The sequence below is a fragment of the Bacillus sp. FJAT-29814 genome (assembly GCF_001510715.1).
Taxonomy (GTDB): Bacteria; Bacillota; Bacilli; order Bacillales; family Cytobacillaceae; genus Neobacillus.
This window is the reverse complement of sequence record NZ_LMTJ01000005.1, coordinates 434313-547670: the sequence shown is the minus strand read 5'-3', so window position 1 is coordinate 547670 and position 113358 is coordinate 434313. Positions and strand designations below refer to the sequence as shown.

At 43.3% G+C, this 113358-nt stretch carries 119 protein-coding genes and 1 pseudogene; 27 read left to right on the top strand and 93 right to left on the bottom strand.

Annotated features, from left to right (window positions below; translation table 11 throughout):
• Positions 1 to 184 precede the first annotated feature (184 nt).
• Entirely contained in the window at positions 185 to 706 is a 522-nt protein-coding gene (locus AR334_RS15120; protein WP_066312707.1) for a DUF309 domain-containing protein, read from the top strand.
• Positions 707 to 733: 27 nt separating this feature from the next.
• On the opposite strand, the gene AR334_RS15115 is transcribed toward AR334_RS15120, so the two are convergent.
• Positions 734 to 1084: a GNAT family N-acetyltransferase gene (locus AR334_RS15115; RefSeq protein ID WP_066312706.1), complete on the bottom strand. Its 351-nt coding sequence runs from the start codon at positions 1082 to 1084 to the stop codon at positions 734 to 736.
• 835 nt (positions 1085 to 1919) lie between these two features.
• Here AR334_RS15115 and iscB point away from each other — a divergent pair.
• Together iscB and AR334_RS15105 are read left to right on the top strand one after the other, a co-directional pair.
• Positions 1920 to 3152, top strand: coding sequence for an RNA-guided endonuclease IscB (iscB, locus tag AR334_RS15110; protein ID WP_066312705.1), 1233 nt, complete (start codon positions 1920 to 1922; stop codon positions 3150 to 3152).
• A 79-nt stretch (positions 3153 to 3231) separates the two neighbouring features.
• Positions 3232 to 4095, top strand: a complete 864-nt coding sequence (locus AR334_RS15105; protein ID WP_066312701.1) for a DUF1002 domain-containing protein — start codon at positions 3232 to 3234, stop codon at positions 4093 to 4095.
• 151 nt (positions 4096 to 4246) lie between these two features.
• On the opposite strand, the gene lysA is transcribed toward AR334_RS15105, so the two are convergent.
• The 18 genes from lysA to AR334_RS15015 form a co-directional block, all read right to left on the bottom strand.
• On the bottom strand, positions 4247 to 5551 hold the full coding sequence (gene lysA / locus AR334_RS15100; protein WP_066312697.1) for a diaminopimelate decarboxylase: 1305 nt from the start codon (positions 5549 to 5551) through the stop codon (positions 4247 to 4249).
• A gap of 164 nt (positions 5552 to 5715) precedes the next feature.
• Entirely contained in the window at positions 5716 to 7200 is a 1485-nt protein-coding gene (locus AR334_RS15095; RefSeq protein ID WP_066312694.1) for a spore germination protein, read from the bottom strand.
• A complete protein-coding gene (locus tag AR334_RS15090; RefSeq protein WP_066312692.1) occupies positions 7193 to 7762 on the bottom strand; it encodes a stage V sporulation protein AE in 570 nt (189 codons plus the stop codon). Before AR334_RS15090 ends, AR334_RS15095 begins: the two co-directional genes overlap by 8 nt.
• 26 nt (positions 7763 to 7788) lie before the next feature.
• Positions 7789 to 8211 carry a stage V sporulation protein AB gene (locus tag AR334_RS15085; RefSeq protein WP_066312690.1) on the bottom strand — a complete coding sequence of 141 codons (423 nt, stop codon included), beginning with the start codon at positions 8209 to 8211 and terminating at the stop codon, positions 7789 to 7791.
• The gene (locus AR334_RS15080) at positions 8201 to 8821 is read right to left on the bottom strand and encodes a stage V sporulation protein AA (RefSeq protein WP_066312680.1); all 621 of its coding nucleotides are present in this window, start codon (positions 8819 to 8821) and stop codon (positions 8201 to 8203) included. Before AR334_RS15080 ends, AR334_RS15085 begins: the two co-directional genes overlap by 11 nt.
• A 93-nt stretch (positions 8822 to 8914) precedes the next feature.
• Complete coding sequence (sigF, locus tag AR334_RS15075) at positions 8915 to 9673, bottom strand: RNA polymerase sporulation sigma factor SigF (protein ID WP_066312671.1); 759 nt, start codon at positions 9671 to 9673, stop codon at positions 8915 to 8917.
• A 12-nt stretch (positions 9674 to 9685) separates the two neighbouring features.
• Complete coding sequence (gene spoIIAB / locus AR334_RS15070) at positions 9686 to 10126, bottom strand: anti-sigma F factor (RefSeq protein WP_066312668.1); 441 nt, start codon at positions 10124 to 10126, stop codon at positions 9686 to 9688.
• A gap of 1 nt (position 10127) precedes the next feature.
• A complete protein-coding gene (spoIIAA, locus tag AR334_RS15065) occupies positions 10128 to 10478 on the bottom strand; it encodes an anti-sigma F factor antagonist (protein ID WP_066312666.1) in 351 nt (116 codons plus the stop codon).
• Between the two features lie 178 nt (positions 10479 to 10656).
• The gene (locus AR334_RS15060; RefSeq protein ID WP_066312663.1) at positions 10657 to 11844 is read right to left on the bottom strand and encodes a D-alanyl-D-alanine carboxypeptidase family protein; all 1188 of its coding nucleotides are present in this window, start codon (positions 11842 to 11844) and stop codon (positions 10657 to 10659) included.
• A 146-nt stretch (positions 11845 to 11990) separates the two neighbouring features.
• Positions 11991 to 13295 carry a pyrimidine-nucleoside phosphorylase gene (locus tag AR334_RS15055; protein ID WP_066312659.1) on the bottom strand — a complete coding sequence of 435 codons (1305 nt, stop codon included), beginning with the start codon at positions 13293 to 13295 and terminating at the stop codon, positions 11991 to 11993.
• Between the two features lie 31 nt (positions 13296 to 13326).
• Entirely contained in the window at positions 13327 to 14145 is an 819-nt protein-coding gene (locus tag AR334_RS15050) for a purine-nucleoside phosphorylase (RefSeq protein ID WP_066312656.1), read from the bottom strand.
• A gap of 14 nt (positions 14146 to 14159) precedes the next feature.
• Positions 14160 to 15344 (bottom strand): phosphopentomutase, encoded by a 1185-nt coding sequence (gene deoB, locus AR334_RS15045; protein WP_066312648.1) that lies wholly within the window; start codon positions 15342 to 15344, stop codon positions 14160 to 14162.
• Positions 15345 to 15570: 226 nt separating this feature from the next.
• Positions 15571 to 16464: a site-specific tyrosine recombinase XerD gene (gene xerD, locus AR334_RS15040; protein WP_066312640.1), complete on the bottom strand. Its 894-nt coding sequence runs from the start codon at positions 16462 to 16464 to the stop codon at positions 15571 to 15573.
• Positions 16465 to 16467: 3 nt separating this feature from the next.
• The gene (locus AR334_RS15035) at positions 16468 to 16695 is read right to left on the bottom strand and encodes a YqzK family protein (RefSeq protein WP_066312636.1); all 228 of its coding nucleotides are present in this window, start codon (positions 16693 to 16695) and stop codon (positions 16468 to 16470) included.
• A gap of 141 nt (positions 16696 to 16836) precedes the next feature.
• Positions 16837 to 17292, bottom strand: a complete 456-nt coding sequence (locus tag AR334_RS15030) for a Fur family transcriptional regulator (RefSeq protein ID WP_066312634.1) — start codon at positions 17290 to 17292, stop codon at positions 16837 to 16839.
• A 111-nt stretch (positions 17293 to 17403) separates the two neighbouring features.
• The gene (spoIIM, locus tag AR334_RS15025; RefSeq protein ID WP_066312632.1) at positions 17404 to 18045 is read right to left on the bottom strand and encodes a stage II sporulation protein M; all 642 of its coding nucleotides are present in this window, start codon (positions 18043 to 18045) and stop codon (positions 17404 to 17406) included.
• Between the two features lie 122 nt (positions 18046 to 18167).
• Entirely contained in the window at positions 18168 to 19334 is a 1167-nt protein-coding gene (locus AR334_RS15020; protein WP_066312630.1) for an endonuclease Q family protein, read from the bottom strand.
• Positions 19334 to 19885, bottom strand: coding sequence for an NUDIX hydrolase (locus AR334_RS15015; protein WP_066312628.1), 552 nt, complete (start codon positions 19883 to 19885; stop codon positions 19334 to 19336). Before AR334_RS15015 ends, AR334_RS15020 begins: the two co-directional genes overlap by 1 nt.
• Before the next feature lie 76 nt (positions 19886 to 19961).
• On the opposite strand from AR334_RS15015, the gene mciZ reads away from it, so the two are divergent.
• Together mciZ and AR334_RS15010 are read left to right on the top strand one after the other, a co-directional pair.
• Positions 19962 to 20093, top strand: coding sequence for a Z-ring formation inhibitor MciZ (mciZ, locus tag AR334_RS28965; protein WP_082692955.1), 132 nt, complete (start codon positions 19962 to 19964; stop codon positions 20091 to 20093).
• Between the two features lie 65 nt (positions 20094 to 20158).
• Positions 20159 to 21070 (top strand): aldo/keto reductase, encoded by a 912-nt coding sequence (locus tag AR334_RS15010; RefSeq protein ID WP_066312626.1) that lies wholly within the window; start codon positions 20159 to 20161, stop codon positions 21068 to 21070.
• Positions 21071 to 21404: 334 nt separating this feature from the next.
• Here AR334_RS15010 and AR334_RS15005 read toward each other — a convergent pair whose 3' ends face one another.
• Positions 21405 to 21650 (bottom strand): YqkE family protein, encoded by a 246-nt coding sequence (locus AR334_RS15005; protein WP_066312624.1) that lies wholly within the window; start codon positions 21648 to 21650, stop codon positions 21405 to 21407.
• 93 nt (positions 21651 to 21743) lie between these two features.
• Positions 21744 to 22931, bottom strand: coding sequence for an acetyl-CoA C-acetyltransferase (locus AR334_RS15000; protein WP_066312621.1), 1188 nt, complete (start codon positions 22929 to 22931; stop codon positions 21744 to 21746).
• Positions 22932 to 23060: 129 nt separating this feature from the next.
• Between AR334_RS15000 and AR334_RS14995 the strand changes: the two genes are divergently transcribed.
• The 3 genes from AR334_RS14995 (at position 23061) to AR334_RS14990 (ending at position 25209) form a co-directional block, all read left to right on the top strand.
• Entirely contained in the window at positions 23061 to 23969 is a 909-nt protein-coding gene (locus AR334_RS14995) for a hydroxymethylglutaryl-CoA lyase (protein ID WP_066312618.1), read from the top strand.
• A 56-nt stretch (positions 23970 to 24025) separates the two neighbouring features.
• The gene (locus tag AR334_RS29935; protein ID WP_172799221.1) at positions 24026 to 24166 is read left to right on the top strand and encodes a hypothetical protein; all 141 of its coding nucleotides are present in this window, start codon (positions 24026 to 24028) and stop codon (positions 24164 to 24166) included.
• Positions 24167 to 24294: 128 nt separating this feature from the next.
• Positions 24295 to 25209: an alpha/beta hydrolase gene (locus AR334_RS14990; protein ID WP_066312615.1), complete on the top strand. Its 915-nt coding sequence runs from the start codon at positions 24295 to 24297 to the stop codon at positions 25207 to 25209.
• 22 nt (positions 25210 to 25231) lie between these two features.
• On the opposite strand, the pseudogene AR334_RS30765 reads toward AR334_RS14990, so the two are convergent.
• Positions 25232 to 25444: pseudogene (locus AR334_RS30765) on the bottom strand (iron-sulfur cluster biosynthesis family protein); the annotation flags it as partial.
• A 273-nt stretch (positions 25445 to 25717) separates the two neighbouring features.
• Between AR334_RS30765 and AR334_RS14980 the strand changes: the two are divergent.
• The 3 genes from AR334_RS14980 (at position 25718) to AR334_RS14970 (ending at position 27926) form a co-directional block, all read left to right on the top strand.
• Positions 25718 to 25924, top strand: coding sequence for a CDGSH iron-sulfur domain-containing protein (locus AR334_RS14980; protein WP_066312611.1), 207 nt, complete (start codon positions 25718 to 25720; stop codon positions 25922 to 25924).
• 160 nt (positions 25925 to 26084) lie between these two features.
• Positions 26085 to 26531, top strand: a complete 447-nt coding sequence (locus AR334_RS14975; RefSeq protein WP_066312609.1) for a PaaI family thioesterase — start codon at positions 26085 to 26087, stop codon at positions 26529 to 26531.
• A 24-nt stretch (positions 26532 to 26555) separates the two neighbouring features.
• Positions 26556 to 27926 carry an MFS transporter gene (locus AR334_RS14970; protein ID WP_066312607.1) on the top strand — a complete coding sequence of 457 codons (1371 nt, stop codon included), beginning with the start codon at positions 26556 to 26558 and terminating at the stop codon, positions 27924 to 27926.
• Between the two features lie 113 nt (positions 27927 to 28039).
• Here AR334_RS14970 and AR334_RS14965 read toward each other — a convergent pair whose 3' ends face one another.
• Positions 28040 to 28375 carry a YolD-like family protein gene (locus AR334_RS14965; RefSeq protein WP_066312606.1) on the bottom strand — a complete coding sequence of 112 codons (336 nt, stop codon included), beginning with the start codon at positions 28373 to 28375 and terminating at the stop codon, positions 28040 to 28042.
• A 15-nt stretch (positions 28376 to 28390) separates the two neighbouring features.
• The gene (locus AR334_RS14960) at positions 28391 to 29650 is read right to left on the bottom strand and encodes a Y-family DNA polymerase (RefSeq protein ID WP_066312603.1); all 1260 of its coding nucleotides are present in this window, start codon (positions 29648 to 29650) and stop codon (positions 28391 to 28393) included.
• 153 nt (positions 29651 to 29803) lie between these two features.
• On the opposite strand from AR334_RS14960, the gene AR334_RS14955 reads away from it, so the two are divergent.
• Positions 29804 to 30004, top strand: a complete 201-nt coding sequence (locus AR334_RS14955; RefSeq protein WP_253701299.1) for a YqzH family protein — start codon at positions 29804 to 29806, stop codon at positions 30002 to 30004.
• 125 nt (positions 30005 to 30129) lie between these two features.
• Positions 30130 to 31359 carry an MFS transporter gene (locus AR334_RS14950; protein ID WP_066312593.1) on the top strand — a complete coding sequence of 410 codons (1230 nt, stop codon included), beginning with the start codon at positions 30130 to 30132 and terminating at the stop codon, positions 31357 to 31359.
• 169 nt (positions 31360 to 31528) lie between these two features.
• Here AR334_RS14950 and AR334_RS14945 read toward each other — a convergent pair whose 3' ends face one another.
• The 3 genes from AR334_RS14945 to AR334_RS14935 all read right to left on the bottom strand — a co-directional run bounded on the left by AR334_RS14945 (position 31529) and on the right by AR334_RS14935 (position 33786).
• Positions 31529 to 31927 carry a YkvA family protein gene (locus AR334_RS14945; protein WP_082692981.1) on the bottom strand — a complete coding sequence of 133 codons (399 nt, stop codon included), beginning with the start codon at positions 31925 to 31927 and terminating at the stop codon, positions 31529 to 31531.
• A 74-nt stretch (positions 31928 to 32001) separates the two neighbouring features.
• Positions 32002 to 32799, bottom strand: coding sequence for an SDR family oxidoreductase (locus AR334_RS14940; protein ID WP_066312580.1), 798 nt, complete (start codon positions 32797 to 32799; stop codon positions 32002 to 32004).
• A 27-nt stretch (positions 32800 to 32826) separates the two neighbouring features.
• On the bottom strand, positions 32827 to 33786 hold the full coding sequence (locus tag AR334_RS14935) for an MBL fold metallo-hydrolase (protein ID WP_066312575.1): 960 nt from the start codon (positions 33784 to 33786) through the stop codon (positions 32827 to 32829).
• A 484-nt stretch (positions 33787 to 34270) separates the two neighbouring features.
• Here AR334_RS14935 and proC point away from each other — a divergent pair, with 484 nt between their 5' ends.
• The 3 genes from proC to namA all read left to right on the top strand — a co-directional run bounded on the left by proC (position 34271) and on the right by namA (position 37523).
• Entirely contained in the window at positions 34271 to 35107 is an 837-nt protein-coding gene (gene proC / locus AR334_RS14930; protein ID WP_066312570.1) for a pyrroline-5-carboxylate reductase, read from the top strand.
• Positions 35108 to 35284: 177 nt separating this feature from the next.
• Positions 35285 to 36433 carry a glycosyltransferase family 2 protein gene (locus AR334_RS14925; RefSeq protein WP_066312563.1) on the top strand — a complete coding sequence of 383 codons (1149 nt, stop codon included), beginning with the start codon at positions 35285 to 35287 and terminating at the stop codon, positions 36431 to 36433.
• Between the two features lie 73 nt (positions 36434 to 36506).
• Positions 36507 to 37523, top strand: a complete 1017-nt coding sequence (gene namA / locus AR334_RS14920; RefSeq protein WP_066312556.1) for an NADPH dehydrogenase NamA — start codon at positions 36507 to 36509, stop codon at positions 37521 to 37523.
• Positions 37524 to 37566: 43 nt separating this feature from the next.
• Here the strand turns inward: namA and rnz are convergent, their stop codons facing one another.
• A complete protein-coding gene (rnz, locus tag AR334_RS14915; protein WP_066312550.1) occupies positions 37567 to 38490 on the bottom strand; it encodes a ribonuclease Z in 924 nt (307 codons plus the stop codon).
• A gap of 152 nt (positions 38491 to 38642) precedes the next feature.
• Here rnz and zwf point away from each other — a divergent pair, with 152 nt between their 5' ends.
• A complete protein-coding gene (zwf, locus tag AR334_RS14910; protein WP_066312541.1) occupies positions 38643 to 40136 on the top strand; it encodes a glucose-6-phosphate dehydrogenase in 1494 nt (497 codons plus the stop codon).
• Positions 40137 to 40180: 44 nt separating this feature from the next.
• On the opposite strand, the gene AR334_RS14905 is transcribed toward zwf, so the two are convergent.
• The 4 genes from AR334_RS14905 to mce form a co-directional block, all read right to left on the bottom strand.
• Positions 40181 to 41458 (bottom strand): DNA polymerase IV, encoded by a 1278-nt coding sequence (locus tag AR334_RS14905; RefSeq protein ID WP_066312539.1) that lies wholly within the window; start codon positions 41456 to 41458, stop codon positions 40181 to 40183.
• A gap of 75 nt (positions 41459 to 41533) precedes the next feature.
• Complete coding sequence (locus AR334_RS14900; protein WP_066312536.1) at positions 41534 to 42655, bottom strand: tripeptidase T; 1122 nt, start codon at positions 42653 to 42655, stop codon at positions 41534 to 41536.
• Positions 42656 to 42761: 106 nt separating this feature from the next.
• Entirely contained in the window at positions 42762 to 44309 is a 1548-nt protein-coding gene (locus AR334_RS14895) for an acyl-CoA carboxylase subunit beta (protein WP_066312533.1), read from the bottom strand.
• Between the two features lie 4 nt (positions 44310 to 44313).
• Positions 44314 to 44727: a methylmalonyl-CoA epimerase gene (gene mce, locus AR334_RS14890; RefSeq protein WP_066312515.1), complete on the bottom strand. Its 414-nt coding sequence runs from the start codon at positions 44725 to 44727 to the stop codon at positions 44314 to 44316.
• Between the two features lie 157 nt (positions 44728 to 44884).
• Between mce and prli42 the strand changes: the two genes are divergently transcribed.
• Entirely contained in the window at positions 44885 to 44983 is a 99-nt protein-coding gene (prli42, locus tag AR334_RS29515) for a stressosome-associated protein Prli42 (protein WP_156431281.1), read from the top strand.
• 45 nt (positions 44984 to 45028) lie between these two features.
• Here prli42 and AR334_RS14885 read toward each other — a convergent pair whose 3' ends face one another.
• The 8 genes from AR334_RS14885 to AR334_RS14850 form a co-directional block, all read right to left on the bottom strand.
• Positions 45029 to 45532 carry a L,D-transpeptidase gene (locus AR334_RS14885; protein WP_172799239.1) on the bottom strand — a complete coding sequence of 168 codons (504 nt, stop codon included), beginning with the start codon at positions 45530 to 45532 and terminating at the stop codon, positions 45029 to 45031.
• 60 nt (positions 45533 to 45592) lie between these two features.
• Positions 45593 to 46315 carry an amino acid ABC transporter ATP-binding protein gene (locus AR334_RS14880; protein WP_066312513.1) on the bottom strand — a complete coding sequence of 241 codons (723 nt, stop codon included), beginning with the start codon at positions 46313 to 46315 and terminating at the stop codon, positions 45593 to 45595.
• Positions 46308 to 46967 carry an amino acid ABC transporter permease gene (locus AR334_RS14875; protein WP_066312511.1) on the bottom strand — a complete coding sequence of 220 codons (660 nt, stop codon included), beginning with the start codon at positions 46965 to 46967 and terminating at the stop codon, positions 46308 to 46310. Before AR334_RS14875 ends, AR334_RS14880 begins: the two co-directional genes overlap by 8 nt.
• A gap of 82 nt (positions 46968 to 47049) precedes the next feature.
• Complete coding sequence (locus AR334_RS14870; protein WP_066312509.1) at positions 47050 to 47832, bottom strand: transporter substrate-binding domain-containing protein; 783 nt, start codon at positions 47830 to 47832, stop codon at positions 47050 to 47052.
• Positions 47833 to 48012: 180 nt separating this feature from the next.
• Positions 48013 to 48450 carry a BrxA/BrxB family bacilliredoxin gene (locus AR334_RS14865; protein ID WP_066312505.1) on the bottom strand — a complete coding sequence of 146 codons (438 nt, stop codon included), beginning with the start codon at positions 48448 to 48450 and terminating at the stop codon, positions 48013 to 48015.
• 109 nt (positions 48451 to 48559) lie between these two features.
• Complete coding sequence (gene meaB / locus AR334_RS14860; protein WP_066312502.1) at positions 48560 to 49684, bottom strand: methylmalonyl Co-A mutase-associated GTPase MeaB; 1125 nt, start codon at positions 49682 to 49684, stop codon at positions 48560 to 48562.
• The gene (gene scpA / locus AR334_RS14855) at positions 49685 to 51874 is read right to left on the bottom strand and encodes a methylmalonyl-CoA mutase (RefSeq protein WP_066312500.1); all 2190 of its coding nucleotides are present in this window, start codon (positions 51872 to 51874) and stop codon (positions 49685 to 49687) included.
• Positions 51864 to 53681 (bottom strand): methylmalonyl-CoA mutase subunit beta, encoded by a 1818-nt coding sequence (locus AR334_RS14850; protein ID WP_066312496.1) that lies wholly within the window; start codon positions 53679 to 53681, stop codon positions 51864 to 51866. The genes scpA and AR334_RS14850 overlap by 11 nt, the downstream gene beginning before the upstream one ends.
• 232 nt (positions 53682 to 53913) lie before the next feature.
• On the opposite strand from AR334_RS14850, the gene AR334_RS14845 reads away from it, so the two are divergent.
• Together AR334_RS14845 and AR334_RS14840 are read left to right on the top strand one after the other, a co-directional pair.
• Positions 53914 to 54267, top strand: a complete 354-nt coding sequence (locus AR334_RS14845; protein WP_066312494.1) for a PadR family transcriptional regulator — start codon at positions 53914 to 53916, stop codon at positions 54265 to 54267.
• Positions 54242 to 54910 carry a DUF1129 family protein gene (locus tag AR334_RS14840; RefSeq protein ID WP_253701298.1) on the top strand — a complete coding sequence of 223 codons (669 nt, stop codon included), beginning with the start codon at positions 54242 to 54244 and terminating at the stop codon, positions 54908 to 54910. The genes AR334_RS14845 and AR334_RS14840 overlap by 26 nt, the downstream gene beginning before the upstream one ends.
• Positions 54911 to 54981: 71 nt before the next feature.
• Here the strand turns inward: AR334_RS14840 and AR334_RS14835 are convergent, their stop codons facing one another.
• From AR334_RS14835 to AR334_RS14800, 8 genes are all read right to left on the bottom strand, one after another.
• Positions 54982 to 56289, bottom strand: coding sequence for a dihydrolipoamide acetyltransferase family protein (locus AR334_RS14835; protein ID WP_066312492.1), 1308 nt, complete (start codon positions 56287 to 56289; stop codon positions 54982 to 54984).
• Positions 56290 to 56300: 11 nt separating this feature from the next.
• Positions 56301 to 57284, bottom strand: coding sequence for an alpha-ketoacid dehydrogenase subunit beta (locus tag AR334_RS14830; protein WP_066312489.1), 984 nt, complete (start codon positions 57282 to 57284; stop codon positions 56301 to 56303).
• A gap of 12 nt (positions 57285 to 57296) precedes the next feature.
• Positions 57297 to 58292 carry a thiamine pyrophosphate-dependent dehydrogenase E1 component subunit alpha gene (locus AR334_RS14825; RefSeq protein WP_082692954.1) on the bottom strand — a complete coding sequence of 332 codons (996 nt, stop codon included), beginning with the start codon at positions 58290 to 58292 and terminating at the stop codon, positions 57297 to 57299.
• A 132-nt stretch (positions 58293 to 58424) separates the two neighbouring features.
• On the bottom strand, positions 58425 to 59846 hold the full coding sequence (lpdA, locus tag AR334_RS14820) for a dihydrolipoyl dehydrogenase (protein WP_066312484.1): 1422 nt from the start codon (positions 59844 to 59846) through the stop codon (positions 58425 to 58427).
• A gap of 22 nt (positions 59847 to 59868) precedes the next feature.
• Positions 59869 to 60972 carry a butyrate kinase gene (gene buk / locus AR334_RS14815; protein ID WP_066312481.1) on the bottom strand — a complete coding sequence of 368 codons (1104 nt, stop codon included), beginning with the start codon at positions 60970 to 60972 and terminating at the stop codon, positions 59869 to 59871.
• 142 nt (positions 60973 to 61114) lie between these two features.
• Complete coding sequence (gene bcd, locus AR334_RS14810; RefSeq protein WP_066312479.1) at positions 61115 to 62218, bottom strand: branched-chain amino acid dehydrogenase; 1104 nt, start codon at positions 62216 to 62218, stop codon at positions 61115 to 61117.
• 30 nt (positions 62219 to 62248) lie between these two features.
• Positions 62249 to 63154: a phosphate butyryltransferase gene (gene yqiS, locus AR334_RS14805; protein WP_066313868.1), complete on the bottom strand. Its 906-nt coding sequence runs from the start codon at positions 63152 to 63154 to the stop codon at positions 62249 to 62251.
• 132 nt (positions 63155 to 63286) lie between these two features.
• Complete coding sequence (locus AR334_RS14800) at positions 63287 to 65362, bottom strand: sigma-54-dependent Fis family transcriptional regulator (RefSeq protein ID WP_066313866.1); 2076 nt, start codon at positions 65360 to 65362, stop codon at positions 63287 to 63289.
• Between the two features lie 188 nt (positions 65363 to 65550).
• Between AR334_RS14800 and AR334_RS14795 the strand changes: the two genes are divergently transcribed.
• A complete protein-coding gene (locus AR334_RS14795) occupies positions 65551 to 65784 on the top strand; it encodes a DUF2627 domain-containing protein (protein ID WP_066312474.1) in 234 nt (77 codons plus the stop codon).
• Between the two features lie 31 nt (positions 65785 to 65815).
• Here AR334_RS14795 and AR334_RS14790 read toward each other — a convergent pair whose 3' ends face one another.
• A complete protein-coding gene (locus AR334_RS14790; RefSeq protein ID WP_066312471.1) occupies positions 65816 to 66544 on the bottom strand; it encodes a glycerophosphodiester phosphodiesterase in 729 nt (242 codons plus the stop codon).
• Between the two features lie 37 nt (positions 66545 to 66581).
• Here AR334_RS14790 and AR334_RS28960 point away from each other — a divergent pair, with 37 nt between their 5' ends.
• On the top strand, positions 66582 to 66722 hold the full coding sequence (locus AR334_RS28960) for a YycC family protein (protein ID WP_082692953.1): 141 nt from the start codon (positions 66582 to 66584) through the stop codon (positions 66720 to 66722).
• A 38-nt stretch (positions 66723 to 66760) separates the two neighbouring features.
• On the opposite strand, the gene spo0A is transcribed toward AR334_RS28960, so the two are convergent.
• From spo0A to AR334_RS14610, 37 genes are all read right to left on the bottom strand, one after another.
• Entirely contained in the window at positions 66761 to 67555 is a 795-nt protein-coding gene (spo0A, locus tag AR334_RS14785; protein WP_066312469.1) for a sporulation transcription factor Spo0A, read from the bottom strand.
• A 271-nt stretch (positions 67556 to 67826) separates the two neighbouring features.
• Positions 67827 to 69113, bottom strand: coding sequence for a SpoIVB peptidase (spoIVB, locus tag AR334_RS14780; RefSeq protein WP_066312467.1), 1287 nt, complete (start codon positions 69111 to 69113; stop codon positions 67827 to 67829).
• Between the two features lie 122 nt (positions 69114 to 69235).
• Entirely contained in the window at positions 69236 to 70924 is a 1689-nt protein-coding gene (recN, locus tag AR334_RS14775; RefSeq protein ID WP_066312463.1) for a DNA repair protein RecN, read from the bottom strand.
• A gap of 16 nt (positions 70925 to 70940) precedes the next feature.
• Complete coding sequence (argR, locus tag AR334_RS14770; protein ID WP_066312460.1) at positions 70941 to 71390, bottom strand: transcriptional regulator ArgR; 450 nt, start codon at positions 71388 to 71390, stop codon at positions 70941 to 70943.
• Between the two features lie 140 nt (positions 71391 to 71530).
• Positions 71531 to 72361, bottom strand: a complete 831-nt coding sequence (locus tag AR334_RS14765; RefSeq protein WP_066312458.1) for a TlyA family RNA methyltransferase — start codon at positions 72359 to 72361, stop codon at positions 71531 to 71533.
• 3 nt (positions 72362 to 72364) lie between these two features.
• Positions 72365 to 74260 (bottom strand): 1-deoxy-D-xylulose-5-phosphate synthase, encoded by a 1896-nt coding sequence (gene dxs, locus AR334_RS14760; RefSeq protein WP_066312453.1) that lies wholly within the window; start codon positions 74258 to 74260, stop codon positions 72365 to 72367.
• Between the two features lie 186 nt (positions 74261 to 74446).
• Entirely contained in the window at positions 74447 to 75343 is an 897-nt protein-coding gene (locus AR334_RS14755; protein ID WP_066312446.1) for a polyprenyl synthetase family protein, read from the bottom strand.
• Positions 75343 to 75576, bottom strand: a complete 234-nt coding sequence (locus AR334_RS14750; protein ID WP_066312440.1) for an exodeoxyribonuclease VII small subunit — start codon at positions 75574 to 75576, stop codon at positions 75343 to 75345. The genes AR334_RS14755 and AR334_RS14750 overlap by 1 nt, the downstream gene beginning before the upstream one ends.
• On the bottom strand, positions 75566 to 76924 hold the full coding sequence (xseA, locus tag AR334_RS14745) for an exodeoxyribonuclease VII large subunit (protein ID WP_066312435.1): 1359 nt from the start codon (positions 76922 to 76924) through the stop codon (positions 75566 to 75568). Before xseA ends, AR334_RS14750 begins: the two co-directional genes overlap by 11 nt.
• 134 nt (positions 76925 to 77058) lie before the next feature.
• A complete protein-coding gene (gene folD, locus AR334_RS14740) occupies positions 77059 to 77913 on the bottom strand; it encodes a bifunctional methylenetetrahydrofolate dehydrogenase/methenyltetrahydrofolate cyclohydrolase FolD (RefSeq protein WP_066312431.1) in 855 nt (284 codons plus the stop codon).
• A 36-nt stretch (positions 77914 to 77949) separates the two neighbouring features.
• Positions 77950 to 78348 carry a transcription antitermination factor NusB gene (nusB, locus tag AR334_RS14735; RefSeq protein ID WP_066312429.1) on the bottom strand — a complete coding sequence of 133 codons (399 nt, stop codon included), beginning with the start codon at positions 78346 to 78348 and terminating at the stop codon, positions 77950 to 77952.
• Positions 78349 to 78509: 161 nt separating this feature from the next.
• Positions 78510 to 78917 (bottom strand): Asp23/Gls24 family envelope stress response protein, encoded by a 408-nt coding sequence (locus AR334_RS14730; RefSeq protein ID WP_066312427.1) that lies wholly within the window; start codon positions 78915 to 78917, stop codon positions 78510 to 78512.
• A gap of 26 nt (positions 78918 to 78943) precedes the next feature.
• Entirely contained in the window at positions 78944 to 80299 is a 1356-nt protein-coding gene (gene accC / locus AR334_RS14725; RefSeq protein WP_066312425.1) for an acetyl-CoA carboxylase biotin carboxylase subunit, read from the bottom strand.
• Positions 80300 to 80311: 12 nt separating this feature from the next.
• A complete protein-coding gene (gene accB, locus AR334_RS14720; protein ID WP_066312424.1) occupies positions 80312 to 80824 on the bottom strand; it encodes an acetyl-CoA carboxylase biotin carboxyl carrier protein in 513 nt (170 codons plus the stop codon).
• A gap of 216 nt (positions 80825 to 81040) precedes the next feature.
• Positions 81041 to 81586, bottom strand: a complete 546-nt coding sequence (locus AR334_RS14715) for a SpoIIIAH-like family protein (RefSeq protein ID WP_066312423.1) — start codon at positions 81584 to 81586, stop codon at positions 81041 to 81043.
• Positions 81587 to 81601: 15 nt separating this feature from the next.
• On the bottom strand, positions 81602 to 82252 hold the full coding sequence (gene spoIIIAG, locus AR334_RS14710; RefSeq protein WP_066312422.1) for a stage III sporulation protein AG: 651 nt from the start codon (positions 82250 to 82252) through the stop codon (positions 81602 to 81604).
• Positions 82245 to 82874 carry a stage III sporulation protein AF gene (spoIIIAF, locus tag AR334_RS14705; RefSeq protein ID WP_066313864.1) on the bottom strand — a complete coding sequence of 210 codons (630 nt, stop codon included), beginning with the start codon at positions 82872 to 82874 and terminating at the stop codon, positions 82245 to 82247. Before spoIIIAF ends, spoIIIAG begins: the two co-directional genes overlap by 8 nt.
• 18 nt (positions 82875 to 82892) lie before the next feature.
• The gene (gene spoIIIAE / locus AR334_RS14700; protein ID WP_066312419.1) at positions 82893 to 84092 is read right to left on the bottom strand and encodes a stage III sporulation protein AE; all 1200 of its coding nucleotides are present in this window, start codon (positions 84090 to 84092) and stop codon (positions 82893 to 82895) included.
• A 38-nt stretch (positions 84093 to 84130) separates the two neighbouring features.
• The gene (gene spoIIIAD, locus AR334_RS14695; RefSeq protein ID WP_301337170.1) at positions 84131 to 84520 is read right to left on the bottom strand and encodes a stage III sporulation protein AD; all 390 of its coding nucleotides are present in this window, start codon (positions 84518 to 84520) and stop codon (positions 84131 to 84133) included.
• 16 nt (positions 84521 to 84536) lie between these two features.
• Positions 84537 to 84740: a stage III sporulation protein AC gene (gene spoIIIAC, locus AR334_RS14690; RefSeq protein ID WP_007084610.1), complete on the bottom strand. Its 204-nt coding sequence runs from the start codon at positions 84738 to 84740 to the stop codon at positions 84537 to 84539.
• 11 nt (positions 84741 to 84751) lie between these two features.
• Positions 84752 to 85267: a stage III sporulation protein SpoIIIAB gene (spoIIIAB, locus tag AR334_RS14685; protein WP_066312414.1), complete on the bottom strand. Its 516-nt coding sequence runs from the start codon at positions 85265 to 85267 to the stop codon at positions 84752 to 84754.
• Positions 85268 to 86185 carry a stage III sporulation protein AA gene (gene spoIIIAA, locus AR334_RS14680; RefSeq protein WP_066312412.1) on the bottom strand — a complete coding sequence of 306 codons (918 nt, stop codon included), beginning with the start codon at positions 86183 to 86185 and terminating at the stop codon, positions 85268 to 85270.
• Between the two features lie 1468 nt (positions 86186 to 87653).
• Positions 87654 to 88163 (bottom strand): TlpA disulfide reductase family protein, encoded by a 510-nt coding sequence (locus tag AR334_RS14675; RefSeq protein ID WP_066312409.1) that lies wholly within the window; start codon positions 88161 to 88163, stop codon positions 87654 to 87656.
• Positions 88164 to 88181: 18 nt separating this feature from the next.
• Entirely contained in the window at positions 88182 to 88313 is a 132-nt protein-coding gene (locus tag AR334_RS28950; protein ID WP_082692951.1) for a CcmD family protein, read from the bottom strand.
• 15 nt (positions 88314 to 88328) lie between these two features.
• Positions 88329 to 89090 (bottom strand): cytochrome c biogenesis protein, encoded by a 762-nt coding sequence (locus tag AR334_RS14670; protein WP_082692950.1) that lies wholly within the window; start codon positions 89088 to 89090, stop codon positions 88329 to 88331.
• A 3-nt stretch (positions 89091 to 89093) separates the two neighbouring features.
• Positions 89094 to 89774, bottom strand: coding sequence for a heme exporter protein CcmB (locus tag AR334_RS14665; protein ID WP_066312405.1), 681 nt, complete (start codon positions 89772 to 89774; stop codon positions 89094 to 89096).
• Positions 89771 to 90478: a heme ABC exporter ATP-binding protein CcmA gene (gene ccmA, locus AR334_RS14660; RefSeq protein ID WP_066312399.1), complete on the bottom strand. Its 708-nt coding sequence runs from the start codon at positions 90476 to 90478 to the stop codon at positions 89771 to 89773. Before ccmA ends, AR334_RS14665 begins: the two co-directional genes overlap by 4 nt.
• A gap of 23 nt (positions 90479 to 90501) precedes the next feature.
• Entirely contained in the window at positions 90502 to 91500 is a 999-nt protein-coding gene (locus AR334_RS14655) for a hypothetical protein (RefSeq protein ID WP_066312389.1), read from the bottom strand.
• A complete protein-coding gene (locus tag AR334_RS14650; RefSeq protein WP_066312385.1) occupies positions 91497 to 91871 on the bottom strand; it encodes a hypothetical protein in 375 nt (124 codons plus the stop codon). Before AR334_RS14650 ends, AR334_RS14655 begins: the two co-directional genes overlap by 4 nt.
• Before the next feature lie 12 nt (positions 91872 to 91883).
• The gene (locus AR334_RS14645; protein ID WP_066312378.1) at positions 91884 to 92387 is read right to left on the bottom strand and encodes a cytochrome c-type biogenesis protein CcmH; all 504 of its coding nucleotides are present in this window, start codon (positions 92385 to 92387) and stop codon (positions 91884 to 91886) included.
• A 1-nt stretch (position 92388) separates the two neighbouring features.
• On the bottom strand, positions 92389 to 94371 hold the full coding sequence (locus AR334_RS14640) for a heme lyase CcmF/NrfE family subunit (protein WP_066312376.1): 1983 nt from the start codon (positions 94369 to 94371) through the stop codon (positions 92389 to 92391).
• Positions 94372 to 94396: 25 nt separating this feature from the next.
• Complete coding sequence (locus AR334_RS14635) at positions 94397 to 94849, bottom strand: cytochrome c maturation protein CcmE (RefSeq protein WP_066312375.1); 453 nt, start codon at positions 94847 to 94849, stop codon at positions 94397 to 94399.
• Between the two features lie 13 nt (positions 94850 to 94862).
• The gene (locus AR334_RS14630; RefSeq protein ID WP_066312369.1) at positions 94863 to 95924 is read right to left on the bottom strand and encodes a hypothetical protein; all 1062 of its coding nucleotides are present in this window, start codon (positions 95922 to 95924) and stop codon (positions 94863 to 94865) included.
• A 242-nt stretch (positions 95925 to 96166) separates the two neighbouring features.
• Complete coding sequence (locus AR334_RS14625; protein WP_066312368.1) at positions 96167 to 96850, bottom strand: c-type cytochrome; 684 nt, start codon at positions 96848 to 96850, stop codon at positions 96167 to 96169.
• A 3-nt stretch (positions 96851 to 96853) separates the two neighbouring features.
• On the bottom strand, positions 96854 to 97309 hold the full coding sequence (locus tag AR334_RS30650) for a PCYCGC motif-containing (lipo)protein (protein ID WP_285858368.1): 456 nt from the start codon (positions 97307 to 97309) through the stop codon (positions 96854 to 96856).
• 164 nt (positions 97310 to 97473) lie between these two features.
• Complete coding sequence (locus AR334_RS14615) at positions 97474 to 97965, bottom strand: DUF6803 family protein (protein WP_066312362.1); 492 nt, start codon at positions 97963 to 97965, stop codon at positions 97474 to 97476.
• A gap of 27 nt (positions 97966 to 97992) precedes the next feature.
• On the bottom strand, positions 97993 to 99786 hold the full coding sequence (locus AR334_RS14610; RefSeq protein WP_066312359.1) for a sulfite exporter TauE/SafE family protein: 1794 nt from the start codon (positions 99784 to 99786) through the stop codon (positions 97993 to 97995).
• 261 nt (positions 99787 to 100047) lie between these two features.
• On the opposite strand from AR334_RS14610, the gene AR334_RS14605 reads away from it, so the two are divergent.
• Entirely contained in the window at positions 100048 to 100932 is an 885-nt protein-coding gene (locus AR334_RS14605; protein ID WP_066312357.1) for a patatin-like phospholipase family protein, read from the top strand.
• Between the two features lie 24 nt (positions 100933 to 100956).
• Here the strand turns inward: AR334_RS14605 and AR334_RS14600 are convergent, their stop codons facing one another.
• Both AR334_RS14600 and AR334_RS14595 read right to left on the bottom strand, forming a co-directional pair.
• Entirely contained in the window at positions 100957 to 101346 is a 390-nt protein-coding gene (locus AR334_RS14600; RefSeq protein WP_367576361.1) for an SA1362 family protein, read from the bottom strand.
• Between the two features lie 57 nt (positions 101347 to 101403).
• Positions 101404 to 102348: a DUF1385 domain-containing protein gene (locus AR334_RS14595; protein ID WP_066312353.1), complete on the bottom strand. Its 945-nt coding sequence runs from the start codon at positions 102346 to 102348 to the stop codon at positions 101404 to 101406.
• 245 nt (positions 102349 to 102593) lie between these two features.
• Between AR334_RS14595 and AR334_RS14590 the strand changes: the two genes are divergently transcribed.
• The 3 genes from AR334_RS14590 to efp all read left to right on the top strand — a co-directional run bounded on the left by AR334_RS14590 (position 102594) and on the right by efp (position 104811).
• A complete protein-coding gene (locus tag AR334_RS14590; RefSeq protein ID WP_066312350.1) occupies positions 102594 to 103091 on the top strand; it encodes a YqhR family membrane protein in 498 nt (165 codons plus the stop codon).
• 78 nt (positions 103092 to 103169) lie between these two features.
• A complete protein-coding gene (locus tag AR334_RS14585) occupies positions 103170 to 104231 on the top strand; it encodes a Xaa-Pro peptidase family protein (protein WP_066312346.1) in 1062 nt (353 codons plus the stop codon).
• 22 nt (positions 104232 to 104253) lie between these two features.
• The gene (gene efp, locus AR334_RS14580) at positions 104254 to 104811 is read left to right on the top strand and encodes an elongation factor P (RefSeq protein WP_066312342.1); all 558 of its coding nucleotides are present in this window, start codon (positions 104254 to 104256) and stop codon (positions 104809 to 104811) included.
• Positions 104812 to 104866: 55 nt separating this feature from the next.
• Here the strand turns inward: efp and AR334_RS14575 are convergent, their stop codons facing one another.
• From AR334_RS14575 to copZ, 4 genes are all read right to left on the bottom strand, one after another.
• Positions 104867 to 106237: an ATP-binding protein gene (locus tag AR334_RS14575; RefSeq protein WP_066312339.1), complete on the bottom strand. Its 1371-nt coding sequence runs from the start codon at positions 106235 to 106237 to the stop codon at positions 104867 to 104869.
• The gene (locus tag AR334_RS14570; RefSeq protein WP_066312337.1) at positions 106237 to 106923 is read right to left on the bottom strand and encodes a response regulator transcription factor; all 687 of its coding nucleotides are present in this window, start codon (positions 106921 to 106923) and stop codon (positions 106237 to 106239) included. Before AR334_RS14570 ends, AR334_RS14575 begins: the two co-directional genes overlap by 1 nt.
• Before the next feature lie 110 nt (positions 106924 to 107033).
• Positions 107034 to 109448 carry a heavy metal translocating P-type ATPase gene (locus AR334_RS14565; RefSeq protein WP_066312335.1) on the bottom strand — a complete coding sequence of 805 codons (2415 nt, stop codon included), beginning with the start codon at positions 109446 to 109448 and terminating at the stop codon, positions 107034 to 107036.
• Positions 109449 to 109511: 63 nt separating this feature from the next.
• On the bottom strand, positions 109512 to 109718 hold the full coding sequence (gene copZ / locus AR334_RS14560) for a copper chaperone CopZ (RefSeq protein ID WP_066312328.1): 207 nt from the start codon (positions 109716 to 109718) through the stop codon (positions 109512 to 109514).
• 304 nt (positions 109719 to 110022) lie between these two features.
• On the opposite strand from copZ, the gene AR334_RS14555 reads away from it, so the two are divergent.
• Positions 110023 to 110280 carry a hypothetical protein gene (locus tag AR334_RS14555; protein WP_066312322.1) on the top strand — a complete coding sequence of 86 codons (258 nt, stop codon included), beginning with the start codon at positions 110023 to 110025 and terminating at the stop codon, positions 110278 to 110280.
• A gap of 337 nt (positions 110281 to 110617) precedes the next feature.
• Here the strand turns inward: AR334_RS14555 and AR334_RS14550 are convergent, their stop codons facing one another.
• Complete coding sequence (locus tag AR334_RS14550) at positions 110618 to 113176, bottom strand: vitamin B12-dependent ribonucleotide reductase (protein WP_066312316.1); 2559 nt, start codon at positions 113174 to 113176, stop codon at positions 110618 to 110620.
• Between the last annotated feature and the right edge of the window lie 182 nt (positions 113177 to 113358).

Here is a 113358-nt window from a genome sequence, read left to right as displayed (position 1 = left end):
AATCAAACAGAATAAGCTTGAATATGGAAAAAGACACCAAAATCGTGAAATTCAAAATGCCTTTTGTCTACAATCTGAAAGGCCTGCCATTATGGCGGGCCTTTTGCATTATTAAAGGTTTTTTAAAAGAAGCTTAATAAATATGATACACTGTAGCTAACAATTTAAATCAGGAGTGAAAGCGTTGTACCCAAAAGAATATATCCAATATCTAGTCCATTTCCATAGCGACAGGGATTATTTTGAATGTCATGAAATTCTCGAAGAATATTGGAAAGAGACCGATCCTGGAAACAAGGAGTCGGTATGGGTCGGACTTATTTTATTAGCCGTTTCTGCTTATCATCATCGGCGAGGAAACTTTTCAGGTGCAAAACGAACGCTGGAAAAAGCGGAAAAAATTTTTAAGCATCAGGCTGAATCCTTAACAGAGATTGGGTTGCATGTAAACCAGCTTTTCATGCTGGTAAGTGGGCATTTGCAGGAAATAAGCGCAAATACACCATACAGAAGCTATATTTTGCCAATTAGTGACCCGCTGTTACTGAAACAATGCTCTGAGAGATGTGTAGAACAAGGTTTCACATGGGGGCAGGAAAGTGATCTTTCTGAAAATGGCATTGTGCATCGCCATAAGCTGCGAGATCGGTCTGATGTGATAGAGGAAAGGATTAAAGCATTAGCGGCAAAAAAAGACAGCGTATAATGAGTCATTATGCGCTGCCTTGCTGCATTAGCATACATCGCATTTTTCGATGAACGCCGTTGTATGTTCATTAGGAACAATGTTCTTGTCAGGATACATTTCCTTTAGTGCTTTTACCATTTGTTTCCCAATCCCTTGAAAACGGTGTGAGGGATTGACAGAAATATGCTGCACTTCAAGGTCATTCGTGTCTTGATGATATTTGACGCCAACTAAACCAATAATGTCTTCTTCCTTCCAAAGGAACAGCTGCCAGCTTTGGTCAGTTTCATAGTCCTTCATCGTTTGCTGCAGTTTCTTTAAATCCTTTTCTGTCGGCATAAACGACATCAAGCCCATGGCAATCTTTTCGAATGTTTTCTTATAACGAATTAACATACTGATCCCTCATTATTTAAATGTAAACTCGCCGAGTGGCAAGTCCGTTAGGACGAAGACAGAGGCGTAGTTGAATTTATGCGTACGAAACTTAGCTAAATAACCTTTAAATCGGTTTAACATATCGTATATTTTTTTCGAATATATATGTAGTTATTATATGTTTTTGGAATAATCTTGTTCACTAAACCATCATACCGAATAAATGTTTAATGGGCAACGACAAAATTTTTATTGTCCGGGTGCAATAAACATCCAATAAACAATTCCCCAAATAACGGCAATACCAACAAGCGATCCGAATAATCTCCAATTGCTCTTCCCCATGTACATCCTCCATAAAAGTGGTTGCATATTCTACATTCTACACCAAAACACAAAAATAATCCATGTTCGCTTTATTTCCGCTACATCCGACATTATATTATTGCCTATGAAACTTCTAAATTGTTTTTTTCGTTAATATTATGGGAATCGGTTATGATATATAAGAGCAATAATTTTTGATTATCACTTTAAGGAGCTCGGAACAGTAAAAGAAATATCATAACAAATCCACCTAAATCATCCCACAACGGAACCCGACCGTTTTGAGGTTAGACTGTTTCGTGCTTTCAAGCCTAAGTGAGTGTAGTTTCCTGAAAAGGAAATAGCACGATGAACTACGTTAGTGGATAAGGTAAAGAAACACCTGCGGATGTGTCCACCAGTCTGCTGCTCTGTTAGCTATGAGGAAGACCGTTTCCTAGGGTTTGGAAACCAAACACCAAATAGCATGTCCTGTCCATTGACATTGGCAAGGAGGAAAATACCCAGTAATGGAGGTTGGTCAGAAATGACCTATTGTTTTGTGTTGGATGCACAAGGCAACAAGTTATCTCCAACTAGAGAAAATCGTGCATGGTATTTAATCCGCAAAAAGAAAGCTACATTGCAAAACAAATTTCCAATGGTGATTCAATTAAAAAGAGAAATTCCATTGGAAGAAATCGATACAACACCAGTTAAATTAGGTATCGATGATGGTTCCAAACAGGTTGGGATTGCTTTGGTGCAAGAATGTAAAACAATAAGCAAACCTGTATTTAAAGGAACCATTGAACTTCGAACAGATGTAAAGGAGAAAATGTCGGTAAGACGGGGATATCGAAGATACAGAAGACAGCACAAACGATACCGCCCCGTTCGATTTAACAATCGCTCTTCTTCCAAAAAGGAAGGGCGAATTGCCCCAAGTATCAAGCAAAAGAAAGATTCTATTTTAAGGGTAGTCAACCAACTACACAAGTGGATTCGTATCGATCATAGTTTTTTAGAAGACGTTTTAATCGATATTCGCGCACTCGAAAAAGGATATAAACCTTACAATTGGGAATATCAACGAAGCAACCGCCTAGATGAGAACATTCGAAAAGCAGTTGTGCTGCGAGATCACAACACCTGTCAAGAATGTGGTGTGACCAATACCCGCATGGAAGTACATCATATTATTCCAAGACGTTTTAATGGTGGTGATTCGATTCATAACTTAATCACTCTTTGTTCTTCGTGTCATGAAAAAGTAACCGGAGATGAAATAGCACACACCAAAAGATTTCATAAAAAACTCAAAGGAAGAAATATTCATTTCGGAGACGCCATGCATGTCATGCTAGGGAAAACCTTTCTCCAAAATAAGTTAAGAGAGATTGCCCCATTAACCCTTACAACAGGTGGGGATACTGCCAATAAACGAATTGATTGGGGAATCGAGAAAACCCACGCCAATGATGCGATTGTGGTTTGTGGCTCAGAGGTAAATTCTCAACAGTGTGAAATCAAGAATTGGAGCATAAAGCCTCTGAAAAAACGCTCAAAGAAAAAAATCGAATCGATAAATGGGTTTCATCACCGAGATTTTGTTCAATATACCAAACGTAACGGCAAAGCGTATTTTGCGTATATCACTTCCTTCTACCCGTTGAAAAATCAATGTAACATGACAACCATAGACGGAAAGGTGTTAAAAAGATATGGTGTTAACAGACTTAAATTAATATGTCGATCAAATAAAATATTCTGGTATTAAAATCATAGAGGGAGGTGAAACCTGGTAGCATTTTACGATAAGTGTACGTTTTGTTACGTTTTAATGTTACCAGGCAAACATGAAAAAGCTTTTGATTCTGTTAATGGCAATGATCTTATTCGCGGGGCCTGCCCGCAGTTTTGCAGATATGGCTGAAGGCGATATGATTGTGACCTTGGGGGAAAGTTTAACCGAGGCCCAGAAAAATACTCTCTTATCCGAAATGGGAGCACCAAAAGATGTTCAGATCGTTACCGTTTCAAATAAGGAAGAACATCAATATTTAGGAAATTATGTGGCGAAATCCCTAATAGGGACGAAAGCCATTTCCTCATCCGCGATTACCGCTGCAGCTAAAGGTGCCGGAATCACCGTCAAAACGAAAAACATTAATTGGGTGACCGATGAAATGTATGTAAATGCCCTCATCACTGCAGGGGTGAAGGATGCAGATATTTACGTGACCGCCCCGATTGCCGTTTCCGGCACAGCAGCCTTGACAGGGATTATTAAAGCATACGAAATATCCGCTGATAAGACGATTCCTGAAGAGGTAAAACAAGCGGCCAACCAGGAGATGGTTGAAACGGCGAAACTTGGCGATTCGATTGGGGCAGAAAACGCTGCCGCGCTAATTGCCAAGGTGAAGGAAGAAATAGCCAAAAACAAACCGAAAAACGATCAAGAACTACGGGCGATTATCGAGCAGGCAGCAAAAGAACTGAATGTTAAGCTGTCCGAAGCGGAGATTCAAAGGCTGATTGATTTATTTAATAAATTGAAGGACTTAAATATTGACTGGAACCAAGTCAGCGATCAGCTAAATAAAGCGAAGGACCGCATCTCCAAATTCCTGTCATCAGAGGAAGGCCAGGGATTTCTAGAAAAGGTCAAGCAATTTTTTATTTGGCTCATTGATACGGTAAAGGCGATGTTCTCCTAAAATAATAAAAGCTGCCGCAAATTTGCGGCAGCATGTTTAGCTAATAGGAAAGTATAAAATTTTTTCCAAATTTTATACTTTCCTATGTCGCATAAATTCAACTACGCCTCTGTCTTCGTCCTAACGGACTTGCCAATCGGCGAGTTTTCATTTATTTTAATGGCAAATCAAGCCTTACTAGGTCTTCATAAGTTTCCCGCTTAACGACGAGTGCAGCTGTGCTGTTTTCCACGAATACAACAGCGGGACGCGGCAAACGATTGTAGTTGTTCGCCATCGAATAACCATAGGCACCTGTACAGAATACAGCAAGAATATCTTCCTCCACCGTCTCCGGCAAAGGTAAATCCCAAATCAACATATCGCCAGATTCACAGCATTTCCCTGCGATTGACACGGTTTCTCTCGTTTGGGCTAGCGGCCTGTTGGCCAGAACCGCTTCATACTTTGCCTGGTATAAAGCCGGCCGGATATTGTCGCTCATCCCGCCATCTACCGCCAAATATTTGCGCACCCCCGGGACCTCCTTGGAAGATCCGGCTTTATATAAAGTAATCCCTGCATCACCGACAAGCGAACGGCCCGGTTCAATCCAAATCTCAGGCATTTTCAGTTCATGTTGCGCAGCCAAATTCTTAACCTCTTTAATGATTTCACGAACATATTGCGCCGGAGAGATTGGCTCATCCTCTTTTGTATAGCGAATTCCAAAACCGCCACCCAAATTCAGCACGGTTGCCTCAAAACCGAACTCCTGCTTCCATTGTGCCATTCTTTCAACAATCTTTTGGGCGGCCAGCAAAAATCCGGTTGTTTCAAAAATTTGCGAACCAATATGGCAATGAAGCCCAAGTACGTGAAAATATTCATATCCTAGAACTGAAGTCAGCGCTTTTTCCGCCTGGCCATTTTGCAGGTCAAAGCCAAATTTTGAATCCTCTTGTCCGGTCATGATATAGTCGTGGGTATGGGCTTCAATTCCCGGTGTAACGCGCAACAGGATATTCGCCTTTACTTTTTTTTCATGACAAACGTCCTTTAATAATTCGATTTCATAAAAATTATCGATTACGATACAGCCGATTTCGTGTTGGAGCGCCATTTCTAATTCTTCTCTGCTTTTATTGTTTCCGTGGAAATGGATCTTCTCTGACGGAAAACCCGCTTGTATTGCCGTGTATAATTCACCGCCCGATACAACATCGAGCGACAGTCCTTCCTCTTCTGCAAGCTGGACCATGGCCACGGTAGAAAATGCTTTGCTGGCATAAGCTACCTGAGCAGAGATATGCTCTTCTTCAAATGCCTGTTTAAATCCTCTGGCCCGCTCTCTGATCAATGCGACGTCGTAAACATACAAGGGTGTTCCAAATTCCTTCGTCAAGCTGACTGCGTCAACGCCGCCTATTTCCAAATGCCCGTCTTTATTTACACCTGTTGTCCCGTAGAAATACATTCCTTTCCCTCTCTCCGTAACGACTCCCTACAGTGTATGTAGACAATCTTAAAAAATAATAAACAAATAGACAGAATCCGCTTTAGACACTGCCTATTTTGATTTTTGGAATTCTTTATTTAATTAAAAATACTTTAGCACACCTGTCCTAATTCTGCAATTTTTTATTGTTGGTTAGGGGGCTGCCGGTAGCGATTTCTAGGATGTACAATGCTTGGTCTGAGAATGGATCCCGGAACTGCCCGGCGGAAAATAATCTGTAAAAACCCTTTAGGTTCAAACGGAAGGAACGGCCACAAATATGGTGTATTAAGAGCCCGCATTTGGACAAGGTAGATTAGCAAAAACGTTGTGCCAATAACGAACCCAGGGGTATGGAAAAATGCCACCAACAGCATTAAAATCATTCTCGCTATCTTATTGGCGATGCTAAGCTCATAGCTTGGCGTGGTAAACGTTCCGATTCCTGTCACTGCCACATAGAGAATGACCTCAGGAACAAATAGACCTACATCAATCGCAATTTGCCCAATCAATACTGCTGCCACTAAGCCCATTGCCGTAGACAGCGGGGTCGGAGTATGTATGGCGGCAATCCGCAAAAATTCAATTCCAAAGTCCGCCAAAAACAGCTGGATGATTAATGGAATATTTGTCTCCTCATTGGGTCCAATAAACTCAAGCTTTTCTGGCAACAGTGACGGCTCCAGAACCATTAACAACCAAAACGGCAATAAAAAGATGGACGCTAACACGCCCAAAAACCGAGTCCAGCGGACAAAAGTTCCCATCGCAGGCGCCTCGCGGAATTCCTCGGCATGCTGAACATGATGAAAATAAGTCGTTGGTGAGATAATGACACTTGGCGAGGTATCACAATAAATGACAACATGTCCTTCCAATATATGGGCTGCGGCCACATCGGCCCGTTCCGTATATCTGACAATCGGATATGGGTTCCATCCCTGCTTTACGATAAATTCTTCAAGTGTCTTGTCCGCCATTGGAATCCCGTCAATATTGATTGCCTTCAATTCTTTGCGAATAATATTCAGCAAATCGGGATCAGCAACGTCCTGCAAATAGCCGAGGGCTACATCGGATTTCGACCTTTTTCCTACTTTTAACATTTCAAACCGGAGTCGTTCATCACGGATCCTTCGTCTGGTTAACGCTGTATTCATGATGATATTTTCAACAAATCCATCCCGTGAACCCCTAACCACTTTTTCCGTATCGGGTTCCTGAGGGGAACGGCCGGGATAACTTCGTACATCAATGACAAACGCGGTACTTTCTCCTTCAATCACAATCCCAATCAACCCTGAAAGGACCTGATCCACCACTTTATCAAGTGTTTTAACCCTCTCTACCGATTGATTCACCAGTTTATTCTCAATGATTGTAAATAAATCAGTCGACGCTTTTTCTTTATTGTTAATACCAATTAACTCTTTCATCAGCTGGATAATATACATGGTGTCGCACAAGCCATTTACATAATAAATGTGGACACCTCTTTTTAATATGGATAGTTTCCGAACCCCGAAATCAAAGCTGATCCCTAGTCCTACCCGCTGCTTCATATAATTCTCAATTTCATTTACTGATTCCGGAATCGGCCATTGCTGCGCCAGTTTCTCAGTCAAAATAACCACTCCTTTCAAGGATAAGTTCTACGGCTTTTTCCGTTATCGGAGAACCTAGCTCGCAGGAATCTCGTCTTGCCATCTTTCCAACATCCCCGATGCCGACAATAATCGGAACATTTAACTCATCAAGACAGTAAACAGTATCTCCATTTATTCTGCTAAGTTCCAGTTCAGCTATACCATTCTTATCTACACCATATGGCGTAATCTCTCCCTCGCGGTCAATGCTCACATCGACCCTCGTCCACTCAGCATTCCTTGTTTTGGCGGCCACCGCCACAATGCCGAGAACATTTATTTCCTCATGTGAGGCTACATATTTCAGGGCTTTTTCACCTGCCCCTTCCCCAATAATGCCGCTGTCATCAAACATAACCAAGACAGGATCATAAGGCGCCGCTTTTATTAAACCGACAAGTTCCGGTCCGGTCAATCTGGATGGATTTCCCTGGGAACGGGAAATACACCGGCCGCCAATTTTTTGGGCAACTTGCTCTAATGCCCTTTTTGTATATTCATCACCGTCTGTAACTAAAATGACATTCCTGCAATTGCTCATAGGGTCATGTTCCTTTCAAGCAAAGATCAATGATGAACGAAAAATATCCATTGAAAAATCGAACCGAATATTTTCCCCAACACCATGGCCATGATTAAGATGACAATTTTCCCATCCAAGTTAATTCGTTTCGCCAAGATCGGAAAGACATTCAAGGCCTCGGTAAGACCAGCTGCCAGCATCCCCACAAATACACCGCCAGTCAGCCCAAGAGGGACTAAAACAAATGCCGAAATCCCGAGTTCCGGATCTTTCAGACTTGCCCAAACCCCAGTCAACGCGCCAAAGACAACACCCCATTCGTAGTAATGAATCATTTTCATCGTTTTTGACAGCTGTGTTAACCTGGGAATCACGCCAAGCACAGTCAGAAATGCAACAAATCCTGCCCCAACCGCCAACCCACTTGCCAAACCTACAAAAATAACGGCTAAAATTTTAATCGTCATGGACTCGTTTCATACTTTCTTTATTTTCATGTAAAATAACATAGTTATCCAAATCCATTTGATAGTTAAACATCTCGACCTCTAGCGGGCTTGGTTCATCGTTTATCCGCTTTTTAAATACATGATTAAAAAACAGGATCATCCCCAGCCCAAGTCCAATGGAATAGGGGATTTGAAACAATAACGGCTTGGCATCATGCTTCCCTGTGATGATTGTATATATTTTTTCCTGGACACTCCTCATGCTGACATCATCATGGAAGTTCATCAGCGTCATGGCCGAGCCGAAAAATAATAAAAACCATATTAAAAGAAAAAAAGGAATTGAAACTCTCTTTTTCTTGGCGACAACTTCAATAATCGATTGCGCAGGGCCGATGGTTTGCACCTCGATATCGCCAAACTGTTTCGTGATTATGCGAATGACCTTCATAATATCAATGACCACAATATTTCCGTCTTCTTCACTTAATTGGTAAATCTGCAATAATTTTAAATCTGGAAGAATTGTTTCGGGAGCAATGATTTGCGCTGCATCCTTTAATAATATGATTCCGTTTGGAGGGGATTGGACGCGATTCCGCATCCGAATGTAGATCGTCGTTTCCAAAACATTCACTTCCAACACAAAGATTTCATGTGTAGTTAGTATGGGTCATAAATTGTTTTTTATGAAAAACTCCATAAAAAAAGGACAAATGGACTAGAGGTCCATTCGATCCTTCATTTGCTGCAATATCTTTTTTTCAAGCCTTGAGACTTGAACCTGTGAGATACCAAGTCTGACGGCCACTTCAGATTGTGTTTGATCCTTGTAATACCGCAAATAGACAATCAGCCTCTCCCGCTCATCCAACTCGCGAATGGCCTCTTTTAAGGCAATTTTATCGAACCATTTTCCATCATTGCCGTCATCAATTTGGTCCAATAGGGTGATGGGGTCGCCATCATTTTCATATACCGTTTCATGTATCGATGACGGTGACCTGCTCGCTTCCTGGGCAAGGATGACATCCTCAGGCGACAGTTCAAGAAACTCGGAAATTTCATTAACAGTCGGAATTCGGCCAAGCGTCTTGGATAACTCATCCTTGGCTTTACGGATTTTATTACCCATTTCCTTTAAGGACCGGCTGACCTTTACAGTGCCATCATCGCGGATAAAACGCTGGATTTCCCCAATTATCATTGGAACAGCATAGGTGGAAAATTTCACATCATAGGAAAGGTCAAATTTATCAACCGATTTTAACAGTCCGATACAACCAATTTGAAACAGGTCATCCGGGTCGTACCCTCTGTTTAGAAACCTTTGCACCACAGACCATACAAGCCGCATATTTTTCTCGACGATTAAATCTCGTGCTTCCTGGTCCCCTGCTTGGCTTTTTTGGATAAGCTCTTTGACTTCATGATCCTTTAGAAACGTCTGTTTATTGTCGTTCTTGACCTCCACATCCATTGGCAAGTCTCCTTAATTGCAAAGCATTTTGCTGGATTTTAAATGCTTTCGTAGTCTGACCTCGGTTCCGCTGCCAGGTTGTGTGAGAACCTCTACCTCATCCATAAAGTTTTCCATGATAGTGAAACCCATTCCGGATCTTTCAAGTTCCGGCTTTGTTGTAAATAATGGCTGACGAGCTTCCTCCACATCAATAATTCCTATTCCTTTATCTCTGATTGATAAATCAATGACATTGTCTTCAATTGTCACCGAAATATAAACATACCCATTTGGATCGTTCTCATAGCCGTGAATGATGGCGTTTGTTACGGCCTCCGACACGACCGTTTTAATCTCTGTCAGTTCATCCATCGTTGGGTCTAACTGGGCGATAAAAGCAGCAACAGTTACACGGGCAAACGATTCATTTTGACTCAATGCACGAAACTGCAGACTCATCTCGTTCTTCATATTAGGCAACCCCCAATCTTTGCAATGCAAATTCTTCAGTCGGTTCCATTTTAATAATTTTAAATAGACCAGACATATCGAATAATCTTTGCACTGCCGGGGAAATTGCGCATACGACCATTTCGCCGTGCACTTGTTTGATTTGCTTGTATCTTCCTAAAATAACTCCCAAACCGGAGCTGTCCATAAAGGAGAGTTGTTCCAGATTCAAGACAATATGGCGAATTTCATTTTCTTCTATTAACGCGGTTGCTTTTTCACGGAGTTCATCCGCAGTGTGATGATCCAATTCACCGCTTAAACGAATGCATAATACGTCATGTTTGATTTCAAATTCAATGTTAAGACTCACTATTTCCGTCCTCCTTAATCTTTTCCAGCTTCAGCGCCTAATCAAGGCGCATTCGCTTTTCTGGGTATAGTGAGTCAATTCGCCTCTAGTCCGTTAATCTCCTTCTCTGCAAACAAAACTAGTTGTTTTTCGCTAAAAGTAGTGAAACTGCTCTAGTATTCGACAATGATAATTAATGTTATTTTCCCGCTTTGGTAAACATGCCGAATGAACGCTTATAGAGGGTCCACCAGCCTGCTTCCTTAACATCCTTACCGGCCACCAGCGGGCTTTCCAGAAGAACTTTGCCATCCTTAACCAATTTAATGGTTCCAACCTTGTCCCCTTTCTTTATCGGGGCCTTCAGTTTTTTCTCAAGAATAACCTTTTGTTCCACATCAGCCATTTTTTCTCCTTTTTTAGTCAACAATGATAACGGCTCGCTAGTAAGAGCCGCCACCCTCTTGTCCTCACCCTTGCTTATCTTTGCCTCGCCAATCGCTTGGTTTCGCTTTAGTACCGGATGGGTCTGATATTGGGCAAAAGCATAATTAAGCATTTTGGTCACCTGGGCATTGCGATCCTTTGAAGTTGGCGCGCCAAAAACAACCGCGATTACGCGCATGCCATCTTTTTGGGCTGTTGCAGTCAGGCAGTATTTTGCCTCCGCCGTGAATCCCGTTTTCAGGCCGTCAACTCCTGGATAAAAACGAACTAATTTATTTGTGTTCACCAGCCAGAATTTTTTATCTGAATTTTCACGGAGGTAAGATTCATACATCCCTGTAAACTTTGTAATGTCTTCATATTTCAAGAGCTCTTTTGCCATAATCGCCATGTCATGGGCAGAGCTATAGTGACCGCTTTCCGGGAGACCGGTTGTGTTTTTAAAGACAGTATTTTTTAAGCCAAGTTCCTTTACTTTTGCATTCATCATGTCGATAAAGGCTTCTTCTGAACCGGCGATATGCTCTGCCATGGCCACAGAAGCGTCATTACCTGAACCAATGGCGATTCCCTGCATCATTTCCTTGGCGGTCATTTCTTCTCCCGGCTCAAGAAAAATTTGCGACCCTCCCATAGAAGCGGCATGCTCACTTGTACGGATTTTTGTATTCCAAGTCAATTTTCCTTCATCTATCGCTTCCATAATCAACAGCATCGTCATTACCTTCGTCATGCTAGCAGGCGGCAATGCTTCCTTGCTGTTCTTTTCATAAAGAACTTTACCTGTATCTCTTTCAATTAAAATAGCCGACCGGACATCGGTAACGATTTCGGTGGTTTTATTTTCTTCTTTCTTTTTTTCCTCGGCTGCCAAGGCAGTTGGGGCGCCAAAACTTGTAAATAATAATAATGTCACTATCAAATAAGCTATTCTCTTCACTCGCATAACCCTCCATTCTTAATAGTCACCATTTTTTCCAAATTCAATGACTTTATACAAATATTACCTGTTAAATAAAATAAAAAATGGTGTCAGGCACCATGTGAAATATTCACATGGTGCCTGACACCCATTATGACCTGCACTTATTCGGTAACTTCCCCGTGAATGAGGATTGGTGCATCCACTTTTGCAGCGGAGATTTTAATATTTTCATACAGTTTTTCTTTTACTTCACTGACGTCTTCAAAGTTGCTGTAAATGGTAACCAATGATTCTCCTTTTTTTACCTCGCCGCCAATTTTCTTTCTTAGCACAAGACCGACAGCCAAATCAATCACTGACTCTTTTGTTGCTCTGCCGGCGCCAAGCAGCATGGCTGCCGTTCCAACTTCATCTGCAATGATTTCAGCTACATAGCCGTCTTCTTTCGCTTCCAATTCAAAGGTGAATTTCGCCTGTGGGAGCTTAGAAGGGTCATCAACAACTGAAGCGTCGCCGCCTTGAGAGCTGAGGAATACCTTCATTTTTTCAAGCGCTGAACCATCATCAATAGCTTTTTCAAGCAGTCCTCGCGCTTCCTGCAGCGAGCCCGCTTTTCCGGCCAGGAACACCATATGACTGCCGAGCGTTAAACAAAGCTCAGTTAAATCTTCCGGTCCTTCCCCTTTTAATGTATCAATTGCTTCCTTTACTTCAAGGGCGTTGCCAATTGCAAACCCAAGCGGCTGACTCATATCGGAGATGACAGCCATAGTTCGGCGCCCGACATTGTTGCCGATGCGCACCATTGCATGGGCTAACTCCTTTGAGTCATCAAGTGTCTTCATAAATGCGCCCGCGCCTGTTTTGACATCAAGGACAATCGCATCAGCTCCAGCCGCAATTTTTTTGCTCATGATGGAACTGGCAATGAGCGGAATGCTTTCTACCGTTCCGGTGACATCTCTTAACGAATATAGTTTTTTGTCAGCAGGAGTCAAGTTACCGCTCTGGCCGATGACGGCGATTTTATTTTTATTTACTAATTCAATAAACTCATCATTATCAATCTCGACATGGAAGCCGGCAACAGATTCCAATTTATCAATCGTTCCTCCGGTATGGCCGAGACCGCGGCCTGACATCTTAGCGACAGGAACCCCGACTGCCGCAACGAGCGGCCCCAGGACGAGCGTGGTCGTATCGCCAACACCGCCGGTTGAATGCTTGTCAACCTTGATCCCTTCGATTTGCGATAAATCAATTTGGTCACCTGATTCTACCATTGCCATCGTGATGTCGGCCCGTTCTTTTTCGGTCATGCCGCGAAACACAACCGCCATCGTAAAGGCACTTACTTGGTAATCCGGAATGGAACCTTCCGTATAACCTTTAATAATGTAGTTAATTTCTTCGGTTGTCAGTTCATGTCCGTCACGCTTTTTTTCAATTAAATCGACCATTCTCATGTTATTCACCACTTTATCATCACTTTTTTTGTTACGCTAAGCTTTTGACAATTTCTTTCACATAACTCAGGAAATTTTCTTTAACCTTTTCGGTTGTTTCGATTACCTCATCATGGGTCAATGGCTGGTCGAGAATCCCGGCTGCCATGTTGGAAATGCAGGAAATACCTAGCACCTTCATCCCGCTGTGACGCGCAACGATTACCTCTGGGACAGTCGACATCCCAACCGCATCACCGCCGAGTACCCGAATCATTCTGATTTCCGCCGGTGTTTCATAGACAGGGCCAGGATTGCCGAAATAAACACCTTCCTTAACGTTAATGTTTAAGCGGCCGGCAATATCTTTGGCGATTGCTTGCAATTCTTTCGTATATGCTTCCGACATATCCGGAAAGCGAACACCTAGTTTGGAATCATTAGGGCCAACTAGCGGATTGGTTCCCATATTATTGATATGGTCCGTAATAATCATCAAATCCCCAGGCTCAAAGCTTTCATTGACACCGCCGGCAGCATTGGTGACGATTAAAATTTCCACTCCCAATTCCTTCATGACACGAACCGGGAACGTGACTTTTTCCATTGAGTAGCCTTCGTAAAAATGGAAGCGGCCCTGCATTGCGACAACCTCCACACCATTAAGCAACCCAAATACCAGCTGGCCGGCATGGCCTTCTACCGTTGAAACCGGAAAATCGGGAATTTCGTTGTAAGGGATTTTCACCGGGTTTTCAATTTCATCAGCCAATACTCCGAGGCCGGAGCCAAGTATAAGGCCAATTTTCGGCGTATTGTGATACTTTCCTTTTAAAAATTGCGCGCCATTTTGGATTTGATTAAGATTCATGTTCCTGCTCCCTTCTATTCAATTTCATTTAAAAAGCTTTTCCCGTAATTTGGCATTTTTACCTTAAAGTTATCGGCAACCGTTGCCCCTAAATCGGCAAACGTTTCTCTTAACGGAAGTTCTTTGCCTTCTGCCATTCGCTTTGAATAAACAAGCAATGGAACATATTCGCGCGTGTGGTCTGTTCCCGGTGCCACTGGGTCATTCCCGTGATCTGCAGTTATGAGCAATAAGTCGTCATCCGTCATTTTTGCAAACACTTCAGGAAGTCTTGCATCATATTCTTCTAGCGCTTTCCCGTAGCCTTCCGGGTCGCGGCGATGGCCATACAAGGCATCAAAGTCAACCAGGTTCAAGAAACTGATCCCGTTAAAGTCAATGTCAAATGTCTCGACCAATTTATCCATGCCGTCCATATTTGAAACCGTTCTTAGCGACTTGGTTACACCTTCACCATCATAAATATCAGAAATTTTTCCGATGGCAATTACATCATAACCCGCATCCTTTAATTCGCTCATGACCGTTCTGTCAAATGGCTTCAATGCATAATCATGGCGGTTTGGCGTGCGTTTGAAGTTACCCGGTTCGCCGACAAATGGACGGGCAATGACGCGGCCGACCATATATTTCTCGTCAAGCGTCAATTCGCGGGCAATTTTGCAGATGGAATATAACTCATCAAGCGGAACGATTTCCTCATGGGCAGCGATTTGCAGCACTGAATCCGCCGATGTATAAACAATCAATGCACCGGTCTTCATATGTTCTTCGCCAAGTTCATCGAGAATCGCTGTACCGCTTGCCGGTTTATTGCCGATAATTTTTCTGCCTGTGCGCTGTTCCAATTGTGAAAGTAGTTCATCCGGGAAGCCTTCAGGAAAAACACGAAACGGCGTTTGAATATTCAGTCCCATGATTTCCCAGTGCCCAGTCATGGTATCTTTACCATTTGATGCTTCCCTCATTTTTGTATAATATGCTAGCGGTCTTTTGGCCTTTTCAATTCCTTTCAGTTCGCGGATATTGCTTAAGCCTAATTTCCCCATGTTCGGCATATGCAAGCCATTCATATGGTCGGCAATATGGCCGAGTGTATCCGCGCCTTTATCGCCAAACCGTTCTGCATCAGGAGCCTCGCCAATACCGACCGAGTCCATGACAATAATAAAAATCCGTTTATATGTATTCGAAACCATTCTAAGATTCCTCCTTTTTGAATTGTTACCGTTTTCATTAATACAAAAATTTCACATCTATATATTTCCCTATTGGAAATGGAATAAACTTTACGGCAACATGCTGAACGTCAGAAGTCTGACATCTATATTTTACTACATGGCAAAAAAATTACAAGAAAAAAGCTGTCCTTTTTAGGGCAGCCTTTGACAATTATGTGAAATATTCTCGTATTCTATTATTCTATCAAGGACGGGGATGAAATTTGTTATAAACATCCTTTAAGCGAATTTTCGTTACATTGGCATAGATCTGTGTCGTCGAAATATCTGCATGACCGAGCATTTCCTGAACCGCCCTTAGGTCGGCACCATTTTCCAGTAGATGCACCGCAAACGAGTGACGCAGTGTATGCGGAGTCATGTCTTGGGCGATCCCCGCTTCCCGTGCCAGTTTCTTTAAAATTTTCCAGAATCCCTGCCGCGTCAGCCGTTTTCCTTGGTGATTCAGGAACAGGGCCTGGTCCTGATCAGTTTTCGCTTCAAACAGCGGCCTGCTTTCCGTTATATAATGCCTGAGCGCATTAGATGCGGTATGGCTAATCGGAATGATCCGTTCTTTATTGGCTTTGCCAGTACAGCGGATAAAACCCATATCCAAATGGATATCGTCAACATTAATGCCTACCAGCTCGCTGACGCGAATTCCCGTTGCGTAAAGCAGCTCAAGCATTGCCTTGTCCCTAATCCCATAATGGTCGATTAATTTTGGAGCATCCAGCAGCCGCTCGACTTCCGTCAGACTTAATACCTTGGGCAGGGACCGTTCCATTTTCGGGGCTTCCAAATGGACAGATGGATCATTTTCTGCGAATTTGGTTCTCAATAAATATTGATGAAACGCCCGCAGTGAGGCAATATGTCTTGCGATCGTTTTCGGAGATTTTCCGTTATCCCGTAGAGTATTTAAAAATTGAACAAGATGCACACGCTGGACATCATTCCACGATCGCTTTGATTCTATTGTTTTCAAATAGTGGAGATAACCTTTTAAATCCCGCTCATAGGAAAGAAGGGTGTTTTTGGCCATTTCACGTTCTATCTGTAAGTAGTGGATAAATCCGTTTATTTGCTCTTCCATTGTTTACTCCCCATTTAAATAAAAAAATATCAGCCGATCCAACAAGGAAGAATCCTTTCCATCCAGACCATTTGAAACTTTAACAGCTGTTCCTTCCGGTTCATCATAGCGATGATAGTTTTGATACTCCTCTGATACCCACATGATACCATAATAAAAAAGAATCGTGCATCCGGTGAAAATAATAAAAACCTTCAATGTTTGCCAAATTAATTTTAAAAAAGAGAACATCTGAATCCCCCTGCTACCTATCTATTAATAAAAGGTATGCCAAAAAGGACAAGTTTTATACCTGATCCGAGTAAATCAAGGGATTGCTTCCTTAAAAAAGAAAAGCCCTTTTGGCGAAAAAGGACCGTTCTGTCAATATGATTATTCTTCCGCTTTACCTTTGTCCTGACAACGGTGGCAAATGCCATGAAAGGTAAGGCGGTGATCTTTTATTTTAAAATTCCATTTCTGTTCGACAATTGCTTCCACATCTTCTAGCAAATCTTCCTGAATTTCATCAACGGCACCGCATTCAATGCAAACAAGATGATGGTGAAAATGCGCCGCCCCTTCCTGTCTAAGGTCATAGCGGGATACACCGTCACCAAAATTTATTTTATCGACAATTTTTAATTCCGTTAATAATTCCAAGGTCCGGTATACAGTAGCCAAACCAATTTCAGGCGATTTTTCTTTTACAAGGAGGTATACATCTTCGGCACTTAAATGATCCTCTTCATTTTCCAGCAAAACTCTGACAGTCGCTTCACGCTGTGGTGTCAATTTATAGCTGGCTGAATGCAATTGTTTCTTTATTCTCTCAATTCTGGTTTCCATCCTGAAGTCCCTCCCTCGCCACTGTTAATTCTCATTATAACAGATGACTTGAGAGATTCAAAATAAAATTATTATAAATAACAGTTTAAAATTAGTATCACCTAAAAGTGACTATAATCCAGCTGATCCAACTATTGATTTCATTAACACCGGTGATAGATACGCTTCAATTCCGGATGCCGCTGAAATAAAGATAACTGCTGCGATCAGGGCAAAAATATACCCCTTAAACAGCGGAATGATTGGCTGGGAATATGTTTTCATAAACTGCCGTTTGATCATTCTAATTGAAAAAATAACCGATAATGCGGCCATAATGATGAAAACGGGAATGATAATCAAGTTTTGTGGCAAAATCGAGGCAATTGCCAGCGTAAACCCCTTCCATTTCATTTGACTGACAAGAAAGCCGACTGTAAACCCGACAACCATCCCCTTTAAAAATAAGAGAATGAGAATCACTGGAAGGCCGATAATCGAGATTCCAAGTATCCAGATTAATCCTATGAATTTGCTGTTATGAAAAAAGCTTTGCAGAAATAAATCTTTGTTTTCCGCTACTTTTTCTTCTGAAATTTGCCCAAAAAACTGTGACAAATAGTAGAATAAATCTTCCTTTTGTGTAAAGCTCATGCTGTTGACGACAATCGCCCCAAAAATGACTCCCATAAAAAATAGTACGACAATGAATAAGAAAATTGAGGAATGCTCACGGAAACTTGCGGCAGTGGACTGGTACAAACGTTTTTTCATTTGGCGGCTCCTCCTGTTTTTGCAATGGTTAGTACATTCTATGCAAGTCTAGCTTTTCTATGATTAAAATTACTAGATTGCATTAAAAAACCCGACATTCCATGTTGGATGTCGGGTATACCCTATTGGTCGGCAATTTTTCCATATTTTCCGCCGCCGCCTGCCGCCAGATTGACTTTTCCTTCTCGCGCCTGCATGATGAGTGTGGCAATTTTCTCCGGCACGACTTCTTTTAATGCTTCAAATGGCACCTCGTGCAAAATTGCCATTTCGCTGCCGAAGTGATCGATCAATTTCCCCAGCATTCTCGGCCCGAGGCCAGGGATAAATTCAAGCGGGACTTGATGAACATATGGCGGACGACCTTCCGGACTTTCATCCGCGGTCTTCAATTCGAGTATCCGATCGGCCACTCCTTTAATAATTTTCGGATGCCCGCACAAGGTGCAGATTTGGTCGTTTTCATTCACCTGGTTCAAGCACTCCGCACAGACTGTTTTGTGGTATTTTCCGAGCAGCGGGTCAAGGCCATAATTGGCGACGATTTTGCGGCCGTCCTCCCCTTTTAATGCTTTTTGTAATTCCTTGAACGTTGGCTCCTGCATCGCCACCACCTGATATTCACGAGCAATTTTTGCAAGCGAATGGGCATCGGAGTTGGTCACAAAGGTATACTTATGCAATTCCCCCAATTGGTCAGCCATCCGTGTATCAGAACTCAAACCAAGCTCGATTCCATCTATCAGATTGGGGTCGAGCACTTCTGTAAGCGACTTATTTACCCCTTTTCCATAAAGACTTTTAAACGGAGTAAACACATGCGCTGGGATAAAGATGCCCCCTAATTCTTTTACTCTTTTTTGCAATTCCATACCGGTAATATAAACCCGCTGCGAACTCAGTTGAATATTTTTCAAATGGGCCGTTAGCCAATTCGAAAACTCTCGCATAATGGTCAGGTTTGGAAAGTAGCAAAGCAGGTGAATGGGACCATTGCATTGTTCATCGTAAATTTCCAACTCTGAGCCCGGAATCACGGTCAAATCACCAAACACGAGACCGCCATCCTCGTGTTCATACACATCGCCGCTTTGGATTAAGCTTTCCATTTCCAGTATCACTTCGGGCGAATGGCTGTCGATGATTCCGACCATGTTGAGACCTTTTTCATGACGTGCATGCTCTATGATGTTGGTAAATGTCAACGACTTGGCCCCGGTAATTTTAACAGGCTTGCCGGTCCATGTCCGGCCAATATGAATATGTAAATCGACATAGTAGCGATTCATTATTTTTTCAACGCCTCTTGTAATTGTAAGTATTGGACAGCATAGATCGTTTTAGCATCATAAATTTTTTGTTCTTTTACATATTGCAAAGCTTCTTCTAGTGTTAACTCTTCCAAAATAACGAATTCATCCTCATCCAAAGCAGCGGAATTTTCCTTTTTCGTTAATCCTTTAGCCAAAAACACATGTACAATTTCATCGGCAAATCCTGGTGAGGTATAAAAAGAAGTTAACAGCTCAAGGCTTTCGCATTCGTAGCCTGTCTCCTCCTCCAATTCGCGGCGGGCGCAGCTAGCCGGTTCTTCGCCTTTTTCCAGCTTTCCAGCAGGGATTTCGACAATTGCTCGTTCCAACGCTTTACGATATTGCTCGACCATGATGATTTTATTCTCGTTCGTCACGGCAATAATTGCCACTGCTCCAGGGTGCTTGATAATTTCTCGTTTCGACGTCTTTCCGTTCGGCAGCTCCACCTCCTGCAGGTGTAGACTGACAATTTTTCCCGAAAAAATTTCTTCGCTCTTAATTGTTTTTTCGTCAAGCTTGTTCATTTATTGTTCAACTCCTGTTCTAGTCCGGTTCATTCCCGTCATACATTTTACCATACTTTATTTGGAGGGGTATCGGATGAAGGTGTATGTGCATGAGAAGGGAATCGTTCTTGTCGGAAAGGGCTGGGAAGTTCTGCAAAAACTAAAGGAATATAATAAAAATTTTAAAACTGTTTCTGACTGGACTGCCAATATCACGAAAAAATAAGACCTACTGTTTGTAGTCTTTCCTGTTCTTGATTAAAATTATTGTAAAAGAACGGGGGAATTTTTTTGAAGAAAAGAAAATTGGGGCATTCCGATTTGTACGTAACTGAGCTTGGACTCGGCTGCATGTCGCTTGGCACCGATGAGCGACATGCGCAAAGTATCATTGAAGCCGCCCTTGAGGAAGGCATCAATTATTTTGATACTGCGGATTTGTATGATTTTGGAGTCAATGAAGAAATTGTCGGAAAGGCGTTAAAAAATGTCCGAGAACACGTGATAATCGCCACGAAGGCAGGGAATCGCTGGAATCAAGACCGTTCCGGCTGGACCTGGGACCCGTCGAAGGCATATATCAAAGAGGCCGTCAAACAAAGCTTGAAGCGGCTTGGCACCGATTATATCGATCTTTATCAATTGCACGGAGGCACGATTGATGACCCGATTGATGAGACGATTGGAGCTTTCGAGGAATTGGTATCTGAAGGGGTCATCCGCTATTACGGGATTTCTTCCATTCGCCCAAATGTAATTCGTGAATATGTGGCGAAGTCGCATATCATCTCCGTGATGATGCAGTACAGCATTCTTGACCGCCGGCCGGAGGAAGTGGCATTGCCGCTGTTGGCCGAACATGGGGTAAGCGTCGTGACCCGCGGATCGTTGGCCAAGGGGCTGTTAAGTGATAGAGTGCTGGATAAGGCTACTGGGAAAGGGTATTTGGATTATAGCTACGAAGAATTGCTTAATGTGCTGCCACGGCTTAAAGAGAGTGTGGGTGCCGGGCGTTCGTTTACGGAGGTGGCGCTCCAATACAACCTGGCAAACCCTGCGGTGGCTTCGGTTGTTGCCGGGGCGAGCAGTGTGGAGCAGATTCGGAGCAATGCTACAGCGGTAAGGGGCCGAGCGCTGACCGATGAAGAAGTGGCGCTGATCAAAGAGTTGACGAAGGCTAGTGTTTATGGGGAACACCGCTAGTGATTTTTGGAGTACATTGTGTTATTAGCTACCCATTCATGAAAAAAATCGATGAATTCAGTAGCCAGTTAAGCTGATTGGCGACTTTACGAACTGAAAATTCGATGAAAGTGTTGCCAATGAGGGCTATTGACGACAATACGGGCATTAAAATCGTTGAAAGTGTCGCCAATGAGGGCTATTGACGACGGTACGGGCATTAAAATCGTTGAAAGTGTCGCCAATGAGGGCTATTGGCGACACTAAAGATATTAAAATCTGTCAAATTGTCGCCAATAGGACCGATTGGCTACCCAAATCTGAAGTAATCTTCAGTTTTGGCAGCCAATCCTCCCTATTTAAACTCCCGCCAATTCATTCCGCTCTCATTTAACAATTCTTCAAAAGACTTATTTTTCTCTTTTAATCTTCTCTCCTCACGCTTCCGTTGCTCTTCTGCCTCTTTTCTTTTTTCCTCTTCAGCCTTAAGCTGCTCCTGCTGAGTCCTTAACTGTTTCATTAAATCAGGATTGATCATATCTTTTAGCGTTACCGCAGCATCGTCCTTTTTGGGTTTGGCTTTTTGATGTTTTTTCTTCATATCCTAGACGCTCCTTCATAACTTTTTCTCTAATTATAGCAAAAATATAAAAAGGCAGGCTATCCCAGGAATAGTCTGCCTTCATGAACCCTATTAAACCAATTCCACCACCGTTGCAACACCTTGGCCGCCGCCAATGCAAAGTGTCGCCAGTCCTGAACGCGCATTTCTCCGCTTCATTTCGTGAATCAGCGTGACGAGAATCCTCGCTCCGCTTGCGCCAATTGGATGCCCCAAAGCGATTGCTCCACCGTTCACGTTCAAAATCTCTTTTTTAAAATGAAGCTCTCGGTCAACCGCCAGCGATTGTGCAGCAAACGCCTCATTCGCTTCAATCAACTCAATTTCCTCCAAGGAAAGAGAAGCCTTCTCCAACGCTTTCTTAACTGCAGGCACAGGACCGATTCCCATAATGCTCGGGTCCACACCGGCACTGGCATTCGCCTTAATCGTTACAAGCGGCTTTAGCCCCAATTCCTCTGCCTTTTTCCTGCTCATCACCACTACAGCGGCAGCTCCGTCATTGATGCCTGATGCATTTCCAGCAGTGACCGTGCCATCCTTTTTAAATGCCGGACGCAGTCCTGCCAATTTTTCTACGGTCGTGCCCTTCTTCGGATATTCGTCTACCGCAAATATAACGGGGTCGCCCTTGCGCTGCGGAATCACAACCGGAACGATTTCCGCTTCAAACCTTCCCGCTTCAATCGCCTTCACCGCTTTTTCCTGGCTCCAGGCCGAAAATTGGTCCTGTTCTTCTCTAGTAATCGAGTATTTCTCCGCCAAATTTTCCGCGGTAACGCCCATATGGTAATCGTTAAAAACACAAGTCAGGCCATCTGCTGTCATTGTATCGATTAATTTTTGGTCGCCCATCCGGAATCCTTCGCGGGCATTTTTCAATATGTACGGAGCCTGACTCATATTTTCCATCCCGCCTGCAACCACAACTTCAGCATCTCCCGCCAAAATCGCTTGTGCCGCAAGATGGACTGCTTTTAAACCTGAGCCGCATACCTTATTAATTGTCAGCGATGAAACGCTTTCAGGAATTCCTGCCTTAATGGCCGCTTGCCGTGCCGGGTTTTGTCCAAGCCCTGCCTGAAGAACGTTCCCCATGATCACTTCATCTACCTGTTCAGGCTTTATCCCCGCTTGCTCCAACGCCCCCTTGATTACGGTTGCACCCAATTCAGGAGCGGAAACACTTTTTAATCCTCCGTTAAAGCTTCCAAGCGCCGTTCTGACCGCACTGACAATCACTACCTCGGTTTGGTTCATGAACTCTCCCCCTTTAAAATAATTATCACTCATAATTGTATCACAGTTTTAGGAAGATTCCCTTTATTCTTGATTTTTCGAAATCAACACCTCTACAATGGAATTAGGAAAACATGAGGGGGACTATCCATGTTTAAATTGCCTGAAAAAGTCACCATAATTGAGGTGGGTCCGCGTGACGGATTGCAGAATGAAAAATTATTCGTTCCGACAGTAATAAAGAAACAGTTTATTGCCGCACTAAGAGAGGCCGGATTGAAGGAAATGGAATTGACCTCATTTGTGTCCCCAAAATGGGTGCCGCAAATGGCGGATGCTGCGGAAATTGTCTTTGACAGCTTAGATGAGCGGACCAGAAACATTGTCCTTGCTCCGAACCGTAAAGGCGTCGATCGGGTCTACTCAACCAATTGCAAGGCAGTAGCGGTGTTTGTCGGGGTCAGCAACAGCTTTAATTTAAAAAATATCAACAAAACGACTGCCAACAGCATGGCGGAATTAAAGCCCATCATCAAAGAACTGAAGGAAAAAAATTACTTTGTCCGTGCCTGTATCTCGACAGCGTTTTATTGCCCCTATGAAGGAAAAATCGCCGAGGCAGATACATTAAAGCTGTGCCGCGAATTTGTCTCTGCCGGGGTTGATGAACTGAGTGTTGCCGACACCATCGGAATGGCGGCACCAACCGAGTCTTACTCACTTTTTTCAAAATTAAAAGAGGAGTTTTTCCATACGCTCCTCACAGCCCATTTTCATGACACCCGCAAGCTCGGTCTCGCCAATATTTTGGCGGCGTTACAGGCTGGAATTGATCGTTTTGACACCTCGGCCGGCGGGCTTGGCGGCTGTCCGTTCGCACCCGGCGCGAGTGGAAATGTCGCGACAGAGGATGTCGTTTATATGCTAGAAAGAATGGGGATTGAAACAGGTGTCAATTTGCAGAAACTGGTGGGTGCCATCGAAATTGTCTCCCCCCATCTTTCACGGGAAATCGAAACCGGTTACTTCCGGCTCCATGCCAAAACAGTTCATGAATAATCGACCTTTTGTTTAAGCATCTTATTAGATGATAACCATTGAAGGGAGATTTGTTCATGAGCCAAAAACGGGATAAAGGAAACAGCATGGCAGGGAAGAACTATTCGGATTCAGCTGGAGGCGGCAAGCGAATGATGGCTGCCGAAGAAATGGAAAAAGCCCTCCACCCAACAAAACGACAAAATTCTGAACAATAAATGAATGTTCATCTGTCTAGCTTCGGTGCCTCCGCTTTTCTATTAAGCCGCTCATTGGAATAAGCGGCTTTTCTTATGGTAAAATTAACAAAGTTAATTTATGTAAATATCCTCTTGGAGGTGCCGTTTTGAAAAAGGCATTTCGAATCTTGTTCTCTGTGTTATTTTTTTGGCTCGCAATCGGTTTATATTTTACCAACCGAATCATGTATATCAAAAAGAAGGATGAGGAGTTTATCTTAAACCGGGAAAAGCAGGCGGGCTGGTTTAATCCTGAAGAGTACGACTCCCTGCCGAAACGGGATGTGACGATTCCGTCGCCGTTTGGCTACAACATTAAGGCTGTGCTTGCGGAGCCTCACGAAACGAACCGCTATGTGATTATTTCCCACGGTGTTACTGAAAACAAAATAAATTCGGTAAAATATGCGAACCTGTTCCTAGAGCGGGGTTTTAATACCCTGCTTTACGACCATCGCCGCCACGGTGAATCCGGAGGCAAAACCACGAGCTACGGATATTATGAAAAATTTGATTTAAAAGCAGTGGTCGACTGGCTTAAAAAAGAGAAGGGGCCGGACTTGGTCCTGGGAATTCACGGAGTATCGATGGGGGCTGCAACGATGCTGTTGTATGCCGGACTCCTCGAGGACGGGGCTGATTTTTATATTGCCGACTGCCCGTTTTCCGACTTTAAACAACAGCTTGCCCACGTAATTAAACGGGATTTTAAAATTTTCCCCGGGCTGTTATTGCCGATTGGGGATGCGTTCCTTAGGCTACGTGACAAGTATTCAATCCGCCATGTCTCACCGATTTCGGTTATTGAGAACATCAAACATCCGGTTTTGTTTATCCACAGCCGCGACGATGATTTCATCTTGCCTTCGATGACCCATGATTTATTCGAACACAAAAAGGGGCCTAAAATGCTGTACATCGCGGAAAATGGGGTCCATGCCCAAGCCTTTGATGAAAACCCTGATGACTATAAACGGGTCGTGGACGAATTTTTGGATAAATACACGCAATATGCTTATTAAAACAGACTGCCCACTACTGGGATCAGTCTGTTTTTTCTTTGATAATGAAACCCATGCGCGCGTTTAAAATTTGCTGCGGGCTCTTTAGCTGAAAACTATTCGTACTGCTGGAAAAATCAATTTTCATCTGCTCGTCAAAGAAAACGAGCTTTTGTTTTTCCATATAAACCGGCCGATTATTCGTGCTGATTTCAACTTCGTCACTATCTATTTCCCCTGTGAACCACAGGGCTGCTACACCGCTGACCGCTCAGCCACAGCCGTCTGTATCGTATATCAGCTTTAAAAAGCCTTTGCGCCCTGCTGTTTTCTCGTCAATCTTTTTTGCCGCTTCTTCTGTAATGAAAATTTCCATCTTTTTAACACTCCCCTCTGATAGGAATATCATAATTGTAGCATATGTTGAATTGGGCTGTTTTTATTTTGCCTGCGGCCTTTTGGTTGCATTTTCCTGTTAAACCAGTTATTCTCATGATTAATACGTAATTTTTTAAAGGGGTGCTTGGGGATGTCAAAGGTAACAATCAAGGTTAACGATAATGGATCGCTTAGAATTACCGGTGATGTGGAATTGCTGGATGGCGAGGGCAACGTGTATACAACCAAACCTTCCTTTTCGCTGTGCCGTTGTGGCATGAGCAAGAACAAACCATTCTGCGATGGCTCTCATAAAGGGAACTTTGAGTCGCAGGTACGGGTGCCAAAAGAGGATTAAGATTTTAAGAGCGGTTATTCTATCGGCTTAGTTGATTAAAACTAAGCCGTTCTTTATTGCTTTTTTTTTCACTAAATTATCTGAATGATTAGAATATTATTTACCAAATGTTTGAAAGATGGTACTATTTTTTTGATTTAGAAAAAGAAGGGTGAAAATAATGAACAAATTAGAAGGTTTAAAGAAAATGATGACAGGTGAAAGCCCTAACCCGCCAGTGGCCGAGGTACTTGGTTTTAAAGTGGTAGAGGCTGAAGAAGGCAGAGTTGTTATAGAATTGGAAGCAACTGAACGACTACATAATCCGATGGGGACATTGCACGGCGGAATCTTGTGTGATATAGCGGATGCAGCGATGGGATATGCTTTTTCTAGTACGCTTGCTGACGATGAACTTTTTACAACTGTGGAAATTAAATTAAATTTCCTTAAACCTGTTTTTCATTCGAAGCTTCGAGCTGAAGGGAGATTAATTAAAAAAGGTTCCTCAGTTGGATTGCTGGAATGTCAAATATTTGATGAACGACAAAGTCTCGTGGCGCATTCCACCAGCACATGTATGGTTTTGAAGGGAAACTCGGCTGGAAAAAGATTAAAAAAAGAATAATTTTATTAAGCAAGGAGGAATATAATGCCGTCTATTTCAATTGCTTCTTCCCAAACTGAAAGCAAGGTGGATTTACAAGAGAATAAACTCATTCTTATATGGAGTATTACCACCTTGCTTGTAGTGATGAATACGACAATGTTTAATGTTGCATTGCCCTCTGTACTAAAAGACTTTTCCTTAAATTCATCAACGGCATCATGGCTTGTTTCCGGTTATTCCATCATGTTTGCCATTTCAACGTTGACTTTCGGTAGACTATCCGATTTTATTCCCCTATCGAGACTGCTGCTCTATGGAATTGGCATTTTAGGAATGGCATCGGTGATCGGTTTCTTTTCAACCCATTTTTTTATCTTATTAGGAGCCCGCATTCTTCAAGCCGCCGGTGCAGGCGCAGTTATGGGACTCTCGATGATCATGGCCGGACGCTATATACCTCTTTCAAGGCGAGGAAAAGCAATGGCCATGATTGCTTCTGCTGCCTCATTGGCATTTGGCCTAGGTCCTGTAATAGGTGGAGTCATTACTCAATATTTAGGATGGAATTATCTTTTCGCTGTCACTGGCATTTCAGTCCTTTCTCTCCCTTTTTTCCAAAAGCTATTGCCTAAAGAGGTAATTACAAAAGGGCGTTTCGATTTATATGGTGCTATTCTAACGGGACTTAGCGTTGCAGGACTGCTGCTTTTTCTATCCACATTTTCATACGGCATTTTATTAGGGACGGTTGTTCTTTTTGTAATCTGGTGGCTCTATCTTCACAAGGTAGAAAAGCCGTTTATTCCACCAGCACTCCTCAGAAATAAGCAATATTTAAAACTGCTTTTTATTGGTTGTTCAGCCTTTTTCATAAATTTTTCAAATTTGTTTTTAATGCCAATTATTCTTACAACTGTATTCGGAAAAGAACCTGCACAGGTAGGGATGATTATTTTTCCAGGCGCCATTTTTGCGGTGATTGCCGGGCAATTTATAGGAAGACTCATTGACCGTTTTGGCAATGCACCATTCATTATTTTTGGGCAATTATTTTTAGTAAGTGCCACCGCCCTATTTGCATGGTTATCCACCCTAAATCCCACTTTCATTCTTTCAATATATATGTTCGCAAGCATTGGTTTCACTGCACTTTCAACGAGTATTTCTAACGAGATAACGAGGATCCTGCCGATGACTGAAATCGGTTCGGGGATAGGAATCGCCCAATTAATCCAATTTTTTGGCGGGGGGCTAGGAGTGACAATTTCCGGATTATTGCTAACTATTCAAGATGGTTTACCTTTAGAAATTGTGTATCGGAATATTTATTTGTGCCTTTCCCTTGTGATCATTTTAGCGGTATTAATGTACGGTTTATATCATCGAAGGGCTAGGTTAAAGCAGCCAAGTTAACTTGTATCATCGCTTAATCGCTATAAAAATGACTATCAAATTAAAGCATACGTTTTGATAGTCACTTTCCTTTCATTTTTAATGTTTGCAATAGGCAATGGCACCCGCTCATTTTATTTATCAGTCAGCCGGATGTCTGCAATCGTGTTGATTGGAATCCGGTGCACTTCCTGAAATCTGTCGATGACATGCAGCTTATGTGCGAGTTCATCCCAGTAATGGATTTTTCCAATCACGATTTCATAATTTCGGTTCCGATAATGGATAATCGTCACGTATTGGTCGAATTCGATGGCTTCGGATAAGGTTTCATTCATCATCTCGAACTGCTGTTCATCCATTTCCTTTTGTTGTTCATACTGGTCTTCCTTGACCCAATCCCTGAGCATTTTCACATGCTCTGGCAGCATCATCGACGTCCATTTGATTCTTCCGCGGTCGCGAATCATTTGCTTTCCCCCTTCCTACATCTTATGCCCGCCCACAAGCGAAGCCCGGTGCTTGGCCGTGCCTCCAGCCGTATAGGAAACAGCCCGCAGCAGGGAGCCGGGGCCGAAGCGGCGGCGGACCGAGTCGACGACATAGCCAAGCTCCCGCCGTTTGTAGGCACCTTGATCAAACAGATCAAGCTGCAGTTCGCAATCATCGACAATGTTGGCAAGTGAAATTGAAATTTGCCGGACCGTTTTGCCGTTGTAATGCTCATGAAACAGCTCCAGACAGACTTGGTAGAGGTCCATCGTGACGTTGGTCGGCTGCTCAATCGACCGGGAGCGGTGAAAGCCGCCGCCAAATTCATCCTGACTATAGCCGATGCCAAGGCTGATGGTCCGCCCTGCCTTTCGCCGTGTTCTAGCCCGCTTGGCTACCTCCTCGCACATCTCCAAAATGACATGCTTGATTTCCTCTACATCTTTATAATCGCGTAATAGAATTTGACTTTTGCCAAAACTGATCTGCCCTTCAATAATCGGTGCCCCTAAATCGGACAGGTCGACTCCCCAGGCGTGATAATAAAGCTGATTGCCCATGATGCCGAATTTCTTTTCCAGTTGTTTCAAATCATAACGAGCCAACTGGCCGACCGTAAAAATGCCCATACCGTTTAATGTTTTCTCGACCCTCCTGCCGATTCCCCACATTTCCCGAAGCGGTGACACCTTCCACAGCTTTGTTTGGACATCATCATAGGTCCACTCGGCAACTCCATGGTTCTTGGCCTCCAAATCGAGACAAAGCTTTGCCAACAGCATATTTGGGCCGATGCCGACGGCGCATGGAAGCTGAAACTCGCGTTCAATATCGTTCCGGATTTTTTCCCCGATCGTCCGGGCATCGCCCCATATTTCCATCGCGCCGTCCACTTTAATAAAGCTTTCATCGACGCTGTAGGTGTGGATTGCCTCTTTGGGCACATAGCGGTTAAACACGCGGCTGATTTCGGTTGAAATCCGCAAATAGGTGGCCATTTTCGGCTCGACCAATTGAATCCTTGGATCCTTTGGAATTTCGAACAGCCGCGAGCCCGTTTTGATGCCAAATTCTTTTTTCAGACGAGGGGAAGCTGCTAGCACGACACTCCCCTGCCGGTCCTTGTCGCCGACAATGGCGATGTAGCACTCCAATGGATCAAGCCCGAGCATGACAGCGGAGCAGCTGGCATAGAAACTCTTCATGTCGACACATAAAATTTTATTGTGCGGTAACGTGCTGTAATCGACCATGACTAATCCCTCACAGTTTTAGTTTCGAACATTTGTTCTTCATTAGTATATTTATTATCATAAGCGAATATTCGTTCGTATTCAATGGAAATTTTTTGAGGATTACCAAATATGGCTAATCCGCGAAAAAAGGCTATAATGGGGGTGAGGTGCATGGTTATGGAGAAAAAGCTGGTCGTGAAGATGATAAAAAATTGCTTTAAACAATATTATAGGGGTGATTCCCTGCCCGTTGACGATCAAGAAATGGAGGAACTGGTCAAGCGGATTCTCCAAACGAAACACGAAGAACCGGCGGCGGATTTGTATGAGGTTGTCAATGATATGGTGTATGAATATTTAACAGGCTCATAGCTGAGTCATATTTTATGGTAACGTACATATTTTTCGAGTTCAGAAATAAATATTTCTTTTTTTTCTCAATCGGTAGTAAGATATGGATATGAAAATTTACCAGTTTCATTGAAAAGGAGAATTTTATGAGTCAAACTGCCGTGCTGTCCCAACAAGCACCAAAAGCATCCCAAGCAACCATATACAAAATCCTATTTATTATCGGGCTTTGCCATATGTTGAACGATGCGATTCAAGCCGTTGTCCCAGCAATGTTTCCAATTCTGGAAAAATCAATGGGATTATCCTTCACCCAACTTGGTGTCATCGCCTTTTCCCTGAACATGGTTTCGTCCGTCATGCAACCTGTTGTCGGTATGTTCACTGATAAAAAACCGATGCCCTACGCCCTGCCAATAGGTTTAACCTTTACGTTGTTTGGCGTCCTTGGTTTGGGGTTTGCCCCATCGTTTGGAATGGTCGTGTTATCAGTCCTGTTCATCGGGCTTGGTTCGGCCGTTTTCCATCCGGAAGGGTCAAGGGTGGCCTATATGGCTGCCGGTAACCGAAGAGGGCTTGCCCAATCGATTTATCAGGTCGGCGGCAATACCGGCCAGGCGTTTGCACCGCTGATTACTGCTTTAATCTTAGTACCGCTAGGGCAAATTGGCGCCTCATGGTTTTCGATTGTGGCCGCGCTTGCCGTCATTCTATTAATCTATATCGCGAATTGGTATAGTCAGAGACTGCTGGCTGCCCCAATTAAGAAAAAGCAAAGCAGTGCCAGCCAACAAACTGGTGTGTCTAAAGAGGTTAAACGTGCATTAGTCTTAATCCTGTTGCTCATTTTTGCAAGGTCCTGGTATATTTCAGGAATGACCAACTTTTATGCTTTTTATGGAATAAAGGAGTATGCTCTTACCATTAAAGAATCGCAGCTTTTCTTGTTTGCCTTTTTAGTGGCAGGCGCATTTGGCACCTTTTTTGGTGGACCTCTTGCTGACCGCTTCGGAAAGAAATCTGTCATTTCATTTTCAATGCTGGCGACAGTTCCGTTTTCCATCCTAATTCCAAATGTGCCGCAAGTAGTGGCGTTTATTTTGCTTATTTTGACAGGATTTATCTTGATGACGAGTTTTTCTGTTACAGTCGTTTATGCGCAGGAACTCGTGCCTGGTAAAATTGGCTTGATGTCCGGCCTGACCGTAGGACTCGCCTTTGGGATGGGAGCAATTGGCTCCGTCGGACTTGGCTATATTGCTGACTTGATTGGACTTCAATCAATGATTATTGCGCTAGGCGTCCTTCCGCTAATAGGATTAACCGCCTTTCTTCTGCCAGCCGACCAGAAGGTACGGGAGTGGAATCAGGTTTAAAGAGATAAATGAAAACTCGCCGATTGGCGAGTCCGTTAGGACGATGACAGAGGCGTAGTTGAATTTATGCGTGCGCAGCTGGGATGAAAAATTTGGAAAAAATTTTATACTTTCCTATTAGCTAAAAAACAGGCCCCCGGTAACGTTACTCGCTGCCGGGGGCTTTGCTTTATCCAAGTTTTTTATCAATATCTGACGTATCGACATGATCTCCAAACCAGTCTGCTAATTTTTCTTTTGCTTTATTTTTAATTTCATCATCAATATGCATCGCCACTTGCAAAAGGGCTATTCCCAATGCCCCCAGGTCATCTGTATAACCGATCCCAATCGTAAAATCAGGAATTAAATCGAATGGAAGGATGAAATAGCCCAAAGCTCCAATAATGATAGCTTTTGTTTTGGCCGGCACTTCTGGTTTTTGTAGAGTAAAATAAAGAAGCAAAACTGCATAAACAACAGATGAACCCGCTTTTTTTGCAAATTTCTTTAGTTTGTCCCAAAATTTTTCGTCAGAAAAATTTTTACTAGAGGCTTCCATGGCCTTTTCAAATTCTTCTTCATTCATTTCCATTTTAAACCATCCTTTCCTGAGAGGCAGGATTAAACATTTTAAACTCTATGGTAAAAAAGCAACGACTTTTACTTTTTATTTAATACCCTCTTGCCAATCCGCTCAAACAGCCGCGGGAACAAAACGTAAACCACACTGCCCATGTTCATCCACCGCGGCAGGTTAATCTCCCGCGTTTTTGTCAGCATGCTGCTGACAACCTTTTGTGCAACATATTCCGGCTTCAGCATGAATTTCTGGACATTTTTTACATACGTGCCCTTTTCATCAGCGATCGTAAAGAAGTTGGTCGCAATTGGACCCGGGTTTACGGAAGTCACTCCAATATTAAAACCATCAAGTTCCATCCTTAGTGAATTCGTATAGCCAAGGACCGCATGCTTCGAAGCCGAATACACACTTGATTTCGGGGTGGCAATTTTTCCTGCCTGCGAAGCGATGTTAATAATATGACCATAGCGACGCGCACGCATTTTCGGGAGCACCATACTTGTACAGGCCATCAGCCCGACGACATTGACCTCAAACATCCCTTTGATTTCATCTATCCTAGCCTCATGCGCCTCGCGGAACACCCCAAAGCCGGCATTGTTGACAAGAATATCGACATCCCCAACTGATGCAAAAATTTGCTCGAATACCTGCTTTACCTGATCCGTATTCGCGACATCCAACTGAAAAACTTCGACGTTTATTTGATATTTTTGCTCAAGCTCGCTTTCAAGCTGCTGCAATTTATCGATGCTGCGGGCAAGCAGAACGAGATTGGCCCCGCTTGCGGCACAAAGTCGAGCAATCTCCGCCCCAATCCCCCCGGAAGCACCGGTAATCACAATATTTTTCCCATTTACTCTTTCATTCACCATTTGAGCACCTCATCTAGTCGGCCCCGCTTATTTTGCTTGATAAAGCACAGGCAGTGTATCATTACTTATAATTTCACCGATGGATGCCAAATAGTCAAGCTGGGCGACCGTCTCCGAGATGGTCAGCATCAATTCCCGCTTATACACTTTCGGAAATAGACGTTTGCAGATTTCAAACACTGTCATATGTTCTTCCTTCAACCAACTGTTGACGATCATCGCCCGGTCATGCTGGCGGATAAGCCTTTTTTCCACCAATTCCGCAAGCTGATAGACCTCCTCGCCGTGCCCGGAATAAACTACTTTAATCGGATATGACAACAACTTTTGCATCGAATGATTATGCTGCAGCTGCGGTTTTGGCCGTTCGGTTTCACCAGGTGCCGGCGGCTCCAGCAATGGATTTGGGGAGATGTGGGCAATCATTAAATCCCCGCCAAGCAGCACTCCATCATTCTCGCGGAACAGACCAATTTGGCTTTGAGCATGACCTGGCGTTTCAATCACCTGCCAATCGGAAAGTTCCGGCGGGCGCATGCCTTCGACAAGCGTGCCTGTCAGCGGACGATTGCCCAGTTGCGATGCAGCTTTTTTAAAGTTTTCAAGAGCCTTCAAATACTCCTCAGGCAGACCGAACTCTTTAAACAACTCTAGGAAAAAATGCTTCTGCTCCTGAAAAAAAGCTTCTGTCGGCTGAAGCCAGCGTTCATTCAAGGGGTGACCGTACACCTCAAAGGTGTCCGGAAAAAAATCGAGCAAGCCGGAATGATCTGGGTGATGATGCGTCAAGACGACCTGTTCAATATCCTTCGGAGCTAAATTTAACTGGGCTAATTGCGAAGTCAGCGAATTCCAGGCTTCCTCCGTTTTCGGACCGGCATCAACAAGCGTTAACCGCTCGCCTTTGACCAAATAAACATTCACATCTCCTACTGGAAACGGAGTCGGGAGACTGATTTTGGCAATTCCATTTTTCCATTCTGTCATTTTTTAAACTCCTAACGTTATAGTTAAATAAAGAAACCATATTCGGCAATTGTGAATATTATGTGTCAAATGGTATATAAACTTAAGTGTAGCGATTTTTGGAAGAATTGTCATTATTTCTGCATAGTGTTTCTGGGAAAAAATTAAAAATTCTATAAATTTTACACTTGACAGACAGGCTGTTTTTCAAGCATAATCACTATTAAAAATTTGAATCGTTTCATGCAATGAATAAGGCTAGTAGATGGGAAATGGCGAAAGAGAGTGAAGTCCGAGGCTGAAAGGCTTCACCGCCCGCTTGAGCATTGAACCTACCTTATGAGCATTTAGGCAAACCTAACGTATTCCGGCGTTAACGGAGTCAGAGTGAATCCTTGAATGGTTAAGGATTCAATGAAGGTGGTACCACGGAAGATTAGACCTTTCGTCCTTTACGGATGAGAGGTCTTTTTGTTTTTGCATAAATATTATGGAGGTAATTTTCATGAACAAAATAGCAATTGTTGGCGCGGGTTCGATGGCGGAAGCACTCATTTCCGGAATTCTTGAAAATGGATTGATAGATAAAAATAATGTGTGGGTGACGAATAACTCAAATAAAGCCCGGTTGGCAGCACTGGAAGAACGTTATGGAATCCATGGCACGTATGATTTGGATGCTCTTTTTGCTGGTGCGGATATTGTGATGTTATCCATGAAGCCAAAAGATGCGGCCTCGGCGATTGAGTCTATTCGTCAGCATGTAACTGAAGGAATGCTGATCGTGTCCGTTCTTGCCGGGGTTTCAATGAATAGTATTGAGGCGCTTGCAGGAAAATCACTTTCGATTGCCCGGGCGATGCCAAACACATCGGCTGCGGTCGGAAAATCAGCAACGGCGATTGCCGTGAATGAACGTGTTTCGCAGCAACAGCTGGAAATGACAAAGCAGCTGTTTGGCACGGTTGGATTGGCGGCGTTTGTGGAGGAGTCGCAACTGGATGCGGTAACAGGCCTGTCCGGAAGCGGACCTGCCTACATCTATTATCTGATTGAAACGATGGAAAAAAGCGCAGTCGGAATTGGCCTTGAAAAAGGGATGGCCAAGGAACTGATTGTCCAAACGTTGATTGGCGCAGCGGAGATGGTAAAGAATTCCTCAAAATCACCGGAACAACTGCGGCGGGAAGTGACTAGCCCAGGCGGGACCACAGAAGCAGGCATCCGTGTCCTTGAGGAGCACGGCGTGCAGCAGGCATTCATTTCATGCATCAAAGCCGCCACAGCCCAATCAAAACGAATGGGTGAGGCGTTGTGTTCAACGTTAAAGGTTGGCAATTAGTTTAAATAGAGCTCCTGAAACGAAACGAACATATAAATAGCTAAATGGAAACTCGCCGATTGGCGAGTCCGTTAGGACGAAGACAGAGGCGTAGTTGAATTTATGCGTGCGAAGCTGAGATGAAAAAATTTGGTAAAAATTTTATAATTTCCTATTAGCGAAAAAGGGCTGGGGCTTATGGAAACCGTATTAATCATTTTGTTTACATTAGGAATCATTGTTTGGATCGTGTTTGTGATTGATGCAGCGATTGGTTTAAGAAGAATTGACTCTTTGCAACAGGAACCTGGACTTTCGAATGGTCCATTGCTGTCAGTAATCGTCGCTGCCAGAAATGAGGAGAACCACCTTAGAGCAAGCATTCTTAGTCAACTCGGGCAAACCTATGAAAATGTCGAATGGATTCTTGTGAACGACCGCTCAGATGATGGTACCGGTGATGTTATGGATGAACTTGCGCAACAGGATTTTCGAATTAAAGTAATCCATATTCGTCATTTGCCGAAGGGCTGGCTCGGGAAAAATTTTGCCTTATATACTGGTTCGCAAGCAGCGGCTGGCAAGTGGCTGTTGTTCACAGATGCCGATGTCAAGTATCAAGACGAAACCTTTGCCAAAGCCCTTCATTATTTTGAGAAACATCAGCTAGACCATTTGACTGCTGCCCCTAATCTACATGCCAAGAAATTTTGGCTGAAGACATTTGTCGCCTTTTTCCTATTTGGTTTTTCCTATTTTAAACGGCCTTGGCAGGCAAATAATCCAAAGTCGAAAATTGGGACGGGAATCGGCGCATTTAACCTGATGTCAAAAAAAGCTTATGAAGCATTCGGTACCCATGAACGGATTAAAATGCGGCCGGATGACGATTTACAATTGGGAATGAGACTGAAGCAGGAAGGGTACCGCCAAAGAATTGTGACTGCCCTCGAATGTATCGAAGTCGAATGGTATGGCAGTTTAAGGGAGGCTTTTGTCGGCCTTGAAAAAAATACATTTGCAGGGTTAAACTATCAGGTCGGCATGATCTTTTTTTCAATATTCGGCGTATTTGCCACAAACGTCCTTCCCTTTATCATGCTATTTTCCGAAAGCAGTACCATCGCCTTGCTTAGCCTTGGAAATATTCTTATAAGCGGAATACATTATGTCATGATTATTAAACGGATGACCGTATTCTCTCCGATTCTATTTCTCGTCCTGCCTATAACCGCGTTGCTATTTATCTATTCGATTATCAGGGCCAGCTATTTAACGTTTAGACGGGGCGGCATTGTTTGGCGCGGTACCACCTACCGCTTGAGCGAGCTTAAGGACCGTGATTAGCAGGCGGGATCTCACATGATTTTGCAACCTTTTGCTATACTATTAGATGTTAGAATGTCAGGAGGGTTAGCAAATGGCAAAATTATTTTCCCCCTATACCATTAAGGGAGTAACGTTAAAAAACCGGATTGTTATGGCACCGATGTGCATGTATTCAAGCCATAATGAGGATGGAAAGGTTCAAAACTGGCACCGCACCCACTACACTTCACGAGCGGTTGGCCAGGTTGGGCTGATTATTGTGGAGGCAACAGCGGTTGTTCCACAAGGAAGAATATCTTCCCGCGATTTGGGCATCTGGAGTGATGAGCATCTTGAGGGGTTGCGGGAGCTTGTCGAACTTATGAAAGAACAAGGCGCGAAAACGGGGATCCAATTAGCCCATGCCGGCAGGAAAGCAGATCTGGAAGGAGACATTTTTGCTCCATCTGCCATCGCTTTTAATGAGAAGTACAAAACGCCGAAGGAAATGACAAAAGCGGACATTACTGAAACGATTGAAGCGTTTAAGCAAGCAGCGGTTCGTGCTGCTGGAGCCGGCTTTGATGTGATCGAAATACATGGTGCCCATGGTTATCTCATTAACGAATTCCTGTCGCCGCTTTCCAATAAACGGACTGACGAGTACGGAGGTTCTGCCGAAAATCGCTATCGATTGCTGCGTGAGGTGATTGACGCGACGAAAGAGGTTTGGAATGGTCCGTTATTTGTTCGCGTCTCCGCTCATGATTATCTTGAAGAAGGATTGACGCCTGACGATTACATAATTTTTGCCCGTTGGATGAAGGAGCAGGGTGTCGACCTGATTGATGTCAGCTCTGGCGGGGTTGCACCGGCACGTATTAATGTTTATCCGGGGTATCAGGTTAAGTATTCGGAGGCAATCAAAAATGGCGCGGAGATTCCGACGGGCGCAGTCGGGTTAATCACCAGCCCCCTACATGCTGAGGAAATTTTATCAAATGATCGCGCCGATTTAGTCTTCCTGGCCCGGGAATTGTTACGGGATCCTTATTGGCCTCGGACAGCTGCGAAAGAATTGGGTGTTGAAATTGAGGTGCCCGTACAATACGATCGGGGTTGGATTTAAGTTGGAGAGGAAAAGGCACTTACCTTTACCATGGGTAGGTGCCTTACTTATTAGAAATATGAATTTCCTTAAAATCCTCAGAAATTTCGGTATTTCGGAAAATTTCCTGGGCCTCAGCGACCAATTCCCTCCACTCATTTCGATCATAGCGTGAGCTGATGTGGGTTAAACACAGCTGCTTGCACCCCGCCTTTAAGGCAATTTTTGCAGCCTGATTTGTTGTCGAATGAAAATATTCATGAGCTAGCTGCTCTTCGCCTTTTGAAAAGGTCGCCTCATGGACCAACAAATCAGCATCTTTCGCTAACACAAGCGCATTCTCGCAATATCTTGTGTCGCCAAGTATCGTAACCACCCGACCCTTTTGGGATGGACCAAGAAACTCGCCCGGTTCGATCACCCGGCCATCTTCAAGAACGACGGACTCCCCATTTTTAATTTTTTTAAAAATCGGACCTGGCTGGACACCCGCTTCCTTTAACTTATCGGCCAACAGCGTCCCCGGTTTATCTTTTTCCACAACCCGATAGCCGTAAGAAGGAATGCCATGTTCCAATAATCGAGCCTCGACCAAAAACTGCTCATCCTCAAAAATAACACCTTCGTCAATTTCGACAACTTTCAATGGATATTTCAAATACGTTTGACTCAACGAAAGGCTGACATGAATATACTCCTTTATCCCCTTCGGTCCGTAAACGGTGACCTCCGATTCCCCGCCCTGAAACGAACGGCTGGATAAGAGCCCCGGGAGACCGTAAATATGGTCGCCATGAAGATGGGTCACAAATATTTTTTCAATCCGCCGCGGTTTAATTGACGTATGTAGTATTTGATGCTGGGTGGCTTCGCCGGCATCAAACAGCCAAACCGCCCCGCGTTCCTCCAATAACTTTAACGCGATGGAAGTGACATTTCGCAGCTTTGCCGGCATGCCAGCCCCCGTTCCTAAAAAAAACACATCCACAAAGAACACCTCTCTCAACCGTTCCATTTCCATTATGGTAACTATAGCACAAACTTAATCTGTTTGCTCGATACATGCTATTGGCTAAATTAGTGAAATCTAATGTAAAATACATTAAGCAACTGTAGATTTAAGAAAAGAGGTACATAACCATGGAACAAAATTTAACTTCATTGATTATGATTTTTGGGGCAACTGGGGATTTGGCAACACGAAAACTGTTTCCATCCCTGTACAGGCTGTATGACAAGGGAAGATTGAATAAATTCGCTGTGGTCGGTGTCGCAAGAAGAACCCTGTCCAATGATTCGTTTCAGCAATCTGTTAAGGATTCAGTCACTGCAGCCTTGGGCGAGAAAGATAATCTTGATGAGTTTGCTTCTCATTTTTATTACCAATCTCATGACGTGGCCGACTCGGATTCCTATATATCCTTGAAAAACTTTGCTGACGAAATCGATGCCCACTATCAGCTCGAGGGAAACCGAATTTTCTATTTGGCGATGGCACCGCAGTTTTTTGGACCCATTGCCCTGCATTTGAAATCAGATGGACTAACCGATGTAAAAGGCTATAAAAGACTGGTCATTGAAAAACCGTTCGGCCATGATTTGGAATCGGCCAAAGTATTAAACGAACAAATCAGAACCGCATTCGATGAAAAAGAAATTTATCGGATTGACCACTATTTAGGCAAAGAAATGGTCCGCAATATCGAAGTGATCCGTTTTGCCAACGCCATTTTTGAACCTCTGTGGAATAATCGATATATATCCAATATACAGGTGACCTCCAGCGAAGTTCTCGGGGTCGAGGAGCGGGGCCGGTATTATGAATCAAGCGGCGCATTAAGGGATATGCTGCAAAACCATATGCTACAGATGGTCGCGCTGCTGGCGATGGAACCACCAATCAGCCTAACGACTGACGAGGTTCGTTCTGAAAAGGTAAGAGTATTCCGGTCACTTAGAACCATCGAGGGTGACGAGGTGAAAAATTATTTTGTCCGCGGCCAATATGGGGAAGGCATGATTGAAGAGAAGGACGTTCCTAAATATCGCGATGAACCGATGGTCGATCAAGAGTCCAATACTGAAACGTTTGTTGCCGGGAAGGTCATGATTGACAATTTCCGCTGGGCCGGGGTCCCTTTTTACATCCGGACAGGAAAACGGATGACCACCAAAACAACAAAAATTGTTGTTCAATTCAAGGACATCCCGATGAATTTATATTATCAAACGGAAAAAATGCTGAATCCAAACCTGCTAGTGATTCACATCCAGCCAGAGGAAGGGATTACCCTGCACTTGAACGCGAAAAAAGCTGGCGGACATCTCGAAGCGCAAACGGTTAAACTTAGTTTCGCCAACACCGGTATTCAGGCGATGAATACCCCAGAAGGCTATGAAAAATTGCTTTACGACTGCATGCGGGGTGACGCCACTAATTTTACCCATTGGGATGAGGTAGCCTATTCCTGGGCATTTGTCGATAAAATTTCCGCCGTTTGGGAACAAGAAAAAGCGGCATTTCCGAATTATCAATCAGGCTCGATGGGGCCAAAGGAAGCGGATGAACTGTTGGAAAAGGACGGTTTCTTCTGGTGGCCTGTTACGGACCTGGATGTCGATGTTTGTAAGTAATCATAAAAGCTCCATCTTGCTTTTTCTTAGGCAAGCTGGAGCTTTTAGTCTTCTACTTCATTTTTAGCAGGTAAGGAACGTAGAAAATCCTTGTTAAAGCTGGTGGCTGTTCCAATTTTATGATTCGGGTCAACCTGATGCGATCCGGCATTTTCAATAATGGTTTTACCGTACTTTTCGCGGAGTGTGGAAATCGTTTTTAGCAGCGGTTCCTTCTTGGCTTCTTTTTCAAAAGAAAATAAATCCAACTGTTTATAGGCATGATCATGCTCGATAAGGTCATAACCTGTGATTCCAAGCAATCGGACGGGGTCGCCGTTCCAATTCTTTAGAAAAAGCTCCTTGGCAAATAGGGCAAGTTCGTCTTTGCTGCCGATTGGATTTGCCGTTTTCTTGCTTCTGGTAATGGTCTTGCGGTCTTTAAAGCGGATGGTAATGCCGACTGTTGTGGCTAAAACATTTTTACGCTTTAGCCGGACGGATACGGTCTCTGCCAATGATTCAAGGACATGAAACAGTTCCTGTTGATTGGTAACGTCTCTAGGAAGAGTGGTTGAGTTGCCAATGCTTTTAAATTCCTCAATGGACTCAGGGTCTACAGGGCGTTGGTCCATTCCATTTGCCCGCTCCTTCAAACGAGTTCCGTTTATTCCAAGCAATGTTTTTAACTGTATGTCATTCGCTTTTGCCAGTTCACCAATTGTGTGAATCCCAATCGTTTTTAGCTTCTCGGATGTCTTTTTGCCGACCCCATGCATCTCGTTTGTGTTGAGCGGCCAGAGTTTTGCCGGAATATCCCGTTTGCGTAATATCGTGATTCCCATTGGCTTTTTCATATCGGATGCCGTTTTCGCCAAAAATTTATTGGGGGCAATGCCGATGCTGCACGGTAAATCAAGCTGTTCAAGAATCCGTTTTTGAATGCTTTGGGCAATTTCAATCGGGCTGCCAAACTCAAAGCTGTCTGTAATGTCCATATAGCCCTCATCAATCGAAACAGGCTCAACAAGGTGGGTATAGTGTCTAAGTATTTCAAACATCCCCATTGAGGCAGCACGATAGCGATCAAAATTAGGCGGTTTGACAATTAGTTGGGGACACAGCTTTTTTGCTTCCCAAAGCGGCATCGTTGTTTTCACGCCAAACTTCCGCGCCTCATAACTGCAGGTAACAATAATCCCGCGCCGTTCCTCAACATTACCGGCAATCGCAACAGGATTCCCCTTCAGCGTTGGATCGTAAGCCATCTCCACTGAAGCATAGAAGCTGTTCATATCGACATGCAAAATGACGCGGCCGTTTTTCGGATACATTTCCTTCACCCAACAACCACCTCCTTACACTTTTAGTATATCAAAAAAAGAAGAGCCCCGCAGAAAAGGCTCCTCTTCACTGTATTATTGGTTTGTCACTTCATCGATAATCGCCAGCGTCATTTCCGCGAGCTTATATAATTCTTCAAGCGGCATCCGCTCGTTAGTCGTGTGGATTTCTTCATAGCCGACAGCAAGGTTTACGGTTGGGATGTTGAACCCGTTAAATACGTTGGCGTCGCTGCCGCCGCCGCTATGCTGCAGCTCGCAGCTGCGGCCGATTTTTGCCGCTGCTTTGCGGGCAACTTCGACTACATGGTCGCCTTCGCCGAACTTAAAGCCCGGGTACATGACTTGTACATCAACCTCGGCTCTGCCGCCCATTTCAGAAGCAACTGTTTCAAATGCATCCTTCATTTTCGCAACCTGGGCTTCCATTTTTTTAGGTATTAAGGAACGTGCTTCCGCTAAAATATCGACACGGTCGCAAACAATATTAGTAGCCTGCCCGCCTTCAAAACGGCCAATGTTGGCAGTTGTTTCATGGTCGATTCTGCCTAGTGGCATCTTGGCAATTGATTTGGCAGCGATTGTAATCGCGGACACGCCTTTTTCCGGTGCAACCCCGGCATGGGCGGTTTTCCCGTAAATAACCGCTTTTACTTTAGCTTGTGTTGGCGCGGCAACCACAACGTTACCGACCAAGCCGTCGCTGTCAAGTGCATAACCATATTTTGCCTTCAATAATGATGGGTCGATCGCTTTTGCGCCAAGCAGACCGGATTCTTCGCCGACCGAGATGACGAATTGAATCAAACCGTGCGGCAAATCGTTTTCCTTTAACAACCGGATGGTTTCAAGCATAACCGCAATCCCGGTTTTATCATCGGCACCAAGGATCGTTGTTCCATCAGTCACGACATAGCCATCTTTAATCGACGGTTTTACACCCTTCGCCGGTGTTACCGTATCCATGTGGCAGGAAAAATATATCGGGTCGACACCCTCCTTCGTCGCCGGAAGTGTACAAATTAAGTTGCCGGCGCCATGTCCTGTCACAGCCGTTGTATCGTCTTCAAAAACATCGAGACCCAAATCGGTAAATTTTTGCTTTAATACCTTGGCGATTTCAGTCTCAAATTTCGTTTCTGAATCAATTTGGACTAGCTCTAAAAATTCATTTAAAAGACGTTCTTGATTCACCATTGTGTCAAAACCTCCATTAATATGTACTACTCACTATTTTAGTATACCTTTTACTTTTCATGCCATCAATGAAGGCAGGCTAAAATAACCTGCCTTCAGAAAAATATTACAAAGGTATATTCCCATGCTTCTTATATGGACGTGACTCTTTTTTATTACGAAGCATTTCCAACGATTGAATAATTTTGATTCTCGTTTCCCGTGGGTCAATGACATCATCGACCATGCCCCGGGATGCCGCCACATACGGGTTGGCAAATTTGTCGCGGTACTCCTCAATTTTTTGCTGTCTGACCAGCTCAGGATTCTCGCTGTTTTGAATTTCTTTGGCAAAAATGATGTTGGCGGCACCCTGCGGACCCATAACCGCGATTTCGGCATTCGGCCAAGCAAAAACAAGGTCTGCACCGATTGACTTACTATTCAGTGCTACATAAGCACCCCCATATGCCTTGCGTAAAATAACCGTCAGCTTTGGTACAGTCGCCTCCGAATAGGCATATAAAATTTTGGCCCCGTGGCGAATGATGCCCCCATGCTCCTGCTTTACTCCCGGGAAGAAACCGGTAACATCCTCAAATGTAATGATTGGTATATTAAAAGAATCACAGGTTCTGATAAACCTTGACGCTTTATCGGAGGAATCAATGTCCAAACCGCCGGCCATCACCTTAGGCTGATTGCAAACAAGCCCGACTGTTTCACCTTTGATTCTTGCAAAGCCGACGACAATATTTCGGGCAAAATCCTTTTGGATTTCCATAAAAGAACCTTGGTCGACCACCTGCTCTACAACTGTCCGAACATCATAAGGCCGAACTGCATCAAATGGAATCACATCCGTCAGATCCGGACGATAATCGTCATCTTCAGCCACATCCAGCCGCGGTGGCTTTTCTTCATTATTTTGCGGCAAATAGCTTAATAGATTGCGAACCTGCTGCAACGCTTCCTGCTCTGTCGCAGCACTAAAATGGGCATTGCCGCTGATCGTGTTATGTACTCGCGCCCCGCCGAGGTCCTCCGCACTGATTTTTTCACCGGTCACCGTTTCAATTACCTTTGGACCAGTAATAAACATCTGAGATGTTTCTTCCACCATGAACACAAAGTCAGTTATTGCAGGCGAATATACGGCCCCTCCGGCACAAGGCCCCATAATAACGGAAATTTGTGGAATCACGCCGGAATAAATCGAGTTGCGATAAAAAATGTGGCCATAACCGTCAAGGGAGACTACCCCCTCTTGAATCCGCGCACCGCCAGAGTCATTTAGCCCGACAAACGGTGTTCCATTTTTGGCTGCCAAGTCCATAACTGTGGCGATTTTCTTGGCATGCATTTCCCCCAAGGCTCCTCCAAACACGGTAAAGTCTTGAGAGAATAGGTAAATTGGCCGGCCATTCACTTTCCCGTAGCCTGTTACAACACCATCCCCCGGCCCTTTCTGCTCATCTAGTCCAAAATCATTGGTACGGTGTTCAATAAACGGATTTAATTCAACAAAGCTGTCTTTATCCACAAGCAGTTCAATCCGTTCGCGTGCGGTTAATTTTCCCTTTTCATGCTGTTTTTCAATCCGTTCGTCCCCGCCGCCAAGCTCAACCTCTCTTCGCTTATCATACAATTCGTTAATTTTTTCATAGATGTCCATCCCATTACCCCTTCTTTCCTTTCTTTTCGCAAAGTTCTACCAGGACGCCATGTGCCGACTTAGGATGCATAAAAGCAATATCAGCCCCGCCCGCACCCGGCCTTGGCGCTTCATCTATCATGCGAATGCCTTGTTCCTTCATCTCAGCGATTCTTTCTTCAATGGATTCAACCCCGAGCGCCACATGATGGATGCCCTCGCCGCGTTTTTCAATAAACTTGGCAATCGTGCTGTCCACCGACATCGGCTCAAGCAATTCAAGCTTTGTTTCACCTGCTTGCAAAAATGCCACCTTAACCTGCTGACTTTGCACCTCTTCAATCGCTAATAACGGCAGTTTGAGCACCTCCGTGTAAAACGGAAGTGTATCCTCTAAAGACTTAACAGCAATACCGATGTGATCAACTTTTTTAATCATATTTACCCCTCTGTTTCAATTTTAACATTGTTGCGACAATTATTGTATTCGGGAAAAAGTTCATAAATCCTTCCTATATTGTGAAGGTTCTTCCGTTGTTTGATTGGGCTTTTCCTAGTAAAATAGAAGAAAGCTTGTTTTAAGGAGGTTTCTTCTAATGTCCAAAAAGAAACATAGAAAAATTGTTGTTTATTTAATGCTAATTGCCATGCTTGCTTCGACCCTCCTGATTGGAATTGGCCAATTTATCCGCTAAATATAAAAGGGGATTGTTCGAATGACGAACAATCCCTTTTGCTTTTTATTTGATGGCCCCGTGCTCACGAGCCAACAGTTCAAACGATTTTTCGGAAGATATAATTAATATTTTTGTTCCTAATGGAATTAATGGATAAAGCGAAGTAACCACTTCATTTTGTGTACGGATACATCCTTGTGAAACATATTTGCCGATTGTAGCCGGCTGATTGGTGCCATGAATTCCGTAAGTTCTGCCGTCGGTATCCTGAGCATCAAAACCAATCCATGCTGATCCAAGCGGATTACGGGAATCCCCTCCTGGAATGTCCTTCTTTCGGTAGTATGGATTTTTCGCTTTGACGATGATGGTAAACAACCCTTCCGGCGTTAATTCCTGGTTTTTGCCAGTCCCGACACTTACGACTGTTTGGACCTTGTTATCCTCAACCAATGCCAGTTCGTTATTACTTTTATTGACAATGACAAACGGATCACCAGGCAAAGGGTTTGGCCCGAGTGGCCAAAGCGGGGAAGCAATCAGGATTGACAAAAAGAATTTGATCATGTTTATCAACCTGCCTTTTTCCCCTTAGTATGGTTCCATAGGCATCCTCTAATACATTTTTTAGAGCATTTTTTCCAGGAATTCCTGTGCCCGTTTGCTGTTTGGTTTTGTGAAGAATTCTTCCGGTGCAGTATCTTCAACAAGCACGCCGCCGTCGAGAAACAGGACACGGTCCGCTACCTCTCTGGCAAAGCCCATTTCATGGGTTACAATCGCCATCGTCATGCCTGTATGTGCCAGTGACTTCATGACTTCCAGTACTTCTTTGACCATCTCGGGGTCTAGGGCCGAGGTAGGTTCATCAAACAGCATAACCTCCGGCTGCATGGCCAACGCTCTGGCAATGGCTACCCTCTGCTTTTGCCCGCCGGACAATCTTGTCGGATACTCATTTGCTTTATCTGATAATCCTACTCTTTCTAGCAATTCGTATGCGAATTTTTCCGCTTCCGCCTTTGCCAGTCCTTTAACCTTAATAGGGGCGTAAGTAAGATTTTGCAGAACAGTTTTATGTGGAAATAGGTGAAAATGCTGAAACACCATGCCGACATTTTGCCGTACCTTCATGATATTTGTTTTTTGGTCAGTTACCTCTTGGTCTCCAACCCAGATTCTTCCGCTAGTTGGCGCTTCAAGGAGGTTCATGCAGCGGAGAAAAGTCGATTTCCCGGAGCCCGACGGCCCAATAATCGCCACAACTTCACCTGTCTTAATTGACGTGGAAATTCCTTTTAAAACTTCCAATTTACCGTAAGATTTATGCAAGCCTTCTACCTTAATCACTGCGTCTCATTCTCCTTTCCAGCGCTTTTCCGAGGAACGTCAGGGTAATGACCATTAAGTAATAGATCACCCCAGCGATGATTAATGGCTCAAAATAGGAATAATATTCAGCCCCGACCTGATAAGAACGGCGCATAATATCCATAACCCCGATGGTTGTCACAATCGCTGATTCCTTCGTTAAGGTAATAAATTCGTTCATTAATGCCGGCAGGATATTCTTAAGCGCCTGCGGCAGGATGATATCCCACATCATTTTTCTGTACGGGACACCAAGAGCCATCGCCGCTTCCTGCTGGCCTTTGTCCACAGCAAGGATACCGGCCCGAATAATCTCAGAAATATAAGCTGCCGAATTGAGCGCAAATGATAATACAGCCGCCGCATATGGCTCAATTTGATAGCCAAAAATTTGTGGCGAACCGTAATAGATTAACATCAACTGCAATACGAGCGGTGTACCGCGGAAAATGGATGTATAAATATCGGCGAACCAGCCGAGAGCTTTAATTGAACTAATTTTAAAAAGAGATAAGATAATACCAAAGATAAACCCCAAAACCCCTGCGAGAATAACAATTTTCAATGTAATCATTATTCCTTTTAAAATATAGGGCAAGGAGGGAATGAATTGCATAAAATCCAAATTCATCGATGTACCTTCCTTTCATAAAAAAAATAGCAGAGACGCCTGGTAAAATTAGCTTTCCCAAACGTCTCTCCAGTCATGTTTTTTAGTTTTCGCCGCCAAACCACTTTACTACTAATTTGTCTAGTTCACCGTTTTCTTTCATTTTCTTTAATTCCGCATTAAATTTCTCAGTTAAATCACTATTTTTCTGGAATGCGATTGCTGAACCGGCTTCCTCCGGGTCATCGCTCAATGTGAAACCTTTTAAGTCTTTATCATTCGCGAAATAGCCTTTTGCCACAGTGTCCTCGATAATGGCAGCATCAAAGCGGCCTGACTTGATCTCCTGAATCAATTCCGGAATCCGGTTGCGGTCCTGGATATTAAGCGCTACTTTTTCATTGATTTCTTTTGCTTTTCCTTCTTGGATCGATCCAAGCTGAACACCGACAGTCTTGCCTTTTAAATCCTCAATGGACTCAATCCCGCTATCCTGCTTAGAGACAATCATGTGCTGTGCTGTATAATAAATATCACTGAAGTCAACGTTTTTCTTTCTTTTCTCGGTAGGAGTCATTCCTGCCAAAACAAAGTCTGCCTGCCCTGACTTAAGAGCTTGAACCAAGCCATTGAAATCCATATCCTTGATTTCGAGTTCATAACCAAGCTTGCTGGTGATTGCTTTTGCTAAATCAACATCAAATCCGATAATCTCGTCGCTTTTCTCTGTTTCGATATATTCAAATGGTGCATAGTCAGCAGAAGTCGCCATTACCAAAACCTTTTTATCGCCACTGGCTTTGCCAGCTTTATCACTAGTGCCACAAGCGGCAAGTACGCCGATCGTCAACATCAAAGTTAATAATAAAATTAAACCTTTTTTCATCTCGTTTTCCCCCTGAAGTTTAGTAGATTGATAAATTAATAATTATTCAATGTAATGAATTTTAACACATGAACATAATTATGCAAATATATTTTTAAAAATTCGTCGAAATTTTTTTGGAGTAATTTTTTCCATAAAAAAAACCAACCTCCAAATAAAGGAGGTTGGCGTTTTAATGGATTAGACTTCTTCACAGTATTTCTCAAATTCCTGCTGTAGCTTAGCAACGACGGTTGCCGGGTCATAGCCCTCAATTTGATGACGTTCCACCATCGAACAAATTTTTCCGTCCTTTAACAGGGCAAATGATGGTGAGGATGGCGGATAGCCGGTGAAATAGCTGCGTGCTGTTTCAGTTGCCTCTTTATCCTGTCCGGCAAAAACCGTGACAAGATGATCGGGGCGCTTATCATAATGTATTGCATAGGCTGCCGCCGGACGGGCGATACCGCCGGCACAGCCGCAAACGGAATTAATCATGACTAAAGTTGTGCCTTTTTTTGATAAAGCTTCTCCCACTTCTTCTGGTGTCTTTAGCTCCTCATAACCGGCAGCCGAAATTTCCTGACGTGCCTGGCGGACAACATCATTCATAAAAATGTTAAAATCCATGCTCATTGAATTCACTCCTTTAAATCTCTATATAACACCATCATAACAGTTGTAATAGGTTGATTCAAATGATTATTACCGGCTGCAAAAGGAAAACTGCCGCGGTACGGCAGTCCTAGTCTTTCTGGGCTAGAAACGCTTGAAACAGCTGCTCCACAGCTGTCGCCACCGTTGTTTCTCCGGCAATCACTTCATTCTCGTATTTTGGCAGCAGGTTTTTAACTTCTTTACTGCCAAAAAATTGATAATGGAGCTGGTCAGTAATCATGGAATAAAGCCATTCTTTTGATTGGCCCTTTCTTCTATCCTCAAAAACCCCCGATTTCTTTGTCTTTTGTTCAAAGGTTTGAATCACCCTCCACACATCACCGATTCCTTCATGTGTCATCGATGAACATGCGTATGCTTTTGTGGCCCAGCCCTTCGTTGCAGGCTGGAGAAAATGGAGGATACGATTAAATTCTTTTCGTGTTTTTTCGGCAATGGGCTTATTCGATCCATCCGCCTTATGGACAATAATCCCATCGGCCAATTCCATAATACCTTTTTTCATCCCCTGCAGTTCATCTCCGGCACCGGTCAGGACGAGCAGCATGAAAAAGTCCACCATATCACGGATGATGACCTCACTTTGGCCAACACCAACTGTTTCAATCAAGATCACATCAAAGCCAGCCGCTTCGCAAATCAGCATGGCTTCCCGCGTTTTCCGGTGCACCCCTCCTAGCTTGCCGGCCGTTGGTGACGGACGGATAAACGCCCTTGGGTTGCGTGACAGTTGTTCCATCCTGGTTTTGTCGCCAAGAATGCTGCCGCCGCTGATTTTCGAGCTTGGGTCAATCGCGAGGACCGCCACTTTTAAGCCAAGTTCGCAAAGGTAAGTTCCAAATGCCTCAATAAAGGTGCTTTTTCCAGCACCCGGCACCCCGGTAATTCCGATGCGGATTGAATTTCCTGTATGGACTAACAACTTTTGCAGAAGCACCTGCGCTTTTTGAAAATGCTGCTCGGCATTGCTTTCTACCAGGGTAATCGCTCGGGCCAGCAAACTCCTGTCTCCCTTTAATACCCCCTGATAGAGTTCCTCAATAGAAGGCTCAGAGGAGCGGCGCTTCTGGAAGCGGATGTTTTTTTGAATCGATGCCGCTTGCCCTCCCTGTTCCTGACCTTTGCGGATGACGGTTGAAAATTTGTCCGGTTCATTTGGGTTTACCCATTCCGGTCTTTGCTCCCCCGTCATTTAATTTGCCACTTCCTCGTACCCAAGCTGTTTATAAATCTCCTTGATCACCTTTTGCGCGGCAACGGGAATAATCGTGCCAGGACCGAAAATGGCAGCTGCCCCGTTGTCATATAAGAACTCATAGTCCTGGGCTGGTATTACGCCACCGACAACGACGAGAATATCCTGCCGGCCGAGCTGTTTCAATTCATCAACAAGCTGCGGCAACAGGGTCTTATGGCCGGCGGCAAGCGAGCTCATCCCGATGACATGGACATCATTTTCAACCGCTTGGGCCGCTGTTTCCCCTGGGGTTTGGAACAAGGGACCGATATCGACATCAAAGCCAAGGTCAGCGAACGCGGTAGCAATAACTTTGGCGCCGCGGTCATGACCGTCCTGGCCCATCTTTGCAATCAGAATACGAGGTCTGCGACCTTCATTTTCAAGGAACTCGTCCGTCATCCGTTGTACTTCGGCAATTTCTTCTTCATTGGAAAACGCTGTGCTATAGACGCCGCTAATGGAGCGGATAATCGCTTTATGTCTTCCGGCCGCTCTTTCAATCGCGTCGGAAATTTCGCCTAATGTCGCTCTGACGCGAGCGGCTTTTACGGCAAGCTCTAACAGATTTCCCTCACCGGATATAGCTGCATTCGTCAGGCCGTTCAACGCCTCTTCCACTTTTTGCGGGTCACGGGCTGCCTTAAGCTGATTCAATTTTTCAATTTGCTTTAAACGGACTGCGGTATTGTCAATATCGAGAATGTCGATCGGTTCTTCTGTTTCAAGGCGATAGCGGTTCACGCCAATAATCGTTTCCTTTCCGGAGTCGATTTGCGCCTGCCGTTTTGCAGCTGCCTCTTCAATTCTCATCTTTGGCAGCCCGGTTTCAATCGCTTTTGCCATTCCTCCAAGGTTCTCAATTTCTTCGATATGGGTCCATGCCCGGTTGATTAATTCTTGTGTCAATTTTTCCACATAATAGGAACCGGCCCATGGATCGATTACCTTGGTGATTCCGGTTTCTTCTTGTAAAAATAACTGGGTGTTACGGGCGATCCGCGCCGAAAAATCAGTCGGCAGGGCAATCGCTTCGTCCAAGGCATTGGTGTGAAGCGATTGGGTATGACCCATTGCGGCCGCATGCGCTTCAATCAGCGTCCGGGTAACGTTGTTAAACGGGTCCTGCTCAGTTAGGCTCCAGCCGGATGTCTGGGAATGGGTCCGAAGTGCCATCGATTTTTCATTTTTCGGCTGGAACGATTTCATCATCTTGGCCCAGATGAAGCGGGCGGCCCGCATTTTTGCCACTTCCATGAAATAGTTCATGCCGATTGCCCAGAAGAACGATAGGCGTGGCGCAAATGAATCAATATCAATCCCGGCTTTTAAACCGGTTCTGACGTATTCAAGACCGTCCGCCAAAGTATAGGCCAATTCTATATCAGCCGGTGCACCAGCCTCCTGCATATGGTAGCCGGAGATACTGATGCTATTGAACTTTGGCATGTATTTAGACGTATATTCAAAAATATCGGCAATGATTTTCATCGACATTTCCGGAGGGTAGATATAGGTATTGCGAACCATGTATTCCTTCAAGATATCATTTTGAATCGTCCCAGCCAACTTATCCTGGCTGACTCCCTGTTCCTCAGCAGTGACAATAAAAAATGCGAGGACCGGAAGCACCGCCCCGTTCATCGTCATTGAGACGGACATTTGCTCTAATGGAATCCCGTCAAAAAGGGTTTTCATGTCAAGAACCGAATCAATCGCCACTCCAGCTTTACCAACATCACCAATTACCCGTGGATGGTCAGAGTCATAGCCCCGGTGGGTGGCTAGGTCAAAGGCGACCGACAGTCCCTTTTGCCCCATTGCCAAATTGCGTCGATAGAAGGCATTACTTTCTTCTGCAGTAGAAAAACCGGCATACTGCCTGACGGTCCAAGGACGATTAACGTACATTGTCGGATAGGGTCCGCGTGTATAAGGCGGCAGTCCCGGCATGTGGTCAAGATGCTCCAGGTAATCACGGTCTTTCTTTGTATAGAGCGGTTTTAAGCTGATTTGTTCATTAGTTTCGAACAGCAACTCGTCAATCGACCCGTCCATTTCATTGTCGACTTGTTTCTTCCATTCTGCTTCCGTCAAAAACTCCCGCTCGTTGAATAATTTCGCGTTTTGAAAATCAGGCTTCATTTACGGTCACCTCCATTACCGAAAGGATGTTTCTCAGTGCTTCATAGCAATTGCTCTTCACGTGGATAAACTGGTTAATGCCTTCCTCTTCCCATTGTGCTTGCTGCACTTTTTCCGGTAGTCCGGCTAGCAAAACGTTTAAGCTAGGAAACTCTAATTTTAAGGCTTTTAGAATTTCATGGCCCATTTGTTCATATTGTTCATTTGTGCCGCAGAAGCAGACATAATTTGTCTTCAGGCTTGCAAAATATTGTTGGGCATCCTCAAGCGTGAAAATGGGCTTACTTTCAATCGTGTGGATCCCTCCGGCGGCCAAAAAGCCTTTCATAAAATCTAATCTAGGCTTATGTTGTTTTAGCTCTCCGAGACAAAGCATGGCTACGGATGGTACCGAACCAGTTTTTTCGGTAAATTGCCGTGCCTGTTGGCGAAGTTCCTCGTATGGTTCTGCCAGTCTCCGCTGTTGGACTGCCATGAATTGTCTTTCAATGTTCGTCTCCTGTTTGTACTGTGGAACCAGTTCATCCAATTTTGCATAGACATTGGTTCCGATGATGCTTTGCTTTCTTGTTTGTATATCGAGGTTCCTTTTTTCATAGATTACGGCAATTTGCTGCTGCAACCAGTTGGTTTTTAAGGCTTCTAACAATCCGCCGTTTGCGTCAATTTGCTGGAAGAACTCCCATGCTTTTTCGGCCAGTTCCGTTGTTAACGCTTCGATATACCAGGAACCGCCGGCTGGGTCAACCACTTTTTTCAAATGAGCCTCTTCTTTTAGAATTAGCTGGATATTGCGGGCAATCCGCTCTGAAAAGTCGTTAGCTCCAGTAAGTTTATCGAACGGAACCACATGCAAATAATGGACCCCGCCCAGCACCGCGGCAAATGCCTCGTTTGCAGAGCGCAGTAAATTGACATGGTGATCATGGATTGTTTTTGTAAAATAAGACGTCTCGGCTGCCATATGCATTTTTCTTGCATTTGTTTCGGCACCAAAAAGTTCAGTTATTTTATTCCAAACGATGCGGGCCGCTCTCAGTTTGGCCAGTTCCATAAAGAAATTGCTGCCTATCGAGAATTGGAATACCATTTTAGACAAAGCTTGATCGATCGGCATGCCTACTTCAGTCAATTGCTGGATATAAAATACCCCTGCAGCTGCGGAAATAGCGAGTTCTTGAACAGCGTTCGCCCCTCCATTATGATATGGGCTTGTATCAACCAGGACGGTCCGCAAATTCGGGAATTTTTCGGCTGCCTGGAGAACCTCTTCACACCAATTATGGAGATACTCTGATTCAATTGCCCCTTCTTTTGCAAAAAGAGAAATCGGGTCATTTGCGATATATCCTGTAGCATCGTTTTTCAGTTGATTCAATAATTTTGCTTTTTCCCATTTCGCGTTGATGGCAAATGGATATTGGGTGACTAACTCCCCAACAATATCCGAAAAATTTTCTGCTATGTCTTTGGAGACTTCAACTGAAATTGCTGTTTGCCCCTTTTCAACAGCATGGTGAAGCTTCTGCTTTAGTTGTTCCGGGGATTGTGCGGTGAGCCGCTGGGCTACCTTCCAGTCACGAGTTATATAGCCAAGCGGGCTGGTTCCCCTCCGAAAGTCGCTGCCGCCAGAGTAATCCGGCACAGGCTGTTCATCATGGGAGGTATAAAGCGGTTTCAAAATAATATTTTCATATGTAGCATTTTGCAAAGTCTCAACTTTTCTTCCTCTAAGAGATTCCTCTGCTTTTGCTTTCCAATCGTCCAAAGAATTGGCTGCAAAGGTTTGATTCTTTATCGTTTCCAAGTCCCCGTCCCCCTTTCAAGGCTTAATTGAAATAAAATTCAATTAATTTTATTTTAGAATACAAAGCCCATTCAGGCAATGATAACGGACGAAATAGGAGCGATTTCTAAAATGCCTATTGACGGTTCTATTCAAATAGTCTATTTTTAAATTAACTACTTTGCATTGCAAGGTAGTAATTTATTCATCAGCTATCTTGCAATGCAATATACCAATTGAAAGGATACAAACCATGTCATTACGAAGCCAACTTTTAAAGGGGATACTGGATGGATGCATACTTGCTGTTATTGAAAAGGAACCAGTGTACGGCTACGAGCTTTCAAAAAAATTGCAGAATGCTGGTTTAAAGGACGTAAGTGAAGGAACGATTTACCCCGTGCTATTGCGCCTGCAAAAGAACGGCTACATACGCGGCGAGATGCAGCCCTCCGAATCGGGGCCGAATCGAAAGTATTATTATTTAACGGACACGGGGCGTGAGGCACTCAGGGACATTGCCCTGGAATGGGAAGAAATCGTTATTCCTGCAAATTTTTTATTAAAAAGGGGGATTCAAAATGATGGAAGCAAAGCAGTTGATTGAAATGAACAACCGGCGGCGGACAGAATTAACACCTGAAAACGAACAGTATTATTCTGATTTTCTAATTTATATCCGACTACAGTTTTTTCTCTCTGAGCAACAATCAGAGGAAATATTAATGGAAATATTGGATCATATCATTGAGGGACAAAAAGAAGGGAAAACAGCTTTGAAAATTTTCGGAAATGACCCTAAAGCGTTTGCGGATGAGCTCATCGCCCAAATGCCAAAAGAAAATAAACGCAATCTTGCCAGATTTATTTCAAGCCTTTCCTTAAATATGCTGGGCTACCTTTTGATGATACGCGGTGCGATTATTTATATCATTTCCTTCTTTAAAGATGTGGACATTGCTGTCTACCCGATAAAATCAGTGCTAGTGTTTTGCGTAATTTTGGGAGTGGGTTTATTTAGTGCCTGGGCCATTTTCAAAATCATTGGCGGTTCACTTTTCATGGAGAAGAAAAATAGTGCCGCAGATACAGTGAAAGCGGCTGTTGTTGGAATGACAGCATTTGGCGTTATTTTTTCTTCAAGCCACTTTTTACCGAACGTTGGACCGAATTTTGATTTTTCGTGGTATTTTTCTTTGATTATTGGATTATTGGTTTGGGGTGCATCAAGGTATTTGAAAAATTGGTAACCCCCCCTTTTACTAGCAATTCCTTCTTTTAGAACAAATCTGGCCGCCTATGTAGGCGGCCATTTTTAACATTAGTAAATGGAAGTAGTCGATTTTGACATGTTTTCGATGATTTCTTTAACTCTGGCAAGGAATCGTCCGCATACAAGACCATCCAACACGCGGTGATCCAGCGACATGCACAGATTGACCATGTCACGGACAGCAATCATCCCATTGTTCATGACAACTGGGCGTTTTACGATCGATTCAACCTGGAGAATCGCTGCCTGCGGGTAATTGATGATACCCATAGATTGCACCGAGCCAAACGAGCCAGTGTTATTCACTGTAATGGTGCCACCCTGCATATCTTCAGGACGCAGCTTTCCGGAACGGACCTTTACAGCCAGATCGGAAATTTCCCGTGCAATTCCCTTGATTGTCTTTTCATCAGCATTTTTGATGACTGGAACAAATAAGGCATCATCTGTCGCTACTGCAATGGAAATGTTGATATCTTTCTTTTGAATGATTTTGTCACCGGCCCACATCGAGTTGATTTGCGGGTATTCTTTCAGTGCCTGGGCGACCGCCTTCACAAAGAAAGCAAAAAACGTTAAATTAAAGCCCTCTTTTTTCTTGAACTCATCTTTAAGCGAGTTTCTGTACTCCACAAGATTGGTAGCATCGACTTCGACCATTGTCCAGGCATGCGGCACTTCGTGCTTGCTGCGGAGCATATTGGCAGCAATTGCTTTGCGTACCCCAGTAACAGGAATTTCAATGTCTCCGGTACCTACCGGAATTGAAGGCGCAGGTGCCATTGCCGCTGGTGCTGTAGGCTGGGTAGAAACTGCCTGCTGAGCCGGCTCAGCTTGTTGAACAGGCTGTTCAACTGGTGCTGCCTTTTGCCCCGCAACAGGAATATTTCCGGACTCGATAATCTGCAACAAGTCCTTACGGGTGATCCGTCCGCCTGCACCGGTGCCTGACACCTGGCTTAAATCGATGCCATGCTCTTGGGACAGTTTTAGAACAGCTGGTGAGTAACGGGCTTTGTTGCCTTGGTCTTTACTGTCAGCTGCAGCGACTGCGCCAGCATCAGCAGCCTCAACGCCAGCCTGCGGCGCAGAAACTTCCGCGGCAACACCGCCGCCTTCCGTTTCAATCTTACAAATAATTTCGCCAACCGCTAGTGTGTCGCCTTCCCCGGCAATCAGTTCTTTAATGATCCCAGTAAAGGAGGACGGCACTTCGGCATTTACCTTATCGGTCATGACCTCAGCAAGCGGGTCGTATTTGTTTACCTTATCACCAACTGAGACAAGCCATTTGCTAATTGTACCTTCTGTAACACTTTCGCCTAACTGCGGCATTTTAATCAATTCAAGTGCCATATCTAAACCTCCTAGAACTCCGCAAGCTCGCGCATTGCTTTTTCCACTTTATCCGGATTGATCATAAAGAATTTTTCCATTGTTGGTGCATAGGGCATCGCCGGAACGTCCGGACCGGCCAGGCGTTTAATTGGCGCATCCAATTCAAATAGGCAATGTTCCGCGATAATCGCTGCGACCTCACTCATTATGCTTCCTTCTTTATTGTCCTCGGTCACAAGCAACACCTTACCCGTCTTCGATGCCGCTTCAATAATCGCTTCTTTGTCGAGCGGATAGACTGTCCGTAAATCCAGAATATGTGCTGAAATTCCGTCCTTCGCCAATTTTTCCGCAGCCTGAAGGGCAAAATGAACGCAAAGGCCATAAGTGATAACAGTAATATCTTCTCCTTCGCGCTTCACATCGGCTTTTCCGATTGGCAGCGTATAATCTTCTGTTGGGACTTCCCCTTTAATTAAGCGGTAAGCCCGTTTATGCTCGAAAAATAGCACCGGATCATTATCGCGAATGGCTGCTTTTAACAGCCCCTTTACATCATACGGCGTAGAAGGCATAACAATCTTTAAACCCGGCTGATTGGCAAACACCGCTTCCACCGACTGCGAGTGATAAAGGGCGCCGTGAACGCCGCCTCCATAAGGAGCACGAATCACAATCGGGCAGTTCCAGTCATTGTTGGACCGATAGCGAATTCTTGCTGCTTCGGAAATAATTTGGTTTACTGCCGGCATGATAAAGTCGGCAAATTGCATTTCCGCAATCGGGCGCATCCCGTACATCGCCGCACCGATACCAACACCGGCAATTGCCGATTCTGCCAGCGGCGTATCGATGACCCGCTCTTCGCCAAATTGTTCGTATAAGCCCTGCGTTGCCTTAAACACACCGCCTTTTACCCCAACATCCTCACCAAGGACAAAAACCTTTGGATCCCGTTCCATTTCCTCACGAATCGCCATTGTTACGGCATCGATATATGAAATTATCGCCATTTTCCTTCCCCCTTACCTGTCAGCATAAACAAATTTCATCGCGTGCTCCGGCGCTGCATACGGTGCATTTTCAGCATAATCAGTTGCTTCGTTCACCAATTTCATGACACGGTCATTGATTTCCTTTTCAAGCTCGTCGTTCATAACACCTGTTTCTTTTAAATAGGCGCCAAAGGTAATAATAGGATCTTTTGTTTTCGCCTTTGCAACTTCATCCGGAGCTCGGTAAGTGCGGTCATCATCATCGGAAGAGTGTGGAGTCAGGCGATAAGAAACCGTTTCAATCAAAGTTGGGCCTTCCCCGCGACGTCCTCGGTCTGCCGCTTCTTTTACTACTTTGTATACTTCAAGCGGGTCATTGCCATCCACGGTAAATCCAGGCATACCGTACCCAATCGCCCGGTCAGAAACGTTTTCACAGGCCAATTGCTTTTCTATCGGTACTGAGATCGCATATTTGTTATTTTCGCACATAAAAATCACCGGAAGCTTGTGGACACCGGCAAAGTTTGCCCCTTCATGGAAATCTCCCTGATTTGAGGAGCCTTCACCAAAGCTGACATAGGTGACAAAATCCTTTCTTTCCATTTTTCCAGCAAGTGCGACACCTACTGCGTGCGGCACCTGAGTGGTAACCGGAGACGAGCCCGTTACAATCCGGTTTTTCTTTTGTCCAAAGTGCCCAGGCATTTGCCGTCCGCCAGAGTTCGGATCCTCCGCTTTGGCAAATCCGGACAGCATCAGTTCTTGAGTTGTCATCCCAAAAGCGAGAACTACTCCCAAATCACGATAGTACGGGCATATATAGTCTTTTTCACGGTCAAGGGCAAAAGCAGCGCCAACCTGGGCGGCCTCCTGTCCTTGACATGAAATCACAAAAGGTATTTTTCCGGCACGGTTTAATAGCCACATCCGTTCATCAATCCGGCGGGCAAGGAGCATCGTTTCATACATATCCAGCACTTTTTCGTCAGATAACCCTAACGCTTCATGACGCTTTTCCACCATTGCATTCATTCCTCCCGATTGTTCGCTTGTTATTCATTTTTTCACAATTTCAATATTGGAAACTAAAGCCGGAAAAAAAGATGCTGAATACCAGCAACCTTTCTTCCTAAAAGTCCACTCTTAATCTAAAAATTAACCATGTATGGCTTTCCCATCCACTGCCAGCGCGGCTTCCCCAATAGCCTCTGACAAAGTTGGGTGCGGATGAATCGTATGAGCAATTTCCCATGGTACGGCATCCAATACCATTGCCAAGCCTGCCTCTGAAATCATATCGGTCACGTGCGGGCCAATCATATGGACACCGAGTAGATCTTCCGTCTCCTCGTCAGCGATGATTTTGACAAATCCATCCGCCTCACCGAACACAAGCGCTTTACCGATAGCCCGGAAGGAGAACTTGCCCACCTTTACTTTATGGCCTTTTTCCTTGGCCTGCTCCTCGGTAATACCGACACTGGAAACCTCAGGACTCGAATAAATGCATCGTGAAACCAGATTATAATCTATAGGTGAAGGATCTTCTCCGGTAATATGCTCCACGGCAACGATGCCTTCATGGGAAGCAACGTGGGCCAGCTGCAGGCCGCCAATCACATCGCCAATCGCATATATATGGGATTCTTTTGTTTGAAAAAATTCATTGGTCACAATAAATCCTTTTTCAACTTGAATCTCGGTATTTTCAAGCCCAATTCCTTCTGTATTTGCCTGCCGCCCCACAGAAACGAGCAATTTTTCCGCTTTAAATTCCCTTATTTCGCCTTTTACCTCGGCGGAAACGGAAACACCATTATCCTTAACAAGTGTTTCAGCAAGGACTTTTGCACCAGTTATTAGCTTGAGACCTTTTTTCTTCATTAACCGCTGCATTTCTTTGGAGATATCTTTATCCTCGGTCGGGATTACCCGGTCAGCGTATTCTATTACGGTAACCTCAACCCCGAAATCGGAGAGCATCGAAGCCCATTCGATTCCGATCACACCGCCGCCAACAATGATGATTGAGCTTGGCAAAGATTGCAGTTGCAATGCTTCATCAGAGGACATCACGTACTCCCCATCGATTTCCAATCCAGGCAATGTCCGCGGTCTCGAACCGGTCGCGATTATCACATTCTTTGGAAGTAGCATTTCATTTTCCGAACCGTTGTTCATTTCCACTGATATCGTTCCCGGCATCGGCGAAAAAATTGATGGACCAAGAATTCGGCCGATTCCTTCGTAAATATCAATTTTTCCTTGCTTCATTAAATGCTGAACACCTTTATGAAGCTGGTCGACAATTTTATTTTTCCGTTCTTGAACTTTGCTAAAATTAACTGATACATCGCCAGTGATGACCCCAAACTCTTCACCGCGTTTCGTTGTGGCGTATACTTCCGCACTTCTAAGCAGCGCTTTGCTTGGAATACAGCCTTTATGAAGGCAGGTGCCGCCCAGTTTCCCTTTTTCAACGATGGCTGTTTTTAAGCCTAGCTGTGACGCGCGAATGGCAGCAACATAACCGCCGGTTCCCCCGCCTAGTATCACTAAATCATATTCTTGTGCCACGTTTTCTTCCTCCTAAAAACCCCTATATTTTAACCGTTTCAAATTTGCCGGGATATTCTTTAACCTCTTCCTCGCCACGCAAGACCCGGAGTGCTCCTTCCGCTAAGGCTTGCAATTCATTCTCTCCCGGATGGACAATCACATCGGCAATCCAATTAATGCGCTCGCTGATTGATCGGACAAAATCCTTCCCATAGGCTAGCCCCCCTGTTAACACGATGGCATCCACTTTTCCGGAAAGCACAGCGCTTGCCGCTCCAATTTCTTTAGCTACCTGATAGGCCATCGCCTCATACACAAGTTCCGCTTTTTTATCACCTGCGGCAATCCGCTGTTCCACCTTTAGGGCATCGTTTGTTCCCAGGTAGCCAACAAGCCCGCCTTGGCCCACAAGCCGTTTCATAAGCTCATCTCGATAATGTTCTCCCGAAAAGCATAAGGCAATCAGGTCACCGGCCGGAACTGTACCGGCACGTTCAGGGCTAAATGGCCCATCCCCGTGGAGGCCGTTGTTGACGTCAACCACTCTGCCTTGTTTATGGACACCGACGGTGATACCGCCGCCCAGATGGGTGACAATTAAATTCAGCTCATTGTATTTTTTCCCCAATTCCTTCGCCACTCTTCTGGCCACTGCTTTTTGATTCAAGGCATGGAAGATGCTCTTTCGTTCAATTAGGGAAAACCCTGAAATCCGTGCGAGTGGATCTAATTCATCAACTACAACAGGGTCGACGATATAAGCGGGGATATTCAGGGCTGAGGCAATTTCAAACGCGATGATTCCGCCAAGGTTAGAAGCATGCTGACCCGAGAAACCAATCCGCAAGTCACGGAGCATCGTATCGTTAACACCATAGGTCCCGCCTTCAATTGGCCGTAGTAATCCTCCACGCCCGCAAACTGCACTTAACTTGGAAATATTAATTCCTTCGCTATCCAGAGATTCTAGGATGGTGTTTTTTCTAAATTCGTATTGATCAATGATAGTAGGAAAAGCATTGATAATATCTGCATCATGGCGAATGGTTTTCTCTAGAATGGAAATTTCATTATCGAAGACTCCGATTTTAGTGGATGTTGAGCCCGGGTTGATGACGAGAATTCGATAGTTTTTATTTGGCAACGTTTAGCCCTCCGTTTTGCTTCATATATAGAGTAAAAGAGAGTCCTATATCTGGGGAAATAACTGCCGATTCTCTAAAGGCAAAGACGCTGAATTTCTCATTCAGCGTTTTTGCCGGAACATATTTCACCAGTGAAGCAGTTTATCTTGTTCTTCTTCTACTTAAAATGTGGTGGCCATTTTGCAGGAATTGACTTCTTGAATTCCGCATTCTTTCAATTCTTTCTTCAGCCATCCGGTCTGCTGCCACATAGGTAGGGATTCCATCACGCTTGGAAATTTCAATAACCTTTTCAATGCTGTTGTAAATCGTTTCAACCTTTTTCAACGCACGTTCGCTATTGTATCCGTATAGCTCATCGGCAACGTTAATGACCCCGCCGGCATTGATGACATAGTCAGGTGCGTACACGATTCCCAATTCGTGAATAAGGTCGCCGTGACGCGTTTCCTTTAATTGATTATTGGCAGAACCAGCAATGACTTTAGCCTTTAATTGAGGTATTGTGTCGTCATTGATGGTGGCACCTAGAGCACAAGGAGCATAAATATCACATTCAACACTGTAAATTTCATTTGGATCGACCGCCCGGGCGCCGAAGTCTTCAACTGCTCTCATCACAGCTTCCTTATTAATATCTGTTACAATTAGTTGGGCGCCTTCTTCATGCAGGTGGCGACAAAGGGTATAAGCAACGTTACCTACACCTTGGATGGCAATTATTTTGCCTTCAAGCGAATCAGAACCAAAGGCTTCCTTTGCTGCGGCTTTCATTCCACGATACACACCATAGGCTGTAACCGGAGAAGGGTTTCCTGATGAACCGAAGGCAGGAGAAATGCCAGTTACATAGTCGGTTTCTTCATGGATTAAATCCATATCGGCCACTGTTGTACCTACATCTTCCGCAGTAATGTAGCGTCCATTTAAGCCCTGGACATAACGGCCGAAAGCACGGAACATTTCTTCATTCTTGTCTTTGCGCGGGTCGCCGATAATGACTGTTTTACCGCCGCCAAGATTTAAACCGGCTGCTGCATTTTTATATGTCATGCCCTTGGCCAATCTTAACGCGTCTTCGATCGCCGCTTCCTCGGTCTCATATGTCCACATCCGGGTTCCGCCTAATGCAGGTCCCAGAGTTGTATCATGTATCGCAATAATGGCTTTTAATCCTGATTGTTTATCCTGGCAGAATACCACTTGCTCATAATCATAATTTTCCATGTACTTAAAGATTTCCATTTTTTATTCCTCCTCGATTTTTGAAGTAATCTATTTTTGCACAGAACACAATGCCAATGCTAATGAGTAAAGCTTACTTTCAGCTGAATCGGCCCGTGAAGTTAACACAATCGGAGCTTTGGCCCCGGCAATAACAGCGCCGACTTTCGCGCCTGCAAAATAAATCAAAGATTTATACAAGACATTTCCTGTTTCAATCGCAGGTACCAATAAAATGTCTGCCTGTCCCGCCACATCACTTTGAATGCCTTTATGTTCCGCAGCCAAACTGGAGACGGCATTATCAAGGGCAAGCGGACCATCAATAATGCAGCCTGATAGTTGACCACGCTTATTCATCATTGTCAAAGCCGCGGCATCCAACGTGGCCTGCATTGCGGGATTTACGACTTCTACAGCTGCAATCGGTGCGACTTTTGGATTCTTAATCCCGATGGAATTCGCAATCGACACCGCATTTTTTATGATTTGCACCTTTTGCTCCAAATCCGGTGCAATATTCATTGCCGCGTCGGTGACAAGAATAAATCGGTCATATCCTTGGACTTCAAAGACAGCGGTGTGGGATAAAACATTTCCGGTCCGTAATCCGTATTCTTTATTTAAAACTGCTTTTAAAATGATATTGGTCGGAAGATTCCCTTTCATGACGACTTCCGCTTCTTTGTTAAAAATCGCTTTGACAGCTAATTCAGCTGCTTCCGCCTGAGAGGCAGCCTGAATAATCCTTACATGTTTGCCGGTTTTCCAGTCATACTTTTTCAGGTTGAGAATGGTGTTGATTTTTTCCTCATCACCAATTAACAGGAAATCGGCTAGGTCACGTTCCAAAGCATCCAATACCGCTTCAATCACTTCTACATCTTCTGCCGCTGCAACTGCAACTGTTTTTCTATTTGATTGGGTTGCTTTGTCAATCAGTGACTCCAGTAACAAGTTGTCATCAACCCTTTCCATCCATACTGCAACTCCATTTAGTTACTATGCAAGAACCGTGCCATAATATTTTTATGAAAACGCTTTATTTCTACGATGTTCGAGCCTGCAAATTTTTTCACAGTATGAAATTTATTGCGTGCTATTGTTTTCAAGTTTGTATTTTCCGAGCTTATAATATAAATTCCTTACAGACAAGCCAAGTGTTTTTGCTGTCAGCGTCTTGTTTCCCTTAAACCTGCTAAGAGTCTGTTGAATAATCCCCGCTTCGTATTCTTCCATTAATTCTGTTAATGTGCGGCCAGAGGTAATTGGATTGTGACCCCCAGTGTCGAAAACTTCGCTTTCCGTTAGTCGATTTTTCAATTCGGGCAAGTGCCGGATATCAATGAATGATTCGTAATAATTCATAAAAATGATTGCTCTGCCGAGAATATTCTCCAATTCCCTAACGTTACCAGGCCAATCGTACTCCATAAATTTGGTCAGCGCCGCAGATGTGATTCCTTCGACATTGCGCCCATAATCACGGTTTATTTTTAAAATCAGTCTCTCACATAAAGCAGGAATTTCTTCTTTGCGTTTCCTTAATGGCGGTATATGTATTGGCATCCGGTTTAAACGGTAATATAAGTCTTCCCTAAAGGTTCCTTTAGCAATCCCCTTTTCCAAATTGACATTGGTGGCGGCTATTATCCTTACATTAATGGCTATCGGTTTGGTCCCGCCGACACGGAGAATTTCACTTTCCTGAAGGACGCGAAGCAGCTTGGCTTGTGTATTGGCTGACAGTTCCCCGATTTCATCAAGAAAAATGCTGCCATTATTCGCTTCCTCAAAAAGACCCGTTTTCCCCCCTCTTAACGCTCCGGAGAAAGCCCCCGCTTCATAGCCGAACAACTCACTTTCAAGCAATGATTCGGAAATAGCCGCGCAATTCACGCGGATAAATTTGTTATATTTCCGGTCACTGGCATTATGGATGGCGTGGGCAAATAATTCCTTCCCGGTTCCCGATTCCCCGCGAAGCAGGACAGTTGCAGGCGTTTTGGCTCCAAGCTTGGCCTGTTCAATCGCCAGCATCATTTCATCCGATTTGCCGATGATATCTTCAAACGTATATTTTGCTTCAAGCTTGCGAATCAATTGCCGTGCCTGGTTCAATTCCCTGCTGAGCGATTTCATTTCTGACATGTCGTGAATAACTCCAACACTGCCTTTTAATTTTCCGCTTACGATAATCGGGGCAACATTAACGATGACCTCCCGTTTATTGGGGCCCACCCGCATATGTGCACCCCGCACAGCCTTTCTCGTTTGCAGGACTTTCATGTGCATGCTTTCGCCTTCGGAAATATCTGTTGTGGCAGGCTGGCCAATGACTTCTGCTTGCGACAGACCAGTAATCCGTGTATATGCAGGGTTAATCATGATCCCGCGGCCTGTCTCATCCACAACTGAAATCGCGTCATCACTAGAATCGATGATGGCCTGCAGCATTGTTTGTATTTCCTTCAAGTTGGTTATTTCCTCGGCAAGGTTTACGACCTCGGTAATATCCTTAAACACGGCCAGCGCCCCGATCAGTGTTCCGTTTTCCTCTATGATTGGGATCCTGGTGGTAATGATTTTGCGGCCATTGCCCAAGACCATTTCCTGGTTTGTTTCGATTCTGCGTGTTTCTAGAATAATTGGAAGCCTCGTATGCGGAATGACCTCGGCAATATATTTTCCTATCGCCAACTCTTTTTTCAGGTCCATCATCTCCTCGGCCCGGCGGTTAAATAAGATAACATCGCCCTTCCGGTTGATGACCACCATCCCGTCATTGGTAGCGTTAAAAATCAGTTCTTGGAGATAGGATTCATACTGTTGCTTTTGGATTAGTTCTTCTTTTTCCTCCATTAATTTCGAGACAAGAAAAGCCACACTGCCCGGGATTAGGATTGTTTTCTTATGTTTCTTGCTTCTTATCTCTTCAAATACTCTTTCACTTCCCGTTAGCTCGATTATAATATCGATTTGGTCCGATAAAAATGAGTTCCAATGTGTTCCCGTCTTGATTCCTTCTTTTTTTGCCATTAAAATTCCAGGGGCATCCTCATTTCGGTCAATTACAGCATACACATTCAGGACTTCTGATTCCTTTAGAATCTTTAATAACGCTGTTCCGCCTTTACCGGCGCCTACAATCATTACGTTTTGCATGTTTTTTCCCATTTTTTCACCTATATGCAGGAAGAATTTTTCAAGGTTCTCAAAAAATAATGCAACTTTTTTCAATATCTATTTTATCTTGAAGCGCTCATCTTGACAAATTTCTTCTATGTACTATTATTTTTTTGAAGGCTTATTGTTTTTGCACTGTGCCTTATTATTTTGTGGAAGGACTTGCTATGAAACGGATTATTGCACTTATTATTTTAGTTATTCCCGGTTTCTTGGCCGGATGGGGGATTAAATTGATGCGGGACATGACCTTCGGGATCCTGAATGCCCCCTTCCCATGGTATTGGCTGCAATTTCTGGTGGGATTGATTCTGTTTCTAGGCGGACTCGGATTTGTCGCCGGATTTATTCTGCACCGTGACCGAAAAAGAAATAAAGTTCAAACGAGATTTAAGAAATAATTTTCGTTTCCATTAAAAAAAGAGGCCATAATTATGGTCTCTTTTCATACTTTCTTTTAATTCTCACAGCATTGGCCGGGTCATCGGTTATGAAAGCGGTGCAATTTATATTGAACAGCCGCCGCATATCCGCCTCGCGGTTGACCGTATAAGGGCGGACGGCAATTCCATTTTCCATGGTTGCCGTGATAATATGATCTGGAAGCGTGGAATGCTTTGGATGAATCCCTTTCGCACGAATGGATTGCGAATAAATCCACGGCATATAAATGCTCTCTAGGAACAACGGGGCGGTTTCAATTTCTGGAGCCATCCGAAAACAGTTCACAATGCTATAATGATTAAACGAAGAAATGATAATCCGATCACTTAAGCCATACTTTTGGACGAGACCGATTACTTTTTCCTCCATGCCTTCATAAGGGAAAATGCCATTTTTCAATTCTATATTGCAAACCAATTTGGTTGTTTTCAGCCATTCTAGCACTTCTGTTAACGAAGGAATCGGCTCCTTTTTTGAGCTTTTCTTATTGGCATTGAATGAGCGAATCTCTTTATAAGTATGGTCCTTCACAAAACCTGTTCCCGACGTGGTCCGGTCTAATTTCTCGTCATGAATGACCACTGCCTCCCCGTCCCTTGTTAATTGAACATCGAGCTCCAACCCGTCTGCACCTACTTTTTCCGCAGCCAAAAACGCACTCATTGTATTCTCTGCAAAAGCAGCGGAGTAGCCGCGGTGAGCAAAAATTTGTGTCATGTAGTCACATCCTTATTAAAAATTGGGGGTAAAAAAGTTGAAACCATTGCATATTTCACCTGAAACAGCATTAAAGCTTTCGGAGAAATTAAAGGTCCCACTAGAACAGATTATGCACACGCCACAACATATTCTAATCCAAAAACTGATGGAACTTGAAAAAGAAAAAACTAAGTAAAAAAAGCCTCGCAAATGAGGCTTTTTTTACTGGTCCTTTCAAGAAGCTTTATGCTCCAAACGCAGTTTATCGGCGACCATCGCAATAAACTCAGAATTGGTTGGCTTCGCTTTTGACATGCTTACGGTATAGCCGAACAAAGAAGAGATTGAATCGATATTCCCGCGGCTCCAGGCTACTTCAATCGCATGGCGGATCGCACGTTCTACCCGGCTGGCGGTAGTGTTGTATTTTTTTGCAATATCGGGATATAAAACTTTGGTAATCGAACCCAATAATTCAATGTCATTGAATACCATGGAGATGGCTTCGCGCAAATATAAGTAACCTTTGATGTGTGCCGGAACGCCAATTTCATGAATAATGCTCGTAATGCTGGCATCAAGGTTTTTCGGTTTTGCTTCAGACTGTGAGCGATAGCTGGCAACCGGAGCCTTACGGGCTGAAAATGAGTTTCTTGAGCCACTTACCTGGCGAATATGGCTGCCTAGATTATCCATATCAAATGGCTTGAGGATAAAGTAAGAAGCCCCCAATTCAACTGCCTTTTTCGTCACGTCTTCCTGGCCGAATGCAGTCAGCATAATAACGTTAGGGAGTACACCTTTTTTTAGTTCACGAAGTCTCTCAAGGACTGCCAGACCGTCCAAGTGCGGCATAATAATATCAAGGACCAGCACATCTGGTTCAACTGTGCTTAACATTTCCAAACATTCTTGGCCGTTATGAGCTACTCCAGCCACTTCCATATCATCTTGGGATGAAATATAATCCTCCAATAAACCTACAAGTTCTCTATTGTCATCCACGACACAAACTTTAATCTTTTTCAACTCGGTTCCTCCTCAACTCTATTCAATTTCTCTATTTTAGTTCCAAGCATATTCGTCTAACTCTATTCTAAATTAGAAATTCGACAATGCAATAAAAATTCCTCTGTTTTTTTTAATATTTCTTAAATTAGTGATAAAATCTTATCTTTTCTTCATTTTTCTTACATATTCGACGAAAATCGCCCTTTTTCCATTTTTATACTGCTTTTTGTCGAAAAATATTGACGAAAAAAGAAGCAAAATAGGCAATTATCCCTATTTTGCTTCCTGATTAACTTGCCTTATTTTTAGGCATCTCATATATGTTAATTCCGGCTTCATTTAGCATCCATTCAATGTGAACTCCATAACCAGAGGTCGGATCATTGACAAAAACATGGGTGACTGCTCCAATGAGCTTGCCATTTTGAATTATTGGGCTGCCGCTCATTCCTTGAACAATTCCCCCTGTCTTTTCCAAAAGCTTAGGATCAGTTACTTTAATAACCATCCCTTTGGTAGCCGGAAACTTTTGCGGAATTGTACTGACAATTTCAACATTAAATTCTTCGACCTTGTCATCATTTACTACTGTCAAGATCTTGGCTGGCCCCTCTTTTACCTGGTGTGACAAGGCAATCGGAAGCGGCTTATCCAAGACGCCATTCTTTAAATCCTTATTTAATTCGCCGAATATCCCAAATGGGCTGTTCTTCTTAATATTTCCAACCACTTCGCGATCTGATGAAAATCGGGCGAGTTTTTCTCCAGGATCGCCGTTGCTGCCTTTTTCAATGGAAGTGACGGTTGAGCGGACAATTTGTCCATCTTCGACCACAATCGGCTGTTTTGTATCCATGTCGGAAATGACATGGCCAAGTGCACCGTATTTTTTCGTTTGCGGATGAATGAATGTCATCGTCCCGATTCCTGCTGCGGAATCCCTAATATATAAGCCAAGTTTATAGGTGTTTTCCCCTTTGTCTTTTAAGGGAGTTAGTTTTGTTGTAAATTTGCCGGACTCCCGGCTGATGACCATATCTAACGGTTTTTCTTCTTGCCCTGCTGCCTGAACATATGGTGCGACATCTGTCATTTTTTCTATCTTATTTCCATTGATTTCGGTAATAATATCTCCGACCTTAATTCCTGCAATTTCACCCGGAGATTTTTTTCCATCTGCGGTGTTCACCAAGTGGTGGCCTACAACTAAAACACCGACTGTATTCAATTTTACGCCAATTGATTGTCCCCCAGGAATGACACGAAAATCCTTTAAGACATTTACATCGACTTTCTTAACCGGAATGCCGGCAAATTCCAAAATCATTTCATCTTTGCCCTGTACCGCTGCCTGAAAAGAAACAGAATGTTTTTCCTGATCAAGGGTATTCAAATTGTGAGAAACTAAAGAGGCTGTAACCGGTGCAGCCTTTTTAAAGGTATAATCCTGTCCTTCAAATACGGTAATGCTTTTGGGGATGCTTAAAAACTCACGCATTGGCTGAAAAAAAATTAGGCTTATTAATGAAACAAGGAGAATTCCACCAATAGTTTTTCTAAATATATCTAATTTCAAACTTTTCACTCTCCTCGCTTCTTTTTCTGCAGTTGAAAATGGCTACATCTTTAATTTTGCCTCCTTGACAATCATTTATAACTTTGTTCTATATAAAAAAGCTACCCAAGATGGATAGCATTTCAATTTTTTTTATTTTTTACAGCTATTTGCAGTAATTCCTCTGCATGTTGTTTGGTTAAATCGGTTATTTCGGCACCCGAAATCATCCGGCCAACCTCTCTAATCTTTTCCTGCACATTTAATGGCTTGACAGAAGTCGTTGTCCTGCCCCCCTTAACAAGCTTGGAAATGAACAAATGAGTATCTGCCATCGCGGCTACCTGCGGCAAATGTGAAATGCATAAAACTTGGGAATTGATGGCCACTTTATAAATCTTCTCAGCTATTGCCTGGGCCACCCGGCCACTAACACCAGTATCCACTTCATCGAAAATAATCGAGGTAACGCCCTGATGCTTCGAAAAAATACTTTTGAGACCAAGCATAATTCGTGACAATTCCCCGCCCGATGCCACCTTGGATAAAGGCTTTAATGGTTCCCCGGGATTGGTTGAAATAAAAAATTCCGCATGATCTGCACCGGTTTTGGAAAAGTGGTCGGTTTCCGTTTCAAAACGGATTTCAAAGATTGTTTTTTCCATGTACAGTTCTTTTAACTCTTTATGGATTAACCCTGTCAGTTTTTTTGCCCACTTTTGTCGAAGTTCAGTTAAAAACTTAGCCTCGAGGCTTAAGTCCTTTTTAACAGAAGCTAATTCTTTCTGCAGTTCATCAATCCGTGTTTCCTTATTTTGCAGTGTTTCGATTTCTTCTTCAATTTTCGCGGCATATTCGAGAATTTCCTGTATCGTCTTGCCATATTTTCGTTTTAACTGATTGATTTCATTCAATCGGTCTTCAATTTCATGTAACCTTTCCGGATCAAATTCCAACAGGTCAAGTTCATTCCTTAATGACCGAGTGGCGTCTTCCAATTGATAGAAGCTGTTTGAAACATTTTCGAACATTTCTTTATAGCCGGGGTCCAGGGCAGCGGCAGCTTCGAGGTGCCCCATTGCCATGCCAATCCAGTCCAAACCCTTTTGATCACCATTTAAGGCATTATGGCTTAACTGGAAGGCTTCATATAGTTTTTCAAAATTCGCCAACCTTCGTTTCTCTTCCAACAATTCCTCATCTTCATTGAGCTTTAGATTGGCTTTTTGAATTTCATTTAATTGAAACATGATCAAATCCAAGCGATGAGCCATTTTCTGGTCATTCTCACTTAAGGCTTTCAGTCTTTGTCTCGTCTGTTCGAAGCGTCGAAAAACTTCTTGATATTCATTAATCGCTGGGAAGATTTCCTCTGCGCCAAATTGGTCGAGCAACGGCAAATGCCTTGTTTCATCCATCAATTCCTGATGTTCATGCTGTCCATGGATGTCAACAAGAGCGGCGCCAATTTCTCTAAGAGTGGAAATGGTGACAAGTTTGCCATTGACCCGGCATATGCTTTTTCCTGTCTTGGAAATATCGCGGCGCAAAATAATTGTGCCTTCTTCAATATCAATGCCAAATTCCAATGCTTTTTTACAAACGGGATGCTCGGCATCGTCAATTTGAAACAGACCCTCCAGTTCTGCCTTTTCTTCACCATGACGGACAAATTCCGCCGACCCCCGGGCACCAGTCAGTAAATGAACGGCATCAATGATTATGGATTTTCCCGCGCCTGTTTCTCCAGTTAATACTGTTAAGCCTTTATTGAAAGAGATAGAAATTTTTTCAATAATGGCGAAATTTTTAATGGATAATTCTGCTAACATGAAACATTCCCCCAGATTAGAGCATTTCTAGGAATCGGTTTGTGATGGTTTCTGTATCTTCCTGCGTCCGACAAATAATGAGAATCGTATCATCTCCGCAAATCGTTCCGACTATTTCATCCCAATCCAAATTATCGATTAAAGCCCCTATCGCCATCGCATTTCCTGGCAGACTCTTCATGACGAGCAAATTACCCGCGGAGTCAATCCGTACGAAGGCATCGACCAGTGCCCTTTTTAGTTTTTGCAGCGGGTTAAAACGCTGGTCGGCAGGCAGACTGTATTTGTAGCGCCCATCACTTAACGGGACTTTCACTAGATGCAATTCTTTTATATCCCGAGACACGGTGGCCTGGGTTACATTATACCCGGCATTTTTTAATTCATCGACCAATTCGTCCTGGGTTTCAATATCATTGCTGGCAATGATTTCTCTTATTTTGATATGACGTTGACCCTTGTTCATGGTTCCACTCCTACGCATTTTGGACTATATTTCACCTAATATTATGTTAGCCCATTTTGGCAAACTTGTACATTTTTTATTTATAAAAATACAGCGGTATACAAAAAAATAAAAAAGAAGTAGGCAAAAAATGCCTACCCCTAATCTTGCTTTGAATGAAATTCTTTATGCGCTTCGGTGACGATATCAACTGGCTTTACAGGAAGTTGATTAATACCCGTTTCCCGCGCGCCTTCCCACTTGAGATGGAGCAGGAATTCGATATTCCCATCGCCGCCGGTAATTGGCGAATAGGATAAATTGGAGATGACATATCCCTCCCCAACTGAAAAATCAATGATTTTATCTATTACCTGAAGGTGCACCTTTTGGTCACGGACAATGCCTTTCTTCCCAACCTGTTCTCTTCCGGCTTCAAACTGAGGTTTTATCAGGGCAACTACGTCGCCTCCAGGGACAAGCAGTGTTTTTAACACTGGCAGTATTAAGGTCAAAGATATAAACGAAACATCAATAGTAGCAAAATTCGGCATTTCCCCGGCTAAATCAGCAGGAGTGACATAGCGGAAATTGGTTCGCTCCATGACAATAACCCGAGGATCCTGGCGCAATTTCCATGCCAGCTGATTATAGCCGACATCGAGTGCATAGGACATTTTAGCGCCATTTTGCAGGGCGCAATCAGTAAAACCCCCAGTTGAGGAACCAATATCCAGCAATACCTTTTCTGCCATGCTGACATCAAAGACCTTTAAAGCTTTTTCAAGCTTTAAGCCGCCTCGGCTGACATAGGGAAGAACATTCCCCTTCACGGTCAATGGGATATCCGTTTTGACTTTTTCCCCAGGTTTATCCATCCGTTCTTGGTTTGAATAAACAAGGCCTGCCATGACGGCGCGTTTCGCTTTCTCCCTAGTCTCAAATAAGCCCCGTTCCACTAGCAAAACATCCAAACGTTCTTTTGTATTCATTGGTTATGCCCTTTGCTGTTTTTTTCGTGCCAGAATTGAGATTCTATTGACTGCCTCTTCAGCTGTTAAGCCAATTTCTTCAAGAAGAGAATTAACATCACCGTGTTCGATGAATTGATCTGGTATCCCCATGCGATCAATTTGAGCGTGGCAATACCCCAGCGTCTGGGCGGACTCAAGCACGGCACTGCCGAAGCCCCCTTGTAAAATGGCTTCCTCAATCGTAAGGATCGGCATATTGTCCGCGAACAGTTCCGCAAGCATTTTTTCGTCCATCGGCTTGATAAACCGGGCATTGACAACTCTCACAGAGATCCCTTGCTTTTCAAGAATCATTGCCGCTTCCATTGCCATCGGAATCGTCGTTCCAAAGGTTAAAATCGCAGCATCGTCCCCCTGTTTTAAAACCTCCCAGGTCCCGATCGGTATGCTTTTTAGCTTTTCATCCATTGGAACACCGACTCCGTTACCGCGCGGGAACCTCATAGCGATTGGGCCGTCATCATAATTCAAGGCCGTATAAACCATATGCTGTCCTTCATTTTCATCCTTTGGCATCATCAGGACAATGTTCGGGACATGTCGTAGAAAGGCAATATCAAATACGCCTTGATGGGTTTCACCGTCAGCGCCGACCAATCCGGCACGGTCAATTCCAATAAATACATTCAGGTTTTGTCGGCAAATATCATGCACAACCTGGTCATAAGCGCGCTGCAAAAAGGTGGAATATATCGCCAAAAATGGTTTCATATTCTGTGTGGCAAGTCCTGCGGCAACCGTAGCAGCATGCTGTTCGGCAATACCGACATCAAACATTCGATCAGGAAATTCACTTGCAAAGCCCTCAAGCTTTGAACCTACCGGCATGGCAGGCGTAATCGCCACAATTCTTTCATCCTCCCGGGCAAGGCGGCGCACTGTTTCACTTACAAGGCTGCTCCAGGCTGGAGGCTGCTTCGTATTTGGCTTAACAAAATCCCCCGTGTCCATTTTGTACGGTCCGGTTCCATGCCATGTTCCTTTCTTATCGGTCTCGGCAGGTTGAAAACCTTTTCCTTTCTTGGTGATGACATGAATGAGCACGGGACCTTCCGTCTTTTTCGCGTAGGTGAAGTTCTCAAATAAATCATCATAGTTATGGCCATCAATCGGGCCAAGATAAGTAAAGCCCAATTCTTCAAAAAACATCCCAGACACCAATAAATATTTCAGGCTGTCCTTAATCCGTTCTGCAGTGGCAGCCAGTTTCCCACCGACCGCAGGAACTTTCTTCAATAACATTTCCAGCTCGTCTTTGACCCAATTATATTTCCCAGCGGTCCGTAATTGCCCAAGAATATTGTGCAATGCTCCAACGTTAGGGGCGATTGACATTTCATTATCGTTTAAAATAACAATCATGTCTTTTTTCTCATGCCCGATATGGTTGAGCGCTTCTAGAGCCATCCCCCCGGTTAAAGCACCGTCGCCGATGACAGGAACAACAAAGTGTTTTTCCTTTTTTAAATCCCGGGCAATCGCCATTCCCATCGCCGCGGAAAGAGAAGTGGAGCTGTGGCCGGTCTCCCAGACATCATGCTCGCTTTCAACCCGTTTAGGAAAGCCGCAAAGTCCCTTAAACTGTCTTAATGTATCAAATTCGCAGGCTCTTCCCGTTAAAATCTTATGGACATAGGATTGGTGTCCGACATCCCAAATAATTTTGTCACGCGGGCTATCAAAGCATTTATGTAAAGCGATTGTCAGTTCAACCACACCAAGATTTGGGCCAATATGGCCGCCGGTAACAGAAAGCTTTTCAATTAAAAATTGGCGTATGTCCTGACTTAAAGACTCCAATTCTTTGTTGCTCATACTTTTTAAAAATGCCGGGTCTTTTATGTTTAATAGATCCATTTACGGACCACTCACTTTCATACTTTTTCTTCGTCCCAGGCAGTTAATCTAAAAGACGGTTTGATTTAAAAACCCGGGCTCTTAAAAAATAGCCGCTAACACAACTGTGATAACGGCATTGACAACGGTTTCGACATTGAAACCAATTATAACACAGTTAATTTCCTGCCTCAAATGCCTGGATGCTTAATGATCCCGGGATGCCACCAATTCGGCTAGCTCCACCAGAAGGTTTATATTTAATCCCGTTTTCTGCAGATTTTCCTTTGCCGCAGTGATTTGCTTGGTTAATTCGACTTTAGCCCCTTCCAATGTTAACAGTTTCGGATAGGTGCTCTTCAAGTTAGCCGTGTCACTTCCTACTTTTTTCCCAATCAATTGCTGGCTGCCAGTTACATCCAAAATATCATCCTGAATTTGAAAGGCAAGCCCTAGATGGTGGGCAAAAGCTGACAGGAATTCCATTTGGTTTTGATTTGCCCCTGCAATGATGGCCCCGGCCAAGACACTATAGCTCAATAGTTTACCGGTTTTATGAATATGGATATATTCCAGCTCCTGAAGGGATAGAAACTTGTCTTCTCCTTCCATATCGGCCACCTGACCGCCAACCATTCCTTCTGCTCCGGCTGCTTTAGCCAATTCCACAACAAGCTTTATTTTTGTTTCCGGAGGTACCGATTCATTTGGAAGCTTTCCGATTACTTCAAAGCTGTAGGTTAATAAAGCATCCCCTGCTAGCGTGGCAACAGCATCCCCGAAAACCTTGTGATTGGTCGGCTTGCCTCTTCTAAGATCGTCATTATCCATGCTTGGAAGGTCGTCATGAATCAGTGAGTAGGTATGAATCATCTCAATCGCACAAGCGGGAAATAAGCCCTTGCGCGGATCCTCTCCAAATGCTTCCAGGGTTGCAAATAACAAAAGCGGACGGATTCTTTTGCCGCCGGCCTTAAGCGAATAGACCATTGATTCTTTTAATATGGAAGGAGCATTTAGCTTTTCAACCAATGTACGAAGCTCATGATCCAAAAGAAGCTTATATTCATGTGCAAATTGATCTAATTGCCTGGTTTCCAACATTACTCCTCCTCATTAATAGAAAAATTATCTGTACGTCCATCCTCCGTTATGATTTTCGTAATTTGTTCCTCAACATTTTTCAGCTTGTCATGACAAAGCTTTGAAAGTTCCATGCCTTCCTTATAGTAAGTGATTGCTTCCTCAAGAGGGACATCTCCCGCCTCAAGCTTATCAACAATTTTCTCAAGCTTCGACATTGCCGTTTCAAACGAGATGGTTTGCTCATTTGCCATTATTTTCGCTCTCCTTTATATTCTCCACTTTACAAAAAAGGCTTCCATCTGACAGCTGAATCTGCACCTGATCAGATACCTTTACTTGATTGACACTTTTAATTAACCCGTTATTGCTGGTATACGCTACGCTGTATCCACGTTCCATAATTTTCAAAGGACTTAGAGCCTGCAAGGTGGAAATGATCCGGTCAAAATCTGTTTGTTTTTTCCCAAGGGTTTGTTGCATTGCCCTGTTCATATCTTTTTGTGTCCGTTCAAGTTGCTTTTTTGCTTCAGTTAACGCTTCACTAGGATGATTGCGCTGCAGACGTTTATAAAGCACTTCATGTTGTTCCGATTTTTTCGAAAACATTCGGGTGGTTCCGCGAACAAGCAGTTCTGTCAGTTTATCGACCTGTTCCATTTTTTGTTCATAAAGCCGCTCTGGATATCGAAATGCGTACGACCTTTCCATACGGGCCAGCCGTTCACTTTCGAAGCGCAGTTTTTCCTTCATTGCTCTAATGAGCCTTGTTTGCCGCTGCAGCACCCGGTCCATCAGTTCATCAATATGGGGAACAGCCAATTCGGCGGCCCCAGTTGGTGTGGGCGCTCGAAGATCAGCGACAAAATCAGCAATGGTAAAATCCGTTTCATGCCCAACTGCGGAAATAATCGGGATCCTTGAGGCATAAATCGCCCTGGCTACCAGTTCTTCATTAAAAGCCCACAGTTCCTCAATGGAGCCACCGCCGCGGCCGACAATCAATACATCTATTTCGCTCATTCTATTGGCTTTATCAATAGCCCCAGCAATCGAAGGGGCGGCATTTTCGCCTTGAACCAAAGCTGGAAAGACAATAATTGTGGCAATCGGATACCGTCTTTTGATTGTTGTAATGATATCCCTTATGGCTGCACCAGTAGGGGATGTGATTACTCCGACTGTTTTTGGAAAAGCCGGCAATGGTTTTTTTGTTTCGGCAGCAAATAATCCTTCCGTTCCCAGCTTTTGTTTTAATTGTTCAAATGCCAGAAACAGTTCCCCGATACCATCCGGCTGCATTTCTTTAATATAGATTTGGTATTGTCCGCTCGATTCATAAACGGTGATATCGCCTCTAACGATAACCTTCATCCCATTTTCCGGAACAAACTTCATCGCCCGGGAATGACTCGAGAACATGACCGCAAGAATTCTGGCCTTATCGTCTTTTAAAGTAAAATACATATGGCCGCTCGAATGCTGTTTAAAGTTTGATATTTCGCCTCGGACATGAAGATCCTGCAAATGCGGGTCGGCATCAAATTTTCTTTTTATGTATTTTGTTAAAGCATGCACAGATAAATATCGTTGCTCCTGCATAACGATGTTACTCCTTTTGGAACCCATTGTTTAATCTGTTAAGAATAAAACTGTCCTTATCCATTATATAGTCAGCTCTTCCTTATGTCAGCCAAGAAGAAACTAATCATAATCGGATAAGGACAATCTGTTTATTAGCGATTCAGGCTTTCAACTGCAGATTTTAAGGTATTGTACATTAGCATTGTGATAGTCATCGGACCCACACCTTTAGGAACAGGAGTGATGTAACCGCATTTTTGGCTAACTTCATCAAATGCAACATCCCCGCAGAGCTTCCCAGCATCATTACGGTTAATACCGACATCGATGACAACAGCGCCCTCTTTGACATGTTCGGCCTTAATAAAGTTCGGTATACCAACGGCAGCAATCAGGATATCTGCCTGGCTGGTATGTTTTACTAAATCTTTTGTTTTGGAGTGGCAATACGTTACCGTTGCATGTTGATTCAAGAGCAGTTGTCCTACAGGCTTGCCGACAATATTGCTTCTGCCGACAACAACGGCATGCTTGCCGGCAACAGAAATTCCCGTCTCTTCAAGAAGCACCATAATACCATAGGGAGTGCACGGCAGAAAGGAATTTTGGCCCGTCATCATCCTGCCGATATTAATTGGATGAAACCCATCGACATCCTTGAAAGGAGAAATGGCTTCAATGACCTTTGTTTCATCAATATGTTTTGGAAGCGGGAGCTGAACCAAAATCCCGTGGATTTTCGGGTCGTTATTTAGTTCATTAATCCTTGAGAGCAACTCTTGCTCCGACACCTCTTCAGCCATTTCGATTAACAGCGAATGCATACCCAGTTCCTGACATGTCTTTTGTTTATTCGTCACATATGTACGTGAGGCATGATTGTTTCCGACCAAAATTACCGCCAATCCCGGCGTTACGCCCTGACTTTTTAATTCTTCAACCTCTTTGGCAATTTCAAGCTTTTTTTTTGCGGCAATGTCTTTACCATTAATAATAACAGCAGTCATTTTCTTCTCTCCCTTAAGTGAAGAAGACCCAATCAATTATTCTTGAATAAGCGTTTGTTTTACCTTTGAAAGCACTGCATTGATAAATTTGCTTGATTGGTCATCTCCGTATATTTTTGCAATTTCAATGGCTTCATCCAATATTACATTTTCCGGTATCTCAGGCTGAAAAAACTTCAATTCATAAACCGCAATTCTTAAAATGTTGCGATCCACAGCTGCTAATCGTTCAATTGACCATTTTTCGAGATTGTCACTAATTAGCTTGTCAATTTCCTCCCGCTGCTCTGTCACTCCTAAGACAAGCTTTGAAAGGTAGTCGTCACCCGCCTTGCCCTCCAATACATGCTCAATGGCTTCTGTTGGTTCTGTTTTGCTGATATCAATTTGAAAAAGTGCCTGTAATGCCTTTTCCCTTGCTATTCTTCTTTTCATTATACCTTTAACTCCTTTAGAGAAATTAGCTATTTTATGAATATTTTCATACATAAATATAGTATTTAACTATACGCATAAAAATAATAGCATAAGTAAGCAGGATTCGCATACAAGCGTCAGTAAAAAAGAAAACCAAAGGAGAGGGTCCTTTGGTTTTTTTATACTTCTTCTTCGATTACCGTTTCCTGTTTTGGCGTTTCAAATTGAACGCCGACAATATGAATGTTAACTTCTTCCGCCTCCAAAGCAGTCATATTCAATAAGGCTTGGCGGATATTTTCTTGGATCTTGCCGGCCACCGTTGGAATCGAGATGCCGAACTTCATGACACAATACACATCAATTTTGATACCAGTCTCAGTTAATTCGACTTTGACACCCTTACCGTGATTTTTTTTGCCAAGCCGCTCCACAACACCAGCTGCGAAGTTTCCGCGCATACCGGACACACCTTCCACTTCGGATGCGGCAATCCCAGCAATCACTTCAATTACTTCAGGAGCAATTTCAATTTTGCCAAGACTGTTACTTCCCTGATCCATTTCCAAAATACTGAATTCACTCATCAAAAACACCTCCAGTTCTTATTTGGCTAAACTGACTTCATAACATCGTATAACTCGAGGAATTTCGTATTGAACGCGCCTTCCACGAATTTTTCATGTTCCATGAGCTTTAAATGAAACGGAATCGTGGTATGAATCCCCTCAACAACAAATTCGCTCAGGGCACGTTTCATACGGGCAATCGCCTCATCCCTTGTACTTCCATAGGTGATGACCTTTGCAATCATCGAGTCATAATATGGAGGTATGGAATAGCCGGGATAAGCGGCAGAATCAACACGTACACCAAGTCCTCCGGGAGGCAGGTACATCTTAATTTTTCCGGCTGAAGGAAGAAAGTTCTTTTCAGGATTTTCAGCATTGATGCGGCACTCGATTGCCCAGCCGTTAAACGTGACATCAGCCTGGGTCAATGTTAATTTTTCACCGTTTGCCACACGAATTTGTTCCTTAATGAGGTCCACTCCGGTAACCATTTCAGTTACAGGATGTTCGACCTGAATCCTGGTATTCATTTCCATGAAATAGAACTTGCGATTGCGGTAGTCATATATAAATTCTACCGTTCCTGCCCCTGAATAATCAACTGCTTTTGCAGCTTTTACTGCGGCATTTCCCATTTCGGCGCGAATTTCTCCGTCCAAGGCAGGTGAAGGTGTTTCTTCCAGCAATTTCTGAAGCCGGCGTTGGATGGAGCAATCCCGCTCTCCTAGATGAATCGTGTTACCGTAATTGTCACCAAGGACCTGAATTTCAACATGGCGGAAATCCTCAATAAATTTTTCAATATAAACTCCTGGATTTCCAAAGGCGGTCAATGCTTCCTGCTGGGTAATAGTAATCCCTTTTACTAATTCCTGTTCATCTCGGGCAACGCGGATTCCTTTACCGCCGCCGCCTGCTGTTGCTTTTATGATGACTGGATATTCGATTTTTTCTACAAGTTCAAGTGCCTCATCAATGTCATTGATAATCCCGGTTGAACCAGGAACAATCGGTACGCCTGCCTCGCGCATTGTTTCCCTGGCAATGTCCTTTGTACCCATCTTGGTTATTGCCTCCGGACTTGGCCCGACAAAGGTTATGTTACACTCACGGCATAGCTCGGCGAAATCGGCATTTTCTGCGAGGAATCCATAGCCGGGATGAATCGCGTTACAACCGGTCAGTTTTGCGACACTAATAATATTGGTGACATTCAGATAGCTGTCCTTTGATGAAGTGGGACCAATACAGTAAGCTTCATCGGCCAGTTGAACATGAAGGGCTTCACGGTCTGCCTCAGAATAGACAGCAACAGACTCAATCCCCATTTCCCGGCAGGCACGAATAATCCGAACTGCAATTTCCCCTCTGTTTGCAATTAACAGTTTTTTAATCATTTGTTACGCTCCTTATTCAGGCTTCACTAAAAACAACGGCTGTCCGTATTCAACTAACTGTCCGTTTTTAGCGAGAACTTCTACAATTTCCCCGTCTACTTCCGCTTCGATTTCATTAAATAACTTCATCGCCTCGACGATACAGACGATGGAATCCTTTGAAACCTTTGACCCGACCTTGACATATGCATCTGCATCCGGGCTCGGGCTTGCGTAGAAGGTCCCAACCATCGGGGATGTGATCTTTTGAAGGGTAGCCTGTTCATCTGCTGCTTCTGCTTTTGGCGATTCCTGGATTGTTTCCTGGACAGCAGCAATAGGCGCCGCTTGCGGTGAGGAAACTGGTTGAATTGGAGCGGGAGCCGCTTGAACAGCAGGCTGTGTTGCCGGTTGTACTGCTGTAACGGTTACTCCGCCATTTTTCTTCATTTTGATTTTTGAACCGTCATTTTCATATACAAATTCATCAATGCTTGATTGGTCTACTAATTTAATTAATTCTCTGATTTCTTGTACCTTTAACATAATTAGGTTACACCCCTCGGAATACTTTTTAAGACTAGATACTAATACTATACCTTAATACTTTGTAAAAGTTCAATAACCTTCCTTCAACCATGTAAACAATTTCACCCAGGCCCTCACTTTTTATCTTAATATTTTTTAATTAAAAAGTGAAATTTGACTGTAGGAAACCAGGGCAAAAAAAAGGAAGCATGGTTAGCTTCCCTTTTAAAATCATTATTTAGCCGGCTGAAAAGTTACGGCAACGAAATTGCTGTCACTGATTTCTTTTTTCACTTCCAGAATAATTTTATTTGCTTCAGCCTTAGTATGCTTCTTCTTTGATTTAACGGTGACGCTGACCTTTTCTCCATCTGCTCTGACAAGGGCATCCTCATAGCCCATTGCTTTAATCATCGTCTCAAGATACTCTTCTTTTTGGGAAATATCCCTTAATCGATCAATCTCATCCTTTGCCTTTAACCGGTCATCAGCGGGCAGGCTCGTTGTCCCCATTGTTTCTGTTAATTCTTCCCTTTGCTTGCTCCTGGATTCCTCAAGCTGCATTCTCAGTTCTTCAAATGCAACGTCACCGGCAACAGTCGATACAACGGTTTTGCCATCTTTCGCTTCCGGTTTTGTTTTGGTTTGTTTTTGTCCCTTTTGTTCCACCGCAGTGAGGTCATTTGCTTTTTGTTCCGGTGAGGTAATGTAATAGACTGATAAGACAACCACTAAACTTAACATTGTTAGTAACCAAACTGTTTGTTTTTTCAATAGCATTCAGAACTTCCCCCTTTATTTTTTAGGCAAGACAGCTACCCTGTGGCTTGGTACATCCAAAGCCCTCGTCACTGCCTCGACAATCCATTTTTTTACTTGAATATTATCGGCACCCTTTGCTACAACCAGAACCCCGCGAATATTCGGCTTTTTGGTCTCCACCACAATCGGTACTTCCTTTTCCCCATTTCTGATAATGACAAGTTGTTCATCTTCGGAAGTTTCCTGCACTTTCCGTTGACCGCCTTCGCGGTCTCCTTCCTCAGTTGTTTGGGATTTTACGCTGCTGTTCTTTTCAAAAACCTTTCGGTCGGTTGAATCAATATTAACAACGACGGTCACATCATTTACCCCAAGCATTTCTTCAAGGGCCTGTTTTAGCCGCTCCTCATATTTTTCTTCATATTCGGCAATCGTCTTATTTCCGGCACTTTTTTTCATACCGAAGGCTTCGACGTCTTCCGTGTCAGCCTCTTTACCCGCTGCCGCTGGAGCGACAGAAGAGTTATTTTCAGGTTTAAAAAGAATATTACCTGCCAGCATAAACGCGGTGCCAATGCAAAGCACCAAAAGCATATACTGCATTTTTCCCGGCTTTTTTTCAGCATTCTCGTCCAATTTGAGCCACTTTTTCAACCATGATAGTGGTCCTGATCGTTTATCCATTCTTGTTCCTGATCCCCCCTTCAATCGAAACCTCTACTTTTCCTTTTGTCACATTCCATTTTTCCGATAAAAATGCTGCAACCTTTTCTGCTTCCGCTGTTGATTTTTTAGATGGAAGAGGTGTTTCCGTATTAATGACGACCGGTTTAATCGCTTCGACTGTCGTTTTGCCCGTGTCCGGATGCTTTAAAAGAACGATTACCTTTTGGAGGTTTTCAGGGTTTGCCATGTCCATTTCTTCGTCTGTTTCAAATTCAATGTTCGCGATCTCCAATCCGTATTGCTCCATCAATTCCCCCTCTGCATCCTTTTTTAGCTGGACAGCCATTTCTTTTAAAATATATGCATGCTGGGAGGCTTGTATTTCTTTTTTCTTCAAATCTATTAAATTTTTCATATTTTTTTCTCCAGGTGCCTGATAATCAGGGATGGCCGCAATGGCGCCCTCAAAATCTTTCGATATGATTTTAAAGATCGGGGTGAGAATGATTGCAATCAACAATAACCCCATCACCATTTTTGTATACTTCTGCATGCTAGAATTGGGCAGAAGCATGTCAATGACAACAGTCAACAGGACAAAGAGAATGATATTCGTTACCCATTCGGTTATAAACTCCATCATTTCAGCTACGCACCCCTATCGCATCATCATCGTTAAATTTCCTGCCGCCACGATGACAGTGATACTCAAAAAAAACATAAGCGAGACAATTCCCAGTGCCGCAAAGACATAGATCACACTCTTGCTGATAATATCCAGGCAGGTAATAATCGGGCCGCCGCCAAGAGGCTGCAGGATGGCAGCAGCAAACTTGTAGATAAACGATATCATTAAAATTTTCAGGGCCGGGAAGGCGACGATAATCAGCAGGATGGCTACACCGGCAATGCCTACAGTATTTTTCAACAGGACAGAGGCACTGACAACGGTATCCGTGGCATCGGTAAACATTCTGCCAATTACCGGGATAAAGTTGCCGGTAATAAATTTGGCGGTCCGAATCGTAATTCCATCGGTAACCGCCGCCGATGCGCCCTGCACGGAAATGACCCCAAGGAATACTGTTAAAAATAATCCCATCAAACCGATGCTCCAGTTTCTGAGTAATGCGGCCAGCTGGGTTACTTTATATTGATCTGACATCGTGCTGACAATGCTGAGCAAGGTGGCTAAAAACAACAGCGGCAGTATGATGTATTGCATGAACAAACCGCTCATGTTCATTAAGAACAAAATGACAGGATGGAAAAACGCGGCAGATATCAGCCCTCCGGTGGCGGCAATTAACGCCAGCAACAGCGGAACCAGGGCAAGAACAAAGGATATCATCGTGCCAATCGCTTCGTTTGTATAGGTGATGGCGATATGAAAGCTGTTAAGAGCCAGGATCACCAGCACCATATAAACAATGGCATATGCCACTTTACTTATATTGCTTTTTTCAAATGCATTTTGCATCGTTTGCAAAAACATGCTGAAAACAGCAAGCAGGATTAACGAACCTAGCAACTTTCCATTTGCTACAAATTCATGGAAGATAAACTTTAAAAATCCCATTCCCCATTGTTTAAAAGAAAATTGTTTCTCGCCTTTAATGAAGTCGTAAAGACTCCCTTTCTGGCTTTCGGGAAGAAAGCCTCCATATTTATCGGTAATATCCTGCCAAAATTGTTTTAGTTGGGTCAAATCCAGGTTTTCGAGCTGAGCATCTACGAGGTCCTGCGCCGCTGTCGGGGTTGAAGGCGGGGTGGATTCTTCGGCAGCTTTGACAGATTGCGCATAGAAAATAAACAATAAAAGGGTCAATATCGGAATAAGCTGCAGCCTTTGCTTCATTTTAGGACACCTCTACTTTTAGGAAAAAAATGGCGACGCTAGCTCGGAATCAGTTTGATGATTGTTTCGATTAAGACTGTCAAAATCGGAATCGCCATCGCGAGAATGATGATTTTACCGGCCAGTTCAATCTTGGAAGCAATCGCCCCCTGGCCAGCATCCTTGGTGATTTGGACGGCGAACTCCGCAATATAGGCAATCCCGATTATCTTCAGAATCGTTTCGATATAGACCAAGTTCACTTTGGCATTGATAGCCAGCCGTTCGAGCATGTGGATAATTTCATAAATCTTGTCCACCAAAAATATAAATATGGCACTCCCGACAAAGACAATTAAGAGGAATGCAATATTTGGCTTTTGTTCCTTAATGATTAAGGCAAGGAAAGTGGCAATAAGAGCTACGCCGACTATTTTTATGATTTCAATAGCAAAGCCCTCCCCTCTATTGGAACAAAAACACGGATTTAATTTTCTGGAACAGGTCGTCCACAATCGAGGCTACCTGAAACAAGATATAGATAAACCCAAATAGCGTTACCCACTGCGCATATTCCTTTTTTCCAACCTGATCCAATACCGTATGCAAAAAAGCGACAACAATGCCGACACCGGCTATTTTAAAAATGATATCGACTTCTAAACCCATTGCTTTTCCCCCTAAAATAATAAAATAATCAGCAGTAACCCTGATAAAAATCCGAGACTCTTTACCATTTTTTCATAAGTCGCCTGCGCTTGAACGGCGTCAGCTTCCTCCCTCTCAAGATGGGAAAGAGCCAGCATAATATGCTTTTGCTGGGAAAAGCGGTCATGGCGGCCAAGGGTTTCGCCAAATTGCTTCATAATCTCAAATTCGCCCTGTTTTAAAGCAGTTGTTTTCCATACCTCTCGTAAACTAGTTTCCCAAGCCTCTTTAACGGTCGTTTCGGTATCCATCAGCTTCTTGGCAAAGGTATCGAAAAATCCTGATAGGGGCTTTGACAGTTGGGCTGAAAGCCGCCTTGCCGCCTCATGCAGCGGAGTATGGCCATACATAATCTCTGCCTCCAGCGATTGAAGCGCTGAACGGAGTGCCCTAAGCTGCCTTGGCCGTTCACTAAAATGCCTTGCCGCTTCAAAACCAACGACTGTCGTAGCAACAATAATAAAAATGGCGCCAATTACTTTTACCATTTAAGTCACGCTCACTTTTCGAGACAATTCTTTTCCCGTGTCGTCGATTATTCTCGTAATTGTCCCGGGTCCCGACTTTCTGCTAAGAATCACAAAACGCTTAAAGATTTTCAGGCTGAGAATTTCCCTTAAAGAGGGCCGTTTGTTTATTTCCTCTATACTTGTCCCATGTGTCGTCATGACCAGTTTAATCCCGGCATGAACAGCCTCCTGAATCGCGTCTGCATCCTCCTTGCGGCCTATTTCATCGACAACGATTACCTCTGGGCTCATGGAACGAATCAACATCATCATCCCCTCTGCTTTTGGGCAGGCATCAAGTACATCGAGGCGGTAACCAAAAGTTAATTGCGGGACACCATTGACACATCCGGCAATCTCGCTGCGCTCATCGACTATACCAACCTTGGAGGCCGGGATCGCCCCCGTTCCTGTAGAAATCATTCTGGCAATATCACGCAGCAATGTCGTTTTTCCTGTTTGCGGCGGCCCGATTATCATGGTATTCATCCAATTTCCCTGATAAATATATGGGATAATTGGTTCGGCAATTCCCACTTTCTCTCTGGCGATACGAATGTTGAAGGAGGAGATATCTCTAATCGCCTTCACTAGGCCATTTTCGAGAATCACTTTCCCCGCAAGGCCGACTCTGTGTCCTCCCGAAACGGTAATATATCCGCGCTTAAGTTCCTCTTCCAATGCATAAATAGAGAACTGGCTAATTTTATTCATCAACTGGGAAGCATCATCAGGCTGGATAATATACGGTAAGAAGCGAGGAGCTCCCTTCATAGTGATTTCAATCGGGCGGTCAACCCGGATTCGAATTTCTTCCAATTCTTCTTTTTGATTAGGAGGGATTTGATCGACTAGGCAGGCAATTTTTTTTGGCAAAAAGTTAAGAATACTTTCCACAAAGGCTTCCTCCTTGGTTTGCTTGTCTCATTATTTAAAATGTATGCCTGCTTAGCCACAATATGACTTTCAAATGGGCCAATTCTTTTAAAAGATGCTAAATCTATTTAATTAGATTACTAGAATTAGGCAAAAAAAAGGATTGAACCTGATCAAAATTCAATCCCTAGGCTGTCAAAACTTTCTTAAGCCTTATATTTTTTCGTCTTTACAATTGACCGCAACATTTTGTTATAACACTATTAACAATTAAACTATTCGACATGTCTGTTGATGTGCGCTCCAGGCACTTCGCTTTCCGCGGGCGTTGCGGGGAGCCTCCTCGGCGCAAGCGCCTGTGGGGTCTCCCCCTGCCCCGTACTCCCGCAGGAGTCTTCGTGCCTTCCACGCAAATCAACAGGTGTTATTAATACGCTGTTTTCGTAAATATTGTTGTTTTTACTCTTAACGACCAGAGCGGTGATTTTGTATGCTATGGGTTGCACAGAATGGCTTTATGTGACCGGTTTTGCTGTTGTTTCAGTCATTTTGGTCACCTAGAACCTATCTACGTGACCGGTTTTCAGTTTTCCCAGCCATTTTGGTCACGTAGGACTTGTCTACGTGACCGATTTCTAGTTTCCCCAGCCATTTTGGTCACGTAGGACCTGTCTACGTGACCGATTTCTAGTTTTTCCAATCATTTTGGTCACGTAGAACCTGTCTACGTGACCGGTTTTCAGTTTTCCCAACCATTTTGGTCACGTAGAACCAGTCTACGTGACCAATTTCTAGTATTTCCAGTCATTTTGGTCACGTAAAAACCGGCTAAGTAACTGGTTGCACCTTTTTTCTGAGCTGAGTTAGGTATAGATAGGCTTATGCAACGATTAGTTGGATTGTTCGAAGAGGATAGAATTAATTTACGAATAAATGCCGTTAAAGGAAAATGAGGAAGTGAACGAGATTACAATTCGGGTAAGCATAACAGAGGCAAATGAGCAGGTTCTTCTAACGACATCATCCCAGAACAAAAACTAAAGATTGCAACACACTTGTTAAAACTTAGGAAAAGTGTGTTGCAATACCTTTGATTGATTAGCCTCCTGTTGATTGGAGCGGAAGGTGCGAAGACTCCTCGAAAATGCTTCCGCATTTTCTTCGTGCGGGGGGAAATTCGTGGAAGTAATTCAGTGTCCTGCGGGAGTACGGAACAGGGGAGACCCCGCAGGTGCGGAACGCACCGAGGAGACTTCCCGAACCGCCCGCGGAAAGCGAAGCACCTCCTCCTAAAAGCTATCGCTTTTAGTCGTGCGATGCCTATGCTGCCGAAGCTTTCCTTGTGGAGCGGAAATCAACAGGCCCAATTGCAGGGGAAATTTCAAATAAAATCGCTAATTTGATTCTGGATATAATAAAAATTGCCGAGAAAAATACACTTTCTCGACAATCTGAAAGTTGAACCTGATAATGGTAATCCTTTTTTAATTTATTTATCGTATTTTTTCGCCCAGTTGTATAACATCATTTCCGTAACCGGCCCGTTGTAGTGCTCCCTGATTATACCTTGTGTATCGATGACAAACGTTTCGGGCTGGCCGGTAACATTGTACCGCTTGGAAATCTTGGCGTTATAGTCAAATAAATAGATCATTCCCTCTTGATTGTTCTTGGTGACCTTTTTTATTTTATCCATTGTTTCACCACGGTTCATCATGATTAATGGATATTTATCGCCATAGTCTTTATGGAAGGCGGCAAGCTCCGGAAATTCTTCCTTACAAGGTGCGCACCAGCTGGCGAAGTAATTTAAGATGACGACCTTTCCTTTGTAATCGGAGAGTTTGGTCATGCTGCCATCAAGATTAGGCAGTTCAAAATTATAGGCCTTATCGCCAACATCCGTATGCTCGCCTTTTGTTACCAGACTGTATCCGAAAAAGCCGAACATGCCTACGATAAGAATCAACACAAGTGGCTTAATTATCCGCTGGTTCATTGGACTTCCTCCACTAGTTTATTTCTCAATCTGCTTTAAGAATTCGATTTCCTTTTGGATCTTGCTTTGTTTTTTATCAATGATAAATATATACGCAAAAATAATCACCCAGGCAACGGAATAGGCAGCATACATAAATTCGTAATTCATCAGTGATTCCTCCTATTATTTATCTAAACTTTCTCTTATTTTTTCTTTGTACTGCTCAACTTTAAGTTTCATATTTTCAACGGTAACACCCTTATTCAACAAATAAGCGTAAAGGACGGTAAAGGACGCAATCGACACAAGCAGGGCGACCAACATTGTTGGGGCAATTCCGCCGCCTGATTGGTTCTGTCCTTCACCGAATACAATCGGGTGGAGTTTCGTTTGCCACCAGCGAATCGCGAAGAATACGATCGGTACGTCTACAAAGCCAATAATGCCAAATACTGCAGCGAGTCTAGCTTTTTTATCCCAGACACCATCCATATGGCGAATCATGATGTATGCAATATAAATGAAGAACAGAATCAAAGTGGTAATTAACCGTGGTTCCCAAACCCACCATGTATTCCAGGCGGATTTTGCCCAAATTGGGCCCGTTGTCAGGACAATCAGCGTAAACACAACGCCGACTTCAGCGGAAACGTAGGCATAGGTATCGAAAATTCTTTTCCGTTTGATTAAGAACAAAATACTTAGTACACAGGTGACAAAGAAAGCAAAAAATGCGACCCATGCCGAGCTGACATGGAAGTAAAAGATTTTTTGCGCCGCTCCCATCGTTCTTTCTTCTTCTGCAAAAATGAAGATGAAATACAAGGAGGCCAGCATTGAAATCACTGTTCCGTAGAATAATAGTTTTGGCAGGCTCGAGCTTTTTTCATTCGGCAGCTGCGCGGCAGGAAGGGACGTTTTTTCCCGTTCGAGATTCATACTCATCTGTTAAACCTCCAGCACATAATCAATTAGTAATAAAGCGACAACAAAGAAAATCACATCATAGGCGGTGACCATCTGCGTCCAGGCTAAAGCACTCGATAATTTGCTCATGTCGGATAAAATAATCCTTGTTGCCTGGGTAACACCGATCAAGATTGGGCTTGTAATCGGAAACAGCAATAATGGCAAGAGCATTTCGCTACTTTTGGAATTGGCGGCCAATGCAGCCAAGAAAGTGCCAATCGATACGAAGCCAAAACTTCCGACAAAGATGACGAGAATAAAGTAAGCAATGCTGCCGGTCATTTTAAAATCAAATAACAAGAACAAGAATGGGATGGAAACAATTTCGACGATTAAGATCATCGTAAAGTTGGCAAAAAACTTGCCTAAAAAAATGCTTGCCGCTTCCATCGGTGCCACAAGAAGACCTTGCATTGTGTCATTTCGCTGTTCAGATATGAATGACCGATTGAGGCCCAAAATACCCGCAAACACGATAATGACCCATATGACTCCTGGAATCACAGCTTTTGTCGTGTTGTTGGCCGGGTCAAACGCAAAGCTGAACACGACAATGACCAAGGCCGCAAAGATAATCTGAGTAACTAATATTTGTTTTGTTTTTAATTCCGAAAGTAAATCTTTTTTTGCGAGTAAGAGGGCCGATGAAAAGATGTTCATGATACTACTCCCTCCACTTGAAGCTCGTATTTTTCAGAGACAACGCTTAATGATGGCTGCTCGATTTTGAAATCATCGACAATTTTTCCGTTTTTCACAATGATGATTCTGTCGCAAATCTCGGCTGCCTGTTTAAAATCGTGTGTTACCATTAATGTCGTTGTTCCTTTTTGTTTCATGTTAAGTATGACATTATTCAAAATGGAGATTGCTCCCTGATCGAGCCCTGTATGCGGTTCATCCAAAAGCAGGATTTCCGGCTCATGGATAATCGCACGAGCAATGGCAATCCGTTGAATCATCCCCCGTGAAAAATTTTTCACCGGCTCGTTTAAGAAGAAACTTAAGCCAACTTCTTTAACTAATTCAATCGCCCGCTGCTCCGAATTGTTAACTCCATATAAATCACCAAAGAAAATCAAATTTTCCAATGGTGAATAATGATCGTATAGCAAGCTGGAATGTGGTAAATAACCTAGAATTTTTTTTATGGCAATCTGGTTCTTTTTTAAATCCAAACCATTGATTTTAATTGTCCCCGATGTGGGTTTGATTAAGGTGGCCAAAACTTTTAACAGCGTGCTTTTCCCCGCTCCATTTGGGCCAAGGATGGCTACTGTTTCCCCTTTTTTTACCGAGAGGTCTACGCCACGTAAGATCAGCTTATTATCAGCCTGCTTCGTCAGCTTTTTAATTTCTATCATTGCGGTCCCTCCCATTCCGGCTGCTAGTCTACGAAATTGCGTAAGTTTAATTTTACCTGTACCAGATGCTGTTTATAGGCATCCAGTTTGGCTTGGTACTCCTCCTCAGAAAGTTTGCCATCGCCAAAGGTTTCTTCCAGTTCAATGATTTTGTCCATTATCGCTTTTTGCTTGGTCATCAGCAGTTTAAATGCTTTCTCTTCCTTATCTGCTCCTAGCCGTTCTTCTTCCAATCTAGCTTTTCGTCTGAAGTAGACATAATAGGAGATTCCAGCTATGACGATCACTCCGACAATAATCAAAAAGATATGCGGGTCGAAGCTGCGCAATGGGGATTGTGCCCACATCCGTAAATGACCCGGGTTGTGGAAGGCAGGTGCTGTGTGGGTAACATTGCTCGCTGCCCCGCTGTTACTTGCTGTCTGCTCCTGCTTTGAAGAATCAACAGCAGGCTGAACATCTTGCTTATATACCATAGTAAAAGTCTGGTCAGCTTTTAAATCTTCAAGTGAATAAAGCCAAAAGTTCTTGCCATCCATATTCAAAAGCTCCGGTCCTGTTGAAGTCACCCCGTTAAATTCAACGCTGCCATTTCCCTCTTCAACAAGCATCATCAGTGATTGGGTTGGATAATTGATGGTTAACTTTATGTCTTTTCCCTTATCCATTCGGTAGCTATAAGCCAGTTCAATCCGCTCATTAGGCCCAACCGGAGTTGTTGTAATAAACCCTTTGTCGATTTGTTTTGCGGCAATTTTGCTATCCAAGAAATTTAAATCCTTCGCTCCTTCTGGAAGTGTTACCGTCAGAACGGCCTCACTTTGTCCGTCGCCCTTGTATTCCTCGGCACTGGAGTTGACATAATAGCTTCGATTATTTAAATACGTAGAAGAACCATCTTCAGCCGGACCGACTACGATATACTGCATATCCGTAACAATCTTTGAATCTGACGCTGCCAATCCCTGAATCGGAATCAACAGCATCAGTCCAAGGAGGAAAACGGTGATTTTTCTGATCACTTTCCTTCCCCCTTTTTGATTTTATAACTTTTCATTTGCGCCTCAATCTCTTTCTCGACTTCAGCCATTAAATCCTGATCGACTTTTGTGACGGCCACGTCCTCTTCTTCCTTCATAATCTTGGCGATTTCTATTTCGTATTGCTTCTTCAAATGCTTGTAATCATTGTGGGAGATCTTATCCATCTTGTACTCAAATTCCAATTCATTTAATGTTGTCAACAATGCTTCCTTTGTTGACGCTAAATCCTGATTTTTGGGGGCGAAATGTAAATACGTATCCCACTTAAATAACGGTGCCAATATTAGAAATAAACAGGTCAGCGCCAATGCGGCTGTAAAGATCATCGAAATGATGGAAATATCCTGCATTTTGTTCACATCCTAAAGATACTTTTTGCGTTCTTCGTCAATGATGGAAGAAAGAATTTCGCTTTCCACTTCCTCCTCAGGGTTCTGGGTGATCATTTCAGTTTCCTCTGGGCCTCTCCGTTTTACCCATTTGCGAATCACGAAATACAAGCCTGCGCCAGCCCCGCCTAATGCTGCAAATGGAAGGACCCATGCTGTAAGACTAAAACCCTTTTTTTCGGGGGAAGTCAGAATTTCTTCGCCGTAAATGTTGACATAATACTCACGAATTTTATCTTTGTCCCAGCCTTTATTCATCATATCAACCAGGTCTGCTTTAAATTCAGTGGTTAAGTTGCATGTATTCGGGTCGCATTCGTAATGATCCTGCCCGCAACCGCATGTACAGGCAAACTGCTGAGCGACTGCTTTAAATTCTGGAGATTTGTAGTCAAACTCTTTTGCTTCCACACGTAGGAATGAACCTTGAAAAATAAACGCTAGTACGAGGAGCCCGACATAAAACTTGTTCTTCATATTAAGACACCTCTTTACGTACTCCAGTGTATCTTGGAGTGACGTTTCCATATTTGCCGTTCCATACAGCGAAAAGCGCACCGATGACGATCATAAATGAACCGAACCACATCCAGTTCATCATAGGGTTAATTTTGACAACAAAGGTTGCTTTGCCGTCATTTTCCCAGGCGCTTAGCACAATGTAGAGGTCCTCTTTAATAGATGAAATGATCGCCACTTCTGATGAAGGCTGCTCCCAGTTGCCGTAAAAGACTTTTTCAGGCTGGAAGGTCCCTATTCTTTTACCATTTCTAAATACTGTTACATCGGCATAGACAATATCGTTAATACCTTCACGTTTTTGATCCAAACGCTCGTAGTTTAATCTATAATCCTTCAACTCTATCGAACCGCCCAGCGGAACGGTTTTCATTGTTTCCACGTCATAGTTCTGGGAACCGATAATCCCCATAGTGATAAAGGCGATGCCAAGGTGAACGATATATCCACCGTAGCGGCGGCGATTGCGGATCATTAACCGGTATAAAGCGACGAGCGGTGATTCTTTTGTCATCTTTCTTCTTGCTTTGACACCTCTATAAAACTCCAAGAAGTGAGTAACTAACAATAGAGCAATAACACCATAACCAATCACGGCCCAGGCTTTTGTGATGCCTAATACTACCATCAGCACCATTGCCACTACTGCAAGAATGGCAGGAATCATGAAGTTTTTCTTGAGATTTTTAACAGTTGACCTTTGCCATGCCAGCAACGGACAAACCGCCATTACGAACATCATTGATAATAATATCGGTGCTTCCACCTTGTTGAAGAAAGGAAGACCCACTGTAACCTTCGTGCCTCGTACAGCCTCGGAAACGAGCGGGAATACAGTTCCCCAGAACACCGCGAATGCCGCGCCAACAAGCAGCAAGTTGTTTACAAGGAAGCTGCTTTCCTTGGAAACAAATGATTGAAATTCACCGGCGCTCCGTTTTAACAGGTTGTAACGGCTCATCAGCACGTATAATGCCAAGATGGTTGCAATTGCCATAAAAATTAGGAAATATAATCCTAGATTAGAATTGGCAAATGCATGGACAGATGTCAGCACGCCGCTTCGAACCAGGAAGGTACCAAATAGGGTCAAGGCATATGAAACGATAATTAAACTGATATTCCAAATCTTCAACATGTTTTTCCGTTCCTGAATCATGACAGAGTGCAGGAAGGCTGTAGCGGTCAACCATGGCATAAACGAGGCATTTTCAACCGGATCCCATGCCCAGTATCCGCCCCATCCCAGTTCGACATAGGCCCACTGGCCTCCAAAAATGTTGCCAAGGCTTAGAAATAACCAGGCGATAATCGTCCAGCGTCTAGTCATTTTAATCCAGAAATCATCAACGTTTTTCAATAGCAGCGCTGCCATTGCAAACGCAAATGGTATGGCTAGCCCTACATATCCGAGGTAAAGTGTGACAGGGTGAATAATCATTCCCGGATTTTGCAGCATTGGGTTTAATCCTTTTCCTTCTAGCGGAACCTGATCAAGCAAAACAAATGGTTTGGCGACAAACCCTAGAATGAAGAAGAAGAAAACCGCGTTTGCCAGCAAGATGGATGAAATGTATGGAACCATCGGGTTGCCTTTCATCTTTCTTGAGAAGGCGATCATTGCGATATATAGCGTCAGAAAGAACGTCCAAAGTAGCAGGGATCCGGCGTTGCCTGCCCAAAGGGCTGTGAGTTTATAGATAACCGGGAGTTCACTGCTCGTATAATCAGATACATATTCGTATTGGAATTGCGAAGTTGCCAACAGGTAGAACATGGTCAACATGGCTAGGGATGTACAAACAAGAAGTGCAATAAGTCCGCCTTTACCGCTGTTTACCAGTTTTTGATTTTTTATGCTTATTCCTAGTGTCGTAATTAGGAGTGAATATATCGCGATTGCCAATCCGATATATATGGTTGCATTAGCAAATAAGTACATTTCGTCACCTTCTTAAGTTTGCCTTTTATTGTTCCTTCGGTGGCTGATTCAGTTTTTCTTTATGTGTTTCGGGATCATAGTTTTTCATGTCTTCACCCTCATATTTGGAAGGGCAGCGCGTTTTGACTGTTTCTGCAACAAAGGTATTCTTTTGAGTTGGTGCACCTTGGAGAATGGTAATAACGCCATCTGAGAAGTTATCCGGCTTTGTTCCATTATGAATCACATGCATGATGTTGCCGTCGTTATCTTTTACATCAAATTTCAATTCTATTTTGTCTGCGTCCCATTTAATAGAATCTTCGACCAGTAGTCCTTCTACGGTAACAAAATCATCTTTATAGTCTTGTTGATTTGCCAACAGCTCTTTCATCGTCAATTCAACACCACTTGATCCAGGGGTTGCGGCCATTAAGAGGAAAACAATTGCACCAGCAATAATAAATCCGCCAAGCATGACGAGTGTATTCTTTTTCATCCAAATCACCTCATTAGATTAATTTTTTCATTTCTTCATCGTACGTTTCTTGGTCAATTTTTCCGGTTAATAGTTTTTTGCGCAGTTCTTTCTTGGCTTCGTTGCTGACTGTTTTGTTCACCTTTTGAGTTGTGGTTGACCCTTGTCTTTTTTGGGGCTGTTTATTTTGTTTGGACATTTTTGCCTGACTTTGTGAATTGGCCTTTAATCCTAGGTAAACGAAGGCCCCGGCAATGATGATGGCAATCCCGATAATCGATGCCCCGCCGATTCCAATGATTGGACTTTTACCTCCATCCTTGCTGTTGTCGCCCAAAATTTGGTCTGTCGCGCTGCCGCTGACACCCTCATGGTTTTTATCATTAGGCGGCTGGGCTTTGGAAATGGCCTCCATTGTTGATTCCGTCCCATCTTTTTTATAGGAGAAGGAATACTTCAACGGTTCACCAATTTTGACGTTTTTATATTGGTAGAAATAAAGCTCCTCGCCATACTCATTTTTGGAATTTTCTTGGGCCTTTGGCTCAAGCTTGATTTCTTTTGCATTCATCGGTGCATAAAAAATAACATCAAGCTGTTCTGTTTCTGCTTTATTCGTAAATTCATAGGTAAAGCTTTTTTGATCTTTTACATCAATCGATTGGGTGTAGTACTCAATGACAAACTGATATTCTTGATTATTTTTAATCGGTTTTCCTGGTTTCCAGCTGATGATCCCCTTCTCAAGGTCTACGTCATATGGACGTTGAACCTCAGGCTTGTTTTCCTCGGGAAATTCGGCTACCAGGAAGGCATCAAAACCTTTTTCCTTTGCGGGTACCGCAAGTTCAATTTTTCCGTCATAGTCCTGTCCGGTCTTATTTGTAATCGTCCCGTACATCCCCACTAATAGCGAAGGAACTTCTCTTGAAGCCCAATCCTCCGGGTAGTCAAACTCTGGCATTACCTGAATCTGCATCGCCTTATAAGGGAATTTTTCCGGCTGAAATTCTGCTTCCGCATAAGCTTTGGGCAATATCCAGCTTGTTAGAAATGAAGCGATCACTATTAATGCCACTAACCTTTTTTTAAGCATATTAATCCTCCTTGACCTTAAAAGCTCTCTCTCATCTGATAGTTTTCTACTATAGTCCTCTTCGAAATAAATATAATCTTTATCTACTCCGTATTGTTGATATACCTATGAACATTTTGTTAAACGATAAAAATCGTTACGTTTTTGACATAAAAACATCACAAATTGTTCATATTTAGGGAAGTGTCAGGTCAGAGATCGTTATACTCAGAAATAAAAAACCTTGACTCCAGTAGATGGAATCAAGGTTTTAAATAATCATCGGGCTTTTCGTTACTATACTTGATCGAACGTATATAACTGATAATGTCGGATATTTGTTCCTCTGTAAGCTGTCGAGCCCCGTCGAGCCCTTTTAATGAAGGACCCATTCGGGTTTCTTCACGGCCATAAGCGGTGGTAATCCAAATCTGCTTGTCCGTTGTATATTTTAAATACTCCGGATGGGCAAGGACCGTTCCCATTTTTACTTTGCCCGCGCCAGACTCGCCATGACAGTTAAGGCAATACAAACCATAAAGTTTTTTTCCATTCTCCGGGTTACCGGAAATCGTTTTCGGAACATCAAACTTGATTTTTTCTGTCTGCCAATCCCTGATAAAGACAACCAAATTATTGATCTCTTTTTCTGATAACCTTTGGACATAAGCCGGCATTGCAGTGCCTTCCCGTCCATACTTCACATAATTATATATGTCTTTATCAGAAACGGAGTTTAAAAAATTTTGATTATTTATTGCAGTGCCAGCATTGGCAGCTTCACCTTTCCCGGTTTCACCATGGCAAATTAGGCAATTTTTCTCATATATCTTTTCTCCCGAAGCAATAGCTTCGGCATTGCCGCTTCCAAAGATCCGGGTATTTCCGATTACAAAAATGATTCCAATAATGATTAGCATATAACTGCCAATTAATATTTTCTTCATGGGCTACTCCTTAGGTTCAGGCGTTGGAGTTGGCTCCCCGTAATTTCCATATTTCGTGGTAATCAAATCATAAATCTTTTTAGGGCTTTTACCGTTAAGATGCAGTTCTACCGCCTCCCGGGCGATATCAATACAAACATCTCACGATATACTCATGGAATCCCATTCCTTGACAGCCTTGTCATCCCCGAACTGGTCAATATAGCAGTCTAGATTACTTTCATGGCCATCCTGGGCAAAACAGCCGCAATAACATGGGACTTGTGCCACTACCTCTGGGTAAGTTGCCGCCATTACATAAGTTTCTTGAATTTTATCGGAAGAATTTAACACATAATCAGGAAACGGCGCATGCTTTTTATCAAGCGTCCATTTTTGATCTTCAATTTTAGAACCACAGCCAGCTGCGATTAGAACAATTGCAATGCAAAGAACGAAAAGAGAAGTAATTCGTTTCAATAGTTGTCACCCCTTTCTCCTATATTACAAATTCATTTTAACAAATAGATTGAATCGTAACGGGTGCTAATTATTACTATTTGGTGAAGTTTTTAAGATTTCTATACTATCAATACTTGTAAATGAATTGGTCGGAATACCTATAGGGTTTTCCGCAATATTTTTTACATATTCATATGGCCAGAACCTGCTCCTGTACCGATAGATGGATCAAGCATCCCAAATATCATTGCTACATGGGCCACAATCAGAAACATGCCGACAAAGAATGCATGGATTTTCAGTTTTTCCAGTGTGGTTTTGTTTCGGTATAGGACCCCAAGCTCTAACAGCGCCATTCCCAATAACGGAACGACCCCAAGCAGATAGAACGTAACAGCAACAACGTCTATCCAGCCCTTCCAGTCGCCATTGACGGTCAATGGAACAAAAGCATTAATCATTAAATAAATAAAAATACCAGTAAAATAAATTCCAGCAAAAATACTTGTAATCTTATTAACTTGTCTTAAGGTGCCGTCCATTTTCCGTGTAAACAGAATCGCAAGTTCCGTAATAGCAAGGGTTTCCGCGCAAATAACAGGGATGGCCATAAAAATAATTAGATTCCACGGCTGGTTTTCCGCCAGCAAACCCATATAATGTGTCATATTCATTCTTTTCATCTCCCCGAATTGTAACTTCTAGTTTAGGAACTTACTTCTGATCTGTTCCAGGTCGACTACATTGGCATCATCAACTGCCTCAATGACGCCAAGCAATTCCTCTTCATTTAGATAAATTCCGTAAATGCCTGGTTTTTTTATCGTAAATTCAATTTCGGCCATCCCCTCCTTTCCGATGAATTCACTTACAATTTCCTTTGTATTGGCATTCATAATTAAGAAAGATTCATCTTTCCGATTAAACTCGGTGAGATCAAAGGTTATCTTCGTGCTCATCCCTTTATTGACCACCATGATTAACGGTTCCAGCTCATACCCAATTCCTTTTACTGTCAAAAATTGGCCATTGTTAACTACCTCTGCTTTTCTCACCAACCGATCTGTAGGCACTTTGCTGATATCATCGCCATATATACTTGGCCCAACAGGCTCAGAAGTCCCCGCAGTTGCTTTTGTAGATGAATCTACTCCCGTTGCATTGCTCTCAGCGGCAGAAACGTTGCCAAGGTCATCGACGACTTTAATCATGCCCCGCTTCATTCCCATCCAGCAGCTAAACGGCATATCTTCATTTCCCGGAGTGAACTCGATGATGTTCTGACCGTCTTGAAGCTTTTGCTGTACCTTTAAATCTGTAATAACGATCGTATTATTGCAGCCCGTTAGTTGCTCAACATTAACGACCCACTTAACCGGGACACCTTTTTTTACGTATAAAGTGTTGGGATTATAGCCACTGACATTGGCTACCATACTCAGCACCTGTACCCCATCCTTTAAAGTGGCTTTAATGGCCCCACCGGTCCCGAAAGAGCCAGTTGTTCCTCCATTGCCCACATTTGCCATTAAGAGAAACGGACTTGTATTAACCCCAGCAAGTGCCAGACCTCTGTTGCTCATAATTAATCCAAGAACAATGATCAGGATGCCACTGAATTTAAGGATTTTCTTTGTGTACCCTTTACTCAATAGTCCTGATAGCGCCCCAAATGTCAGCATGAGCGGTACAGTTCCAAGCGAAAACATAAACATCGATATTGCACCGCCAAGCGCACTGCCTGTTCCCAATGCATAGATCTGCATTGTCTGAAGCGGTCCGCAAGGCATGAACCCGTTCAACAGCCCGATTATAAGTGGCGTTCTTGGCTTCGTCATGGCCCGGCATGCGACAGCAGGCAATTTAATCTGAATTTTTCTGAAGACCCGAAATCCCGCCATATTAAAGCCCATTATAATCATGAAAACACCGGCAAATAGTTGGAGACCGGCCTTGGCCGTAAGCGAAAGGGCTATAACCGAGCCAATTGCTCCGATCATTCCGCCAAGGATTGTATAAGCGGTAACACGTCCAAGGTTATAAAGCAATGCCGGCTTGATTGCAGAGTATTTACTGCCACTTTCTTTTCCGATTGTCTGAGACAGCATAATGCCTCCGCACATTCCCACGCAATGGAGCGAGGTGACTAGTCCGACTACAAATAACACGACATACGACGCATTGGCCAGTTTTTCATCCATATTGAAGCTGCCAGTATTAAGACCTAGCAGTACGATGGCCGCGGCAATAATTAAAATCCCAATCAACTTATAGCCACGCGAGTTTTCTGTGCTGTAGCCAATCCGATTGATGGCCTCTTTAATTTCTCCCAGGTTGCATATTTCATCGTCATACTCGATTTCCGCAAATTGTCCGCTGAAATCAGCCTTTACATCACGGACCCCATCCAGTTTTTTGACTGTCCGTTCGATTCGTTTTTCGCAGGAGGTGCAGGTCATATCAAAAACCTTAAGTTTTGTCTGTCTCATGCTCATAGTGAACCCTCCCTTTACTCTTTTAGTTCCTGTCTGATGAGTAAAGTATAAGGATTTCATATGTTGACGGTATGAAGGAATATTGTGAGGAAGTGAACATTTTGTGGACATAATTTTGCAATTAAATGAATGAGTTTTTTACTATTAAGACTCCTGTGTCCTAACTATTCGATGAAAAAAATTCTGCTTGTCACCCGTACTATTTCCGTGTGTTTCCGCTTAAAGATGTATCAATAAGTACATCTTTGGGAGTGGCTGCATATGAATATAGATGGAGTATTTTCGGGTGGCGGCATCAAAGGGTTTGCTCTCATAGGCGCTTTAGAGGAAATAGAAAAAAGAGGATTTCGGTTTGTCAGGTTAGCAGGAACGAGTGCCGGTTCCATCATTGCAGCACTAATCGCCGCCAGATATACCAGCAAAGAAATTTATCAAATGATGGATGAGGTGGACTTAAAAGCTCTGCTAGATTCAAGAAAGACCTTCATTCCCTTTAAATTTGCAAAATGGTTGCTGTTGTATTGGCGATTGGGCCTTTATAAGGGGAATGAACTTGAAAAATGGCTAAGAGGTAAATTGGCAGTTAAGGGACTGCGGACCTTTTCCGATTTACCGGCCAACACCTTACGTGTAATTGGGTCGGACCTCTCTAATGGGCAAATGATGGTTTTTCCTGATGATTTGGTGAAATACGGCATAACGCCAGGAACATTCTCGATTGCAAAGGCCATCCGAATCAGTTGCAGCATCCCTTATTTTTTTGAACCTGTGAAGATGCGCTCGCATGATGGTACCAATATTTTGGTTGATGGAGGGGTACTAAGCAACTTCCCGATGTGGCTGTTTGACCAGGAAAACGTTAAAAAGCTTAGGCCTGTCCTTGGAATTAAGCTAAGTTCCAGCGAGTATGAGCATGAAAAACATAAAATCGATAATGGCATAGAACTTTTTGGTGCCCTATTCGAAACAATGAAGGACGCCCATGATTCAAGATATATTTCGAAAAAACATGCACAAAACATTATTTTTATCCCTGCAGAAGGGATAATGCCGATTGAGTTCCATTTGACGGAGGAAAAGAAGAAGGCATTATTGGAGCTCGGCAGAAACCAAGCCAAGAAGTTTTTGGACCGCTGGGGATATTAAGCAAAAACGTAAAAAATCGAGCGGCTAGAAAGACGCTCGATTTTTCTTTTTCCCTTTTTTCCCATCGATAACCGTCAGGTGAGCAGGAGGCTTCTTTTTGGCTTTGGTTTTCTTCAATGTAGACAATGTACCAAGAGCGGAACCTTTTATATTCGTTTCTCCACCCTTATGCTGCAATCGTTTCTTTGACCTTTTGGCTGCTTTGAGAAATGCCCGCTGCTCTCTTTTTTGAGGGCTCGAATTTGAAAATTTCCGAACAACAAAAAAAATAATCAAGCCAATTACGGCGAAGACAAAGATATTCTGTATAAACTGAGCAGGATTGGTTGTAAATTTAGTAAAAATGCCTAATAACGCGAGAATAATCAGTCCCGCAACAACAATTGTGGATGTTCGATATTTCAAGAAAGCCACCTCCCTAAGAGCATCATAAGCATTTTTTTATTCTTTTAAACACTTAAAAGGGAAGATTTAGACAATTTCTTCTGTTTGGATGATTCTAGACGTTTCCTCTTCTCTTCTAAGCAATTCTTTAAAGGAAAGAATCGCCACCTCCACCTGTTCATCATTTGGTTCCTTGGTCGTTAACAACTGAAGCCAAAGCCCTGGAATACCCAAATATTTTAGTACGGGTATATCCCTTAATTTGTTCGTAAATTGCAGAATTTCAAAAGCAATTCCAAGCACAACCGGGATTAACAAAAGCCGATCGACGATTCGTAACCATAGCGGGCTTGTCGGCACAAGCAAATAGATAAACATTCCTACAATAACAGTAAACAGAATGAAACTGCTGCCGCATCGATAGTGGAGCCGGGAATGGGCTTGCACATTTGCAACGGTCAACTCCGCACCTGATTCATAGGTATTAATTACTTTATGCTCAGCGCCATGATATTGAAACACCCTTTTTATTAGAGGTGTCAATGACACAAAATAAATATAGGAAAGCAGCAGGATTAACTTGAAGGTACTTTCTACCATTACCTGCGCAAAGTCTGACGGAAAAATCGGTTTTGTTAATTCCGCCAGAAAAACAGGAATTAACGTAAAAGCGAATTTCCCGAACAGAAATGAAATGACCCCAATTACGGCGACTCCAAGGTACATGGTCAATTTAGAAACCTCTTGCTTCTTAAGCGTATCATCCTCTTTAGGGTCGAGGTCAAATCGTTCAGTGGAGAAGTTTAGATGCTTGGATCCGTTTGCACTGGCTTCGATGATGGCGATGATTCCACGAATAAACGGGATTTTTTTCAACATAGTTAACGAGGGCTTGCTTTTTCGCGGCAAATGGAAATATTCGACAGAATGGTCTTTTCTACGAATCGCAGTAACATAATGATGCTTACCGCCAAACATTACACCTTCCACAACCGCTTGACCGCCATATACAGGCTTTTGAGAATTGGACATGTAGTTTAACACCAACCTATAAGAAAGTTGCACTATGCAGAAATTATTTCATCTGTATATGTACTTATCTGTATTCTACTAGAAAAATGAAAAAACCTCTAGGAGATGGCTTAAGATTTCCATTTATTTTAGGAAAATTTTTAACATGCAAGGCAATGGTAACACATGGGCATACTATGAGTGGCATTTATTCAACAGCACCAACAGGAATCATACAGAAAAAAATTCAGCAGGAGGTCATCAATATGACAAAAGAGCATGAATTAGGAAACTATCCAAAACCAATGCCCATGCCGATAATGGTCTTTTGGACAGGACTATTTGGAGGCCTGTTTTGGAGTACAATTGGTTTTATGGCGTACTATTTTCATTTTACTGAAATTCGGCCAAACGTTCTTCTTGAACCATGGCTGCTTGGAAAATGGAAATTTGGCTGGCAAGGAACACTCGTTTCGATACTCATACTCGGAATTCTGTCGATTGCCGTTGCGTTTCTATATTATGCATTATTAAAAAAGTATAGTAGCTGGTGGTTCGGTCTTGGATATGGAATCCTTTTATTCTTGATCGTGTTCTTTTTAATCAATCCACTTTTTCCGGGGATAAAACCAATAGCTGATTTAAGCCGGAATACCATCATTAGCTCCGTTTGTCTCTTTAGCATCTATGGAATCTTCATTGGCTACTCGATCAGCTACGAATATCAAAATAAAAAAATGGAAGAAAAAGAGGCCGCGACCTAAGTTGTTATTAGTAGGCTGCAGAAGGTTGTGATAAAATATTTCTGTCTAGGCATGGAGGAGAAAAGGAGAGTTGAAACGATGACGAAGTTGGAAAAGTTGCGTAATAGTTTTACTGATAATGGAATTGATGGAATGCTAATCACCAGTCCATTTAACCGCCGATATATATCAAACTTTACCGGCAGTTCAGGAGTTGTTTTAATCAGCGCTGAAAAAGCAATGTTTATTACAGATTTCCGTTATATTGAACAAGCAAAAAAGCAGTGTGAAGGATTTGAAATCATTAAATTTAACGATTCTATTCCGAAAGAAGTAGCAGAACTATCGAAACAGCTGGGCATTCAAAAGCTGGGATTTGAAGAGGACCATCTCACATACTCTTCTTTTACAGTATATGATAACGAAACAGAAGCTGAACTTATTCCGATTTCTGGAGTAATTGAAAAGTTACGCTTGATAAAGACTGAAGCAGAGATTAAGATATTAAAGGAAGCGGCGGATATTGCCGATGCTGCGTTTAAGCACATCTTGGATTTTATTCGCCCAGGAAAAACAGAACTTGAAGTTTCCAATGAGCTGGAATTCTTTATGAGAAAAGCGGGTGCTGTTTCCTCATCCTTTGATACGATCGTTGCTTCCGGATACCGCTCTGCCCTCCCTCATGGAGTTGCAAGCGATAAGGTCATTGAGGCAGGAGATTTCGTTACACTAGATTATGGCGCTTATTATAAAGGATATGTTTCCGATATCACGAGAACGGTTGCCGTCGGTACTCCTGATACAAAACTGAAGGACATTTATGAAATTGTCCTTGAAGCACAGCTTCGCGGCGTGGCCGGAATCAAACCTAGCCTTACAGGAAAGCAAGCCGATGCCCTAACAAGAGACTATATAACTGAAAAAGGATACGGTGAATTCTTCGGACATTCAACCGGGCATGGAATTGGGTTAGAGGTTCATGAGGGCCCAGCGCTTTCATTTAAATCTGATATGGTGTTGGAGCCAGGAATGGTTGTTACTTGTGAACCAGGAATTTATATACCGGGCCTTGGTGGCGTTCGAATTGAGGATGATCTGCTGATTACGAATGACCATAACGAAACACTGACTCATTCAACAAAGGAACTCATTATTTTGTAAAGAACTTAGGAGGATATGTTACATGATTTCTGTTAATGATTTTCGTACAGGGTTAACAATCGAAGTCGACGGCGGCATTTGGCGCGTCATGGATTTCCAACACGTAAAACCGGGTAAAGGTGCGGCATTTGTCCGTTCCAAACTGCGCAACCTTCGTAATGGCGCGATTCAGGAAAAAACATTCCGTGCCGGTGAAAAAGTAGAAAAAGCGCAAATTGATAACCGGAAAATGCAATATCTTTATGCAAGTGGCGACCAACACGTCTTTATGGATATGGATTCCTACGAGCAGGTTGAGCTACCGGCAAGCAGCATTGAATATGAACTAAAATTCTTGAAAGAGAATATGGAAGTCCATATTATGATGTTTGGCCATGAAACTCTTGGTGTTGAATTGCCAACAACAGTTGTACTTGAAGTGACAGAAACTGAACCAGGAATAAAAGGGGATACTGCATCCGGCGGTTCCAAGCCAGCCACTCTTGAGACAGGTCTTGTCGTTCAAGTCCCATTCTTCATTAACCAAGGGGATAAACTTATTATTAATACCGCCGAAGGTTCATACGTATCCAGAGCGTAATAATTTTAAAAAGCCTTATAACCGACTGAACTCGGTTATAAGGCTTTTTTTCACATTAATCAATCTTTGAAAAATAAACTGTAAATTTTGTCCCTTTTGCATCCTTGCTTTCCACTGCGATACTGGCATTGTGGAGCTGCAGTATATTTTTGACAATGGTTAGACCAATACCCGTGCCCTCAATTTCCTTTCTGCTTTTATCCCCGCGATAAAGGCGCTCAAATATAAAAGGCAAATCATCTTGGTTAATTCCAATCCCGTTATCGATCAATTCGACAACAATCTGCTGTTGGTTTTCAAAAAGCATAATTTCTACCCTGCCTTCTGGATATGAAAATTTAAGGGCATTTGACATTAGATTAATAAAAACCTGTTTGATTTTATCCCGATCGCCGGTAATAGTATAATGCTTATCTCCATGAATATGATAATCAATTTTAATTTTCTTTTTTTCAGCAGCCAGATAAAAATCCTTGCAAACATCTGAAATCAATTCATCCAGCACAATCGGTTCATAATTTAATTTCGTGCTTTCTGCTTCAAACTCCTTAAGATTATTTAAACTATTGATCAACTTTCCAAACCGGATGACTTCCTCATTTAAATATGTCAATTTCTCTGATGTAATCGGATAAACCCCATCAATCATTGCCTCCAAATTGTTTTGCAATACATTTAAGGGCGTCCGTATTTCATGCGAGATGTCTGAAACCAGTTTTTTTCGAAGCCTGTCCTGGTAATTTAATTTACCTGCCAGGATGTTGACGCTATTGCGCAGGTCCTCGAGTTCCTTAATGTTACTTTTGCTATTTGATTTCATATCAAAATTTCCTTTAGACAACCCGACAGAAAGCTTGGCTACTTCAAGAATCGGAATGGAGAACTGTCTTGAAAAGTACAGGCTTAAGGCACCGATAATAACAAGTGTCAAAACCCCGCTGGCAATAATACTTTTATTGATTGATGTTTTAAAATTTTGGTCCTCTTCAGTAAGCAGTACAGAATTATATTGGCCAATATCGACATAACCAACGAGTTTGCCATCCTCTTTCAGTTTAAATGTTTTGGTTGTATAGACGCCTTTTTCTTGGACCGGCATCATTCCCATGCTCAGCTGGCTTTTAATGTCATTAGGGTTCATCCCCCACACCAGCCTTTTGTTTTGATCACGAAGCGTTAAGCAATAATTGCCCATATACGCTTCATGCATCAGTTCGATACCTGTGTTGCTCGTCCAAGCCCCTTCCCGTTTATAGGCGTCTTCAAAAAATGATACGATTCGCTGATAACGTTTGTTCTGGATATCGACCATATATTGATTAAACTTATTCGACACTGTGACATTAACAAACAATGTAACGAGGGAAATCGCCGCAACAGTACAGGAAATAAATAATAGGCTCAATCTTCTGGAGATGGATTGCACTACCACTCACCGCCAAATTTATAACCTGCTTTCAACACTGTTACAACATACTTTGGATTCTTGGTATCAGTCTCGATTTTCTTGCGAATATTTTTGATATGGACATCGATCGTACGGTCAAACCCATCGAAGTCCTCGCCGTAAAGCTTATTGATTAGCTGCTCTCTTGATAACACTTTTCCTTTATTGGCTGCAAGTGTCCAGAGGATATCAAACTCATTCGGCGTGAACGGAATTTCCTGGTTTTGTATTTTTACTGACCGTTTTTCGCAATCAATGGATAAATTCCCATCATCAAAAACAGCGCCGGATGAGCGAACTTTACCATTAATCCGGCGAAAAAGGGCGTTTACTCTCGCTGTCAGTTCCCTGGGACTATAGGGCTTAATCAGGTACTCATCCGCCCCAATATTTAATCCTTCAATCCGGTCATTAATCGCCCCTTTGGCAGTCAGCATAAAAATATGAACATCAGACGTACTGCGGAGGATTTTGCACACTTCTTCGCCACTGATGTCGGGCAGCATTAAATCAAGGATTACAAGGGAAATGGGATTCCGCTGAAAAAGTTCGACCCCCTTTAAACCGGTCCCGGCACAATGAACCTGATAGCCTTCCTTTTCCAAATATGCTGTAATAACACCGGATACACTTTGTTCATCTTCGATTAATAATATGTGATTCAAACCTCTCACCCAGTTCTTTAAAAAGGTTATTTTAAAATTAGTATACTAGCTAAAGATAGTGTAAAAGCGAAAAAAGGCTGACAATTATGTGTCAGCCTTCAAAACATGTTTTATAGTTTTACCTTTTGCAGTCTAAGTGCATTGAGGACAACGGAAACCGAGCTAAAGGCCATTGCTGCACCGGCCACCCATGGAGCTAAGAATCCAAGGGCTGCAATAGGAATACCTAACGAATTGTAGCCCAGAGCCCAAAACAGGTTTTGTTTAATATTGGTGATGGTTTTCTTGCTCATATAGATGGCATCGGCAATGCTGTTTAAATCGCCGCGGATTAACGTAATGTCCGCCGCTTCCATCGCCACATCGGTCCCTGTCCCGATTGCCATGCCGATATCGGCAACCGCCAGCGCCGGGGCGTCATTAATGCCATCCCCGACCATCGCTATCTTGTTGCCTTGTGCTTGAAGCTTTTTGATTTCGTCCGCCTTACCCTCCGGCAGCACTTCGGCAATGACATGGTCAATCCCTGCTTGGGCAGCAATTGTTTTGGCCGTTTGCCCATTATCACCAGTAATCATGATGACATCAAGCCCCATTTTTTTAAGGCGGTCTATCGCGGTTCTTGATGTTTCTTTTATAGTATCGGCGACAGCGACAGTTCCGGCATACTCGCCATTAATGGCTGCCAGCATCGCGGTTTTCCCTGCACGCTCCAATTCATCCATTTTGCCAAGAGCATTCGCGATTGAAATATTGTATTTATTCATTAATTTTCTAGTCCCTATGAAGACTTCCTGTTTATCAATAATGGCTCTAATCCCGAATCCAGGAATCGCTTCGAATTCAGTCGGATTCTTTAGAGAGATTCCCTTTTCCTTTATCCCTTGCACAATTGCCTGTGCCAAGGGATGCTCGGATTGCTTTTCAGCAGAACCAACTAACGTCAAGAATTCCTCCTCGGTCAATGCTTCGCTTGTCAGCACATCCGTTAATACCGGTGTTCCATTTGTAACGGTGCCGGTCTTATCGAGCACAACCGTAGAGATCCGGTGGGTCATTTCCAGATGTTCGCCGCCTTTAAACAGAATGCCGAATTCTGCCGACCGGCCGGAACCGGCCATAATTGAAGTAGGCGTTGCGAGCCCTAGAGCACAAGGACAGGCGATGACAAGCACGGCAATCAGTTTTTCCAATGCTTCCGGGAAGTTGCCAGGCTCAGCCCACACATACCACACAATAAAGGTAAGAACAGCAATGCCGACAACGATCGGGACAAAAACTCCGGAGATTTGGTCAGCCAGACGCTGAATCGGCGCCTTTGAGCCTTGCGCTTCCTCAACGACTTTAATGATTTGTGCCAATGCTGTATCTCTGCCGACCTTTGTGGCTTCGACTTTTAGGAACCCATTCTTGTTAAGTGTTGCACCAATGACTTCGTCACCGATCTTTTTATCAACCGGGACACTTTCCCCTGTCAGCATCGATTCATCAATGGCGGATTGTCCCTCGATGATCATCCCGTCCACAGGGATTTTTTCACCTGGTTTAATATAAAGAATATCGCCAACAATGACTTCTTCAATCGGGACTTCGATTTCTATTCCGTTTCGATTAACGGTGGCCGTCTTGGCCTGCAATCCCATGAGTTTCTTAATCGCTTCCGAGGAACGCCCTTTCGCTCTGGCTTCGAACAGTTTGCCTAACAGAATCAATGTAATCAAAACGGCACTTGTCTCATAATATAGCTCGACCATATGAGCACTGTTGCCAAGCGACATCACTGATAAATATAAACTGTAAAAATAAGCTGCCGAAGTGCCAAGGGCAACAAGAACGTCCATATTGGCGCTTTTGTTTTTCAATGCTTTATAGGCCCCGATATAGAATTGTCCACCGATGATGAACTGAACCGGGGTGGCCAGAGCCAACTGGACCCATGGATTCATGAACGCATCCGGCACCCAAATAAATTGAGTAAATGAGAAGTGTCCGACCATTGCCCATAACAACGGGAACGAAAGAATTGCCGCAAAAATAAACTTTTTCGTTTGTTTTTCAATTTCTTTTTGGCGATGATCTGTCGTATCCTTAAATTCTTCTTTAAGGTGCGCCCCATAACCAAGGTTTTCCACTTTTTTGATAATGTCACCAGGTGAAAGTGCAGAACCGTTAAACTCAACTGTTGCTTTTTCCAATGCCAGGTTGACGTTGGCCTTGACCACGCCGTCGAGTTTATTCAGCCCCTTTTCAATTCTGGCTGAACAGGCCGCACAAGTCATCCCAGTAATATCAAACTCAGCTTTCTTAGTTACTACATCATAGCCCAGGTCCTTGATTTTTTTCTCAATATCTTCGACTTTGATTTGGGCCGGGTCAAATTTAATGGCCGATTTCTCCAAGGCCAGATTGACAGTCGCCGACTCAACACCGGCCAATTTGTTTAGCCCTTTTTCAATACGGGCGGCACAAGCGGCACAGGTCATGCCAGAAATTTGCAAACTAGTTTCTTTCAAAGCTTGACTCATACAAGCCAACTCCTCATAGATAGGTTATATTATTTTTCCAAGGAATCAGCAGTTTAACAGAATTTACACAACATCGTAGCCTTGGTCATCAATGGTTTCTTTGATTTGACCGAGACTGACCTGCTGCGGGTTAAACTCCACGTCAACTGTAGCTGCATCCAGGTTTACTTTTACGGCACTAACTCCATTAAGGACGCCGACACTGCCCTCTACCGCTTTCACACAATGGCCGCAAGACATTCCTTTTACGTTTAATGTTACCTTTTCCATTCCAATCTTTCCTTTCGTGTTGGGTTTGTTTTATATTGGTTACACTTTAATCCTACTATACCCCCCTATCCTATGTAAAGAGGATAATTCCCGTTTTTCATTAGTTCGAGAAATGTTCACATGTTTAGGGGGTTATGTTTGTTTGAAGCGTAGCATAACGAAATGAAGACGGTTTGAAGATGATCGATTTTTCATATTTTAGACAAATTCTATGATAGTTCTTTTACAAAAATAATATTTTCATATGGTCTTCATATTATAGCGGTATGCTGAGATCAGATCTTATAGAAAGGAGTAATGACATATGAAAAAGCTGGCAGTTGGTTTGTTTAGTGCAGCCTTAATACTGGGTGCGGGAACAGCTGTTTTTGCAGCAGGAAACAGCGGAAATGGGAATGGGTTGAGCTTCGAGGAGATGCTGCCTTTTATGCAAAAAATGCATCCCGATTTTTCAAATGATGAGTTAAATGAAATGTACAAGGCTTGCCATGGCCAAGGCGGGATGATGGGCGGAACTAACGCTGTGGATGTTGAAGGTGAAAGTATGATGAATAGTTTTTGATTAAGGTAACAAAGTTAAAAAGCCAAGAATAACAACGGGAAACCGATGCTCTTGGCTTTTTACAATACAGTGATCCCTGCCAAAATGCACGTTTAATAAAGTCTATTAGACAAAATCACCTAGATTATGGGGAAAGTGTCTATTAGAGCCGTTCTATTAGACAAAATTTGTTGGGGCAACGTTGAAAGTGTCTTTTAGAACGCCTCTATTAGACAAAATCCACCACTTTAACCAACAAAGTGTCTTTTACAACGTCTCTATTAGACGAAAAGCACGTTACATCGGCCAAAATGTCTTTAATAAAAGAGGATGGAGAATCTCCACCCTCATCTAACTCTTATAATCCACACTTTAATTGAGCACCACAGTTAGTACAAGTATTGCAACCGCCCATTTCTTCTACTTTACCTTTGCGGCATACTGGACAAGTATTTCCAACTTCAGATCCGATTGTTACATTCGTAGAACGAAGGTCGGTAATGGTCTCAACTAAAACTACGTGTTGCTTTTCTTCCTTGTCATCAAAAATTGATAACTGTTCGCCTGTGTTTTCTTCAGCTTTTAATGTTAAAACCTGAGAATCGCGTGAACCGTCAACGTAGACAGTACCACCTTTTGCACCGCCACGGTACAGGCGCTCGTAAACTTTTTCAACCTGCTCTACGCTGTAGCCTTTCGGTGCGTTTACCGTTTTACTGATGGAGCTGTCAATCCAGCGTTGGATGACACATTGGACATCAGCGTGTGCCTCAGGAGCCAACTCCATTGCAGTGACGAACCAATTTGGCAGGTTATTTGGATCCGCTTCAGGATTATGATCTAAATACTCTTGAACGATGTCAGCTTTTACCTCGATAAATTTACCAAGTCGTCCGCTACGGAAATATGAGAATGAGAAATAAGGTTCTAATCCGGTACTAACTCCAACCATGGTACCAGTGGACCCCGTGGGAGCAACAGTAAGCAAATGAGAATTTCTAATTCCACTTTCCAAAATCGATTCGCGGAGATCTTCCGGCATTTTCTTCATAAATCCAGTATTAATGAAAGCCTCGCGTAGTTGGTCAGTTTCCTCTTTTGTATCAGCAGTTAAGAATGGGAAACTTCCCTTTTCTTTTGCCAATTCAATTGATTCTCTGTAGGCAGTGGTTGCAATTGTTTCGAACACTTTGTCCACCAGTTCATTTCCCTCTGGTGAACCGTATTCTGTCTCACAGTAGATTAGCAGATCGTGTAGACCCATAACCCCTAGGCCGACTCGGCGTTCGCCCAATGCTTGTTTCTTGTTTTCTTCCAAGAAATATGGTGTAGCATTAATGACATTATCCTGCATGCGGACGCCCACTGCTACTGTATTTTTCAACTTTTCAAAGTCAACTGTCTTTGTTTCTTTATTGGCCATTTCTGCAAGGTTAACCGCAGCAAGGTTACATACAGAATATGGTGCGAGTGGTTGCTCTCCACACGGATTCGTTGCTACTACCTGTTGACCATATGCTTTCGCATTTGTCATGTCATTGGCATTGTCAATAAAGAAGATGCCCGGTTCTGCAGAATAGGTCGCACAAATATTAATTAAGTTCCAAAGTTCTTTTGCCTTAATCTTTTTATAGACGCGCACTTTGTGGCCCATTCTTTCCCACTCACGGACGTCACCTACTTGATGCCACTGCTCATTGTAGATTTTCATTTCCTCTTCGTCGTAGCTTTCAACATAAGGGAAACGCAGTTCATATTCACTATCGTTTTCGACAGCTTCCATAAATTCTTTCGTTAAGCAAACTGAGATATTTGCACCTGTTAAGAATTCCGGGTTATGAACGGTATACGTACCGCCTGTCGCCAGTTTTTCCTCAGCATCCGCGATTATCGCCTCACTAAAGCCGCCGTATCCAGGCATATTTTTATAATTAACGATTCCCTGATACATTGCCTCTTCCGTTACAGTAAGAGGTGTAAATTTCAGCTTTTCCTTCGCAAGCTTTTTGATTGTTTCATCGGTTGTATGTTCAATTAAGAATCTTAAAATTCTTGGATTTTGCATCTTGGAGATAATAAATTCAATAATATCCGGATGCCAGTCCGATTGCATGATCATCTGGGCACCCCTGCGCGATCCACCTTGCTCCACAAGATGAGTCAACTTCGCAATATCATCCAACCACGATACCGAACCAGATGATTTGCCGTTTACGCCTCTCGCCAGGGTGTTTCGCGGTCTTAAGGTTGAACCGTTGGTGCCGACACCGCCGCCGCGACTCATGATTTCCATTACCTGTTTGCGGTGGTCAGAGATTCCTTCACGTGAGTCCGGAACAAATGGCATCACATAACAATTAAAGTAGGTCACTTCGGTGCCAGATCCTGCTCCGTAAAGAACACGGCCGGCAGGAACGAAGTTGAGATTAACCAATTCTTGATAAAACTTCTCGGTCCACTCAATTCGCTTCTCTTCCGTTTCCTCAACAGTTGCTATTCCGGTAGCCACCCGCTTGGCAATTTGCTCGTAAAACAGTTCAAGGGGCTTTTCAATGACATCCAGCGAGCTCCAAATAATGCCTGTTTGTGCTGCATCACCATCGAGGACACCTCTAAATTCCTCTTCTACCAAGACCTTGGCTTTCTTTTTCTCCCAATCTATTTCTTGAATGTATCCTAAGCCTCGTGCCGGGAATTTTGGGTCTTCCTTAATCGTCAGAACAACAAAGTCTCCGTTTGTGAGGGTAATCTTTTCGGTGTCTTTAAAGGTGTAGCGATCCAGCATAACCAATCGCGAAACACCCTTATGAGTTATCTTCATATCTGGAGTAACCGGGTGTACCTGTGGAAATAGGCGGATATCCTCGTTCAACCTTTCAAAATCAATATTCAATTTTTGTCTAAAAACAACAGACATGAGAACAACTCCTTCAAATAAATCTCTATCTCTATGCAAGAATCTAGTTGCAAGCTAGTCCTAGGTGACTTGATATACTAAAGGTATCATAGAGGAGGATAAGAAATCAATATATAGTGTTCGATATTTTTTCGACACCACTATATATTGTATGTCACGCAAAAAACATTCATTTTGTCAAA

Coding starts and splice junctions, on each gene's coding strand:
- AR334_RS14765 (WP_066312458.1), bottom strand. CDS start 72,361: ATGAATACAAAAGAACGTTTGGATGTTTTGCTAGTGGAACGGGGCTTA.
- xseA (WP_066312435.1), bottom strand. CDS start 76,924: ATGCAGGAGCAACGATATTTATCTGTGCATGCTTTAACAAAATACATA.
- AR334_RS14825 (WP_082692954.1), bottom strand. CDS start 58,292: ATGGTGGAAAAGCGTCATGAAGCGTTAGGGTTATCTGACGAAAAAGTG.
- AR334_RS14750 (WP_066312440.1), bottom strand. CDS start 75,576: ATGGCAAATGAGCAAACCATCTCGTTTGAAACGGCAATGTCGAAGCTT.
- mciZ (WP_082692955.1), top strand. CDS start 19,962: ATGAAGGTGTATGTGCATGAGAAGGGAATCGTTCTTGTCGGAAAGGGC.
- AR334_RS15005 (WP_066312624.1), bottom strand. CDS start 21,650: ATGAAGAAAAAACATCAAAAAGCCAAACCCAAAAAGGACGATGCTGCG.
- mce (WP_066312515.1), bottom strand. CDS start 44,727: ATGATTAAAAAAGTTGATCACATCGGTATTGCTGTTAAGTCTTTAGAG.
- AR334_RS14875 (WP_066312511.1), bottom strand. CDS start 46,967: ATGAATTTGGATTTTATGCAATTCATTCCCTCCTTGCCCTATATTTTA.
- AR334_RS14845 (WP_066312494.1), top strand. CDS start 53,914: ATGTCATTACGAAGCCAACTTTTAAAGGGGATACTGGATGGATGCATA.
- AR334_RS14945 (WP_082692981.1), bottom strand. CDS start 31,927: ATGAATGAAGAAGAATTTGAAAAGGCCATGGAAGCCTCTAGTAAAAAT.
- folD (WP_066312431.1), bottom strand. CDS start 77,913: ATGACTGCTGTTATTATTAATGGTAAAGACATTGCCGCAAAAAAAAAG.
- AR334_RS14975 (WP_066312609.1), top strand. CDS start 26,085: ATGAACAAATTAGAAGGTTTAAAGAAAATGATGACAGGTGAAAGCCCT.
- AR334_RS14640 (WP_066312376.1), bottom strand. CDS start 94,371: ATGTACTTATTTGCTAATGCAACCATATATATCGGATTGGCAATCGCG.
- efp (WP_066312342.1), top strand. CDS start 104,254: ATGATTTCTGTTAATGATTTTCGTACAGGGTTAACAATCGAAGTCGAC.
- AR334_RS14960 (WP_066312603.1), bottom strand. CDS start 29,650: ATGGTCGATTACAGCACGTTACCGCACAATAAAATTTTATGTGTCGAC.
- AR334_RS14790 (WP_066312471.1), bottom strand. CDS start 66,544: ATGACACAAATTTTTGCTCACCGCGGCTACTCCGCTGCTTTTGCAGAG.
- xerD (WP_066312640.1), bottom strand. CDS start 16,464: ATGGAAGAGCAAATAAACGGATTTATCCACTACTTACAGATAGAACGT.
- AR334_RS14590 (WP_066312350.1), top strand. CDS start 102,594: ATGACAAAAGAGCATGAATTAGGAAACTATCCAAAACCAATGCCCATG.
- AR334_RS14635 (WP_066312375.1), bottom strand. CDS start 94,849: ATGAAAAAGAATACACTCGTCATGCTTGGCGGATTTATTATTGCTGGT.
- AR334_RS14715 (WP_066312423.1), bottom strand. CDS start 81,586: ATGCTATTGAAAAAACAAACAGTTTGGTTACTAACAATGTTAAGTTTA.
- AR334_RS14615 (WP_066312362.1), bottom strand. CDS start 97,965: ATGAATATGACACATTATATGGGTTTGCTGGCGGAAAACCAGCCGTGG.
- AR334_RS14870 (WP_066312509.1), bottom strand. CDS start 47,832: ATGAAAAAAGGTTTAATTTTATTATTAACTTTGATGTTGACGATCGGC.
- AR334_RS14950 (WP_066312593.1), top strand. CDS start 30,130: ATGAGTCAAACTGCCGTGCTGTCCCAACAAGCACCAAAAGCATCCCAA.
- AR334_RS14550 (WP_066312316.1), bottom strand. CDS start 113,176: ATGTCTGTTGTTTTTAGACAAAAATTGAATATTGATTTTGAAAGGTTG.
- AR334_RS15030 (WP_066312634.1), bottom strand. CDS start 17,292: ATGGAAACCAGAATTGAGAGAATAAAGAAACAATTGCATTCAGCCAGC.
- AR334_RS14565 (WP_066312335.1), bottom strand. CDS start 109,448: ATGAGTCAAGCTTTGAAAGAAACTAGTTTGCAAATTTCTGGCATGACC.
- AR334_RS15050 (WP_066312656.1), bottom strand. CDS start 14,145: ATGAATCTTAATCAAATCCAAAATGGCGCGCAATTTTTAAAAGGAAAG.
- AR334_RS15000 (WP_066312621.1), bottom strand. CDS start 22,931: ATGAACCAAACCGAGGTAGTGATTGTCAGTGCGGTCAGAACGGCGCTT.
- deoB (WP_066312648.1), bottom strand. CDS start 15,344: ATGGTTTCGAATACATATAAACGGATTTTTATTATTGTCATGGACTCG.
- AR334_RS15105 (WP_066312701.1), top strand. CDS start 3,232: ATGAAAAAGCTTTTGATTCTGTTAATGGCAATGATCTTATTCGCGGGG.
- AR334_RS14835 (WP_066312492.1), bottom strand. CDS start 56,289: ATGGCACTTGAATTGATTAAAATGCCGCAGTTAGGCGAAAGTGTTACA.
- AR334_RS15090 (WP_066312692.1), bottom strand. CDS start 7,762: ATGAGCAATTGCAGGAATGTCATTTTAGTTACAGACGGTGATGAATAT.
- spoIIIAG (WP_066312422.1), bottom strand. CDS start 82,252: ATGGATAAACGATCAGGACCACTATCATGGTTGAAAAAGTGGCTCAAA.
- dxs (WP_066312453.1), bottom strand. CDS start 74,260: ATGGATCTATTAAACATAAAAGACCCGGCATTTTTAAAAAGTATGAGC.
- AR334_RS14895 (WP_066312533.1), bottom strand. CDS start 44,309: ATGGACATCTATGAAAAAATTAACGAATTGTATGATAAGCGAAGAGAG.
- accC (WP_066312425.1), bottom strand. CDS start 80,299: ATGATTAAAAAACTGTTAATTGCAAACAGAGGGGAAATTGCAGTTCGG.
- ccmA (WP_066312399.1), bottom strand. CDS start 90,478: ATGATAGAAATTAAAAAGCTGACGAAGCAGGCTGATAATAAGCTGATC.
- nusB (WP_066312429.1), bottom strand. CDS start 78,348: ATGAAAAGAAGAATAGCAAGGGAAAAGGCATTACAGGCACTTTTTCAA.
- AR334_RS14830 (WP_066312489.1), bottom strand. CDS start 57,284: ATGGCGATAATTTCATATATCGATGCCGTAACAATGGCGATTCGTGAG.
- AR334_RS14925 (WP_066312563.1), top strand. CDS start 35,285: ATGGAAACCGTATTAATCATTTTGTTTACATTAGGAATCATTGTTTGG.
- spoIIIAB (WP_066312414.1), bottom strand. CDS start 85,267: ATGGTAAAAGTAATTGGCGCCATTTTTATTATTGTTGCTACGACAGTC.
- AR334_RS15115 (WP_066312706.1), bottom strand. CDS start 1,084: ATGTTAATTCGTTATAAGAAAACATTCGAAAAGATTGCCATGGGCTTG.
- AR334_RS29935 (WP_172799221.1), top strand. CDS start 24,026: ATGAGCCAAAAACGGGATAAAGGAAACAGCATGGCAGGGAAGAACTAT.
- AR334_RS14630 (WP_066312369.1), bottom strand. CDS start 95,924: ATGCTTAAAAAAAGGTTAGTGGCATTAATAGTGATCGCTTCATTTCTA.
- AR334_RS14965 (WP_066312606.1), bottom strand. CDS start 28,375: ATGATTCGCGACCGCGGAAGAATCAAATGGACGTCGATGATGCTGCCA.
- bcd (WP_066312479.1), bottom strand. CDS start 62,218: ATGGAAATCTTTAAGTACATGGAAAATTATGATTATGAGCAAGTGGTA.
- AR334_RS14885 (WP_172799239.1), bottom strand. CDS start 45,532: ATGATCAAATTCTTTTTGTCAATCCTGATTGCTTCCCCGCTTTGGCCA.
- AR334_RS14555 (WP_066312322.1), top strand. CDS start 110,023: ATGAAAAAGCTGGCAGTTGGTTTGTTTAGTGCAGCCTTAATACTGGGT.
- scpA (WP_066312500.1), bottom strand. CDS start 51,874: ATGAAGCCTGATTTTCAAAACGCGAAATTATTCAACGAGCGGGAGTTT.
- prli42 (WP_156431281.1), top strand. CDS start 44,885: ATGTCCAAAAAGAAACATAGAAAAATTGTTGTTTATTTAATGCTAATT.
- AR334_RS15085 (WP_066312690.1), bottom strand. CDS start 8,211: ATGACGATTAAAATTTTAGCCGTTATTTTTGTAGGTTTGGCAAGTGGG.
- spoIIAB (WP_066312668.1), bottom strand. CDS start 10,126: ATGAAGAACGAGATGAGTCTGCAGTTTCGTGCATTGAGTCAAAATGAA.
- argR (WP_066312460.1), bottom strand. CDS start 71,390: ATGAACAAGGGTCAACGTCATATCAAAATAAGAGAAATCATTGCCAGC.
- AR334_RS14840 (WP_253701298.1), top strand. CDS start 54,242: ATGATGGAAGCAAAGCAGTTGATTGAAATGAACAACCGGCGGCGGACA.
- zwf (WP_066312541.1), top strand. CDS start 38,643: ATGGAACAAAATTTAACTTCATTGATTATGATTTTTGGGGCAACTGGG.
- accB (WP_066312424.1), bottom strand. CDS start 80,824: ATGTTAAAGGTACAAGAAATCAGAGAATTAATTAAATTAGTAGACCAA.
- spoIIM (WP_066312632.1), bottom strand. CDS start 18,045: ATGAAAAAACGTTTGTACCAGTCCACTGCCGCAAGTTTCCGTGAGCAT.
- iscB (WP_066312705.1), top strand. CDS start 1,920: ATGACCTATTGTTTTGTGTTGGATGCACAAGGCAACAAGTTATCTCCA.
- AR334_RS14940 (WP_066312580.1), bottom strand. CDS start 32,799: ATGGTGAATGAAAGAGTAAATGGGAAAAATATTGTGATTACCGGTGCT.
- AR334_RS14955 (WP_253701299.1), top strand. CDS start 29,804: ATGGTTATGGAGAAAAAGCTGGTCGTGAAGATGATAAAAAATTGCTTT.
- copZ (WP_066312328.1), bottom strand. CDS start 109,718: ATGGAAAAGGTAACATTAAACGTAAAAGGAATGTCTTGCGGCCATTGT.
- recN (WP_066312463.1), bottom strand. CDS start 70,924: ATGTTAGCAGAATTATCCATTAAAAATTTCGCCATTATTGAAAAAATT.
- AR334_RS14900 (WP_066312536.1), bottom strand. CDS start 42,655: ATGGTGAATCAAGAACGTCTTTTAAATGAATTTTTAGAGCTAGTCCAA.
- spoIIIAC (WP_007084610.1), bottom strand. CDS start 84,740: ATGGGTTTAGAAGTCGATATCATTTTTAAAATAGCCGGTGTCGGCATT.
- AR334_RS28950 (WP_082692951.1), bottom strand. CDS start 88,313: ATGAATTACGAATTTATGTATGCTGCCTATTCCGTTGCCTGGGTGATT.
- AR334_RS14665 (WP_066312405.1), bottom strand. CDS start 89,774: ATGAACATCTTTTCATCGGCCCTCTTACTCGCAAAAAAAGATTTACTT.
- AR334_RS14645 (WP_066312378.1), bottom strand. CDS start 92,387: ATGAAGAACAAGTTTTATGTCGGGCTCCTCGTACTAGCGTTTATTTTT.
- AR334_RS14675 (WP_066312409.1), bottom strand. CDS start 88,163: ATGAACCAGCGGATAATTAAGCCACTTGTGTTGATTCTTATCGTAGGC.
- AR334_RS14585 (WP_066312346.1), top strand. CDS start 103,170: ATGACGAAGTTGGAAAAGTTGCGTAATAGTTTTACTGATAATGGAATT.
- namA (WP_066312556.1), top strand. CDS start 36,507: ATGGCAAAATTATTTTCCCCCTATACCATTAAGGGAGTAACGTTAAAA.
- AR334_RS14995 (WP_066312618.1), top strand. CDS start 23,061: ATGTTTAAATTGCCTGAAAAAGTCACCATAATTGAGGTGGGTCCGCGT.
- AR334_RS14625 (WP_066312368.1), bottom strand. CDS start 96,850: ATGAAGAAAATATTAATTGGCAGTTATATGCTAATCATTATTGGAATC.
- lysA (WP_066312697.1), bottom strand. CDS start 5,551: ATGTATTTCTACGGGACAACAGGTGTAAATAAAGACGGGCATTTGGAA.
- AR334_RS15020 (WP_066312630.1), bottom strand. CDS start 19,334: ATGAATCGCTACTATGTCGATTTACATATTCATATTGGCCGGACATGG.
- AR334_RS14610 (WP_066312359.1), bottom strand. CDS start 99,786: ATGAGCATGAGACAGACAAAACTTAAGGTTTTTGATATGACCTGCACC.
- AR334_RS14795 (WP_066312474.1), top strand. CDS start 65,551: ATGAAACGGATTATTGCACTTATTATTTTAGTTATTCCCGGTTTCTTG.
- AR334_RS14650 (WP_066312385.1), bottom strand. CDS start 91,871: ATGCAGGATATTTCCATCATTTCGATGATCTTTACAGCCGCATTGGCG.
- AR334_RS14605 (WP_066312357.1), top strand. CDS start 100,048: ATGAATATAGATGGAGTATTTTCGGGTGGCGGCATCAAAGGGTTTGCT.
- AR334_RS14935 (WP_066312575.1), bottom strand. CDS start 33,786: ATGACAGAATGGAAAAATGGAATTGCCAAAATCAGTCTCCCGACTCCG.
- AR334_RS14670 (WP_082692950.1), bottom strand. CDS start 89,090: ATGAGTATGAATCTCGAACGGGAAAAAACGTCCCTTCCTGCCGCGCAG.
- AR334_RS14865 (WP_066312505.1), bottom strand. CDS start 48,450: ATGAGCATGGATTTTAACATTTTTATGAATGATGTTGTCCGCCAGGCA.
- AR334_RS15015 (WP_066312628.1), bottom strand. CDS start 19,885: ATGAACAAGCTTGACGAAAAAACAATTAAGAGCGAAGAAATTTTTTCG.
- AR334_RS14730 (WP_066312427.1), bottom strand. CDS start 78,917: ATGAGTGAATTCAGTATTTTGGAAATGGATCAGGGAAGTAACAGTCTT.
- sigF (WP_066312671.1), bottom strand. CDS start 9,673: ATGGATGTGGAGGTCAAGAACGACAATAAACAGACGTTTCTAAAGGAT.
- AR334_RS15055 (WP_066312659.1), bottom strand. CDS start 13,295: ATGAGAATGGTCGATTTAATTGAAAAAAAGCGTGACGGACATGAACTG.
- AR334_RS14595 (WP_066312353.1), bottom strand. CDS start 102,348: ATGTCCAATTCTCAAAAGCCTGTATATGGCGGTCAAGCGGTTGTGGAA.
- meaB (WP_066312502.1), bottom strand. CDS start 49,684: ATGACGGGGGAGCAAAGACCGGAATGGGTAAACCCAAATGAACCGGAC.
- proC (WP_066312570.1), top strand. CDS start 34,271: ATGAACAAAATAGCAATTGTTGGCGCGGGTTCGATGGCGGAAGCACTC.
- spoIIIAE (WP_066312419.1), bottom strand. CDS start 84,092: ATGAAGCAAAGGCTGCAGCTTATTCCGATATTGACCCTTTTATTGTTT.
- AR334_RS15035 (WP_066312636.1), bottom strand. CDS start 16,695: ATGTTCTCTTTTTTAAAATTAATTTGGCAAACATTGAAGGTTTTTATT.
- spoIIIAF (WP_066313864.1), bottom strand. CDS start 82,874: ATGGAGTTTATAACCGAATGGGTAACGAATATCATTCTCTTTGTCCTG.
- AR334_RS14800 (WP_066313866.1), bottom strand. CDS start 65,362: ATGCAAAACGTAATGATTGTAGGCGCCGGTAAAGGCGGAACAGCGTTA.
- AR334_RS14980 (WP_066312611.1), top strand. CDS start 25,718: ATGTCAAAGGTAACAATCAAGGTTAACGATAATGGATCGCTTAGAATT.
- AR334_RS14755 (WP_066312446.1), bottom strand. CDS start 75,343: ATGTTGGAAACCAGGCAATTAGATCAATTTGCACATGAATATAAGCTT.
- AR334_RS14970 (WP_066312607.1), top strand. CDS start 26,556: ATGCCGTCTATTTCAATTGCTTCTTCCCAAACTGAAAGCAAGGTGGAT.